Source organism: Achromobacter sp. CSND-B12, assembly GCF_052906545.1.
In genome coordinates, this window is record NZ_JBREGJ010000001.1 from 224598 (window position 1) to 339298 (window position 114701).

General features: G+C 66.9%; 96 protein-coding genes and 2 pseudogenes (2 of these 98 cut by a window edge). 60 read left to right on the plus strand and 38 right to left on the minus strand.

The window, feature by feature from the left end:
* From ACUTAG_RS01015 to guaB, 6 genes and pseudogenes are all read right to left on the minus strand, one after another.
* Positions 1-187, minus strand: partial view of a restriction endonuclease subunit S gene (locus ACUTAG_RS01015; RefSeq protein ID WP_148317917.1) — the beginning only. It extends 1184 nt beyond the left edge of the window; only the first 187 of its 1371 coding nucleotides appear in the window; it begins with the start codon at positions 185-187; its stop codon lies off the left edge, out of view.
* On the minus strand, positions 187-2565 hold the full coding sequence (locus ACUTAG_RS01020; protein WP_148317919.1) for a type I restriction-modification system subunit M: 2379 nt from the start codon (positions 2563-2565) through the stop codon (positions 187-189). Before ACUTAG_RS01020 ends, ACUTAG_RS01015 begins: the two co-directional genes overlap by 1 nt.
* Positions 2562-2768 carry a methylation-associated defense system helix-turn-helix domain-containing protein MAD1 gene (gene mads1 / locus ACUTAG_RS01025; RefSeq protein WP_148318302.1) on the minus strand — a complete coding sequence of 69 codons (207 nt, stop codon included), beginning with the start codon at positions 2766-2768 and terminating at the stop codon, positions 2562-2564. The genes ACUTAG_RS01020 and mads1 overlap by 4 nt, the downstream gene beginning before the upstream one ends.
* Positions 2769-2933: 165 nt before the next feature.
* Positions 2934-3075, minus strand: a pseudogene (locus ACUTAG_RS01030) (tyrosine-type recombinase/integrase); the annotation flags it as partial.
* Positions 3076-3406: 331 nt separating this feature from the next.
* Positions 3407-4999, minus strand: a complete 1593-nt coding sequence (gene guaA, locus ACUTAG_RS01035; protein WP_020928155.1) for a glutamine-hydrolyzing GMP synthase — start codon at positions 4997-4999, stop codon at positions 3407-3409.
* A 120-nt stretch (positions 5000-5119) separates the two neighbouring features.
* On the minus strand, positions 5120-6580 hold the full coding sequence (gene guaB / locus ACUTAG_RS01040) for an IMP dehydrogenase (protein ID WP_006387084.1): 1461 nt from the start codon (positions 6578-6580) through the stop codon (positions 5120-5122).
* Between the two features lie 209 nt (positions 6581-6789).
* Here guaB and ACUTAG_RS01045 point away from each other — a divergent pair, with 209 nt between their 5' ends.
* The 4 genes from ACUTAG_RS01045 (at position 6790) to ACUTAG_RS01060 (ending at position 10126) form a co-directional block, all read left to right on the plus strand.
* Complete coding sequence (locus ACUTAG_RS01045; protein ID WP_148317951.1) at positions 6790-7410, plus strand: DUF2239 family protein; 621 nt, start codon at positions 6790-6792, stop codon at positions 7408-7410.
* 244 nt (positions 7411-7654) lie between these two features.
* A complete protein-coding gene (locus ACUTAG_RS01050; RefSeq protein WP_006387081.1) occupies positions 7655-8044 on the plus strand; it encodes a DCC1-like thiol-disulfide oxidoreductase family protein in 390 nt (129 codons plus the stop codon).
* Positions 8045-8237: 193 nt separating this feature from the next.
* Positions 8238-9542, plus strand: a complete 1305-nt coding sequence (locus ACUTAG_RS01055; protein ID WP_148317954.1) for a YcxB family protein — start codon at positions 8238-8240, stop codon at positions 9540-9542.
* Positions 9539-10126, plus strand: coding sequence for a hypothetical protein (locus ACUTAG_RS01060; protein WP_446649933.1), 588 nt, complete (start codon positions 9539-9541; stop codon positions 10124-10126). The genes ACUTAG_RS01055 and ACUTAG_RS01060 overlap by 4 nt, the downstream gene beginning before the upstream one ends.
* 69 nt (positions 10127-10195) lie before the next feature.
* On the opposite strand, the gene ACUTAG_RS01065 is transcribed toward ACUTAG_RS01060, so the two are convergent.
* Positions 10196-11086, minus strand: a complete 891-nt coding sequence (locus tag ACUTAG_RS01065; RefSeq protein WP_026382911.1) for a LysR family transcriptional regulator — start codon at positions 11084-11086, stop codon at positions 10196-10198.
* Positions 11087-11260: 174 nt separating this feature from the next.
* Between ACUTAG_RS01065 and ACUTAG_RS01070 the strand changes: the two genes are divergently transcribed.
* On the plus strand, positions 11261-12256 hold the full coding sequence (locus tag ACUTAG_RS01070) for a tripartite tricarboxylate transporter substrate binding protein (RefSeq protein WP_047991079.1): 996 nt from the start codon (positions 11261-11263) through the stop codon (positions 12254-12256).
* 188 nt (positions 12257-12444) lie between these two features.
* Positions 12445-13410: a 2-hydroxyacid dehydrogenase gene (locus tag ACUTAG_RS01075; protein ID WP_054447843.1), complete on the plus strand. Its 966-nt coding sequence runs from the start codon at positions 12445-12447 to the stop codon at positions 13408-13410.
* Positions 13411-13670: 260 nt separating this feature from the next.
* On the opposite strand, the gene ACUTAG_RS01080 is transcribed toward ACUTAG_RS01075, so the two are convergent.
* Positions 13671-13910 (minus strand): hypothetical protein, encoded by a 240-nt coding sequence (locus ACUTAG_RS01080; protein ID WP_020928164.1) that lies wholly within the window; start codon positions 13908-13910, stop codon positions 13671-13673.
* An 84-nt stretch (positions 13911-13994) separates the two neighbouring features.
* Here ACUTAG_RS01080 and ACUTAG_RS01085 point away from each other — a divergent pair, with 84 nt between their 5' ends.
* The gene (locus tag ACUTAG_RS01085; RefSeq protein ID WP_020928165.1) at positions 13995-14204 is read left to right on the plus strand and encodes a DUF7661 family protein; all 210 of its coding nucleotides are present in this window, start codon (positions 13995-13997) and stop codon (positions 14202-14204) included.
* 80 nt (positions 14205-14284) lie between these two features.
* The gene (locus ACUTAG_RS01090) at positions 14285-14572 is read left to right on the plus strand and encodes a hypothetical protein (protein ID WP_054482677.1); all 288 of its coding nucleotides are present in this window, start codon (positions 14285-14287) and stop codon (positions 14570-14572) included.
* On the opposite strand, the gene ACUTAG_RS01095 is transcribed toward ACUTAG_RS01090, so the two are convergent.
* A complete protein-coding gene (locus ACUTAG_RS01095) occupies positions 14569-15504 on the minus strand; it encodes a LysR family transcriptional regulator (RefSeq protein ID WP_054482675.1) in 936 nt (311 codons plus the stop codon). The genes ACUTAG_RS01090 and ACUTAG_RS01095 overlap by 4 nt on opposite strands.
* A gap of 137 nt (positions 15505-15641) precedes the next feature.
* Here ACUTAG_RS01095 and ACUTAG_RS01100 point away from each other — a divergent pair, with 137 nt between their 5' ends.
* From ACUTAG_RS01100 to ACUTAG_RS01185, 18 genes are all read left to right on the plus strand, one after another.
* Positions 15642-16628, plus strand: a complete 987-nt coding sequence (locus ACUTAG_RS01100; protein WP_024069245.1) for a Bug family tripartite tricarboxylate transporter substrate binding protein — start codon at positions 15642-15644, stop codon at positions 16626-16628.
* Positions 16629-16643: 15 nt separating this feature from the next.
* On the plus strand, positions 16644-18167 hold the full coding sequence (locus ACUTAG_RS01105) for an amidase (protein ID WP_148317956.1): 1524 nt from the start codon (positions 16644-16646) through the stop codon (positions 18165-18167).
* 411 nt (positions 18168-18578) lie between these two features.
* Positions 18579-20537, plus strand: a complete 1959-nt coding sequence (locus ACUTAG_RS01110) for a hypothetical protein (RefSeq protein ID WP_058664695.1) — start codon at positions 18579-18581, stop codon at positions 20535-20537.
* Between the two features lie 54 nt (positions 20538-20591).
* A complete protein-coding gene (locus ACUTAG_RS01115; protein ID WP_047991086.1) occupies positions 20592-21074 on the plus strand; it encodes a type III secretion system chaperone in 483 nt (160 codons plus the stop codon).
* A gap of 23 nt (positions 21075-21097) precedes the next feature.
* The gene (locus ACUTAG_RS01120; protein ID WP_047991087.1) at positions 21098-21490 is read left to right on the plus strand and encodes a type III secretion system chaperone; all 393 of its coding nucleotides are present in this window, start codon (positions 21098-21100) and stop codon (positions 21488-21490) included.
* Positions 21491-21776: 286 nt separating this feature from the next.
* Positions 21777-21953, plus strand: coding sequence for a hypothetical protein (locus tag ACUTAG_RS01125; protein WP_227739948.1), 177 nt, complete (start codon positions 21777-21779; stop codon positions 21951-21953).
* A gap of 30 nt (positions 21954-21983) precedes the next feature.
* Complete coding sequence (locus ACUTAG_RS01130; protein ID WP_262352250.1) at positions 21984-22253, plus strand: SOS response-associated peptidase; 270 nt, start codon at positions 21984-21986, stop codon at positions 22251-22253.
* A complete protein-coding gene (locus ACUTAG_RS01135; RefSeq protein ID WP_238920776.1) occupies positions 22250-22480 on the plus strand; it encodes an SOS response-associated peptidase family protein in 231 nt (76 codons plus the stop codon). Before ACUTAG_RS01130 ends, ACUTAG_RS01135 begins: the two co-directional genes overlap by 4 nt.
* Positions 22481-22668: 188 nt before the next feature.
* Complete coding sequence (locus tag ACUTAG_RS01140) at positions 22669-23352, plus strand: hypothetical protein (RefSeq protein ID WP_131728054.1); 684 nt, start codon at positions 22669-22671, stop codon at positions 23350-23352.
* Positions 23353-23973: 621 nt separating this feature from the next.
* Entirely contained in the window at positions 23974-24939 is a 966-nt protein-coding gene (locus ACUTAG_RS01145) for a LysR family transcriptional regulator (RefSeq protein ID WP_148317958.1), read from the plus strand.
* Entirely contained in the window at positions 24936-26411 is a 1476-nt protein-coding gene (locus tag ACUTAG_RS01150) for a flavin-containing monooxygenase (RefSeq protein ID WP_058664699.1), read from the plus strand. Before ACUTAG_RS01145 ends, ACUTAG_RS01150 begins: the two co-directional genes overlap by 4 nt.
* The gene (locus ACUTAG_RS01155) at positions 26408-27382 is read left to right on the plus strand and encodes an ABC transporter permease (RefSeq protein ID WP_006387061.1); all 975 of its coding nucleotides are present in this window, start codon (positions 26408-26410) and stop codon (positions 27380-27382) included. The genes ACUTAG_RS01150 and ACUTAG_RS01155 overlap by 4 nt, the downstream gene beginning before the upstream one ends.
* A 29-nt stretch (positions 27383-27411) precedes the next feature.
* Complete coding sequence (locus ACUTAG_RS01160) at positions 27412-28323, plus strand: ABC transporter permease (RefSeq protein WP_020928176.1); 912 nt, start codon at positions 27412-27414, stop codon at positions 28321-28323.
* Positions 28320-29342 carry an ABC transporter ATP-binding protein gene (locus tag ACUTAG_RS01165; protein WP_446649934.1) on the plus strand — a complete coding sequence of 341 codons (1023 nt, stop codon included), beginning with the start codon at positions 28320-28322 and terminating at the stop codon, positions 29340-29342. The genes ACUTAG_RS01160 and ACUTAG_RS01165 overlap by 4 nt, the downstream gene beginning before the upstream one ends.
* Entirely contained in the window at positions 29339-30379 is a 1041-nt protein-coding gene (locus ACUTAG_RS01170) for an ABC transporter ATP-binding protein (RefSeq protein WP_446649935.1), read from the plus strand. The genes ACUTAG_RS01165 and ACUTAG_RS01170 overlap by 4 nt, the downstream gene beginning before the upstream one ends.
* A 31-nt stretch (positions 30380-30410) precedes the next feature.
* The gene (locus ACUTAG_RS01175; protein ID WP_006387057.1) at positions 30411-31982 is read left to right on the plus strand and encodes an ABC transporter substrate-binding protein; all 1572 of its coding nucleotides are present in this window, start codon (positions 30411-30413) and stop codon (positions 31980-31982) included.
* Positions 31983-31992: 10 nt separating this feature from the next.
* Positions 31993-33351, plus strand: coding sequence for an acyl-CoA thioester hydrolase/BAAT C-terminal domain-containing protein (locus ACUTAG_RS01180; RefSeq protein WP_446649936.1), 1359 nt, complete (start codon positions 31993-31995; stop codon positions 33349-33351).
* 24 nt (positions 33352-33375) lie between these two features.
* A complete protein-coding gene (locus ACUTAG_RS01185) occupies positions 33376-34545 on the plus strand; it encodes a CMD domain protein (RefSeq protein ID WP_020928181.1) in 1170 nt (389 codons plus the stop codon).
* Positions 34546-34683: 138 nt separating this feature from the next.
* Here the strand turns inward: ACUTAG_RS01185 and ACUTAG_RS01190 are convergent, their stop codons facing one another.
* A complete protein-coding gene (locus tag ACUTAG_RS01190) occupies positions 34684-35583 on the minus strand; it encodes a LysR family transcriptional regulator (protein ID WP_049054069.1) in 900 nt (299 codons plus the stop codon).
* Between the two features lie 108 nt (positions 35584-35691).
* On the opposite strand from ACUTAG_RS01190, the gene ACUTAG_RS01195 reads away from it, so the two are divergent.
* From ACUTAG_RS01195 to ACUTAG_RS01225, 7 genes are all read left to right on the plus strand, one after another.
* Positions 35692-36684: a Bug family tripartite tricarboxylate transporter substrate binding protein gene (locus tag ACUTAG_RS01195; RefSeq protein ID WP_054444046.1), complete on the plus strand. Its 993-nt coding sequence runs from the start codon at positions 35692-35694 to the stop codon at positions 36682-36684.
* Positions 36685-36719: 35 nt separating this feature from the next.
* Positions 36720-37766, plus strand: coding sequence for an Ldh family oxidoreductase (locus tag ACUTAG_RS01200; RefSeq protein ID WP_047991639.1), 1047 nt, complete (start codon positions 36720-36722; stop codon positions 37764-37766).
* A gap of 27 nt (positions 37767-37793) precedes the next feature.
* Complete coding sequence (locus ACUTAG_RS01205; RefSeq protein WP_446649937.1) at positions 37794-38765, plus strand: Bug family tripartite tricarboxylate transporter substrate binding protein; 972 nt, start codon at positions 37794-37796, stop codon at positions 38763-38765.
* 4 nt (positions 38766-38769) lie between these two features.
* Positions 38770-39540, plus strand: coding sequence for an MBL fold metallo-hydrolase (locus ACUTAG_RS01210; RefSeq protein ID WP_269887293.1), 771 nt, complete (start codon positions 38770-38772; stop codon positions 39538-39540).
* Positions 39541-39714: 174 nt separating this feature from the next.
* A complete protein-coding gene (locus ACUTAG_RS01215; protein WP_269887292.1) occupies positions 39715-40509 on the plus strand; it encodes a transporter substrate-binding domain-containing protein in 795 nt (264 codons plus the stop codon).
* Positions 40510-40659: 150 nt separating this feature from the next.
* A complete protein-coding gene (locus ACUTAG_RS01220; protein ID WP_060720378.1) occupies positions 40660-41508 on the plus strand; it encodes a class I SAM-dependent methyltransferase in 849 nt (282 codons plus the stop codon).
* Positions 41509-41859: 351 nt separating this feature from the next.
* Positions 41860-42171 carry a hypothetical protein gene (locus ACUTAG_RS01225; protein ID WP_446649938.1) on the plus strand — a complete coding sequence of 104 codons (312 nt, stop codon included), beginning with the start codon at positions 41860-41862 and terminating at the stop codon, positions 42169-42171.
* Positions 42172-42315: 144 nt separating this feature from the next.
* Here ACUTAG_RS01225 and ACUTAG_RS01230 read toward each other — a convergent pair whose 3' ends face one another.
* Positions 42316-43245, minus strand: a complete 930-nt coding sequence (locus ACUTAG_RS01230) for a hypothetical protein (RefSeq protein ID WP_446649939.1) — start codon at positions 43243-43245, stop codon at positions 42316-42318.
* Positions 43246-43386: 141 nt separating this feature from the next.
* On the minus strand, positions 43387-45099 hold the full coding sequence (locus ACUTAG_RS01235; RefSeq protein ID WP_081089553.1) for an AIPR family protein: 1713 nt from the start codon (positions 45097-45099) through the stop codon (positions 43387-43389).
* A gap of 550 nt (positions 45100-45649) precedes the next feature.
* Here ACUTAG_RS01235 and ACUTAG_RS01240 point away from each other — a divergent pair.
* Both ACUTAG_RS01240 and ACUTAG_RS01245 read left to right on the plus strand, forming a co-directional pair.
* Positions 45650-46183, plus strand: a complete 534-nt coding sequence (locus tag ACUTAG_RS01240) for a DUF4034 domain-containing protein (protein ID WP_446649940.1) — start codon at positions 45650-45652, stop codon at positions 46181-46183.
* A 255-nt stretch (positions 46184-46438) separates the two neighbouring features.
* Positions 46439-46648: pseudogene (locus tag ACUTAG_RS01245) on the plus strand (SAM-dependent methyltransferase); the annotation flags it as partial.
* A gap of 44 nt (positions 46649-46692) precedes the next feature.
* Here ACUTAG_RS01245 and ACUTAG_RS01250 read toward each other — a convergent pair.
* A complete protein-coding gene (locus ACUTAG_RS01250) occupies positions 46693-46908 on the minus strand; it encodes a hypothetical protein (RefSeq protein WP_060720381.1) in 216 nt (71 codons plus the stop codon).
* A gap of 318 nt (positions 46909-47226) precedes the next feature.
* Between ACUTAG_RS01250 and ACUTAG_RS01255 the strand changes: the two genes are divergently transcribed.
* Both ACUTAG_RS01255 and ACUTAG_RS01260 read left to right on the plus strand, forming a co-directional pair.
* Entirely contained in the window at positions 47227-48045 is an 819-nt protein-coding gene (locus ACUTAG_RS01255; protein ID WP_446649941.1) for a leucine-rich repeat domain-containing protein, read from the plus strand.
* A 179-nt stretch (positions 48046-48224) separates the two neighbouring features.
* Positions 48225-48770: a hypothetical protein gene (locus ACUTAG_RS01260; RefSeq protein WP_035181172.1), complete on the plus strand. Its 546-nt coding sequence runs from the start codon at positions 48225-48227 to the stop codon at positions 48768-48770.
* Positions 48771-48801: 31 nt separating this feature from the next.
* Here ACUTAG_RS01260 and ACUTAG_RS01265 read toward each other — a convergent pair whose 3' ends face one another.
* The gene (locus ACUTAG_RS01265; protein ID WP_446649942.1) at positions 48802-50715 is read right to left on the minus strand and encodes a B12-binding domain-containing radical SAM protein; all 1914 of its coding nucleotides are present in this window, start codon (positions 50713-50715) and stop codon (positions 48802-48804) included.
* A 146-nt stretch (positions 50716-50861) separates the two neighbouring features.
* Here ACUTAG_RS01265 and ACUTAG_RS01270 point away from each other — a divergent pair, with 146 nt between their 5' ends.
* Positions 50862-51290 (plus strand): VOC family protein, encoded by a 429-nt coding sequence (locus ACUTAG_RS01270; protein ID WP_446650451.1) that lies wholly within the window; start codon positions 50862-50864, stop codon positions 51288-51290.
* A 71-nt stretch (positions 51291-51361) separates the two neighbouring features.
* Here ACUTAG_RS01270 and ACUTAG_RS01275 read toward each other — a convergent pair whose 3' ends face one another.
* The 5 genes from ACUTAG_RS01275 to ACUTAG_RS01295 form a co-directional block, all read right to left on the minus strand.
* Complete coding sequence (locus ACUTAG_RS01275) at positions 51362-51814, minus strand: carboxymuconolactone decarboxylase family protein (protein WP_175144491.1); 453 nt, start codon at positions 51812-51814, stop codon at positions 51362-51364.
* 65 nt (positions 51815-51879) lie between these two features.
* Positions 51880-52866, minus strand: coding sequence for a tripartite tricarboxylate transporter substrate binding protein (locus tag ACUTAG_RS01280; RefSeq protein WP_049053453.1), 987 nt, complete (start codon positions 52864-52866; stop codon positions 51880-51882).
* Between the two features lie 70 nt (positions 52867-52936).
* Positions 52937-53935: a cyclase family protein gene (locus ACUTAG_RS01285; protein ID WP_446649943.1), complete on the minus strand. Its 999-nt coding sequence runs from the start codon at positions 53933-53935 to the stop codon at positions 52937-52939.
* 50 nt (positions 53936-53985) lie between these two features.
* Entirely contained in the window at positions 53986-55257 is a 1272-nt protein-coding gene (locus tag ACUTAG_RS01290; RefSeq protein ID WP_446649944.1) for a CaiB/BaiF CoA transferase family protein, read from the minus strand.
* A gap of 34 nt (positions 55258-55291) precedes the next feature.
* The gene (locus tag ACUTAG_RS01295; protein WP_054507331.1) at positions 55292-56137 is read right to left on the minus strand and encodes an HpcH/HpaI aldolase/citrate lyase family protein; all 846 of its coding nucleotides are present in this window, start codon (positions 56135-56137) and stop codon (positions 55292-55294) included.
* Positions 56138-56222: 85 nt separating this feature from the next.
* Here ACUTAG_RS01295 and ACUTAG_RS01300 point away from each other — a divergent pair, with 85 nt between their 5' ends.
* The 4 genes from ACUTAG_RS01300 to ACUTAG_RS01315 all read left to right on the plus strand — a co-directional run bounded on the left by ACUTAG_RS01300 (position 56223) and on the right by ACUTAG_RS01315 (position 59265).
* Positions 56223-57104: a LysR family transcriptional regulator gene (locus ACUTAG_RS01300; RefSeq protein WP_026382935.1), complete on the plus strand. Its 882-nt coding sequence runs from the start codon at positions 56223-56225 to the stop codon at positions 57102-57104.
* Positions 57105-57166: 62 nt separating this feature from the next.
* Positions 57167-57991 (plus strand): prephenate dehydratase, encoded by an 825-nt coding sequence (locus tag ACUTAG_RS01305; RefSeq protein WP_446650452.1) that lies wholly within the window; start codon positions 57167-57169, stop codon positions 57989-57991.
* A gap of 170 nt (positions 57992-58161) precedes the next feature.
* Positions 58162-58605, plus strand: a complete 444-nt coding sequence (locus ACUTAG_RS01310; protein ID WP_054514521.1) for a DUF695 domain-containing protein — start codon at positions 58162-58164, stop codon at positions 58603-58605.
* Between the two features lie 57 nt (positions 58606-58662).
* Complete coding sequence (locus ACUTAG_RS01315) at positions 58663-59265, plus strand: hypothetical protein (protein WP_446649945.1); 603 nt, start codon at positions 58663-58665, stop codon at positions 59263-59265.
* Between the two features lie 84 nt (positions 59266-59349).
* Here the strand turns inward: ACUTAG_RS01315 and fhuE are convergent, their stop codons facing one another.
* From fhuE to ACUTAG_RS01340, 5 genes are all read right to left on the minus strand, one after another.
* A complete protein-coding gene (gene fhuE, locus ACUTAG_RS01320; RefSeq protein WP_446649946.1) occupies positions 59350-61545 on the minus strand; it encodes a ferric-rhodotorulic acid/ferric-coprogen receptor FhuE in 2196 nt (731 codons plus the stop codon).
* A 200-nt stretch (positions 61546-61745) separates the two neighbouring features.
* Positions 61746-62303 carry a hypothetical protein gene (locus ACUTAG_RS01325; protein ID WP_446649947.1) on the minus strand — a complete coding sequence of 186 codons (558 nt, stop codon included), beginning with the start codon at positions 62301-62303 and terminating at the stop codon, positions 61746-61748.
* 102 nt (positions 62304-62405) lie between these two features.
* A complete protein-coding gene (locus ACUTAG_RS01330) occupies positions 62406-63008 on the minus strand; it encodes an SH3 domain-containing protein (protein ID WP_024069332.1) in 603 nt (200 codons plus the stop codon).
* A gap of 241 nt (positions 63009-63249) precedes the next feature.
* Positions 63250-63846, minus strand: a complete 597-nt coding sequence (locus tag ACUTAG_RS01335) for a hypothetical protein (RefSeq protein WP_127481478.1) — start codon at positions 63844-63846, stop codon at positions 63250-63252.
* Between the two features lie 109 nt (positions 63847-63955).
* Entirely contained in the window at positions 63956-65101 is a 1146-nt protein-coding gene (locus ACUTAG_RS01340) for an alpha-hydroxy acid oxidase (RefSeq protein WP_006384167.1), read from the minus strand.
* A gap of 228 nt (positions 65102-65329) precedes the next feature.
* Here ACUTAG_RS01340 and ACUTAG_RS01345 point away from each other — a divergent pair, with 228 nt between their 5' ends.
* On the plus strand, positions 65330-65752 hold the full coding sequence (locus ACUTAG_RS01345; RefSeq protein WP_006384168.1) for a hypothetical protein: 423 nt from the start codon (positions 65330-65332) through the stop codon (positions 65750-65752).
* A gap of 62 nt (positions 65753-65814) precedes the next feature.
* Here ACUTAG_RS01345 and ACUTAG_RS01350 read toward each other — a convergent pair whose 3' ends face one another.
* The 3 genes from ACUTAG_RS01350 to ACUTAG_RS01360 form a co-directional block, all read right to left on the minus strand.
* Positions 65815-66609, minus strand: a complete 795-nt coding sequence (locus tag ACUTAG_RS01350; protein ID WP_446649948.1) for a hypothetical protein — start codon at positions 66607-66609, stop codon at positions 65815-65817.
* Positions 66610-66730: 121 nt separating this feature from the next.
* Entirely contained in the window at positions 66731-67906 is a 1176-nt protein-coding gene (locus ACUTAG_RS01355) for a diguanylate cyclase domain-containing protein (RefSeq protein ID WP_446649949.1), read from the minus strand.
* 142 nt (positions 67907-68048) lie between these two features.
* Entirely contained in the window at positions 68049-70214 is a 2166-nt protein-coding gene (locus ACUTAG_RS01360) for a TonB-dependent siderophore receptor (RefSeq protein WP_227739950.1), read from the minus strand.
* 395 nt (positions 70215-70609) lie between these two features.
* Between ACUTAG_RS01360 and ACUTAG_RS01365 the strand changes: the two genes are divergently transcribed.
* Positions 70610-71425, plus strand: coding sequence for a DUF7822 domain-containing protein (locus ACUTAG_RS01365; RefSeq protein WP_446649950.1), 816 nt, complete (start codon positions 70610-70612; stop codon positions 71423-71425).
* An 81-nt stretch (positions 71426-71506) separates the two neighbouring features.
* Here ACUTAG_RS01365 and ACUTAG_RS01370 read toward each other — a convergent pair whose 3' ends face one another.
* Positions 71507-72448, minus strand: a complete 942-nt coding sequence (locus tag ACUTAG_RS01370; RefSeq protein WP_446649951.1) for an aromatic alcohol reductase — start codon at positions 72446-72448, stop codon at positions 71507-71509.
* A 212-nt stretch (positions 72449-72660) separates the two neighbouring features.
* Here ACUTAG_RS01370 and ACUTAG_RS01375 point away from each other — a divergent pair, with 212 nt between their 5' ends.
* On the plus strand, positions 72661-73560 hold the full coding sequence (locus tag ACUTAG_RS01375; protein WP_446649952.1) for a LysR substrate-binding domain-containing protein: 900 nt from the start codon (positions 72661-72663) through the stop codon (positions 73558-73560).
* 148 nt (positions 73561-73708) lie between these two features.
* Complete coding sequence (locus ACUTAG_RS01380; RefSeq protein ID WP_187378293.1) at positions 73709-74617, plus strand: DNA/RNA non-specific endonuclease; 909 nt, start codon at positions 73709-73711, stop codon at positions 74615-74617.
* Between the two features lie 34 nt (positions 74618-74651).
* Here the strand turns inward: ACUTAG_RS01380 and ACUTAG_RS01385 are convergent, their stop codons facing one another.
* Positions 74652-75377 (minus strand): NAD(P)-dependent oxidoreductase, encoded by a 726-nt coding sequence (locus tag ACUTAG_RS01385; protein ID WP_054436680.1) that lies wholly within the window; start codon positions 75375-75377, stop codon positions 74652-74654.
* Positions 75378-75542: 165 nt separating this feature from the next.
* On the opposite strand from ACUTAG_RS01385, the gene ACUTAG_RS01390 reads away from it, so the two are divergent.
* The 3 genes from ACUTAG_RS01390 to ACUTAG_RS01400 all read left to right on the plus strand — a co-directional run bounded on the left by ACUTAG_RS01390 (position 75543) and on the right by ACUTAG_RS01400 (position 77691).
* The gene (locus ACUTAG_RS01390) at positions 75543-75992 is read left to right on the plus strand and encodes an EF-hand domain-containing protein (protein WP_148317972.1); all 450 of its coding nucleotides are present in this window, start codon (positions 75543-75545) and stop codon (positions 75990-75992) included.
* A complete protein-coding gene (locus tag ACUTAG_RS01395) occupies positions 75989-76774 on the plus strand; it encodes an APH(3') family aminoglycoside O-phosphotransferase (protein ID WP_148317974.1) in 786 nt (261 codons plus the stop codon). Before ACUTAG_RS01390 ends, ACUTAG_RS01395 begins: the two co-directional genes overlap by 4 nt.
* Positions 76775-77016: 242 nt before the next feature.
* Complete coding sequence (locus ACUTAG_RS01400; RefSeq protein WP_038504954.1) at positions 77017-77691, plus strand: hypothetical protein; 675 nt, start codon at positions 77017-77019, stop codon at positions 77689-77691.
* Between the two features lie 60 nt (positions 77692-77751).
* On the opposite strand, the gene ACUTAG_RS01405 is transcribed toward ACUTAG_RS01400, so the two are convergent.
* A complete protein-coding gene (locus ACUTAG_RS01405) occupies positions 77752-78549 on the minus strand; it encodes a hypothetical protein (RefSeq protein ID WP_006386337.1) in 798 nt (265 codons plus the stop codon).
* 61 nt (positions 78550-78610) lie between these two features.
* Between ACUTAG_RS01405 and ACUTAG_RS01410 the strand changes: the two genes are divergently transcribed.
* From ACUTAG_RS01410 to ACUTAG_RS01435, 6 genes are all read left to right on the plus strand, one after another.
* Positions 78611-79087, plus strand: a complete 477-nt coding sequence (locus ACUTAG_RS01410) for a hypothetical protein (protein WP_024069343.1) — start codon at positions 78611-78613, stop codon at positions 79085-79087.
* Positions 79088-79190: 103 nt separating this feature from the next.
* A complete protein-coding gene (locus tag ACUTAG_RS01415; RefSeq protein WP_024069344.1) occupies positions 79191-80492 on the plus strand; it encodes a UDP-N-acetylglucosamine 1-carboxyvinyltransferase in 1302 nt (433 codons plus the stop codon).
* Between the two features lie 75 nt (positions 80493-80567).
* The gene (locus tag ACUTAG_RS01420) at positions 80568-81362 is read left to right on the plus strand and encodes an alpha/beta fold hydrolase (RefSeq protein WP_006386334.1); all 795 of its coding nucleotides are present in this window, start codon (positions 80568-80570) and stop codon (positions 81360-81362) included.
* Between the two features lie 190 nt (positions 81363-81552).
* Positions 81553-83004 carry an NCS1 family nucleobase:cation symporter-1 gene (locus tag ACUTAG_RS01425; RefSeq protein ID WP_035182450.1) on the plus strand — a complete coding sequence of 484 codons (1452 nt, stop codon included), beginning with the start codon at positions 81553-81555 and terminating at the stop codon, positions 83002-83004.
* A 127-nt stretch (positions 83005-83131) separates the two neighbouring features.
* Complete coding sequence (locus ACUTAG_RS01430; protein WP_006384613.1) at positions 83132-84511, plus strand: HdeD family acid-resistance protein; 1380 nt, start codon at positions 83132-83134, stop codon at positions 84509-84511.
* Positions 84508-85503, plus strand: a complete 996-nt coding sequence (locus ACUTAG_RS01435; RefSeq protein WP_024069347.1) for an Lnb N-terminal periplasmic domain-containing protein — start codon at positions 84508-84510, stop codon at positions 85501-85503. The genes ACUTAG_RS01430 and ACUTAG_RS01435 overlap by 4 nt, the downstream gene beginning before the upstream one ends.
* A gap of 19 nt (positions 85504-85522) precedes the next feature.
* Here ACUTAG_RS01435 and ACUTAG_RS01440 read toward each other — a convergent pair whose 3' ends face one another.
* Both ACUTAG_RS01440 and ACUTAG_RS01445 read right to left on the minus strand, forming a co-directional pair.
* Complete coding sequence (locus ACUTAG_RS01440; protein ID WP_024069348.1) at positions 85523-86266, minus strand: SDR family NAD(P)-dependent oxidoreductase; 744 nt, start codon at positions 86264-86266, stop codon at positions 85523-85525.
* A gap of 46 nt (positions 86267-86312) precedes the next feature.
* Positions 86313-86975, minus strand: coding sequence for a TetR family transcriptional regulator (locus tag ACUTAG_RS01445; RefSeq protein ID WP_053497957.1), 663 nt, complete (start codon positions 86973-86975; stop codon positions 86313-86315).
* Between the two features lie 83 nt (positions 86976-87058).
* On the opposite strand from ACUTAG_RS01445, the gene ACUTAG_RS01450 reads away from it, so the two are divergent.
* On the plus strand, positions 87059-87727 hold the full coding sequence (locus ACUTAG_RS01450; RefSeq protein ID WP_026382989.1) for an O-methyltransferase: 669 nt from the start codon (positions 87059-87061) through the stop codon (positions 87725-87727).
* Between the two features lie 18 nt (positions 87728-87745).
* Here the strand turns inward: ACUTAG_RS01450 and ACUTAG_RS01455 are convergent, their stop codons facing one another.
* Complete coding sequence (locus tag ACUTAG_RS01455) at positions 87746-89281, minus strand: MFS transporter (protein WP_054471827.1); 1536 nt, start codon at positions 89279-89281, stop codon at positions 87746-87748.
* A 111-nt stretch (positions 89282-89392) separates the two neighbouring features.
* Between ACUTAG_RS01455 and ACUTAG_RS01460 the strand changes: the two genes are divergently transcribed.
* Positions 89393-90292, plus strand: coding sequence for a LysR family transcriptional regulator (locus ACUTAG_RS01460; RefSeq protein ID WP_006386327.1), 900 nt, complete (start codon positions 89393-89395; stop codon positions 90290-90292).
* Between the two features lie 7 nt (positions 90293-90299).
* Here the strand turns inward: ACUTAG_RS01460 and ACUTAG_RS01465 are convergent, their stop codons facing one another.
* Entirely contained in the window at positions 90300-92984 is a 2685-nt protein-coding gene (locus ACUTAG_RS01465; protein WP_024069350.1) for a hybrid sensor histidine kinase/response regulator, read from the minus strand.
* The gene (locus tag ACUTAG_RS01470; RefSeq protein ID WP_006386325.1) at positions 92977-93798 is read right to left on the minus strand and encodes a response regulator transcription factor; all 822 of its coding nucleotides are present in this window, start codon (positions 93796-93798) and stop codon (positions 92977-92979) included. Before ACUTAG_RS01470 ends, ACUTAG_RS01465 begins: the two co-directional genes overlap by 8 nt.
* Positions 93799-94281: 483 nt before the next feature.
* Here ACUTAG_RS01470 and ACUTAG_RS01475 point away from each other — a divergent pair, with 483 nt between their 5' ends.
* Genes ACUTAG_RS01475 through ACUTAG_RS01485 form a run of 3 tightly spaced genes read left to right on the plus strand, consistent with a single transcriptional unit; the run spans position 94282 to position 111387 of the window.
* Positions 94282-95937, plus strand: coding sequence for a ShlB/FhaC/HecB family hemolysin secretion/activation protein (locus ACUTAG_RS01475; protein ID WP_006386324.1), 1656 nt, complete (start codon positions 94282-94284; stop codon positions 95935-95937).
* A 24-nt stretch (positions 95938-95961) separates the two neighbouring features.
* Positions 95962-110622 carry a filamentous hemagglutinin N-terminal domain-containing protein gene (locus tag ACUTAG_RS01480; protein ID WP_058664731.1) on the plus strand — a complete coding sequence of 4887 codons (14661 nt, stop codon included), beginning with the start codon at positions 95962-95964 and terminating at the stop codon, positions 110620-110622.
* A gap of 9 nt (positions 110623-110631) precedes the next feature.
* Positions 110632-111387, plus strand: coding sequence for a SapC family protein (locus ACUTAG_RS01485; RefSeq protein WP_006386319.1), 756 nt, complete (start codon positions 110632-110634; stop codon positions 111385-111387).
* Positions 111388-111471: 84 nt separating this feature from the next.
* Here the strand turns inward: ACUTAG_RS01485 and ACUTAG_RS01490 are convergent, their stop codons facing one another.
* From ACUTAG_RS01490 to ACUTAG_RS01500, 3 genes are all read right to left on the minus strand, one after another.
* Positions 111472-112770: an alpha/beta fold hydrolase gene (locus ACUTAG_RS01490; protein ID WP_054506264.1), complete on the minus strand. Its 1299-nt coding sequence runs from the start codon at positions 112768-112770 to the stop codon at positions 111472-111474.
* Positions 112771-112779: 9 nt separating this feature from the next.
* Positions 112780-113772 carry a Bug family tripartite tricarboxylate transporter substrate binding protein gene (locus ACUTAG_RS01495; RefSeq protein WP_006386317.1) on the minus strand — a complete coding sequence of 331 codons (993 nt, stop codon included), beginning with the start codon at positions 113770-113772 and terminating at the stop codon, positions 112780-112782.
* A gap of 153 nt (positions 113773-113925) precedes the next feature.
* Positions 113926-114701 carry the 3' portion of a LysR family transcriptional regulator gene (locus ACUTAG_RS01500; protein ID WP_232066902.1) on the minus strand. Its footprint extends 148 nt past the window's final position, so only the last 776 of its 924 coding nucleotides appear in the window; the start codon falls outside the window, past its right edge; the stop codon is at positions 113926-113928.

The following is a 114701-nucleotide window of genomic DNA, read 5'->3' on the forward strand; positions in this document are numbered from 1 at the left end:
AGTCCTTGCTTGGAACAAGGCCGTGAACCTGACTCATCGAGAGGTGCGTTTCTTCGCCATTTTTCGAACGGCGATCAACTTCTCGAAAAAGATAACGGTTGCGGCGCGTCGACCAATGGGCAGGAATTTCGCCAACCCACGGCAGACCGGAATCCCGGTATTGCGTGTATCGAGGAAGCTGGTGCATCAAACCGTCCCCACGATCTTATGCAGCAAGCCTTCCGTCTGCTGCTCCAGCTTCAAGATGTCCGCGCGAATCTTTTCCAGCGAGCGCAACGGCGCGGGCTTGTAAAAGTAGCGGGCGAAGGAGATTTCATAGCCGATCCGGGTCTTCGAGTGGTCAATCCACGCATCCCGCGCGTGCGGCAGCACTTCCCGCTGAAAGAAGGCTTCAATGCCGCCCAACTCCTTCAACGGTACCTGCTCAGTGTCGCGCAAGTCGCTGTCAGGTTCGTACTCGACCTTGAAGCGATCATTACCTACGGTTTGCAGGTACGTGCCGTCAAAGCCTTGTTCAAAAAGTTCGTTCTTCTTCAGCTTGCTGCGCTTGGCAATCACCTCCGGAGCGGTTTCGTCACGCCAGCTTACGGCCTTGAAAATGGCTTTTTTCTCCGGTGCTCCCAGCTTGAGGCTCGCGCCCTTCAGGAACTCATCGAACCGGGAACGGAACTCGTTGTGATCGTCATGCACCTCATGGCCCAACACCTGTTGGGCCTGAATCGCAGTGTCCAGCAACTTCTTATCGCGCAGCCACGTAGCAGGGTCAAGCAGCTTCTTGCGCTTCTTGGCAGGAACTGCCTTGCGAGCAGGTGCCGACTCGCCGTCCTCAGCTTCCTCTTCGTCCTCGTCTTCATCGTCCTCTTCGCCCTTCAACCAGGCTTCGAGTTCAGCCTTGATGCCGGCGAAACCTTCGTACAAAGAGTCACCGTACTTCACCCATATTTCCTGGCGTAGGGACTCATCGCCCGACGCGAAGCGCAGGGTTTCGATGGCGCTGGTTTTCAACTGACTCTTGAGTCGCAGCGGGCGCTCTACGGTGATCTTCCAATAGCCGAAGTCCTGCGTGTCGAACCACTTGCTCTGCTCGGTTGCCTGCGCATCACCCAAGTAAAGGTCGAGGATGCGCTGAATGTCGGCGTCAGCCAGCTCGCAGTTCTTCTTGCCAAGATTGCGGCGCAACGGCTGGGACCATTGGCTGGCGTCGATCAACTGAACCTTGCCACGGCGTGAGGTAGCCTTGCGGTTGGACAAAATCCATATGTAGGTAGCGATGCCCGTGTTGTAAAAGATGTTGAGCGGCAGCGCGATGATGGCTTCCAGCCAATCGTTTTCCAGCACCCAGCGACGGATATTGCTTTCGCCCTGGCCTGCGTCGCCGGTGAACAGCGCGGAACCGTTATGAACCAGCGCGATACGACTGCCCACGCCGTCGGCGGGCGCGTTGCGCTTCATCTTGGACAGCTTGTTCACCAGGAACATGAGCTGGCCGTCGCTAGAGCGGGTGATGAGCTTGAGTTCCGGGTTGTCGCCGTGGCTGACGATGAAGCGGGGGTCGTTGAAGCCAGCCTTGCCGCCCATGCGCTCCAGGTCGGTTTTCCAACTCTTGCCATACGGGGGATTGGAGATCATGAAATCGAACTCGCGACTGCGGAACTGGTCGGCAGACAGGGTGGACTTGTCCGCGCCGCCGACGATGTTCTCCGCCGCACCGCCTTCGCCTTTCAAGAGCAGATCGGCCTTGCAGATGGCGTAGGTTTCGGGGTTGATTTCCTGCCCAAACAGATGGATGGAAACTTCCTTTCCGCGCTCTTCCGCCAGATCCAACAAAGTTTCCTCGGCCACGGTCAGCATGCCGCCGGTGCCGCAGGCGCCGTCATAGAGCAGATAGGTACCGGACTGAATGCGCTCGGCCACGGGCAGGAACAGCAGTTTGGCCATGAGCTTGACTACGTCGCGCGGCGTGAAGTGCTCGCCCGCCTCTTCATTGTTTTCCTCGTTGAAGCGGCGGATCAGTTCCTCGAACACGGTACCCATGCCGTGATTGTCCAGCGGCGGCAGCTTGATGCGCCCGTCTGCGTCTTTCACCGGCAGGGGTGAAAGATTGATTTCCGGATCAAGGAAGTCCTCGATCAGGAAACCAAGAACGTGAGCATCCACCAGCGTCTGAATCTGATCGCGGAATTTGAATTTGGTGAGGATTTCCTGCACGTTTGGCGAGAAGCCATCAAGATAGGCGATGAAGTCATCGCGCAGGCGTTGCCCAGCGGCGCTGGCCTTGAGCTTGGTCAAGGTGAATTCCGAGACGTTGTAGAACGCCTGCCCCGCCGTCATGCGCAGTGCACCGTCCTGCTCGGCCACGTTATGTGTATCGAGAAATTTTTTGCGATCCAGTACGTCCTGCTTGGTCGACTCCAACACAGCGTCCAGACGACGCAACACGGTGAACGGCAGAATCACGTCGCGGTACTTGCCGCGCACATAGACATCGCGCAGACGGTCGTCGGCGATGTTCCAGATGAAATCGGCGACCCATTTGATCTGGCTTTGGTCTTGGTGTTTTGTCATGCTTTTTTCCTGGGATTGCTATCGCCTGTTGTTTGACGCGCAATCCATTGCTCCAGATCAGCCTTGCGGAACCGCCAAGTACCGCCAAGCTTGAATGCCGGAATCTTCTTGTCCGCCGCGAGCCGGTAGACCGTGCGCTTTCCTGCCTTCAAATAGGCCGCGACTTCATCCAATGTCAGGATTTCGTCTTCCGCGTCTGCCATCAATCTACCCTCGCCTTTGTTGGCTCTGAAACCTGATTGCCAAGTCTTGCCAATTCTCCCATATTTACGAGAGGCCAGCCAGATAGGAGGGGAAGAAAATGAGGGGTAATGCGCCCTCAAAACCCAGTGACGTTGGAGGACTACCTCTAAAGCCACGATCTCCAGTCGTCGGCCGTTGACCCGGTAGTCGTATCGGAAGGCAATATCCCCTTTCGAACGAAACGACGGCGTACATGCCATCGCGATCGGTGACCTTGTAAAGGGTCGCGCGAGGTTTCAAATTCCGCCGGGCAAGGTCTGTAAACACGGAAATAGTCTCCTGATCGAAACGGCCGATTGCCGTCACCTATCACGAGACCTGCATACCCCTGCGAACCCGTATAAATCCTGATTTCCAAGAAAAAAACTACCGCCATAGACGGTAGTTTTTATGGAGGTATGAACCAGGCCTAGCGGAAGAAATTCACACGGCCCCTCAGACCCACCGGCAGTTTCACTGCCCGGGGTACGCTTAAAGAAGGAAAGCCCGCACGCAATGCCCTTCAGAACCAACGACTTAGAAGAGTCACGCTCTCATTAACATCCACGGGCGATTCCAAGACACTCTTCCAAATTGTTGATTTTTATGGAGCCCCCCATCACTCCCACTCAATCGTCGCAGGCGGCTTGCTCGACACGTCATACACCACCCGGTTAATCCCCCGCACCTCATTAATAATCCGCGAGGAAACCCGAGCCAGCAACGGATGCGGCAACGGCGCCCAATCAGCCGTCATGAAATCAAACGTCTGCACAGCCCGCAGCGCCACGACATATTCGTAGGTCCGCCCATCCCCCATCACCCCCACCGACTTCACCGGCAGGAACACGGCGAACGCCTGCGAGGTCAGCTCGTACCAGGTCAGGCCGCTGGCCTCGTCCTTGGTGTTGCGCAGTTCCTCGATGAAGATCGCGTCCGCGCGGCGCAGCAGCTCGGCGTATTCATGCTTGACCTCGCCCAGGATGCGCACGCCCAGGCCCGGGCCCGGGAACGGATGGCGGTAGACCATCTGCGGCGGCAGGCCCAGGGCCACGCCGAGTTCGCGGACTTCGTCCTTGAACAGTTCGCGCAGGGGTTCCAGCAGTTGCAGGTTCAACGTGTCCGGCAGGCCGCCGACGTTGTGGTGCGACTTGATCGAGGTGGCCTTGCCGGTCTTGGCGCCGGCCGATTCGATGACGTCGGGGTAGATGGTGCCCTGGGCCAGCCACTTGGCGCTCTTCTGCTTGCCGGCCTGTTCCTGGAACACTTCGACGAACTCGCGGCCGATGATCTTGCGCTTGGCTTCGGGGTCGGCCACGCCGGACAGCTTGCCCATGAACTGGGCGGTGGCGTCGATGTGGATGATCTTGACGCCCATGTTCTCGGCGAAGGTCTGCATGACCTGCTTGCCTTCGTCCAGGCGCAAGAGGCCGTGGTCGACGAAGACGCAGGTCAGCTGGTCGCCGATGGCCTTGTGGATCAGGGCCGCGGCCACCGACGAATCGACGCCGCCGGACAGGCCGAGGATGACTTCGTCTTCGCCAACCTGCTCGCGGATGCGAGCGACGGCTTCGGCGACGTAGTCGGGCATGTTCCAGTCGCCCTGGCATTCGCAGATCTCGTTGACGAAGCGGGCCAGCATGGCCTTGCCTTGCACGGTGTGCGTGACTTCGGGATGGAACTGCACGGCGTAGAAGCGGCGTTCTTCGTCGGCCATGCCGGCGATGGGGCAGGACGGCGTGGAGGCCATCAGCTTGAAGCCCGGCGGCAGCTCGGTGACCTTGTCACCGTGGCTCATCCAGACCTTGAGCATGCCGTGGCCTTCGTCCGTGGTGAAGTCTTCCAGGCCTTCCAGCAGCTTGGTGTGGCCGTGGGCGCGGACTTCGGCGTAGCCGAATTCGCGGTGGTCGGAGAAGCTGACCACGCCGCCCAGTTGTTGCGCCATGGACTGCATGCCATAACAGATGCCCAGCACGGGCACGCCCAGTTCGAACACGGCGTGCGGCACGCGCATGGAGCCTTCTTCGTAGGCCGATGCGTGGCTGCCCGACAGGATGATGCCCTTCAGGCCCTGCGCCATCTGGTCGCGGATGAAGGCATCGTCGACGTCGCCCGGGTGCACTTCGGAGTAGACGCCGGCTTCGCGCACGCGGCGGGCGATCAGTTGGGTGACTTGCGAACCGTAGTCGAGAATGAGGATGCGCTGGTGCATGGAGACTCTACCGGTAAGGAATGAAATCGCTGTAAATAAAACCGCACCGGCAGACCCGCTGACTGATTCTGCGGTTCTGCCGGTGCGTGATGCATGACATTGTAGTTGACTGTACGGGGATCAGTCGGCGCGGTAGTTGGGCGCTTCCTTGGTGATCTGTACGTCGTGCACGTGGGATTCGCGGACACCGGCGGAGGTGATTTCCACGAATTCGGCCTTGGTGCGCATGTCGTCGATGGTGGCGGCGCCGCAGTAGCCCATGGAGGCGCGGATGCCGCCGACCAGTTGGTAGATGATGGCAAGCACGCTGCCCTTGTAGGGGACGCGGCCTTCGATGCCTTCGGGGACCAGCTTGTCGGCGTTGTTGGCCGGGTCCTGGAAGTAGCGGTCGGCCGAGCCTTCCGTCATGGCGCCCAGGCTGCCCATGCCGCGGTACGACTTGTACGAACGGCCCTGGAACAGCACCACTTCGCCCGGCGCTTCTTCGGTGCCGGCGAACATGCCGCCCATCATGCAGGAGAACGCGCCGGCGGCCAGGGCCTTGGCGACGTCGCCCGAGTAGCGGATGCCGCCGTCGGCGATCAGCGGCACGCCCGTGCCTTCCAGCGCCTTGGCGACTTCGGAGATGGCGTGGATCTGCGGCACGCCGACACCGGCCACGATACGGGTGGTGCAGATCGAGCCGGGGCCGATGCCGACCTTGACGCCGTCGGCGCCGTGCTCGACCAGCGCGCGCGCGGCGGCGGCGGTGGCGATGTTGCCGCCGATGACTTCGACCTTGGGGTAGTTCTGCTTGACCCAGCGCACGCCTTCCAGCACGCCCTTGGAGTGGCCGTGGGCGGTGTCGACGATCAGCACGTCGACGCCGGCGGCGACCAGCTTTTCAACGCGCTCTTCGGTGTTGCCACCGACGCCGACCGCGGCGCCGACGCGCAGCTGGCCCTGGGCGTCCTTGCTGGCCAGCGGGTGCTCGGTGTTCTTGACGATGTCCTTGACGGTGGCCAGGCCGCGCAGCTCGAAACCGTCGTTGACGATGAGCACGCGTTCCAGGCGATGCTTGTGCATCAGGGCCTGCGCTTCATCGAGCGTGGCGCCTTCCTTCATGGTGACCAGGCGTTCCTGCGGCGTCATGATGTTGCGCAGGGGCTGGTCCAGGTTCTCTTCGAAGCGCAGGTCGCGGTTGGTGACGATACCGACCAGCTTGCGCCCTTCCACCACCGGCAGGCCCGAGATGCCATGCTGGCGCTGCAACGCAATGGCGTCGCGCACTTTCATCTGGGGGGTGACGGTGACCGGATCGATCACGATGCCGAATTCGTGGCGCTTGACGCGGGCGACTTCACGGGCCTGGGCGTCGGCGGACAGATTCTTGTGGATGATCCCGATGCCACCTTCCTGGGCCATGGCGATCGCCAGGCGGGATTCGGTGACCGTGTCCATGGCGGCGGACACAAGGGGGATGTTCAGGGAGATGTTGCGGGTGAGGCGCGTGGCCAGGGAGGTGTCGCGCGGCAACACCTCGGAATACGCAGGCACCAACAACACATCGTCGAAGGTGAGCGCTTTTTGAACGAGACGCATGGGTAACTCCGGGCGCAAAGCAAGATTATACGCCGCTGACGTGTTTTGACTAGGTGTTGACCCTAGGTCGGTGCATGATTTTTGCGACTTTTTTCAATAGGCGTTGCGACCTTGCACTATTTTTATCCGGATTATATTGACAAGCGCTTTGGCAAGCCGCACAATGCCAGACATTAAATTTATCCGGGTAAATAAAACCCCTGTACGCCATGACCCAACCTCTCCTTCCCCATACCGCTTTCGAAGGCCACCGCCTGCTGGCGCGTGGCGCGCTCGCCGAGGTCGCCCTGGCCGTCAAGCAGGCCCAGGACGGTCACGCCAACCGTCATGGCGACGGCGCGATCCTGGTGTTCGACGACCATACCGGCAAGCAGGTCGACCTGGACCTGCGCGGCGCTGACGCCGATATCCGCGCGCGCTATCAGGCGCCGGCCGATGCCGCCCCCGCGCCCGCCGAGGAAGCGGACCACGCCGACGCCGCCCCGCGCGGGCGCGGACGGCCCAAGCTGGGCGTGGTGCCGCGCGAGGTGACGCTGCTGCCGCGCCACTGGGACTGGCTGGCGGCGCAGCCGGGCGGCGCGTCGGTGGCGCTGCGCAAACTGGTGGAACAGGCGCGCCGCGACAACGAGGCGCGCGACCAGCGGCGCCAGCGGCAGGAAGCGGCGTATCACTTCATGTCGAGCATGGGCGGCAACCTGCCGGGCTTCGAGGAGGCCACGCGGGCGCTGTATGCCGATGATCGCGCGGGTTTCACGCGGCAGGTGGCCGCATGGCCGGCGGACGTGCGCGATTACGCCATGGCGCTGGCGTGGGCGGATAAGGAGGCCTGAGCGGCAGGCCGCGTATCGCCGCGCGCGATCCCATTGGCCTGTTCCTGTCCCTTATCCCTACGCCCATACCTGCGACCCACACCTGCGCCCCTATCTCCCCAGACTGTGGGCCGTCGTTGCGCCCCATCGCTGCGCGCGCCGCTGGCGCACGGCGGCGCGCGCGTCATGCGCCGCTTCCAATCGTGCGTCGGCGGCATCCCGGCGCCCCAAGCAAGCGACGCCCGCCGCTGGTAAGCTGTACGCCATGGATACGGATACCGCGCCCCGCAACTTCCTGCTGTACGACGGCGACTGCCCGTTCTGCACCAACTACGTGCGGATGGTGCAGTTGCGCAAGGCCGTCGGCCCGGTCGAATTGCTCGACATGCGTCAGCATCCCGAACTGGTGGCGTATTTCCGCGACCGTGGCTATGACCTGAACGACGGCATGCTGCTGCGGCTGGAGGGGCACATCTACTGGGGCGCCGATTGCATCAACCGGCTGGCGCTGCTCAGTTCCGACAGCGACCTGTTCAACCAGATCAATGCCGCCATCTTCCGCCGCCCGTGCCTGTCGGCGGCGCTGTATCCCTTCATGAGCCGTGGCCGCGCGCTGACGCTGGCGCTGTTGGGCAAGAAGAAGATGCCGGCCTGACAGCGGCGGCGCGCGGTTGGTCGCGCGCCTTGCCTCGCCTCGCCCCGCCTCACCGCGCCCTGCCTCGTCGCGCCCTGCCTCATCGCGCCCTGCCTCTCCCCGCCGCGCCTCTCCCCGTCCCGCCTAACCTAGTCCCGTCTCGTCTCGCCCCGCAGCAATGCTAAATTGCGGGTCGCCCCCTAACGGAGACCCCATGCCCGAGCCGAGCACCGCTGCCGACGGCACGCTGACGCCGCCCGTTGCGCCCCCGGACGAAGCGCCCGGCGCGATGCCGGCCGACGGCTTCTCGCTGACCGCGCCGATCACGCTGCAGGACCGCATCGCGGCCGCGCTGTTCAGCTATGCGGACATGTTCGGGGTCGCCCGGCGGCGCGCGCTGTACTTCCTGGCGTGGGTGGTGCTGGCGCTGTTGGGAATGCTGGGGTTCTCTTCCTGGCGGGATAGCGGCGAGCAGGGCTTCGGCCCGTTCCTCTCGCGCTTCTTTCACGACCTGTTCGGGCTGGACGGCGTGCCCATCCTGGTCGTGGCCATCCCGGTGCTGATCTACTACTTCCGCCATCCGGCGATCGTGCGCGGGCGCCTGGCGCGCTGGTGCCGCGACGAAGGACTCGACCAGACCATCCACCCGCTCTATCACTTTCAGCCGGGCGGGCTTGCCGTCACCCTGCCGGGACGCAAGACGGCCATGGCGTGCTCGCGCATCCAGGGGATTGCCGAGACCTCCGAACACCTGTTCATCCAGTTGCGCAACATCGAGGACGTGTACGCCCTGCCGCGACAGGCGCTATCCGACGAGCAGGTGGCGCGCATCAAGGCGTGGGCCGCATCCTGCCACGCCGGCGCTCCGAACGCGACGCAGCACCCGCCGCAAGCGCGGCAGGCGCCCGAGGCCGCGCCGCCGCTGCTGACGACGCGCTTCCTGCTGAACCAGGAAGACCGAGCCGCCGCGATTTCGTGGCAGATTGAACGTCCCGGCATGCGGCGGCGCCGTCGGCGCGGTTTCCTGCTGGCCTTCGCGCTGATCGCCCTGCTGGTGCCACTGATATTCGTGCTGCTGTGGCTGCTGGACCCCGAGCGGGTGCCGCTGCGCTATGCCTGGCCGCTGTTCGGCGAGATGTTCACGGACAGTTTCTGGAAGATCACGCTGGGGTTCTGGGCCATCCTGGTCGCCATCATCCTGCTGCATCCCTGGTCCCGGCGCCGCCACGCGTACAAGCTGGCCGGGCAGATGCACCGGCGCATGCCGGCCGAGGAACACGAGGCGCGGCTGTATGACGACCGGCTCGAAGTCCGGCAGGACGGTTGGGTCAACAGCTTCGCGACGGCCGGGTTCGACCGGGTCGAGCGGCAAGGCGAACACCTGATCCTGATGCGGCGGGAGGGCGAACCGCTGATCCTGCCCCGACGCGCGCTGGACGCGGAGCAGCTGGCGCTGTTCGAACGCATCCTCACGGGCGGCGCGGGCGGCAATCATCGCCAGCGCGAGGATACGCCATGAGCGGGCCGGCCTTGATCCGTCTGGCGGCCCTGTGCGCGGCGCTTGGCGCGCTGGCGCCCGCCGCGTCCGCCGAAACCCTCGATCTGCCGCATGGCCTGTCGGTGCAGTTGCCGGAGGGCTGGGTGGTGGACGGCTCGCCGCAAGGCGAGGTCTCGCACAGCGGCATGCGGCGCGTGCAACTGGTCTGCGAAAGCGAGGCCTGCGAACAGACGCAGGAAACCTGCACCCTGCTGATGCAAGCCAAGCCGCTCGAAGGCGACGACGATGACGCCCGCTTGCAAGCGCTTTATGCCTCGCCGCTCAAGCGCTATTTCCGGTTGCGCGCGGTGCTGCGCGCGACCAGTCCCGATGCCGATATCCGCCAGCCGCTGGAGCGGGTGCGCATCGGCGATCGGGATTGGTACCGGGTCGAGACCGATGCGCGGCACCAGTACCGGTCGGGCGTGTTTGCCGAGACGGTGGTCGACGGCCTGTACGTCGGCGCGATCTGCAAGTCGTGCGAGACCGGCGAACAGCGCCATCTGGACGGGCTGCGGATCATCGAAAGCCTGAAGTCAACGGCAAAGGCCACCACGGCGCGTTGAACCGCGGCAACGCCTGGCGCGGCTATCGCCCGTCGCGTTGAACGGCGCGAACGCCGCTATCGACGCCCCTCAGGCCGCCGGGGGCAACACCTCCGCCACCTGCCGCAGGAAGGCCTCCAACGCCGGGTTGTCGTGCTGCGCATGCCAGGCCAGGTACATATCGGCATACAGGTCGCGCTGGCCCAGCGAGCGGAACTCCACCCCCTCCAGGCGCAGCTCGCGCGCCGAATCGGGCACGATGCCGACGCCCAGTCCGGCCCGCACCAGCGCCAGCAAGGTATGCGTCTGGCTGGCGCGCTGCACGTAGTCGGGCTGCACGTCGGCCAGGCCGAATGCGCCGACGATGCGGTCATAGAAGTATTTGCCTTCGCGCGGCGAATACAGCACGAAGGGCTGGCCCTGCAGCAGCCGCAGCGGCACCACCTCCTGTTCGCACAGCGGTGAATCCGCCGGCAGCGCCAGCACCAGCGGTTCGCGCTCGATCAGGCGGGCTTCGATGCCCGCCTGCCGCGGCACGCTGCGCGCCAGGATGGCGTCCAGCTCGCGCGCCAGCAGCAGGCGCGACAGGTCGGTGCTGACGGTTTCGCGCAGCTGGATCTCGACGCCGGGCAGGCGCTTGCGCGCCCGCATGATCAACGACGGCATAAGCCGGTACGACGCCACCGCCGTGAAGCCCAGCGTGATGTGGCCGGCGTCGCCGCCGGCGGTGCGGCGGGCGCTGGCGGTGGCGCGGGCCGAGTATTCCAGCAGGTGGCGCGCGTCGCGCAGGAAGCGGCGGCCGGCGGCGCTCAGTTCGACCTGGCGGCTGCTGCGCTCGAACAGCGTCACGCCCAGGTCCTGCTCCAGCAACTGGATCTGGCGCGACAGCGGCGGCTGCGTCATGCACAGGCGCTGGGCGGCGCGGCCGAAGTGCAGTTCCTCGGCCACGGCGATGAAGCATTCGAGCTGGCGGAATTCCATCGATCCAATCCTTGAATTGATCAATGCTATTTATAGCTCGAACAGTCATGCATCGGCCGGCGTTCCTATACTCGGCCGCAGCACCGGGGCGCGTTTTTCCGCCCCGCGAAAGGAGTGCCATCGCAGCATCGACTTTCCGCGGCCCGCGCCGCTCACTACTACAAAGAGAAGACCATGGAGACAAGCAATTCCGCACGCCCGCGCCGCCGCTTCCTTGCCGCGGCCCTGGCCCTGGCCGCCTGTGGCGCCCTGCCCGCCGCGGCCCAGGCCGCGCCGTTCCCGGACCGCCCGATCAACCTGATCGTGCCGTTCTCGCCGGGTGGCGGCACCGACATTTCGGCGCGCCTGCTGGCGGCGGCGCTGGGCGACAAGCTGGCGGCGTCGGTGGTGGTGGACAACCGCCCCGGCGCCGGCGGGCAGATCGCCGCCGACCTGGTGGCGCGCGCCAACCCCGACGGCTACACGCTGCTGTTCGCCAATTCGGGCATGCTGGCGATCAATCCGTGGATCTACAAGCTGCATTCCGATCCGGCCACCGCGTTCGCGCCGGTATCGCTGTTCTCGGACCTGCCGTTCGTGCTGGTGGTGCCCACCACGCTGCCGGCCAAGAACGTGAAGGACCTGGTGGCGCTGGCGCGCGCGCAGCCCGGCAAGCACACCTTCGCCAGTTCCGGCACCGGCGGCGCGCCGCACCTGTCGGGCGAGATATTCCAGCAGGCCACCGGCACCGATCTGATGCATGTGCCCTACAAGGGCGGCGGCCCGGCCATGACCGACCTGATGGCGGGCCGCGTCGACATGCTGTTCGCGTCGGTGCTGGAGACCATTCCGTACGTCAATTCCGGCAAGCTGCGCGCGCTGGCGGTGACGGGCGCGACGCGCTCGCCCGCCCTGCCCGACGTGCCGACCATCGACGAGGCCGGCGTCCAGAACGCGCAGACCGGCTCATGGACGGCGGTGCTGGCGCCGGCGGGCACGCCGCAGGCGGTGATCGACAAGCTGTCGGCGGCGATCCGCGAGGTGGCGGCGGACCCGGCGATGAAGACCAAGCTGGAGTCGCAGGGCGCGGTCGCGCACGGATCGACGCCGCAGCAATTGCAGGCGCTGGCGGCCAGCGAACGCGCCCGCTACGGGGAGATCATCAAGACCCGGCATATCCAGACGCAGTAACCGGGCGGGCAATGCGGCCGCACACGACGCGCTGACGCGGCCCGAAGGGCGGCGCATTGCCCGCCCCCGTCATTTCTTCGTCCCCGACCCACACGGCCGGGACGGCTTTCATCGCCGGTCGTCCCACCGCCGGCCTTTTCTTGCGACCCGCGCACCCGCGGGTCGTCGCAACAACCGTGACACCCGACATGACCACGACTGCTTCCCCACCCCTCGCCGACCTGCTGATGGTCGGCCCCTTGCTGCCCGAACTGACCGCCGAACTGGAGTCGCGCTACCGCGTGCACCGCTGGTGGCAAAGCCCCGATCAGGCGGCGCTGCTGCGCGATCACGGCGCGGCGATCCGCGGCATCGCCACCAGCGGCCGCTTCGGCGCGCCGCGCGAACTGATCGACGCGCTGCCGGCGCTGGAAGGCGTTTTCAGCTTCGGCGTGGGCTACGACACCATCGATCTGGCGGCGGCGCAGGCGCGCGGCGTGCGCGTCACCAACACGCCTGGCGTGCTCGATGCCTGCGTGGCGGACACCGCGCTGGCGCTGATGCTGGCGGCGTCGCGCCGCATCGCCGAGGCCGACCGTTTCGTGCGCGCCGGGCGCTGGCCGCAGGAAGGCTTCGGGCTGGGCACGCGCATGAGCGGCAAGCGCTGCGGCATTGTCGGGCTGGGCAATATCGGCCTGCAGATCGCGCGGCGCGCCGAGGCATTCGACATGCCGATCCTGTACACCAACCGCAAGCCGCGTGCGGACGCGCCGGCGCATTACCGCTACTGCCCGACGCTGACGGCGCTGGCGGCCGAGTGCGATTTCCTGGTGCTGGCGGTGCCCGGCGGCGGCGCCACGCGCCACCTGGTCAATGCCGAGGTGTTGCAGGCGCTGGGCCCGCAAGGCTGGCTGATCAACATCGCGCGCGGCACGGTGGTGGACGAGGCGGCGCTGGTTCAGGCCCTGCAAAGCGGCGCCATCGCCGGCGCCGGCCTGGACGTGTTCGAACACGAACCGGCCACGCCGGCGGCGTTGAACGCGATGGACAATGTGGTGATGCTGCCGCACATCGCCAGCGGCACGCATGAGACCCGGCGGGCCATGGCGGACCTGATGCTGGCCAATCTGGATGGCTGGTTCCGCGAAGGCAAGACGGTGACGCAGGTGGTTTGAGAGCGCGGGCCGCCCGCAAGCGCGCGGGCGGCGGCGTCGCCCGATTTACGGGGAACGCACCGGGATGGCCCAATTCGAATAAATCGGCCACTTAGCGTCCACCACCTGGACACTACATCTTGTTATTTATCTCATACATGATAAATTTCTCACCGCACTGGCTCGTGCCGGCGAGCTGTTGTGCTTGTTGTTGTAATTTTTTCCGGCCTTCGGGCCGGATTTTTTTGTCCAGAATTTCCAGGGTGCCGCGCCGCGGCCCTTCACTCGTCGATCCGTATCGACAGCCCATCGCCCGCGGCCGTGATCGCGCGCACGCGTATCGTCCAGCCGGCGTTGATGGCCTCCTCCTGATCGTCAAACACGCCGTATTCGGTCACCGGCACAGCTCCATGCAACGGGCGGCCGTCGGGCCCCGGCCCGCGCGCCTCGATGACCGGTACGTAGCCATCCTGCACTTGCAGCGCGCCGCGCGTGATCTGAAAACCGTCCAGAATTTCCATCGTCGCTCCCTTGTTGTGGTGAAAGCCATGGTAGCGTGAGCACTGCGCGTCGTCGCCCTGCCCGCCGCAAAGTGTGGACCCGCCATGAAATTCGACATCTACCGCCGCCTGCAATTGGACATCGTTCGCGAGGCCGGCCAATGGGCCGTGTATCAGGCCGTGGCGGGCAAGCGGGTGCGCGCCGGCGGGATCGTCATCCCGGCCGACCTCCCCGAAGACGAACTGTCCACCTATCTGGACGATCTGTACCACGAGCTGGCGCGGCCGGGCGACATGGTGACCCGGTTGTCCTGAAGCCGCCCCTGGCGGCGCCTTGCGTCCGGGCGTATCGTGGGCCTATCGTGAAAACCGGCCCAGCGCGCCCGGAGCCCGCCATGTCCGACGACATCCCCGCCATCGAGGCCAGCGCCTCGCAACTGGGCAACCTGACGCAGTTCCTGATCTGGGTTGCCGAGCATCCCCGCACCTATGCGGACATCATGGAGGCGTGGCGCACTTCGTGTCCACGCCTGTCGGCCTGGGAAGACGCCACCAGCAACGGCCTGGTGGACCTGGCCCGCCGGCCTGCCGGCGACGCCGCCGCCCCGGTGGCCACGTTGACGCCCAAGGGCCGCGCCTGGCTGGCCGCGCGCCAGGCCGGCATGAGCACGACGCCTTCCTAACTATCAGGCGCCGGCACCACGCCGCCATCCGCTTGCAACTGCGCGCGCAGGCTGGCGATGAAGGCCTTGGCCGCTTCGGGCAGCACACGCCCGGCCAGCGTCTGCACCTCGAAGTGGCGTTCGTTCATCTCGCGGTCGCGCAGCGGCAGGGCCACCACCTGCCCGGCACGCAGGCGATAGCGGATCGCCAGTTCGCCGCAGAACGCCACGCCGCCGCCCGCGCCCGCGAACGCCACCAGCGCGTCAACGCTGCGGCTGGAGAACATCGGTTCGCATGACAGCTGCTGGCGGCTGCAGCTGATGTCGATCAGTTGCCGCAGCGTCGAATCGGCATCGGGCAAGGCCAGCGGATAGGCCATCAATTGCGCCAGCGACACCTCGGGCTGGCCTGCCAGCGGATGGCCGGCCGCCACCACCGCGCGCACCGGCGCCGGCATGCGCAGTTCTACCCGCACGTCGCGATGCGAGGTCAGGCTGAGCGTGACGCCGATGTCGGCCGTGCCGTCGCGCACCCGCACCGGCACCTCGCGCTGCGAGCACACGTCCAGCGTGAAGCGGATGCCGGCGTACTGCCGGCGGAACTCCGCGATGGCGGCGGGCAGAAAATCATGGATGAAGCCTTCGGTGCAGACCACCCGCACCAGCCCCTGGCGCAGCCCGCGCAGGCCCATGATGTCGCCGGCGACGCGCTCGACGTCCTGCTGCGCGCGCTTGGCATGGGCGGCCAGCAGTTCCCCCGCCGCGTTGAGCGTCATGCCCCGCGCGCGGCGCTCGAACAGCAAGGTGCCCAGCTCGCGCTCCAGGCGAGCGACCTGGCGGCTGACCGCGGACGGCGCCACGTCCAGCCGCTCCGCCGCGACGCTGACGGAGCCGCAGCGCGCCACTTCCAGAAAGTAGCGGACGGCCATTTCCTGCAGGATCTGCGGGTTCATCCGGGTTTGCCCTTGGTTGAGGTTAGCTTTGCGCCAAACGCAACGCAGGATTCTAACAATTCATATTGCTGCAACGTTGAGCCCCCGCCAAGATGGCATCCGTCACACGCGTCGTTCCGTCCACTCCCTTGTCGAGCATGACCATGAAGACTGCCTTGATTGCCCTTGGTATCACCCTGGCGGGCGCCCTCGCGACTGCCGCCCCCGCCGGCGCCCAGGGCGGCTATCCGACCCGTCCCATCACCCTGGTCGTGCCCTTCCCGCCCGGCGGCGCCACGGATGTGCTGGGCCGCGTCATCGCGCAAAAGCTCGGCCAGGAACTGGGCCAGACCGTGGTGGTGGAAAACCGCGCGGGGGCCGGCACCGTGATCGGCGCCGGCTATGTGGCCAAGGCCGCGCCCGACGGCTACACCCTGCTGGTCAGTTCCGGCACCACCTTCACGGTCAACCCCGCCATCCAGAGCAAGCTGCCGTATGACCCGGTCAAGAGCTTCGAGCCGCTCGGCATCGTCGGCCGCACCGGCCTGGCGCTGCTGGCCAACCCGCAGGTGCCGGTCAAGGACGTGAAGGAACTGGTGGCCTACGTCAACGCGCGCGCCAAGGAGCCGCCGGCCTATGGCTCGTTCGGCACCGGCACCACCTCGCATTTCGTGGGCGAAGCCTTCCTGGCGGCCGCCGGCATCAGGATGGTCCACGTGCCCTACAAGGGCAGCGCGCCGGCCATGACCGACCTGATCGGCGGCCAGATCCCGTTTTCGGTGGACACCGTGGCCGCCGCGCTGCCCCAAAGCAAGCTGGGCAAGGTGCGCGTGCTGGCCGTGTCCGCGCCCGCCCGCTCCAGCTTCCTGCCCGATGTGCCGACCTTCGCCGAGCAAGGCTACCCGTCGGTGGCGATGGACACCTGGCTGATGTTCACCGCGCCGCGCGGCCTGCCCGCCGACGTGAAGGCCAGGCTCGAAAACGCCTTGCGCGCCACGGTCGAATCGCCCGACGTGCGCAAGAGCCTGGAAAACCAGGGCTTCGAGCCGGCCTTCTCCAGCGCCGCCGAGGGCGAAGCGTTGATCCAGAAGGAACTGCCGATGATGCGCGACCTGGCCCGGCGCGCCGATATCAAGATCGACTGAAAGGAAACACCCCCCATGATCCTGGACGATTCCCTCGTCTCGTTATCCGCCGTGGAACTGCGGCGCCTGATCGGCGCGCGGCAGTTGTCGCCGGTGGAACTGCTGGAGGCGTGCATCGCCCGCATCGAGGCGGTAAACCCGTACATCAACGCCGTCACCGCCACGGCTTTCGACCGCGCCCGCATCGAGGCGCGCGCGGCCGAACAGGCGGTGATGGCCGGCGACACGCTGGGCCTGCTGCACGGCCTGCCGCTGGGCGTGAAGGACCTGGAACCCACCGCCGGCCTGCTCACCACCTATGGTTCGCCGATCTACCGCGATCACGTGCCGGCCGAGGACGTGACGCTGGTGGCGCGCCTGCGCCGCGCCGGCGCCATCGTGGCCGCCAAGACCAACGTGCCCGAGATGGGCGCGGGCGCCAATTCGCGCAACACGGTGTGGGGCGCCACCGGCAATCCCTTCAATCCGAATCTGAACGCCGGCGGCTCCTCGGGCGGCTCGGCCGCGGCGCTGGCCAGCGACCTGTTCCCGCTGTGCACCGGGTCGGACACCGGCGGCTCGCTGCGCATTCCGGCCGCCAAGTGCGGCGTGGTCGGCTTCCGGCCGTCGCCCGGCGTGGTGCCCAGCGTGCGCAAGCCGCTGGGCTGGACGCCGATCTCGGTGGTCGGCCCGATGGGCCGCACGGTGGCCGACGCCTGCCTGCAGATGGCCGCCAGCGCCGGCCCCGACGCCGGCGATCCGCTCAGCTATCCGCTCGATCCGCTGCAGTTCCTGGCGCCGGGCAGCGCCGACCTGGGCCGCCTGCGCGTGGCCTATACCGAAGACTTCGGGCTGTGCGACGTGGACGATGGCATCCGCGCCACCTTCCGCGCCAAGATCGCCGCCATGCGCCATCTGTTCGCGGCCTGCGATCCCATCGAGATCGACTTCGGCGAGGCCCACCGCTGCTTCGACGTGCTGCGCGCCGAAGCCTTCGTGGCCGGCATGCGCGATGCCTATGAGAAAGACCCGGGCAGCCTGGGCCCCAACACCCGCGCCAATTTCGAGATGGGCGCGGCCATGAGCCTGAAGGATTGCGCCTGGGCGCAGGCCGAGCAGACCCGGCTGATCAAGCGCTTCCAACGCGCCTTCGACGACTACGACCTGATCCTGTCGCCCACCACGCCGGTGTCGCCGTTCCCGTGGACGCAGCTGTATGCCGAGGCCATCAACGGCAAGCGCCAGGAAAACTATTACCGCTGGCTGGCGCTGACGTATGTGATCACGCTGACCACGCATCCGGCGCTGACGCTGCCTTGCGGGCGCGATCACAAGGGCATGCCGTTCGGCTTGCAGATCGTGGGGCGGTTTCGCGGCGATCGCGAGGTACTGGCGGCGGCGCAGGGGATGGAGTCTGCGTTTGCGGCTAATGAGGAACTGCGGCGGCCGCGGCCGGACCTGGCGGGGCTGAAGGCGGCGGAGCCGGCGTTGACGTCGATCGTGACGGCGCCGCCGGGCGGTGCGCTGGGAACAACCGAGGCCAGCGTCTCCGCGGTGTAGGCGCGGCCGCACGCAACAGACGCGCACGGCGCAATGGCTGGACTCGGGCATAGTCCCCTCGCCCACCGGCCTTTCACGACTTCACGGTCCAGTTCGTGGACGCGTTCCCCGACGTGACGGTCAAGTGGGTGGATGTGTTTCCCGGGACGGATTGAGCGTCAACGGTCTCCGGCCCCGCGTTGTCGCGCGCTGCGCGCTTGTCTCCTTGCGCGTCAGAGCAATCGCATCGCGACTGGCCGGCGATGCGGGATGGCGCCATGCGACCCTTCCCTGTCCCGGCAAGCGACATTCATCGCCTTTGCGATGGAACTCCCCGCCCCGCGCCGTTACTCATCAGGCAAGCCAGCCGGCCGCGACCACCAGCGACGGTGGCGCGGCCATGGGCGGCGCATTTCTTCGGGAGCGGAAAAAATGGTATCCACCGTGCAAGGCGCGTCGGGTCTGCTACAGACGAATCTACTGACGGGCTACAACAACGCAGTGCAATTCGCGCAGACCATTGCCCAGGGATTGCGCCGCATCATCGCCAACGGCAACAACCAACCCGCGCCCACCTTTGGCCAGCGCTATCCGGTAGGCAACGGACTGGTCCTGGACCGGGTCGGCGGCTACCGTGTCATGGGCGACAAGACCCGGGGGGTGGAACCCGGGTTCATCGGCAAGCGCGATTGGAGCGCGGGCGATACGGTCAAGATGGGCGCCGCGCCCCACCCCTTCAATACACAAGCCGTGGCGCTGGCGCAACAATGGCTGGTGGGCGGCGGCGGCCTTCCCCCGCACACGCCGCCGGACGCCGATCTGGACGCCATGCTGTTGAACAGCCTGAGCAGGCTGTCCACGGGCGGAGGGCCGCTTGCCGGGGCCGCGACCCTGGTGCTGACGAATCCCGCGCTGGCGCTTAACAATGGATCGCTTATCGACGTGCTCAGAAACGTCATACCGCCGAACGCCGCGCTCAACGCGGCACTGGCCGATGCCCTGGTCGCGGACACAGTCGCGGCGATCACGGCGCCCAACCAGAACGCGCTGACCAATGAAGCGACCAGCCTGTTCCGTGAATTGACTGGCGACATCATGCTGACCCAGGCCAAATTCACCAAGAATCATTACATCAAGCTCGACTACTACGAAGCCGACAAGATTGGCGACAAGTATCACATCCCGAAGGACAAGGCCAAGGGCAACATCGTCACCGCCCCGCTGCACCGGCTGTTGACCGGAGCAACCCCGACCGAGCGCAATGAAGGGGCCGTGCGCGAATCGCTGGCCAATGACCTGATGCGCGTCATGGGAGTCGAGAGCCAGAAACTGAAGATCGTGGAGGGCCAATATCCCGACGGCACCACCAAGCTGATGCTGGACGGCACGCACGTAGCTGGCTTCAGCGATTTCGATGGCAGACCCGAGCGCGGCGACATCTACCTGAAGGATGGCGTGCTGGTGCGCAACCAGCAACGCAATACCGATCCGCCCAATCAGTACACCGGTGCCCCTGCCCTGGTAACCACCATCAACGAGCTGGGCCGCAACAAGATCCTGATGCTGCTCATGGCGGACCGCGACGCGCTGGGCTCGCGCGGCGGGAACAAGGGCTATGTCGGCAATACGTTCGTCGGCATCGATCCCGGGCACGCGCTGGAAGAAGACCGCCTGGGCGTCACGGGCGACGTCCACAGCGATTTTTCGTTCAACCAGCCCAAAGGCCCGACATTCATGGGCTACAAGAACTTCACCGTCTTCGACCAGAGTTCGCTGGCGGAAAAAATGGAAGGGGTGCGGATGATCGCGCACCTGAAGCAGTCACAAGCCGACGAGCAACTGTTCGACCGCTATGCCCAGGAGTTCAGCGCCAACAACAACCGCCCCCCCGAGGCGCGGTTCGACGCGACCATCGTCAACCTGAAAGCCCTGTACATTGCCCGGCGCGACGGGCTGCTCAACGTGTTCGCGCCACGACTGGCGGTGGACTCGTTCGCGTTCGGCTTCCAGGAGCCGGCCGCCCAGTACTTCGCCATGCGCGACGCCACGCTGAACGCGCTCGATGGCCTGGAGAAACTTACTTCGAAAACTACCGCCACCACGAAAAGCGGTATCGACCTTGAGTATCCCCAGGTCAAGTCGCCATCGGATCGCAAGGAATGGAACGTCACGCAGGATCCCGCGACCGGCGACCTGCTGTTCGTCTCCACCGGGAAGTCCGTCGCGCAAATGCGGACGGCCGTCCAGAATTTTCTGCCCAACACGGTGCAAGGACACACGCTTCAGGTCGGACCGCAAAACACGCTGACGTTGCGTATCCCGGTCGCCCAGGTCCTGGCGCTGGAAGCGGCACTCGCCCCGGCGCAGATCATCGCACACAAGCATCCCTGACACCCACCCAGCCCCCCCGGCGCCACAAGCCACCGCCCCCCAAGGAGAGTCCGCATGCCGGAAACCCGCCCCGAAAAACTGACAGCGATCGCGAAGGCGGTCGGACACGATGCCTCGCTGTTCGACGAGCAGGACCACGCGTTTCTGCAGTTCGATGGCATCACCCTGCATCTGCAGTACTTCGCCGAAGGCGACGTCTCCGTACTGGTGCTGGCCGCCGACCTGGGCGAACTGGACGCGCAATCGCGCATCCAGGCGTACGCCTTGATGCTCTCGGCCAACACCTCCTGGCGCGACGTGGCGGGCGGGGCGTTGGCGCTGGATGACAAACAGCAGAGGGCCCTGCTGATGGCCAGGGTCGATCTGGCTGGGTTGACCGACGCCGCGCTGGCCCAACGAATCTACGCCTTCACGCGGGCCGCGGTCCATTGGGCGGGCAAATTGGCGGCCCTGGCCGCCCAGCCGGGCGCGGCGCAAGAGGCGGCCCGCCCCGGCGTGGCGACGCCAGCGTTGCCGTCCATGGCCAATCTCGTCTGATCCCCTTCTCCAAAGCGGCTGACATGAATATCGATACCTTCCAATCCCTCGTCCAAGACTATTGCCAGCGGGCCAAGCTGCCCGCGCCGGTGTTCGACATCGAACAGTGCGTACTGGCTCCCCTGCCCGAGCAGGCAGTCATCCTCGCCTGGGATGAATCCGCCGAAGAGGTGCTGCTGCTTGCCCCCGTGGGCACGCAGGCCGTGCCTATGGGCGAGGCCGAGGCGATACGGCTGTTGCAGGACGCCTATCTGGGACAGAACCTGAAAGGTGCCGCGGCGGGCATCGATCCCGACAGCGGCGGCCTGGTGATCTGGCGGCGTCTACCCGGCTACGGCCTGACCGCGGATCGCTTGCGGCATTACATCGGCCACACGGTGGACGCGGCGCAGGCCGCGCAAGGCGTCCTGGGTTGATCTGGCACGGGCGGCTGCGAGCGGAACAGAGGGCGCAGGTCAGCGGGGAAATCCCCTAAACCATTGAAATAACTCACAGTAATGAAAGGGCATAAGGAAATCCCGATTAGGGAATTTGCCTAGCATCAATACATAACCTTTTGATTTTATTAATCTTTTTGCAGACTCCCATTGCCCAAATTTGGCTTGTCCTGCACAGTCGTGTACAGCAAACTACCCCGAAATTACCCCACCAACCGCCGCCTTCCCCGATTGCCCCCCCTAGCAGCGCGGCCAGGAGCCAAGCATGTGCGGCCGAATCGTCCAAAAGTCCGGCCCGCTCGATTACGTCGAGCGCATATTCCCAAATCCGCGAGCCTTGTTCAGCGACCCGGCCGGCCCGCTCTACAACATCCCGCCAGGCACGCGCCCCATGGCAATGCATCGCCTGACCGGCGACTTCGAACTGGAGCGCCTGCACTGAGGCTGGCGACCGCACAATTCGAAGTACCTCATGTCCAACGCCCGGCTGGACAAAATCCTCGCCGGCGCCTGGCCCTGGGAGACGCTCACCGCGCGCGGCCGCATCCTGGTGCCGGCGGATGGCTGGTACGAATGGAAGCCCCTGGCCGATGGGCCGAAGCCGCCCAAGCAGCCCTACTTCGTCCATGCCGCCAACAATTCGCCCCTGTTCTTCGCAGGTTTGAGCAACTGGCGGCTGGAGCCGAGAAGGACGAGGCCCACGGTTTCGCCATCGTCACCAATGACGCAGCTGGCGGCATGATAGACGTACACGACCGCCGGCCGGTGGCGCTGCCAGCAGACCTGGCCATCCACTGGATGGACCCGGAATTTCCCACCGCCCAGGCGCTTGCGCTGCTGGAGCATGGTCTACCGGAGACGGCCTTCACCTGGCACCCAGTGCGCCAGGAGGTCAGCAATTCCAAGTACCAGATGCCGGACGCGATCGAGCCCGTCACAGTACCCTCCACGGGCGCTCCTGCCTTCTGACATCGCTTTCGGTGACTCGCCTGGGCATGTCGGGGCGTGCACTCAGATACAGCTGCTGTTTGTCGCGCGCAAGAGACGGTCGCGAACGAAGTATTCCAACCTTTTGGAATACGTGAACTTTCGTATGGACTTGTATCAAGTTCTACGCAAAAATGCCGCCACCAGCACTTCCGCAGCGGAGTAATCCTATGGTCAGCGCCTCGCCAACAGTACAACTCGCCTTCAAAGAGCGGCACCGCGGGCATCGATTGGCCATCGCAACACTTCTTACCATCACGCTGTCTGGCTGCGACACGCTCGATGCCGTCTGGACGTTTCACAAGGAGGCTTTCGCGAGCGCTGCGGAAGACGGCTCGTTGAACGAAATCGCCAACTCGGCGGCGCTTGGTGCAACGGCGGGGGCCTATGCATCCCCCAGCTCTGGCTACACAGCACCAACCCCCACGTATGCCGGCTCGAACGCCGTGGCCGCGACCAATACCCGAGAGGCGCTTGCCTACCAAGACACGAAGGCCAATGCTTCGAAGAACACGATGCCTTCCGCCTACGCCACAAAATCAAGCGCTACAGCTGCACCGTCCGGACGTACATATAGAACCGCAGACCACTGCGTAAGCTACGACGACAGCAGCAACAGCCTGGCCGATTTCTTTGAAAATCGGTGCAATTTCCCTGTCTGGATTACCTTTCTCAATCAAAACGGTGTCGGCGCAGCCGGACCCATTAAGCCCGGAAAAAGAGAAACCGTAAGCAAAGGGAAGGGAAAAGTCGAATGGGCGGCGTGCGAATATCCGGCTAGCGCGCGCGCCGGCACAACCATGCGCGATCCCGCATGGCGAGGCGGACAGTATGCCTGCGTCAGCGCCAATTGAGGCCGTGCAGACGGGTGCGACACGGGGTTCCTAGCGCCCATCCCGGCCGAGCGGCTGGTGGCCGCGGCAAGGAGAAATAGGCATCAGCCTTTCACCTTGTCGTAGAGCGTGATCGCGGCTGCCAGGGTCGGTTCCATGCCGTGGCGCGTGCCGTTCGCGGCCCACACCTCGTACTGCCAGCGGTTCTGTGCGAACACCCGGCAGATGGTCCACCCGCCAGGCCCTGCATTGGAGTACGACAATGGCGAAAAAAAAGATACACCCTCCTCCCAATAAGCCACCTAGCGCGGAGCTCGCTGCTATAGAGATAAAGAAGGATTCTGTTTGAGCGTTTAGCTAAACGCCCAGAACCTAATCAAGCCAACAGCCACCTCCGGGTGGCTGTTTTCATCTCGGCCAACCTGCTGGCGATCATGCGGGAGAGTCGACAACGAGAAGTCCCCCAAAAGTCCCCCAGCCTACGGCTCGTGGCCTAAGAGGAACCCCGTAAGTCGTTGAAATAACTGAGAGTAATGAAAGGGCATAAGGAAATCCCGATTAGGGAATTTGCTTATGCCCTTTAATTATTTGTACAGCGCATACTCGATACGTAAGAATTCGTCCTTGGCATAAAGCAAGACAATGGAACTTCGTCAACTCGAGGCCTTCGCGGCCGTCATGTCCACCGGCAGCGTCACCGCTGCCGGGCGCTTGCTTGGCCGGTCGCAACCGGCCATCAGCCGCCTGTTGCAGGAATTGGAAGCCGAGATCGGCTATGCCCTGTTCGCCCGCAGCGGGCCGCGCGTGACGCCGACAGAGCAGGGTTTCCTGCTCTATGACGACGTGGAGCGCGCCCTGTCCAGCCTGCGGCAGATCCGCGACCGGGCCGAGGAGATCGCCCGGGGCCAGGCCCAGCCGCTGCTGCTGGCGGCCACCTCGGCCTTGGCCGCCGGGCTGGTGCCGGACGCGCTCAAGCGCATCGAGGCCCAGGCCGGCAATACCCGCGTCCAGCTACGCAGCGCCTCGCCCGAGCGCGTGGTACACGCCGTGCTGAGCGGTACGGCGCAACTGGGCGCGACCAGCCTGCCGCTGGAGCATCGCGGCCTGACCGTGCACTGGATCGGCCAGGCGCCCTGTGTGGTGGCGCTGCCCGAAAACGATCCGGCCGCGCGCCATGACGTGGTGCCGGTGGCCGAGCTGGCCGGGCGCCGCGTCATCACCATGGCCAATCCCTACCGCCTGCGGCGGCGGCTGGACGCGGCGCTGGGCCATGCCGCCGGCGCCATCGAAACCAATTCGTCCATCAACGCCCTGGCCGCCGTGCGCGCGGGCCTGGGCGTGTCGGTGCTGGAACCCATTACCGCCTACGGCGCGCCGATGGCGGGCGTGGCGATCCGCCCGATCGACCTGGACATCCCCTTTTTCTTCGGGGTCATCACCTCGCAGTCGCAGCCCCTGACGCCGGCCTGCCAGGCCATGGCCGATGCGCTGGCGCAGGCCGCCGCGCAGTTGCTGCCCGGCTTCGTGCTGCACGACGCCTGCCAGCACGGCGCGCTGCTGCAGTCGATCTACGGCGATGACACCCCTCTTACGGATACGCCCGCATGAACCAACCCCTCGCTCCCGCCCCGCAAGGCCTGGCCGCGCTGGAAGCGCGCCTGCGCCAGGACCTGTCCTGGCTGGAAATCCCCGCCAAGCCCTGGGTCACGCCGCGCCTGGTCGACGGCCAGCCGGTGCTGGACGTGGCCATCATCGGCGGCGGCATGGCCGGCCTGGCCGCGGCGGCCTCGCTGACGCACCTGGGCATCGTCGCGCCGATCTTCGACCAGTCGCCCGAAGGCTATGAAGGCCCGTGGGCCACCACCGCGCGCATGGAAACCCTGCGCTCGCCCAAGCAACTGACGGGTCCGGCGCTGGGCCTGCCGGCGCTGACCTTCCGCGCCTGGTTCGAGGCGCAGTTCGGCGCCGAGGCCTGGGAGGCGCTGGACAAGATCCCGCGCCTGCAGTGGATGGACTACCTGCGCTGGTACCGCCGTGTGCTGAACCTGGACGTGCGCAACCAGCACCGCGTGCTGGCCGTGCTGCCGCGCGCGGACCGGCTGGTGCAACTGGACATCGAAGCGCCCGCCGGCCGCCAGACCGTGCTGGCGCGCCGCGTGGTGCTGGCCACCGGCCGCGACGGCCTGGGCGGCGCCTACGTGCCGGACTTCGCGCGCAAGCTGCCGCGCGACCGCTGGGCGCATTCGTCGGACGTGCTGGACTACGCCACCCTGGCCGGCAAGCGCGTCGGCGTGGTGGGCGCGGGCGCGTCGGCCATGGACAGCGCCGCCACCGCGTTGGAAGCGGGCGCGGCCAGCGTCGACCTGCTGATCCGCCGCGACGACATTCCGCGCATCAACAAGGGCAAGGGCGCCGGCAACCCCGGCCTGACCCACGGCCACCTGAACCTGCCCGATGAATGGAAGTGGAAGATCCGCCACTACATCAACGCCGCCCAGGTGCCGCCGCCGCGCGGCAGCACGCTGCGCGTGTCGCGCCACCCGAACGCCCGCTTCAACCTGGGCTGCGGCGTGCAGGACCTGGCGCTGGTCAATGACGAAATCCGCGTCACCACGCCCAAGGGCGTCTTCACGCTGGACTTCCTTGTGTTCTCGACCGGCTTTCGCATCGACTGGACCGTGCGGCCGGAATTCGCCGCGCTGGCGCCGCACGTGCGCGCCTGGGGCGACCGCTACACCCCGCCCGCCGGCGAGGAAGACCAGGAGCTGCATGACTCGCCCGACCTGGGCGCGGCCTTCGAATTGCAGGAAAAGACCCCGGGCGCCTGTCCGGGCCTGGACCGGGTGCACTGCTTCTCGTACCCGGCCGCGCTGACGCACGGCACCGTGTCGGGCGACATCCCCGCGATCAGCGAAGGCGCCAAGCGCCTGGCGCAAGGCATCGCGGGCCTCTTCTACCGCGAGGACGTGGCCACGCACTACGCCAACATGGAAGCGTTCTCGGAACCGGAAGTGTTCGGCGACGAATGGACGCCGGCCCCGGCGCCCGGCGCGGCCCGGCAGGCGGAGACCGCGCAATGACCGCTTGGCTGCTCCGCCGCGTGGCACAAGCCGCGGTGGTTGTGTTCCTGATGACGCTGATCGTCTTCGTCGGGCTGCACGCCATCGGCAACCCGGTCGATATCCTGATCGGCCAGGACGTCGACCAGGTCGACCGCGCCCGCATCATCGCCGAACTGGGGCTGGACAAGCCCTTGTGGCAACAGTACCTGGGCTTTCTGAACGGGGCGCTGCACGGCAACCTGGGCAACAGCTTCGTCTACAACATCCCCGCCGTGGAACTGGTGATCCAGCGCCTGCCGGCGACCCTGGAACTGGCCATCGCCGCGCTGCTGCTGGCGGTGATCATCGGGCTGCCGCTGGGCCTCTTGGCCGGGCTGTATCCCGACAGCCGTTTCTCCAAGCTGGTGATGGCGGGCAGCATCGTCGGCTTTTCGCTGCCGACCTTCTGGGTCGCGCTGATGCTGATCATGACCTTCAGCGTGTCGCTGGGCTGGCTGCCGGCCAGCGGCCGCGGCCAGACGGTGGAATTCCTGGGCTTCCAGTGGTCGTGGCTGACGGCCGACGGCTGGCGCCACCTGATCCTGCCGGCGCTGAACCTGTCGCTGTTCAAGATCTCGCTGGTGATCCGCCTGACCCGCGCCGGCGTGCGCGACGTGATGCCGCTGGACTTCGTCAAGTTCGCCCGCGCCAAGGGCCTGTCGCCGTTCCGGGTGGTCTGTGTGCACGTGCTGCGCAACACCATGATCCCGCTGGTGACGGTGCTGGGCCTGGAGCTGGGCTCGACCATCGCCTTCGCCGTCATCACCGAAAGCATCTTCGCCTGGCCCGGCGCCGGCAAGCTGATCCTGGACAGCCTGAACGCGCTGGACCGCCCGGTGATCGTGGCCTACCTGATCGTGGTGGTGTGCCTGTTCGTGACGCTCAACCTGATCGTCGACATCCTGTACAAAGTGCTGGACCCGCGGGTGCGGCTGGAGGCCTCGGCATGAGCGCTCCGAACACTCCCGAGGCAAATGCCATGCAAAACGCCACGTCCGCCGCGCCCGCGCTCAAGCGCGAATCGCCCTGGCGCCGCAACCTGCTGGAATTCCTGTCGTCCAAGACGGCGGTGTTTGGGCTGGTGATCGCCACCCTGCTGATCCTGGCCGCCATCCTGGCGCCGTGGATCTCGCCGCAGAACCCCTACGACCTGCTGCAGATCGACGTGCTGGACGCGCGCCTGGCGCCGGGCGCGATGAACGGCCTGAACACCTTCCACTATTGGCTCGGCACCGACGGCCAGGGCCGCGACCTGCTGTCGGGCATCCTGTACGGCCTGCGCATCAGCCTGATGGTGGGCGTGGGCTCGGCGCTGATCGCCGGCATCATCGGCACGCTGCTGGGCCTGCTGGCGGCCTACGCCGGCGGCAAGGTCGATGCGCTGATCATGCGGCTGGTGGACCTGATCCTGTCGTTCCCGTCGATCCTGGTGGCCATGATGATCCTGGCCTACCTGGGCAAGGGCGTGGGCAACGTGGTGCTGACGCTGGTGATCCTGGAATGGGCCTACTACGCCCGCACCGCGCGCGGCCAGGCCCTGGTCGAGCGCCGCCGCGAATACGTCGAGGCGGCGCGCTGCCTGGACATCCCGAACTGGCGGATCATGCTCAAGCACATCCTGCCCAACTGCCTGCCGCCGCTGATCGTCATCGGCACCCTGCAGATCGCGCGCGCCATCACGCTCGAAGCCACGCTGAGCTTCCTGGGCCTGGGCGTGCCCGTGACCGAGCCGTCACTGGGGCTGCTGATCTCCAACGGCTTCCAATACATGCTGTCCGGCGAATACTGGATCAGTTTCTACCCCGGCATCGCGCTGCTGATCACCATCGTCGCCATCAACCTGGTGGGCGACCGCCTGCGCGACGTGCTGAACCCGAGGACCCACAAATGAGCGCCGCCCGTCCCGTCGCGGCGCCGGCCGCCGCCAACGTGCCGACCCTGGAAGTGCGCAACCTGCGCACCCACTTCTTCACTCGCGCCGGCACCCTGCCCGCCGTGGACGACGTGTCGTTCACGCTGGAGCGCGGCAAGATCCTGGGCCTGGTCGGCGAGTCCGGCTCGGGCAAATCCGTCACCGGCTTTTCGATCATGGGCCTGGTGGACGCCCCCGGCCGCGTGGTCGGCGGCCAGGTGCTGTTCCAGGGCCGCGACCTGACCCAGCTGGCCCCGCGCGAGCTGCGCAAGCTGCAGGGCAACCGCATCGCCATGATCTTCCAGGATCCGATGATGACGTTGAACCCGGTGCTGCGGGTCGACGTGCAGATGATCGAAACGGTGCGCGCCCACAACAGCATGAGCAAGGCGCAGGCGCGCGAGCTGGCCCGCGACACGCTCGGCATGATGGGCATTCCCAGCCCGGAAGAACGGCTGCTGGCATATCCGCACCAGTTGTCCGGCGGCATGCGCCAGCGCGTGGCGATCGCCAGCGCCATGCTGCACCGGCCCGATCTCATCATCGCCGACGAACCGACCACGGCGCTGGACGTCACCATCCAGGCGCAGATCCTGTCCGAAGTGCAGAAGCTGGCGCAGCAACACGGCACCAGCCTCATCTGGATCACCCACGACCTGTCGGTGGTGGCGGGCCTGGCCGACGACGTGGCGGTGATGTACGCCGGCCGCATCGTCGAACACGGCAAGGTCGACGACGTGCTCGACCGTCCGCAGCATCCCTACACGGTGGGCCTGATCGACAGCCTGCCCAGCAACAACCAGCGCGGCCAACGCCTGCGCCAGATTCCCGGCATGACACCCAACCTGCTCACCCTGCCCGCCGGCTGTGCCTTCGCGGCGCGCTGCGCGCGCGCCACGGCGCAATGCGGCCAGCAGCCCGCCATCACCGACGTGCTGCCCGGCCATCAGGTGCGCTGCTTTCATCCGTCGCGCCAACCTGGCGAGGTGACGGCATGAGCCCGACGACGATTCCGGATACCCGCGACGGCGCCAACGCCACCCCGCTCATCGACCTGCGCCAGGTCAGCAAGCGCTTCGGCGAACGCCCCGTCGGCGCCGCCGGCCGCGCCTTGCAGCGCCTGGGCCTGTCCAAGCCGCCCGCCATCACCCGCGCCGTCGATCATGTGGACCTGCTGGTGCGCCCCGGCGAAGTGGTCGGCCTGGTCGGCGAGTCCGGCTGCGGCAAGTCCACGCTGGGCCGCATCGCGGCCGGCCTGCTGACGCCGTCCGGCGGCGAGGTGCTGATCAACGGCCAGCGCCCGGCCGACATGACGCCAGCCCAGGCCCACGCCGCGCGCCTGAAGGTGCAGATGATCTTCCAGGACCCGTATGCCAGCCTGAACCCGCGCCTGCGCGTGGACGAGATCGTCGGCGAGGCCGCGCGCATCCACGGCCTGGTCGGCAACGGCGACTTCGACGACTACGTCAGCGCGCAACTGCAACGCGCCGGCCTCGACCCGGCCCTGCGCCAGCGCTATCCGCACCAGTTCAGCGGCGGCCAGCGCCAGCGCATCGGCATCGCCCGCGCCCTGGCGGTACAGCCGTCGATGCTGGTGTGCGACGAGGCCGTGGCCGCGCTGGACGTGTCGATCCAGGCGCAGATCCTGAATCTGTTCATGGACCTGCGCGAGCAGCTCAACCTGACGTACCTGTTCATCAGCCATGACCTGGGCGTGGTCGAGCACCTGTCGGACCGCGTGGTCATCATGTACCTGGGCCGCGTGGTCGAGACGGCGCCGGTGGACGAGGTCTTCCGCCGCCCCAACCATCCGTACACCCAGGCGCTGCTGGCCGAGATCCCCAACCTGAAATCGCGCCACAAGACCTTCACCGCCATCAAGGGAGAGATTCCCAGCCCGCTCAACCCGCCCGGCGGCTGCCACTTCCACCCGCGCTGTCCGCATGCGATGGCGCGCTGCAAAACCGAGGTTCCCACCCTGAAGGGAATCGCCATCAACCACCTGAGCGCCTGTCACCTGAACGACATGGCCTGAAAGAAGTTCCCCCTCACCAAGGACCCCGAACATGAAACGCCTGATTCTCTCGACCCTGACCGCCGCCATCCTGGGCGCGTCCGCCGCGGCCTCGGCCGACAACCTGTCGATCGGCTTTGCCGATCCGCTGTCCTCGCTCGACCCGCAACTGAACAACCACGCCGGCGACCGCTCGGTGGCCCTGCACTTCTGGGATCTGCTGATCGAGAACAAGTGGAACAAGCTGCAGCCCGGCCTGGCCGTGAGCTGGAAGCCGCTGGACAGCACCACCTGGGAATTCAAGCTGCGCGAAGGCGTCAAGTGGCAGGACGGCACGCCGTTCACCGCCGACGACCTGATCTACTCGTACACCCGCGCCCGCGCCGTGCCCGGCAGCGTCGCCACCTACGCCGGCTACCTGCGCACCATCGACACGATGACCGCCAAGGACCCGCTGACCCTGATCGTCAAGACCAAGGCCCCCAACCCCGACCTGCCGCTGAACCTGGCGTCGGTGCACGTGGTCAGCAAGCACGTCGGCGAGAAGTCCACCACCGAGGACTACAACTCGGGCAAGGCCATGGTCGGCACCGGCCCCTACAAGTTCGTGTCCTACACCCCCGGCGACCGCGTCATCATGGAACGCAACGACGGCTACTGGGGCGAGAAGGCCACCTGGGACAAGGTCAACTACCGCTACATCAACAACGCCGCCGCCCGCACCGCCGCGCTGCTGGCCGGCGACGTCGACGTGATCGACAAGGTGTCGGTGTCCGACCTGGCCAAGCTGCAGAAGGCCGCCAACATCTCGGTCTATCCGTACGACGGCCTGCGCGTCATGATCCTGCAGCCCAGCTTCAACCCCGCGCCCAACCAGTACATCACCGACAACAACGGCAAGCCGCTGGACAAGAACCCGCTGCTGGACGTGCGCGTGCGCCAGGCGCTGAACCTGGCCATCAACCGCAAGGCCATCGCCGACCGCATCCTGCAGGGCGCCGCCACCGAAGCCAACCAGTGGATGCCCAAGGGCACCTTCGGCTACAACCCCGACGTCAAGGACATCCCCAACGACGTCGAGAAGGCCAAGAAGCTGCTGGCCGAAGCGGGCTTTCCCGACGGCTTCAAGCTGACCATGCACGTGCCCAACGACCGCTACCCGCAAGGCCCGGAAACGGCCCAGGCGGTGGCGCAGTTCTGGACCCGCATCGGCGTCAAGACGCAAGTGGAAGTGGTGCCATGGGCCGTGTACTCGGGCCGCGCCAACAAGAACGAATTCGCGGTCAGCATGCTGGCCTGGGGCAACGGCACGGGCGAAGCCAGCTACGCGCTGGTCAACATCCTGGCCACCGTCGACGCCAAGAAGGGCCTGGGCGCCTCCAACTGGGGCCACTACAGCAACCCCAAGGTCGACGCCGCGCTGGACCAGTCCACCTCGGAATTCGACGTGGCCAAGCGTGAAGCCATCCTGCGCGACTCGGTCAAGCTGGTGTCCGACGACGTCGGCATCATCCCGCTGTACCACTACAAGAACATCTGGGCCGCCAAGAAGGGTCTGAAGGTCACCCCCATGACCAGCGACCGCACCGCCGCCATGATGGTCACCAAGGACTCGGCCAAGTAAGGCGCGCATCATGGTTCCTACCCTGAGCATTCAACCCGCCGACGCGCTCATCGACGTGCCCCGCCAGATCCGGGTGGAGCACGTCGCGCCCGGCCAGACGGTGGAGATCACCGCCCTCACCCGCCGCAACGGCGTGCTTTGGCAAAGCCACGCCGCCTTCGTCGCGGGCGAGGACGGCGTGGTCGACCTGACGCGCGACGCGCCCGTCTCGGGCGACTACAGCGGCCTCTCGCCCATGGGCCTGGTGTGGTCGCAGTCGCCCGTGGACTCGCCCAGCCGCGAGCACTTCAACCACCCGGTCAGCGAGCCGCTGGTCACCGAAGTGGTGGCGCGCGTGGCCGGCGCCCAGAGCGTGGCGCGCTTCACCCAGCGCCTGGCGGCCGAAGGCGTCACCCGCCAGGACGTGCGCGAGGAAGGCCTGGTCGGCACGCTCTACCTGCCGCCCGGCGCCACGCCCGGCTCGCATCCCGCCGTGCTTATCCTGAACGGCTCGGGCGGCGGCATCAACGAACCGCGCGCCGCGCTGTATGCGTCGCGCGGCTACGCCGCCTTCGCCCTGGCCTACTTCAAGGCGCCGGGCCTGTCGGACTACATCTCCAACACGCCGCTGGAGTACTTCCAGACCGGCCTGCGCTGGCTGCGCAAGAAGGTCCAGCCCAAGCACGACTTCGTCGCCATCAGCGGCCAGTCGCGCGGCGGCGAACTGGTGCTGCTGCTGGGCGCCACCTTCCCCACGGAAGTGTCGGCGGTCGTGGCCTACGTGCCCGGCGCCGTGGTCCACAGCGGCCAGAACGCCTGCGACCCCAAGATCGGCCGCGAAGGCCCGACCTGGCTGCTCGGCGGCAAGCCCCTGCCGCACGTCTGGGAAAACAACCGCACCGCCACCTGGGCGCCGTTCGACGAAGGCCCCGCGCCGCATCGTCACGAAAAGGCCATCCTCACCGCGCTGCAGGACCCCGACGCCGTGGCCCGCGCCCGCATCAGGGTCGAGGACATCCAGGGCCCGGTGATGCTGCTGTCGGCCACCGACGACGGCTCGTGGCCGTCCAGCCTGTACTCGAAGATGGTGCGCGACAAGCTGGCCGAGGTACAGCATCCGTATCCGGTCCAATGGCTGGACTACGAGAACGGCGGCCACTCGATCCTGTTCCCCTACGTGCCCACCACGCAACTGGTCTACGCCCACCCCGTGTCCGGCAAGGTCAGCACCAGCGGCGGCAACCCCAAGGACAACGCGCGCGCCGACGAGCAATCGTGGGAAGGCGTGCTGAAGTTCCTGGACGCCGCGGTCAAGGCGCGCGGCCAGGCCGCGCCGTCCGCGAACCGCGCCGAAGCCGGCGCGGCCGCCACGCCCGGCAACGCCGGCTGAACGACATCCAAGGAGACTTTCTCAATGGCACAACCCCCCATCGTCTATGACGCCGCCCGCGACCTGGTGGACCAGCTCGTCGGCCTGAAGGCCGACAGCGCCACCTACGCCGTGCGCCACCAGCGCGACAAGGTCGCCGCCGCCACCCAGGGCAGCTACGACGCCCTGTTCGACCCGGCCCTGCCCGGCCTGACGCTGGCCGAGCGCCTGCTGGTCGCGCTATACGCCGCGCGCCTGACGCCGTCGCCGGCGCTGGCCGCGCACTACCGCCAGCGCCTGGTCGAGGCCGGCGCCAGCGCCGCCGACATCCAGGTGGCCGAGTCCGGCAAGCCGGCGGACGCCGCCGACCCGCGCCTGGCCGCGATCCTGGAATTCACCCGCAAGCTGATCGAAAAGCCCGTCGAAGGCGACGAAGCCGCGCTCAAGACCCTGCCGGCCGCCGGCGTCTCCACGCCTGCCGTGGTCACGCTGTCGCAACTGGTGGCGTTCCTGTCGTACCAGGTGCGCCTGGTCGCCGGCCTGCAGGCCATGCTGGCGCTGGAAACCAAGCCGATTGCGGCCGGTACCCCGCCCGCGCCCTTCCCGGCCAACACCGCCGCCACCGAACCCGGCGCCGTCATCAAGGCCCACGGCTTCACCAACGAAGTGCTGGAGTGGAAGGCGTGGCTGGACGTGGTCCAGGTCGACAGCGCCACGCCCGAGCAGATCGCGGTGCTGGAAGAAAGCCACCCCAAGGCCAAGGTCTCGGATTACTACCTGTTCCTGGTGCACCAGCCCGAGATCCTGCGCCAGCGCTCCACCGCGTTCAACGCCATCATGTACGCGCCCGGCGGCCTGTCGCGCGCCGAGCGGGAACTGGGCGCGACCGTGGTGTCGCGCGTCAACGGCTGCGTCTACTGCGCCTCGGTGCACGCGCAGCGCTTCGAGCAACTGGCCAAGCGCAATGACGTGATCGCGCAGGTGTTCGAAGACCCGGCCACCGCCGGCACCACCGCGCGCGAGCTGGCGATCGGCAAGTTCTCGATCCAGATCACGGACGCGCCGGCCTCGGTGGATGCGGCCAGCATCCAGGCGTTGAAGGACGTGGGCCTGAGCGACGGCGAAGTGCTGGACCTGCTGCATTCGGACGCGATCTTCGCGTGGGCCAACCGGTTGATGTTGAACCTGGGCGAGCCGGTGGTCGTGCAGGTCTGACGGCCGCGCGCGCATCGCGCCGCGCAGTACCTGGACAGGCCGCGTTTTCGCGGCCTGTCTGCTTTTTGGCTCGCGGTTGATGCCCTTCCGCGCAGGCGGCCGGCAGCGCAGCGGCGTCCCGCTTGAACCGTGCTCCCCCTACTTCTGCCGCGCCTCCACCCGCTGCGCCAGCAGGTCGTAGAACAGCCGCGCCACCGGATTCAAGGTCTTGCCGCGCGGATGGATCAGGCCGATCGTGCGGCTCACGGCGGGGTTGCGCAGCGGCACGCTGACCAGCGTGCCATGGTCCTCATCCGGCATCGCCAGGCGCGGCACCACGCCCACGCCCAGGCCCGCCTCCACCATGCTGACCAGCGCCGGCACGTGCTGCACCTCGCAGAAATGGCGCGGCCGGCTGCCGCTGTGCACCAGCGCCTGGTCCATCAGGAAACGATTGCCGCTGCCCTGCGCCAGCGTGATGTACGGATGCGCCTCCAGGTCGGCCCAATCCACCGACTTGCGTTTGGCCAGCGGATGCTTGCGGCTCACCGCCGCCACGAACGGCTCCTCCAGGAGCGGCTTGAACTCGATCTCCGCGTCATTGGCGCCGATGTAGGTCAGCCCGAAATCCGCGTCGCCGCGCGCCACCGCCGTCAGCACCTGCGAGGACGACTCGTCGATGATGCGGATGCGGATGCGCGGATAGCTGGCGTGGTATTCGCGGATCACATCCGGCAGGAAATACGCCACCGCCGACGGCACGCAGGCAATCGTCACCATGCCCGACAACCGCTCGGCCACGTCGCGGATGCCGACCAACGCGCTCTCCAGCTCATTCAGCACGCTGCGGGCGCGCGGCACGAAGCCGCGGCCAATGGTGGTCAGCTCGACCTTGCGCGTGGTGCGCGTCATCAGCTGCACGCCCAGCGCCGCTTCCAGCTTGTCGACGCGGCGCGACAGCGCCGACTGCGACAGGTGCAACGCCTCGGACGCGGCGCGAAAACTGCCCAGGTCGGCCACCGCCAGGAAGGCGCGCAGATCGGCAAGGTCGAAATTCATGCGTTTTCATCAAGAATTGAACGAATTTTTGCACTTTACTCGATTCCGAGGGCGGGGCACGATGTCTCCCAGCCGCAACCAATAGCGGCCCGAACAGGAGACCCACCCATGAATCCGCTACGGAGAGCCTGCCTGCGCACCGCGCTGGCGCTGGCCGCCGCCCCCTTGTTGTCGTCCGCCCCCTTCTCGGCCCACGCCGACGCCTGGCCGCAACGCCCCATCCGCCTGCTGGTGCCCTACGGCCCAGGCGGCAGTTCCGACGTGGTGGCGCGCGCCGTCGCGGTGGAAATGTCGCGCGACCTGGGCCAGCAGGTCATCGTCGAGAACAAGGGCGGCGGACAGGGCAGCATTGCCACGGTGGAAGCGGCGCGCGCCCGGCCCGACGGCTACACGCTGATCCTGGGCCACGTCGGCACCCTGGCGGTGAACCCGACCATGATGCCCAACCTGTCGTATGACCCGCGCCGCGACTTCGCCCCGATCATCCTGCTGGCCAAGCTGCCCATGGTGTTCGCCGTGGGCGCCAAGGTGCCGGCCGCCACCCTGCCCGAATTCGTGGCGCTGGCGCGCGCCAAGCCCGGCGTCCTGAACTACGGCTCGGCCGGCAACGGCAGCGCCGGCCACCTGGCCTTCGAAATGCTCAAGACCGCCGCCGCCATCGACGTGGTGCACGTGCCGTACAAGGGCACCGGCGCCCAGGTCACCGACCTGCTGGCCGGCAACATCGACGCCGCCGCGGCCGGCATTCCCGGCCTGCTGCCGCATGCGCAGGCCGGCAAGATCAAGATCGTGGCCGTCGGCTCGGCCCAGCGCCTGCCGATCCTGCCGGACGTGCCCACCGTGGCGGAGCAGGGCTACCCCGGCTTCGAAAGCTCGCAGTGGTTCGGCCTGCTGGCCCCGGCCGGCACGCCGCAGGAAGCGATCTCGCGCCTGCAGGCCGCCGCCCAGCGCGCCCTGCGGACCGACGCCGTGCGCCAGCGCCTGGCCCATGACGCCGCCGAGCCCTCCGGCGCCGGCCCGGCCGAATTCGCCGCCTTCATCGACGCCGAAGAGCGCCGCTGGAGCCAAGTGGTGAAAGACGCCCGTCTTTCCGCCGAATAAGCCCTCCCTCTTTTCTCACACAAGGATTGCTGATCATGGCCGCCACTGCTGGCTCCCCCTCCCTCGTCCCGGAAACCGAACTGCGCGAGCTTGGCGTGCGCGCCTTCGAAGGCCTGGGCCTGCCGCGCCAGGACGCCGTCGACGTGGTCGACATCCTGGTGCTGGCCGATCTGTTCGGCCTGTCCACCCACGGCCTGTCGCGCATCGAATCGTATGGCGAGCGCCTGCAGGTCGGCGGCATCAACCGCCAGGCCCGCATCCGCGTGGACAGCCCCGCCCCCGCGCTGCGCCTGGTCGACGGCGACAACGGCGTCGGCCCGCTGGTCGGCATGCACGCGCTGCGCGCCGCCATGCAGGCCGCCAGCGAATGCGGCGTGGGCCTGGCGTTCGCCCGCCAGAGCAACCATTTCGGCCCGATCTCGCCCTACGGCCTGATCGCCGCCGAGGCCGGCTACGCCAGCATCATCGGCAGCAACGCCACCACCACCATCGCCCCCTGGGGCGGCACCGACGCGCGCGTCGGCAACAGCCCCATCGGCTTTGCCGTGCCGAATCCGGACGGCGCGCACTTCCTGCTCGACATGGCCATGAGCGTGGTGGCCCGCGCCAAGATCCGCAACGCCCTGAAGGCCGGCCAGGCCATCCCCGACACCTGGGCCACCGACGCCCAGGGCCAACCGACCACCGATCCCAGGCAGGCGCTGGACGGCTTCCTGCTGCCGATCGGCGGCCACAAGGGCTACGGCCTGGCGCTGATGGTGGACCTGTTCGCCGGCCTGCTGTCCAACGCCGCCTACCTCACCCACGTCAAATCCTGGGTCGACGCGCCCGACGAACCGCAGAACCTGGGCCACTTCTTCCTGCTGATCGACACCCGCCGCCTGGGCTCGACCCAATGGCTGGCCGAACGCATGAACGACTTCGCCGCCATCCTGCACGCCAGCCCGGCCGCCGACCCGGCCCGCCCCGTGATCCAGCCCGGCGAGATCGAACTGGCCAAGCTGGCGCGCCAGCGCGCCCACGGCATCGAAGTGGCCGCGGACGTCCTGGCCCTGCTGCGCCAACACGCCGGCCAGGGCTGAGCCGGCATCCCGGAGGAGACCGACAACATGAAGAGCATCGCCCGACTCACCCTGGTCCTGGCGGCGGCGCTGGCCGCGCCGCTGGCCGGCGCCGCCGACTATCCCAGCCAGCCGATCCGCCTGATCGTGCCCTACGTGGCCGGCGGCGCGGCCGACATCACCGCGCGCGTGGTCGCGGCCCGCATGGCCAAGACCCTGCAGGGCACCATCGTGGTCGAGAACAAGCCCGGCGCCAACGGCATGATCGGCACCGACTTCGTCGCCAAGGCCGCGCCCGACGGCTACACCCTGCTGCTGGACGCCAGCGGCCCGCTAGTGGTCAACCCGTCGCTGTACAAGAAAACGCCCTATGACCCGCTGAAGGATTTCGCCCCGATCAGCCAGATCACCAGCTACCAGTACGCGCTGGTGGTGCCGCAGCAATCGCCCGCGCACAGCATCGACGACCTGCTCGCCGCCGCCCGCAAGAAACCCGGCGCGGTCACCTACGGCTCGGCCGGCCTGGGCGCCGGCGGCCACCTGGCCGGCGAACTGCTGGCCCTGCGCACCGGCACCCAACTGACGCACGTGCCCTACAAGGGCAACGCCCAGGCCCTGACCGACGTGCTGGGCGGGCAACTGTCGTTCACCTTCGACACCACCGTCACCGCCACCCCGCACATCCAGTCCGGCAAGCTGCGCGCCTACGCCGTCACCGGCCCGCGCCGCGCCTCCAGCCTGCCCGACCTGCCCACCATGCAGGAACTGGGCTACAAGGACTTCGTCATCACCCAGTTCCAGGGCCTGCTGGCGCCGGCCGGCACCGATCCGCGCATCATCGCCACCCTGCACGACGCCGTGATCCAGGCGGTGAAGGACCCGGAAGTGGTGCGCAAGCTGGCCACCGAAGGCGGCAACGAAATCATCGCCGGCACGCCCGAGGAATTCACGCGCCAGTTGCGCGACGACCTGCAACGCTACCGCCAGTTGATCAGCGAAGCCCACATCACCGCGGAGTGACCCCATGTACCAGATCGATATCCTGATCCAGGGCTACCCCGGCCGCGCCGTCTGCCATGGCGGCCTGGGCTGGAGCACCAGCACCCTGCTGCGCTCGGACCGCCACAGGATCCTGGTGGACGTCGGCGCGTTCGGCGTGCGCCACCTGCTTAGCCGCCACCTGGACGCCTGCGGCGTCGCGCCGGCCGACATCACCGACGTCGTCCTCACGCACGCCCACTACGACCACGCCGTCAACTTCACGCTGTTCCCCAACGCCACCGTCTGGATCGGCGCGCAGGAACTGCAATGGGCCGCCGCGCAACCGCCCGGCTTCAACCCGCTGCCCGAACTGTACGTGCGCGAACTAGACCAACTGGACCGCGTGCGCCGTATCGACGACGGCGACGCCTTCCTGCCCGGCATCACCGCCATCGCCGCGCCAGGCCATACCCCCGGGCATCTGCTGTTCTACGTCGATGACCCGCGCCAGCCCATCCTCTTCACCGGCGATGCGGCCAAGAATCGCGCCGAACTGGTCTCGGGCCAGGTGGTCGACACCGCCGACGCCGCCGCCAGCCATGCCAGCCTGGAACGCATCTGGGAGTGGTGGCGCAAGCGGCCCGGCACGCTGCTGGTGCCGGGCCATGACCTGGGCATGAAGCTCGACGCCGATGGCGCGCCGGTCTACGTCGGCGAGCGCCGCGCCGCGATCAATGCGTGGTTCGGGGATGACCTGGAGCCGCAACGGATCGACCTGTGCTGTGCGCCGGGTGCTGGGCGGTACAGCGTTTGAGTTGGCGGCTAAACGGAGAGAGCCATCTGCTATCACCCTTCAGCCGTCGTTGTCACCTCGTGAACTATCCGCTATGGCCTTGAGCCGTCCGCAGCCGCCTGTGAGCCTTCCGCCACGGCAGGCTGCCATCCGCAACCGCCTTTGAACCTCCCACTGCCCTCCGCGAACATCACCATGACTGCGCTTTCCAGTACCGCCGCCCTTTCCAACGCCCCCGCCCATTCCGGCGCCTCCAACATCCCCGCCGACATCATCCAGGCCTTAACCCCCACCGGCGTGCTGCGCGCCACTATCAACCTGGGCAACCCCATCCTGGCCACCCGCGACGCCAGCGGCGCGGCCGCCGGCGTCTCCGTCGACCTGGCCCGCGCCTTCGCGCAGCGGCTCGGCGTGGCCCTGGAACTCATCGTCCTAGACAGCGCCGGCAAGGCCGTCGACACCGTCAGCCAGGACGCCGCCGACATCGGCTTCTTCGCCATCGACCCCAAGCGCGCCGCCGGCATCGCCTTCACCGACGCCTACGTCCTGATCGAAGGCGCCTACCTGGTGCGCAACGATTCGCCCTTGCGCGAGATCGCCGAGGTCGACGACCCGCGCCACCGCGTCACCGTCGGCCTGGGCAGCGCCTACGACCTCTACCTGACGCGCGAACTGCAACGCGCCGCCATCACCCGCGCCGCCACCTCGCCCACCGTGGTCGACACCTTCCTGCAGACCGGCACCGACGTCGCCGCCGGCGTGCGCCAGCAACTGGAAGCCGACGCCCGCCGCCTGGGCGGCCTGCGCCTGCTGCCCGGCAGCTTCATGACCATCCGCCAGGCCATGGGCCTGCCGCGCGGGCGCGGCGAAGCGGCGGCGCGCGTCCTGGCCGACTTCGTCGAAGACATGAAACGCAGCGGCTTCGTGGCCCAGGCCCTGGCCCGCCATGGCATCGACGGCGCCGCCGTCGCGCCGGCTGCCGGCGGATAGCCGCCGGATAGTCGGCCGACCCGCGCACGGCTCAACGCCAAGCAGGCCCGCCCTGTCGGCAGCCGGACGGAGAGTCAGCGGTTTCGTTAAAATGACGCTTTCCGCCTTCCACTGCGCCCCGCCCCTCGCGGGGCGCATTGCCTTACCCCCATGTCCGACAAAACCCACGACATCCGCCCCGGCCAGTCGATCGAACTGCTCAAGGCCCTGCACATCCTGACCCGCGACGGCAAGATGAACCAGGACAGCCGCCGCAAGCTCAAGCAGGTCTACCACCTGTTCCAGTTCATCGAACCGCTGCTCAAGGACGTCCAACAACAGCGCGGCGCCGTCACCCTGGCCGACCACGGCGCGGGCAAGTCGTACCTGGGCTTCATCCTGTATGACCTGTTCTTCAAGGAACAACCCGAGGCGCTCAAGAACGGCTCGCACATCTACGGCATAGAAACCCGCGAGGAACTGGTCAAGTCATCGGAAGAACTGGCCAAGCGCCTGGGCTTTGGCGGCATGTCGTTCCTGAACCTGTCGGTGGCCGAGTCCATCACCTCCGACAAACTGCCCGCGACCATCGACGTGGTCACAGCCCTGCACGCCTGCAACACCGCCACCGACGACGCGATCCATTTCGCGCTGGAGAAAAAGGCCAAGTACATCGTGGTCGTGCCCTGCTGCCAGGCGGAAGTGGCGTCGGTGCTACGCAAGAACAAAGCCAAGGCGCTGGCCGATCCGCTGGCGGAGATCTGGCGGCATCCGCTGCACACGCGGGAGTTTGGCAGCCAGATCACGAACGTGCTGCGGTGCTTGCAGCTCGAAGCGCACGGGTATCAGGTCAGCGTGACGGAGCTGGTGGGGTGGGAGCATTCGATGAAGAATGAGCTGATCATCGCGCAGTACAAGGATCTGCCGCGGCGGAAGCCTGCGGAACGGCTGACTGAGATGCTGGATCGGATTGGGTTGCAGGAGTTGAAGGATCGGTTTTTCCTGCCGGAAGCTGCTTGAGAATTGAAAAAGGACCTTGCGAGGTCCTTTTCTTATTGAACGCTCGTCTCGGATAGGGATGAGAATGTAACCCTTGGCATTGCTGCCAATGTGCGTCACGCCCATACTCATCTTGCGATCGCAACAACGATCGTCCGGATTGACAGCCGGAATGACCTTGGGCGGACAGCCGCTGCAATAGCGGCGTTTTCATGTTCGTAGGCTGACGCACGTCCCTCCTATGGGCGAGCCTAGGCTGGGGCACGTTCGCGTGCGCCGGTTTCCCCATGGTCATCGGTCTGTCAACCCGGCCTTGCGCTCGCCCGCCCCGACCGAGGACGAGGCGCGAGCTTAACGACAGAGGCAGCCGCGATGAACGACCACTCCTACACCCTTGACCGCTGGGCCACGCCGGATGATCCGGAGAGCGTCCCTATTCGATTTGTTGATCTTCGGAAAATAGAACGGGCTTGCCAGGGAATCTGGGCCATCGCCCGAATCGTGGGCAATAGCACGACGGAACCCGAGAGCACCGGCGCGGAACCGCTGGAACCGTGGATCAGCGCCAACTTGCTAGGCGGGATTGAGAGCCTCTGCGATCACATTGCGGATCTTGCAGGGACGGCTATGGACGGGGCGCAGTTGGAGCTTAGGGTAGCGATGACGGAAGGGTCATTGCATTGATTGGCGCGGTTGCGGTGTGCTTGGCGCCATCGGGATGCCAGCACGTCGCAAGGGTGAGCAATCGACACGCTTCTTGGTTGTCCGGGTAGTGTACGAGATCAGTTGACATGTAAGCCAAGAGTAGAAGCTTATTGCCCCCCTCACCTATTCAAATTTCACATTTTTCTCATACTGAAGCCGCCGAACCTCCACCGCGAGACTTTCCACCACAGTCGTATCGTCCATCCACCCGGCCTCACCCGTTTTGAGAGCTTCCAGTAACCTATTGATGTCGCCCAATGCATGCATCGAATCTCGGAGCAGTCTACCTGCACCAATAATCCAATCAGATTGTTTTCTGTACGTAAATTTAACCGGCACCTCACTCGAATATCTATATGAATCACAGGATTCATCGATAGCGCGCTTAATATAATCTCGCATTACTTTTTCGACCGTGGCGGAATTAGGCTCCAAATTATAAAAGCTAGCCGCCTCATTGGGATAATATATTGCCAAATGTACTAAAAAATCCTCCCAATTACCACACCACCGAGCGAACCTTGAGTACATCTCTGAAAGCCTTTCTCGCAGGAAGGCGACATGCTCTTGCAAGGCACTTTCCCTCACAAAAGATGTCACTTCAACCGAAGCTTTAGCATGAATAAAATAAAGAATAGACTCCAGATAAGCCGAACACAAACCATTGAATTTTAAAATATCTCTATATATATCGCTATCTTTTCCACGCAAGTTTGGAAGATCATTCAATTCCAACTTCAACCGTGCCAATAATTCACTAGCTCGCTGAATAACTGCTTCCCACCGAGAAAAGCGTGCATCAGAACCGGTATAGGTTCGCGCATCTCGCCAAGTCGTGTGCAAATCTACGAGCACCACAAGACGCGAGTCATCCAGAGTTTTTTTATGCAATTCATGCACCGCACCAATAACAGGCTGAAAGTCAACAACGGTGTTAGGAGGACCGCTAGACAGCACAAGAGCAATTAAGTCCCTGGCGGTCAAAGATGGAGAAAAGGATTGAAACTGACCGTCCTTACCACGAAAAGCCAAACTAACCGAATCAAAAGACATTTTTTAAACCTCGCCCTCAATAAAATATAGAATTATTTTTAATAATTAAGAACAACCATTGATCAGTCAATCTTCTTCAAAAACCCATACAATCAAAAAAAACAAAGGACCTCAGGTTAATAAACATTAGAAAAAAGAAATCTATTTCTTGTACCCTTGATCTTTCAGCATTTGGTCATACACAGCTTGCCGCTTCAATCTATCTTCGCTAACCTCCCCTAGATTTTCGAATAATTGATAACAAGAAATCATCTCGGATTTGCATTTACGAGGATCACTAACAATGACATCTATGATACTTTTGCACCACGCTTCTATTTTCTTATCCCGAAGCGAAGGCATTTTTTTAGCCACCTTTTTCACAAACAAAGCCATAATATGCCATTTAAACCGTCTAGCCCCGCTAGGCAATTGCTGATTGCTAAAAAGAATCGACATTCTATAATAAATAAGACATCCGGTATAATATATTATTTCCCTGTTTTCCTGACTAAAAATAAGGTTCGAAATTGGCCTGTCAGAGAATATTTTCCGGGGAAATCTATAGGCCAGATCCGGGCGCTCTAAAAATGTTGCAGCCATACATCTTGCCAGCAGCTTCAAATCAAATATTTTTATTCCTGGAACAGCCTGACCTACAAACTGGCGATCCCTTCTCTCAAAATAAAGCCTATTTTCGTCCCCTTCATAAGAATTAAAAAAGGATTCAATTCTTCTAGCAATAGGTTGAAGTGACAAAAACTGATCATCATCGATTCTAGTTTGACTGTTAGTCGCTCTAACCAGATCTGAAAAAACATCCTCACTATCTGTCTCGATTACCTTTACGGCCACCATCGTACTATCATCGAGTTTTTCTCGATTTATCCAGAGCACATTAGAAGTCTGGCATCCATTAACAATCTGAAAATCAATGAAAGTTATACCTAGCCCTTGAACACGCACGTCGGGGCTAACCACGGTAATACCATTATTAAGAACAGGGAAACGTGATTTTGACGCTCTATCATTAATGGTTTCACCTATAGCGTGATTAACGGGATTCTCCTCACCCAAAAAGGCTCTTACATTTTCTTCAAATACGTGATTCCGCAACCTGCTATCTTCGTCAGAAAGCATGTTTTTTACAAAATTCTTTGCAGGCACGACAGCAAGATAAGCTTCATTAACGCCAGCGATAGGTGGCAGGGCGGCTATCGAAAAAGCATCAATCTTTGCCTCTAATGGAGCAGAGGTCATTTTAAATGCACGGCCCAGCCCCTCTCTATCAAGTACGAGATAATCGACAACGGAAAAATACCCACCTTCCTTAAGTTTTTTTACAAGGTCTTTAATCGCCTTTTCTATTTCTTTTGGCGCCAAATATCGCCCTGTATAGGCATAGCGAAGGACTATTTCCAGTTTTCCGCCTCGGACGCTTCCTGCCTTATCTACAGCGGTTGAGTATATTTCCTTCGCGTTTTTCTCGATAGCGTCTTCCGGCTCATCTTCAAAATCATGACAAAACCGAAGAATCGCCTCGTGAAATTTTAGAATTTCTCCGAGATCCACAGATTCAGAAGACTTCGCTTGCGTTAACACCAGCTTAACGCTGTGATTGCGCCTCCCGTCTGCAAGTGCATGCGTAGCATCCTCCTTAGATACGACCACTTCTTCGTCGATAAGGACGCAGCATCCATCAATACCGTCATCTCCGGAACCCGTAGTTACGTCAGAAAGATCGTATGCTTCGACCACTTCTGGTGTAATGACGCAATGGTTAACAAGCCGCTCGAATTGCTCGGCTTCATCCATGCCGCCTAGTTCATAGCTAGCCACAAAATCCTTCAACAATCCAGCGGTTATTCTGTGCATATATCTCTCAACTTAGAATTCTGAAAATTTTTAGTCACAACTACAAACTCTAGATTTTTTTAGAAAATCCTAATACGCCAGCATTGCACCCCCATGCTTCGTCCACTGAAGCACTAAATTGTCGACATTAAACATTGAGCAGAACGCCTCAGCCAACAATTCGTAGAATAGGACCATCTCGGCAGGAAGCTACTATAAGGTATATTATTACGTATTGATACCCTTTACTAGTTGCTTACTAAGCATGCATTCAATTGCATCGATTTTGAACATTCATTAGTGCTTCCGCTAACTGCTATCTACCACCAATCTCGAGCTTTAGTTGAGTCCCGCAACTTCCGCGAGTGCGACGCCAACCTAGGCCAACAAGACGGGCGCTGCGGCACCCAAAATTTTCCCTACTCCGAAGCCGTCCTCTCCGGCACCCTCTTCGACTACAGCATCACCCCCTGCCCGCAAGCCGCCGACTTCCTCCAGGACTGGATCGCCGCCTGCCCAACTCCTACCACGCCCACTTGCGGATATCCGCGGCTTTGGCTGAGCAGACAGCGTGACGCTGGATCGCTGGATCGGCGCCGTCGTGGCCTGCGAAACCGCCGCCGCCGCGCTGTTGAAAGCCATGACGCTTTCGCCGCGCCCCGTCGCGGCCTGCGTGACCCTGATGCAAATGGCCGCGCATTTCAGAGAGCCGTATTGGCTGCGCCGGCTGCTCGAAGGCAATCCCCCGGAAACCATTACCCACGACGACATCGAAGAACGCGGCCTGATGGACGCGGCGCTGGCGCATCTGGCGGAATATGGCGTGCCGCGCCTGCGGCCGGATCAGGCGCCGCAGGCCCTGCCGGCCTGGCTCGCGCCGCGCGCCGAGCATGAAATGGACCAGGGCAAGGATTATTGGCTACTGCGCGCACCGGAATTGCGCCCCGGCCACATGGAAACGCTGATCGCGTATGCGCAGTATCTGCAACCGCGTTGGGGCGGCAGTTACGAGGACATCCCTGGTCAACGGTCCGCTGTGCGAAACGCTAACGGCGCCACAGCGCAATGCGATACGCTGGGCCGGCATGTGGGACGAGCTGAGTGATTTTCCGCAACCCGTAGAAACGCAGGCGGTGCAAGGCTCATCGCCAGGCCTTCGAATCGTTCCTGCAGCGCGATCTGCGGCCCCAGGAACACGGCGAGGCGCTGGGTCGGTTCGCGAATTTCATCAGTTATTCGCTAGGCGACCACGTGGGCACGCGCCAATTGCATGCGCAGAGCGTGGTGGCGTTCCCGGGGAATATGTATTTCGGCAACGTGGACGGGCCGTTCCGCAGTTTCGCGCACGTGACGCTGATTCACGAACGTGCTGCGGTGCCTGCAGCTGGACGCACATGGGTACTAGGTCAGCGTGGCCGAGCTGTTGGGATGGAAGCATTCGATGAAGAATTAACCCATCATTATCGCGCAGTACAAGGATCTGCCACGCGGGAAGCCGGCGCAACGGCTGACGGAGATGCTGGATCGGATTAGGCTGCAGGAGTTGCAGGATCAGTTTTTCCTGCCGGAACCTGTGACGACTTCCTTAGCGCAATGGCAGGACGTCGCCTGGATTCAATCCCCAGAGCTTCGACGCAACCGATCCGTCGACTGCTTGTTCAGCCGCTTCGCCTCGGCTTCCGCGTAGTCTTCCTCGCCCTGTTCGTATTTCCCGTCATACATGCAGCTACTGCGAACCAAGCCGCACTCGCCGATGATTGAAGAACAGCCCGAGCTCAACGCAGCGAGAAATAGCACGATACCGTAACGGCCCAACGTTTGAATCGACATATGGCTCCTTGGGGAATCACGCTAGTGTACCGGTGAGGATGGCGGCCACAGCTTGGGGACGGGGTAAAAAATAGTGTCAGGCGCCGGGGCCAGCCGCATAAGTCTTAGTGAAAAGCGGAATTGACCTACGGCCTCATCAAAGCAGAACGGCAATCCGGCTCGCGCGGGATTGCCGTTCTGCTTTATTGTTCTACCCTTCGAGAATGCCCGCCCCGCTGTCGCCATGCCCGCCCTGCCGACAGAAGCCATGACTCCGGAGCCCGTATGCCACTAGTCCCGTTTTCGACGCCCCAACCCGGCCGTGACAAGCGATGGCTGATGCTGCACAGCCGCCAGGCCGCGCAGGCGCACACCTCGGATCAAGTCCTTTTCCACGATGCGCCGCCGGACCCGGCAACGCTGGCGACGATCGAATATGTCCATCTGTGGGCGCCGCCCCTGGACCCGGTGCAGGAATTGCCAGCATTGATCGCGCGCCTGCCGTCCCTGACGCATCTGTCCATCGGACCCGGCAATATCCAGGCCTCGGTGATCAAGAACCTGCGCGCCGATATGCTGCCGGCCAGCCTGCGGCATCTGTCGATTTTCGATTGCCCCGGTTCGCATACCTGGTCGGCGGGAGCGATGCCGCAACTGGAATCGCTAGAAGTAAATGTACCGATGCGGTTCAAGGCAGAGGATTTCCCCGCGCTGCGGTCGCTGTCGATATTGCCGGACAAGCCAGGCAAGCTGCTGGACCAGACCTTGCGGCTGCCGCTGGCGGAACTGAATCTGTACAACGTGCCCTTCGATGCGACCGTGTTTGATCGCATCGCGGCGTTGCCGCTGGTGTCGCTGGGGTTGATGGCGGGGCGTTCGTTGCAGACGCTGGCGGGTATAGAACAATTATCCGGACTGCGCTCGTTGCGGCTGAAGAATCAAGGGGCATTGGAGACGATCCGGCCCATCGCCGCCCTGCCCGCACTGGAATGGCTGAACATCCAATATTGCAAGAAAATTGCCGATATCGATGTCCTGGAAGAACTTACCGGTTTGCAGGAGCTGACCCTGGTGGGTTGCGGCAATATTGGGCTGGGTGAGTTGGAAGACAAGCTGCGCACTAAACTGCTGCGGTCAAATATCGCCGCCACGAGATAGTTCTTATATTTGCCCTTCGCCCGATGGCATCCTCTGGCATGGAAACTCGCGAAGGAACGGCCAAAAACTGTCGCAATTCGACCTGACATGCCACCTCCATTTCGATACATTGCTCTAGGGCTTAATTCCTGAAAGCCGTTATCTGCACAATGTCGAACGCATGAGGAGACGTACCGGCGATGAATAAAGAGACTTTGGAAAAGTTAAAGGCTCGCACGGCCCGCACCGCCGTAGGAGCATCCACCGCGCAGAAGATGGGCCCCAAAGGAACGATCGCCGCAGCGCGAGAGTTCTTGCAAGGCGTGAACCTGCGCAAGTTCGGAAACGCCAAGACGGAACGTGCCTATTTTCGATTGCTTGATACGGAGACTGCCGCACTGCAGAACGCCTTGCCCCGAACTGCCCAGCACTGGGGAAGCGCGCGCAAGTTTCTGAATATCTTTCTTCGCAATTGCGCCTACAACAAGTATCTGTGCAGCGAATACGCCCTCGACACGATAGAGCAATGGATGGAAGTGCCGCTGGACAGCCACGTAGCATCCGGCTTGAGGAAGCAGCCGGAAGGCGCCAAACTGCTGCGCTGGAAAACCGTTATCGGATTAACACCGGAAGAAAGCGCGATCTTGCAGGAGGTCGCATCCCGGATCGCCAACCGGGAGGGCATAGCTCGGGTCCATCTGGACGTGCATTATTGGAACGGTCCACACGTGAAGCCGCGCGCCTGAACCGCTCCGCAAGCAGCGGGGGAAGAAGCCCCTACCCCCGCTGGCTCAACGCCTTGGCAATCCGATGCCGCCCCACCGTCGTCTTCGGCACCTTGAACGGAAACCAGCTACGCACGTCCTCGTCCAGCCCGATCCCGTGCATGTAGTTGTAGATCGCCTTTTTCAACGCCCGTCCCAGCGTGTCATGATCCACCCCGGTCGGGTCGTCAAAGCCGATGTCGTTCTTGGCGAACGTCACGTCCGGCAGCGGCCGCAGCGTCACGCCGTATTCCTCGGGATTCAACCCCACCGGGGAATGCACCGTACAGGCGAAGCGATGGAAGAACCCGCTCTGGATACAGCCGTTTTCGAATAGCTGGCGCACGTATTCCAGCGCATCGACGGTGTCCTGCACGGTCTGCGTGGGAAAGCCGTACATCAGGTAGGCGTGCACCAGGATGCCGGCATCGCTGAAAGCGCGCGTGACGCGCGCCACCTGGTCGACCGACACGCCCTTCTTCATCAGGTTCAGCAAGCGGTCCGAGGCGACCTCCAGGCCGCCCGAGACGGCGATGCAGCCGCTGTCGGCCAGCAGTTCGCACAGCTCGGGAGTGAAGGTCTTCTCGAAGCGGATGTTGCCCCACCACGAGATGCCAGCGTTGCGCGCGATCAGTTCCGTGGCCAGGGCCTTGAGGGACTTGGGCGGCGCGGCCTCGTCGACGAAGTGAAAGCCCGTCTGCCCGGTTTCCTGCACGATGGCCTCGATGCGGTCGGCCAGCACCGTGGCCGAGGCGCCTTCGTAGCGGCCGATGTAGTCCAGGCTGACATCACAGAAGCTGCACTTCTTCCAGTAACAGCCGTGCGCCACGGTCAGCTTGTTCCAGCGGCCGTCACTCCACAGGCGGTGCATGGGGTTGAGCATGTCCAGCAGCGACAGGTAGCGGTCCAGCGGCAGGCCGTCCCAGGTGGGCGTGCCGACTTCGGCGAAGGCGACGTCGGGCTCGACCAGATTGACGTAGCGCACCGCGCCGCTGTCGGCGTCGCGCAGGAAGGTGCGGACCAGGCGCTGGCGCGAACGCTTGCCTTGCACGTGTTCCATCAGCGCCAGCAAGGGGCGCTCGCCGGCATCGAGGCTGACGAAGTCGAAATAGTCGAAGACGCGCGGGTCTTTCAGTTCGCGCAGTTCGGTGTTGACGAAACCGCCGCCCAGCACGGTGATGATCGTGGGGTCTTGCGCCTTGATGGCCTGGGCGATGCGGAAGGCGGCGTAGACGGCGCCGGGGAACGGCACCGACAGCAGCACCATGGTGGGCTGGTGGCGCGCCAATGCTTCCAGGGTCAGGTCGCGCAGGGTGTCGTCGACCAGGTTCAGCGGCGCGGCCAGCGCTTCGGCCAACGGGTCGAAGGTCGGTTGGCTGCCGGCCAGCGATTCGGCGTAGCGCACGAATTCAAAACGCGGATCGATGGCGTCGCGCAGCACGTCGGCCAGGTCGTTCAGGTACAGCGTGGCCAGGTGCTTGGCGCGGTCCTGCAGGCCCAGGGCGCCGAAGGCCCAGCCCAGCGGATCGCCGCCCTCGTCATCGACATACACGTCCAGCGAGGCGAAGCGCGGGCCTTCGGGCAGGAAGTTACGGCCAACGATGCGGTGCGCCAGCGTCGAGTCGCGGCCTTGCAGGAAGGCGATCACCGGGCCGATGGTGGCCAGGTAGCGCGGCTGCATGGCGATGAAGGCCTGGATCGCGGGGGTGTGCTTGTCCAGCGGCAACGCGTCCAGCCTGGCCGCCACGGCGAGCAGGCCGTCGGACGACAGCAGGCGCAAGACCAGCGCCAACGCCAGGTCTTCCTGCGTGGCCGTGACGCCGCGGGAGCGCAGGAAGCCGGTCAGGTAGGCGGTGGACGGGTATGGCGTATTGAGCTGCGTCATCGGCGGGATGACGGACAGCACGCGAAGGGGCGTGGCGGACATGAGACACGGCGGGAATGCCGTCAAAGCGGGGATCGAGGGGGGATTATAGTTACCGGCGAGTCCGGGACGCCGTCGCAAGGGAAATATGGGTGCGACGCCTGGGCGGCGGGTTTCCCGGTTTTTCCCTCATCCACGAGGAGCGTTTCGTGCTGAATCGAGAACGACACAAGGGCCGTTTGATTGATCACATCGGGTTGGTGGTGCGTGATCTGCCCGCCAGCAAGAAGTTCTATACCGCCGTGTTCGAAGCGCTGCGAATTCCGATCGGCGGATCCGATGACAGGAATTTCTGGGCGGATGAGTTGTTCATTTCCACGCCGGATAGTGATGAGGTGCAGGGGCAACTGACCGGGCGGCTGCATCTGGCGTTCCAGGCGCATGACCGGGACATGGTGGATGCGTTCTACCAGGCCGAGATGGCGCATGGCGGGCGGGACAATGGCGCGCCGGGGGAACGGGCGTACCACAAGGGGTATTACGCGGCGTTCGTGCTCGATCCGGATGGGAATAATATCGAGGCGGTCTGCCGGGATTCGGCGGTGCGGACGGCGGAGTCGGTGGTGGTCAGGTATTGACGGATGAATGCCTGACCCGATTGCAAGTGGGACGAACGCCGCCTCCAGCGCGAAGCGCAATCGCGCTGGGCCTAACCGCCGCCAAACAAATCCGCCCCCCGCACATCCGCCGGCTCCAACACATACCCAATCTCCCCCGCCACCTCGCGCAGAATCCCCTGCGCCAGGTTGAACGCGGTATTGGCCGCCGGCACGCCCGCGTAGATCGCGTTCTGCAGCAGCACTTCCTTCAGTTCATCCGGACTCAGCCGCGAGTCGTCCTTCGCCGTCAGCGCGGCCCGCACGTGCAGCTCGAATTCCTCCCAGCGGCCCAGCGACAGCGTCACCGCCAGCACCATCATGCGCCGCGCCTTGTGCGGCAGGCCCGGGCGGCTCCAGATGTCGTGCCAGGCGTAGCGGGTGATCAGGTTCTGGTAGTCGGCGGTGAAGGTGGTGGCGCGGTCCAGCGAGCGCTGCACCCATTCTTCTCCCAGCACGGCGCGGCGGTTGGCCAGGCCGCGCTCGAAATCGTCTTCCCGGCTCATTGCGGCATCTCCCCTTGGGTGCTTGCGTCGGCGGGGCGGGCAACGGCGCTGCCCGCCCCGGCCGATCAGTTCACGGTGATGTTATTGGTTTTCACGACCTCGGCCCAGCGGACCTGCTCGGCGTCGACGAACTTGGCGAAGTCCGCGGCGCTGCTGCCGACCGGGGTCAGGCCGAGCTTGGCGAGCTTGTCGCGGGTTTCGGGGCGGGCCAGCGCTTTCTGCACCAGGTCCTGCAGCTTGGCGACGACCTGCGGATCGGTGCCGGCAGGCAGGAAGAAGCCGTTCCATTCGACGACGTCGAAGGCCTTGACGCCGCCTTCGCTGACGGTGGGCACGTTGGGCAGGTCGGGCATGCGCGCGGCCGACGAGACCGCCAGCGCCTTGAGCTTGCCGGTGCTGACGTAGTTCAGGCTGGACGCGGCGTTGGCGAAGTACACGTCGACCTGCCCGCCCATGACGTCGACGATGGCGGGCGCGCCGCCCTTGTACGGCACGTGCACGACGTCGATCTTGGCATCCTTCTTGAGCAGTTCGGCGGCCATCTGCGCCAGGCTGCCGGGGCCGTACGAGGCGAAGGTATAGCGGCCGGGGTTGGCGCGCGCGGCCTTGATGAAGTCCGGCAGGCTGTTGAAGGCCGAGCCGGTTGCGGCGACCAGGATGTTGGGCACGCTGACGGCCTGCGAGACGGGAATGAAGTCCTTCTTGGCGTCGTAGGGCAGCTTGCGCAGCACGGGGTTGATGGAGAACGCGGAGGCGTCGTACAGCACGGTGTAGCCGTCCGGTTTGGCGCGGGCCACGTAGGCGGCGCCGATGGAGCCGCTGGCGCCGCCCTTGTTTTCGATGACGACGCTCTGGCCGGCGACTTCCCCCATGCCTTGCGCGATGATGCGGGCGGCGTTGTCGGCGCCGCCGCCGGCAGAGTACGGCACCACCACGGTGATGGGCTGGTCGGGGTAACCGGCGGCGTGGGCCGCGCCCAGGGTGGCGGCCAGGGCCAATGCGGCGGCCACGGGGCGCAGTGCGGCCAGGGCCGCGTGATGGGTTTTCTTCATGTGTGCTCCTCACGTCTCCCCTGCGGGGGATGTTGAATCGATCCAGGATCGTGGCGCGGTCCGTCCGAGGTCAGACGGTCGCGATGGGGTTGACCGGCGCGCCCACCAGGCCGGGCACGTACATCGGTGCGGCGGTCAGGAAGAAGGCGTGGCGGTCGTGCTGGCGCAGCCAATGCGCCAGCGGGGTCAGGTGCCAGAGTTCGCCCAGCGGCAAACCCAGCTTGAACAGGCATTGTTCGTGCAGCGGCAGGAGCGGCCCGCTGCCGCTCTCCAGGTGATGATTGCGCAATTCCACCGCGTGGTTGTCGGCGGCGATGGCGGCGATGCGGCTGTCCTTGATCCAGGCGAGCAATTGCGCGTCGGCGCCGTCCAGCACGCAGCAGCTGGTCTTGAGCCGGTCCTGCTCGTCATCGCCCAGCGTGAGCGCGAGGTCGGCCAGGCCGGTATGCAGGCACAGGATGTCGCCGGGGCGCACCTGCACGCCGTCGGCGTGCATCACGTCCATCAGGTCCTGGTACGAGACCTTGCGGTGCGCGTCGCCGAAGCGGGCGCGCAGGTCGACCATGACGCCGCGCCCCTGGATGCCGTGCCGCGCCATGGGCGCGATGGACAGGTCCAGGGTGCCGGTGAAGCCGTCGGCGCGCGGCTCGCTGACGGTAAAACCGTTGTAGCCGGTGGGCTGCGGCTGGCCGGTGCCATGGGCGTCGTACATCGCGCCGACGTGGCCCAGGGCGTCCCATTGGGTGGAGTACTGCGGCGACAGCGTGACGCGGTCGTCGCTGACGACGTCGGTGGCGCCCGGCACGTCGCGCGCCAGCGGATAGCGGTACACCGGCACGCCGTTCTTTTCCGCGGGCTGGATCACGGGGCCCTTGCGCCGCGGGTTGAGCACGGGCGCGCGCGGCACCGTCAGCGGCAGGCTCAGGGAAAACGACAGGCCTTCGCGGATTTCCGCGACGGCGGCCAGACGCGCATGGCGATCCAGGTGGTTCAGGGTGCCGAGCTGATCGTCGTCGCCGAAGTCGCCCCAGTTGGAGCCGTCGGGACGCTGCTGGTAGCGTGGATGCATTTTTTGTCTCCTCGTTCTGTCTCGGACGAGTCTTATGATCGTTGTGGCGGCTATTGCACCACCGAGGATTGCCGCAGCAGGTGAATTTCGGACGCGGTGTATCCCAGGGTGGACAGAATTTTTTCGCTGTGTTCGCCCAGGCCGGGCGCGCCGCGCCCTGCTCGGGACTCGTCGCGCGCCACCTCGGACTCACCGCGCCCTGCTCCAGATTCGCCGCGCCCCTCCCCCGACTCATCGGCAGGCGCTTGCGCGGCGCCGCCGAAGTGGGCCCATTGCGCCAGGCCCAGGTAGTCGCCGGCCTGCGGGTTGTGGTACGGCCGCATGAGCCCCATGGCCTCGACCTGGGGATGGTCGAACATGTCCTCGACCGGGCGCACCTCGGCGCAAGGCACGCTCTGGCCAAAGCGCTCGGCCCATTCGCGGGCCGACGCGCGCGCCAGCGCCTGGCGCACCAGGGGCACCAGCACGGCGGCCTGGGCGGCGCGTTTCTTGACGGAGTCGTAGTCGGGGTGTTCGGCCAGCTCCGGCAGGTCCAGGTGGCCGCACAGCGCGCGCCAGAAGTGCGGCGTGTTGGCCGACAGGTACAGGTAGCCGTCGCGGGTGGGATGGATGCCGGTGATGCCGCCCGAGCGCATGTCGCGTTCGATATGGCGCGGTTCGCCGTCGGCCCACACCAGGCGGGCCGACTGCATCGCCAGCGCGCTGCCCAGCAGCGAGACCTCGATCGCCTGGCCACGGCCGGTCTTTTCGCGGCGGTAGAGGGCCGCCGCCACGCTGTTGGAGATCAAGGCGGCGCCGTAGTAGTCGACCACCGAGCCGTACAGCACTTCGGGCGGACCGTCGGCCTTGGCCTGGGCGGCGCACATGCCGGTCATCGATTGCAGCACCTGGTCGTAGCCGGCGTGGCGCGCCATGGGGCCGACCGCGCCATAACCCGTCATGGCGCAATAGACCAGGCGCGGGTTGACCGCCGACAGCGTGGCGAAGTCGATACGCAGGCGCTCGGGCACGCCCGGCCGGAAGTTGTGGACCAGCACGTCGGCCTCGCGCACCAGGCGCAGCAGGATCTCGTGGCCAGCGGCTTCCTTCAGGTTCAGGCACAGGCCGCGCTTGTTGCGGTTGATGCCCAGGAAGGCGCGGCTTTCGCTGGCCAGCGTCGACGGGTACTTGCGCAGGTTGTCGCCTTCGGGTGGCTCGACCTTGATGACGTCGGCGCCCATGTCACCCAAGAGGGCGCAGCCATAGGGGCCGGCGATGTAGGCGCTCAGGTCCAGGACCTTGATGCCGGCCAGCGGCAGGTCGGCGGGGGATGCTTGTTGCATTGCGGATTCACTCAAAATCGGTAGCGCGGCCGCGTCAGGCGGCGCGGCCGGCGGCCAGCAGCACGTCCTGGGCGCGCCGCACGAAAGGGGCGTCGATCATCTTGCCGTCGAGCACGAAGGCGCCGACGCCGTCATGCTCGCGGCTGGCGGACACGATGCGCTCGGCCTGGGCGATCTCGTCCGCGCTGAAGCCGAACACTTCGTTGGCGATGGCGATCTGGCTGGGATGCACGCACGACTTGCCCAGGAACCCGAGCGAGCGCGCCAGTTGCGCCTCGGCCCGAAAACCCTCGGCATCGCGCACGCGGGCATAGGCCGCATCCATGGCGTACTTGCCGGCGCAGCCGGCGGCCAGGCGCAGGGACAGCATCACCGCGCGCAGCGTGTCAGGTTGGTAGCGCTCGATGCCGAGCGGCTCGAACAGGTCGGCCAGGCCCAATTGCAGGCCGGCGACGCATGGATGGGCCGCCGCCAGTTGCGCGGCGTCGGCCAGCGCCCGCGGGGTTTCGATGGTGACCAGGAATTCACCGGCGAAGCCGGCGTCCATGGCCTCGTCGATCGCGGCGCGCAGCGCGGCGGCGCTTTCGACCTTGGGCAGGTTCAGCACGTCGATGGGCAGGCCGCGCAGCGCGGCCAGGTCGGCGGCAAAGTCGGGCGTGTCGGCGGCGTTGACGCGGACGATAATTTTCTTGGGATGTTGTTCACGGGCGGCGGCGAACACGGGCGCAGTCAGCCAGGCCGCCAAGGCGGCGCGGGCTTCCTGCTTGCGGGTCGGCGCGACCGCGTCCTCCAGGTCGAAGGACAGCGCATCGGCCGCGCTGGCCAGGGCCTTGTCGAACAGTTCCGGGCGCGAGGCGGGAACGAAAAGCTTGCTTCTCATTGATGTCTCCTGGCCGCATTGTGGCGCTGGAGACGTGCGATCGGGGACAGCCAAATTACGATAAGACGATAGAATATCTATCATCATGAACACCGACTTCCTGCACACGCTGGCCGCCGTGGCGCGCCATGGCTCGATGGCCGAGGCCGCCCGCCGCCTGGGGTTGACCCACGGCGCGGTGGCGCAGCAGATCCGCAAGCTGGAACAGGAGCTGGGCGTGGCGCTGGTGGCGCGCGCCGGCCGCACCGTGCACCTGACCGCCAAGGCCACCGAACTGATCGAGCCGATGCGCGAGGTGCTGGAACGGATCGAGAAGATCCGCTACCTGGCCCGTTCCGACGAGATGATGGGCGAGCTGCGGCTGGGCGCCGGCAATACGGCGCTCAATTCGATGGTGCCGGCCATCCTGGAACACCTGGTGCGGCGCCATCCGCTCATCAACGTCGAGATCCAGCCGGGCCATTCGGCGCGCTTCTACCCCGCCATCGAAAGCGGTGAACTGGACGCCGCCATCGCGCTGCAAGCGCCCTACCCGCTGTCCAAGAGTCTGGGCTGGCAGTTGCTGCGCGAAGAACCCTACGTACTGGCGGCGGCGCCGCGCCATGCCGGTCGGCACCCGCACAGCCTGCTGACGGCCGAGCCCTTCATCCGCTACCAGCGCAGCGACTGGGGCGGCCAGCACATCGATGATTACCTGCGGCGCGTCGGCATCACGCCGCGCGAGCGCTTCGAGCTGAACGCCATCGAGTCCATCGCGGTGATGGTCAGCCGCGACCTGGGGGTGGCGATCCTGCCGCGCTCCACCAACGGCGCGATCGAACGGCTCGGCCTGCTCGCCCTGCCGCTGCCCGAGCCCTGCGAGCCTCGCCGCTTCGGCCTGATCTGGTCGCGCGGGTCGCCACGGCTGGCGTTGATCCGCGCCTTTCGCGACATTGCCGTTGTAGAGTATGCCAACGCGGGCGCCTGACCCGCGCTCTACAAGGGGAAAGCATGAAGAAGACCATTCTGTCGACGCTCGTCGGCTGCTCGATGTTCGCACTGCCGCTGGCCGCCAGCGCGGCCGGCCAGATCGGCTACCTGGGGCCGGCGGGTTCGTGGACGCACCAGGCCTGCCTGGATCTGTTCGGCCCCGCTGACCTGGTGCCGCTGACGCGCGACGACCTGTTCAAGGGCTACCAGTCCGGCAAGATCGAGCGCGCCTGCGTGCCCGTGACCACGTCGGTGGTGGGCGTGACGCCCTACCTGGACGCTGTGCTGGCCCTGCCGGACGTGATGATCGTGGCCGAGTATCCGAAGATGCTGGGCTACAGCCTGCTGGCCAAGCCGGGCACCAAACTGGCGGACGTCAAGGAGGTGCTGGCGCACCCGGTGGCGTTCGAGGAGGTCAAGCCGTGGGTCCACCGCGAGATGCCTAAGGTCAAGCGCACCGAGGCCGCCAGCGGCGGCGCCGCCGCCAAGACGGTGGCCGACAGCCCGGGCCATGACAAGGCGTCGTTCGGCCCCAAGGTGGGCGCGTCGGTCTATTCGCTGGTATCGCTGGTGGACGGCATCGAGCAAGGACCGCACAACGTGACCCGCTGGTGGGTGCTGGGCCGCGCGATGCCGGCGCCGACGGGGCGCGACAAGAGCTCGCTGCTGGTCGACACATCCGACGACAGGTTCAACGACACGTTGGCGGCGCTGGTCGATGCCAAGGTGCCGGTCCTGACCATCTACGAGCGGCCCAGCAAGAAGACGCTGGACACGCATCGCTACGTGGTCGAGGTGGCCGGCCATGCCCGGCAGGAGCCGCTGGCATCCCTGCTGGCAGCCCATCCGGGGATACGGCTGCTGGGCTCGTACCCCCGCCAGTGATCCCCGCGCTCGCCGATCTGGCGAAAGATCCGGTTGCACTTTATTGGGGACACACGCAAATCCGCCCTTGATAATGCGGACCTTCCCTCGGCAGCGCGTGCGCGCAACGTTGCCGGGCAATAAGAAGCGCCGGGCCCGCGGGCCCGGCCAGCAACCCAGGATCCCATTCAATGAGCCGTATTTTTCCAGGCGACCTCTGGTCCGTGGGCGAAGCCCGCATCAACGATCTGTTGGTCGTGGTCCGCTTGCGCACCGGCCTGCCGCCGGCGCCCACACGCCAGGTCAATGAGAACCTGGTCATCATTTCCTGGCCGTACACGGGCATCGAAAACGGCATGCCCAATGAAGAAGACAAGCAAAGCACCAACCGCTTCGAAGAAGCCATCGAACAGGCTTTCGACGACTCCGACATCGGCGTGCAGGTGGCTTGCCTGACCGGCAATCACCAGAAGGAATGGCGTTTCTACACGCACGACGTCGAAGCGTTCCTGGACGCGTTCAATGCCTGCCTGGCGGGGCATCCGGTCTATCCCATCCGACTGGGCACGTACAAGGATCCCGATTGGAATGGCCTGGCGGAACTACAGCCGGAAAGCTCCGACCAGCTTCACTGAAAGGCCAACCGGCCGCGCCATCGATCAGGCCGGTCGCCATTTGCAGAGGATATTATTTTGAATTTCAAAGCCGCACTCCTGATCTCCGCCATCACCGCCGTGGTTGCCGCCCCCGCGAAGGCCGAGCCGCCGCGCTCGGTGGACGCCCGGAGTTTCGATATCGCCGGCGTCAAAACGGGCATGGACTACGACGAAGCGGTCGCCGCCGCGGCGAAGAATTTCGGCGTGGGCAAGAATCAGATCAAGGCGGGTTACCCGACGCTGAACCCCGTCACCAATACCAAGCAGCCGCAGAATTTCAGCTACGAAAAAGACGGCGTTCGGCTGGTGGTGCATTTCGAGCCGCGCGTGCCGGTCGACAAGCAGCGTCCGCTGGCGGTGTCCCAGGTCAGCTACGAAATGCCGTGGACGCCGGCCAACAAGGACGCCATGGCGCAGGCCGTGGTGCAGAAATACGGCAAGCAGTCGAACTTTCCCAACCAGTTGAACCTGGAGTGGTGCCAGAAACCCAGCACCAATCCCGGCATGGGTTGCTCGACCGACATGACGCAGGCGGTGCTGAAATACAGCGGCGTCAGCGTGCAGTTGTATGACCCGGCCTGGACCAACGCGCGGATCGAGTTCATCAACCAGTCGAACAGCCGCAAGCCGAGCTTCTGACGCTAGCCCGGCGCCCGCGGTAGGCATGACGGGCGCCGTCTCCAGGACGATGAGTCAGCCCGGCCCAACCGGCCGGGCTCGCGCTCAATACTGATACCGCATCGTCAACGTCGCGCTGCGCCCCGCCGCCCACGCGCCCTGGCTGTAGAAGCCGATCTGCGAGTAGTACTTGCGGTCCATCAGGTTGTTGATATTCAGCTGCGCCGACAGGCTCTTGTCGAACCGGTAGCGCGCCATCAGGTTGACCAGCGCATAGCTGCCCTGCCCCACGCGCTCTTCGCCATTGGGGCCGTTGGCGATCGTGTAGACGTGGCTCTGCCAGTTGACGCCGCCGCCCACCGTCAACCGGTTCCAGTCGCCCGGCAATCGGTAGGTGGTGAACAAGCGCACCAGGCTGCGCGGCTGGTCGGTCTGGATGGGGCTGCCGTCGCCGTCGCGCGCGGTCCAGTGCGACCATCCCGCCGCCACGTTCCAGCCGGGCGAGACTTCCCCCGACACTTCCATGTCGAAGCCCCGGCTGCGCGTGCCATTGGCGGCGCGCGAGGCCTGGTTGAGCGTGCCGGGCACCAGATAGCCGACGTCGTCCTGCGCCAGATTGTCCTGGTTGATCTGGAATACCGCCGCCGAGGCATTCAGGCGGCCTTCGAGGAATTCACCCTTGATGCCGGCCTCGTAGGCCTTGCCCTCCAGCGGATCGAGCCAGTTGCCGTTGCGGTCCTGCTTGTCCTGCGGGTTGAAGATCCCGGTATAGCTGACGTACGCCGTGTAGTTCTCGTTGATGTCGTACAGCAGGCCAGCGTACGGCACGAACGCGTCCTTGTCGAACGCCTGCCGGCTGCCGCCGCCCCACCCTACCGCATCCGTCTTCCACGTGCTGTAGCGGCCGCCGACGATCAGCTTGAGCGGATCAGCCAGGCTGAAGCGCAGCGCGCCGTACCAACCGGCCTGCTTGGTGGTGTAGCGGCTGGCCAGGGTGGAGGTGTCGCTCCACTGCGGTTCGGGATACGAGCCGTCCCAGTCCAGGAAATTGCCGATGGGCGCCGGCGAGACCGCGCCACGGTTGCGGAAATCGGCGTATTGGCGGGTGAAGCTGGCGCCGACCACCGCTTCGTGCTGGCGGCCGAACAATGAGAAAGGGCCGGAAGCCTTGAGGTCCAGGCTGTTCTGCTTGCGGTCGCCGTAGTAGCGCTGGGCCGAGGCGCCCATGCCCAGGCCGGTGACGCGGTCGGGCCAACCGGTCAGGTAGAGCAGCTTGCCGTCCATTTCGTGCTTGGAGTGCGAACCGACGGCCTGCACGCGCCAGCCGTTGTCGAAGCGGTGCTCCAGGCTGGCAAAGGCGCCTTCGGTGGTGCTGGCCCACTTGGTCCAGTCGGCGCCGGTGTTGAGCGAGCGTTTCCAGTCGGTGCGGCCGCCGTCGGCGTACCACAGCGGGAAACCGCCCCAACTGCTGCGTTGCGGGTCGTTGTCCTGGTAGTTGAAGCCGACGCTCAAGGTGGTGTGGGCGGTCAGGTCGGCGTCCACCACGCCATAGAAGACCTTCTTGCGGTTCTGGTAGCCGTCCAGGTAGGAATGATTGTCCTGGTAGGCCGAGACGATACGGCCGCGCACGCTGCCGCTGGCGTTCAGCGGCGAGGACAGGTCGGCGCTGGCGCGGTAGGTGTCCCAGGTGCCGGCGCTGACGCTCAGGTCGGCGGTGAATTCGCGGCTGGTGGCGTGCTTGCGCACCAGGTTGACGGACGCGGACGGGTTGCCGGTGCCGGTCAGCAGGCCCGTTGCGCCACGCACCACTTCGACGCGGTCATAGATGATGGGGTCGATGGATGATTCGCCCGCCGAATAGCCGGTCTCGAAACTGGTGGGCACACCGTCATACAGGTAATTGGTAATGGCGAAGCCGCGCGAGCTGAAGGTGTAGCGTTCGCTGTCGTAGTTCTGCACCGAGATGCCGGGCGTGTTGCCCAGGATGTCGGTCAGCGAGCGCATGTCCTGGTCTTCGATGCGCTGGCGCGTGACGACGGTGACCGACTGCGGGGTTTCGCGCAGCGTCAGCGGCAGGCCGGTGCTGGCGGCCGTGGCGCGCGGGGTGTAGGAACCCGTGCCCTCGGTGGTGGTCGGGTCGCCGTCAGCCTGGACCTGCACGGCGGGCAAGGTGGCGACGCCCGACTCCTGCGCCAGCGCTGTGCCGCTGGCCAGCGCCATCAGCACGAGGCTGGTGGTGCGCCGCAGGGCGAGGCGTGGACGAATGGGGAAAATCAGGCTGGCGGGCCGCGGGTCTTGCATGACGCTTCCTTGCAGGATTGGTGAACGATTGGCAAGGAAGCGTAATGCGAACTCTTATCATGTGCATTTGTGTTGCTGATATGCACAATAGGGATTGCCCCGATTTGGCCAGGCCTTGTAGGGGTTTTCGACGCGTGGCACGCGCGCGTCCGGGCTATGGTGCCGCCGTCCTGGCCGCGTCGGGCCTGGCCTGGCAGGAACTACTTCCCAACCCCCTTCGGGACAAATAATGCGTGCGCGCAATTGGCCAGGTATGCCCCGTTCACGCCATCGAATCTGCGCGCCGCGTCCGGCCATGCTATGAATTTCCGGTCAACCCTGGTTCCGCGCTGGCCGGTAGCCGCGTCAATGGATACCAGCTTCTCCGCGCGCGCCTTTGCCTCGCGCAGCACGATCGCCACGAATGCCTCGGTATTCTCGTCACCCGCCGGAATTGATGCCCGCAGCTCGCCGTTGAGAAGGGAGTCCGGAAGAAAATCCGCGGTTCTTGACCTCAAAAGGCTGACCAGCCCTGATCCAACCAGCGCGTAGATCCACCCCTTTCCCGAGGGATGACGTTTCACATAGCGATTGTGAAAATCCTCTTCGGAGATGATGGAGGAATCCACGATCGTTACATGAACCCCTTCACACGCCTCGATTCGAGTCCTGTATCCCGGCCGCTCGACGTCCGGCTGCTCCTGCATGTTGATGAACCGGATAGAGGGGCGGGCTTTCATGAGCGCGGCGGCGAATTCAGCCTCATCCGCTGAAGTCATGAATAAGCACTGTTGAACCATCTTGGAGTCAGCCACGGGTCGCCCTGTTCCGGTTCCGCAATACATGCGCCCACGCCAGGATCACTGGCATTAACCCTGCCCTTACCGATCCACCGACTTCATGTCGCAGCTCGTTTCCTGCACGTCGCACAGCCCCCGGAACCACGCCCGCCCCGCCAGTCGCTCGCCCTTGGCGCGCTCGACGATCTCGTCCTGCGGCGAGCGCTTGCGGTCCACCAGGTAATCCAGCAGCACCCAGTCCTCGTGGCACGCGCGGATGCCCTGGATCTTGCCCATTTCGGTCAGCCAGTCGCTGCCCAGGTCCACCAGGCGCTGGCTGGCGGCGTCGGGCCTGGCATAGCCGCGCGCGGATTGGATGCCGACCCGGGCATCGTCGGCGCGAATCCAGCCTTCGCCTTTGTAGAGCTTGCGCGGCGCACGCTCCGGATATTCATCCTCGTTGTAGGCGTCGCTGGCATTGGCGATCCTGAGCCAGCCGTCCTTCGCTTCCTTCACGTCGAAGGTGACGCTGTACGAATACTCCGGCTCGCCCGCGGCGGGTTTGGCGGGGATCTGGCCCAGGACCTTGGCACCGGCGGACGGCGCGGCGCGCACGGTGATCGAGGGCTTGTCGTAGTTGGCCCAGGCGCTGAAGGCGCAGGCGGTCGGCCCCTTGGGGGCTTCGGCCTGGGAATTGGCGGCCATGGCGGCCGACCCCGCAAAGAGCGAGAGGACGGCGATTGAAGCGGTCAGACGAGGACGAATATGCATAACGGCTCCGGAACATCGACTATTTGAATAGGGCACATGAGAGAGATGCCTTTCATCCGCAGCGATGTCAAGCAGTTTAGTGCCATCACAAAATAGCAGAGCCATTTAGGACACTGCGTGCACACGAGTATCCTGACGGAAATCCCAATTGAAGTGTTACCCAGCCCATTTCAAGCTATACCCGCTTGATTGCAGAGTAGGATACCGCAATCTTAACGCTCCCATTCTGCTCAAAGGAAAACGAATATATCGTTTTCGGGCGCGAAGATAGTTCGTTGGAACGTTCCGAGGCGTCGGCCACGTCTTTCATCGGCGATTGAAGGGAAGCGGCCTTGCTCTCCTCGGAAACCGTACCCTGATTCAAACCAAGGACGGGTTCAATTCGCTCAGTCACTTGGGCAGCTTCGTTGCCTACCCTATTCAGAGCTCGACGAATTTCCTTGCTCAAGATCTTCGTAAAGTCCCACGCGGCATTTCCGAGAATACCGGCCAGGAAGGTTGTCTGAATCACGTTCTCCCGCACGAAATCGGAGACGGAAGTGACAACGGAAAACAGAATGGATCCATTTTCAACGCTAGTTATTTCAGACCGGATTTTTATCGGTTCCTGGCTAAGAGGAGAATACCCAGCCGCTCTTCCTGAGGTCGACGCTTTATTTATTGCGCGGTTTATCCCAGTGAGCAAAACACCTAGTTCTGCAATCGTCAGATTTTTGGGCTCGCCCTCCTCGGTCGCTCGAATTCGGATTTGAAAATTAACTTCTTCGGCCATTTTTCACCTTCCATAGTTCTGGACACAGCGCCAAGCAAGCATTCCTCAGATTCGACGGCAAATCATTCGGCAACTTGATCCCCTGCCCGGCCGCCCATAGCTCCCTCAATCACCGGAACCGCAGGTGCCGCCGCTGCAACTGCCCCACCGTCCGGCACCCCATCAGCTTCATCGCCCGCTCGATCTCCACGCGCATCTGTTCCAGCGCCCTTTCCACGCCGGGCCGCCCGGCGGCAGCCAGCGGGAACAGGTAGTAGCGGCCCAGCCCCACGGCCTTGGCGCCCAGCGCCAGCGCCTTGAGCACGTGCGTGCCGCGCTGCACGCCGCCGTCCATCATCACGTCGATGCGGTCGCCGACGGCGTCGACGATCTCGGCCAACTGGTCGAAGGCGCTGCGCGAGCCGTCGAGCTGGCGGCCGCCGTGGTTGGACAGCACGATGCCGGTGCAGCCGATGTCGACGGCGCGTTTGGCGTCCTCGACCGACATGATGCCCTTCAGGCAGAACTGGCCGCCCCACTCGCGCACCATGGCGGCGACATCGTCCCAGGTCATGGCGGGGTCCAGCATCTCGGTGAAATAGCGGCTGATGGACATGGCGCCGCCGCCCATGTCGACGTGGCCGTCGAGCTGCGGCAGGCGGAAGCGTTCGTGGGTGGCGTAGTTGATGGCCCAGGCCGGCTTGATGGCGAACTGGGCGATGCCGGCCAGGTTCAGGCGGAACGGGATGGCAAAACCCGTGCGCTTGTCGCGCTCGCGGTTGCCGCCGGTGATGCTGTCGACCGTCAGCATCATGACCTGCACGCCCGCGGCCTTGGCGCGCGCCATCATGTCGCGGTTCAGGCCGCGGTCCTTGTGGAAGTAGAACTGGTAGACCTGCGGGCCGCCGCTGATCTGGCGCGCCTCTTCCAGGCTGACGGTGCCCAGTGACGACACGCCGAACATCGTGCCGAACTTGCCGGCGGCGGCGGCCACGGCGCGTTCGCCGTCGTGGTGGAACAGGCGCTGCAGCGCGGTGGGCGAGCAATAGACCGGCATGGCCAGCTTCTGGCCCATGACGGTGACGGACATGTCCACATCCGCCACGCCGCGCAGCACGTCGGGCACCAGGTCGCAGGCCTCGAAGGCCTCGGTGTTGCGGCGGTAGGTGGTCTCATCGTCGGCGGCGCCGTCGATGTAGTTGAAGATCGGGCCGGGCAGCCGCTGGCGCGCCATGCGGCGAAAGTCGTGGAAATTCTGGCACTGGTTCAGACGCATCGGAAGACCTTTTATCTACGCTGCACGTACAAACGACATACCGGTTGCCACCTCGCCGGCGGTGCAAACCACTGGGCCGCTGACGGTCCGGGTCGGGCCGGGCGCCAGGGCATGGAGCGGAATTGTAGTCCGACGCGCCGGGGCGGCCGCTTGCAGACATCACATCTCGGACAGCACGGCCCTGGAGTCTGATACCGTTTGCGTTGTCGCCCCGCCCTTGCCGCCGTCATGCCCCACCGCCCCGATCTGTTCTCGCCGCCGCCCCGCCAACGCGCCGCCCGCGCCAACTCGCTGCTTTGGCTCCTGGATCCGCTGGAGCGTGACCCCGGCTATCTGCGCCGCAAAATGTTCGGCTGCGACGCCGCCTACCTGGACGGCGCGCTGTACCTGGTGGTGGCCGACCGCGAAGCGCCCTGGAACGGCGTGATGGTGTGCACCTCGCGCGACCGCCACGCGGCGCTGCAGGCCGACATGCCGAGCCTGCTGCCGCACCCGGAACTGGGCAAGTGGCTCTACCTGCCGCAGACCGACGAGGCGTTCGAGACGCTGGCGGCCCGGCTGGTGGAGCTGGCGTTGGCGCGTGATCCGCGCCTGGGCGTGGTGTCCAAGCCGCGGGCGCGGCGGCGCAAGTCCTGGCGGGGCGAGGAATAACGCGGGCCGGCGCGCCCTTCCACCGCGCGGAATGCCCTTACGGCCGCCAGGGCCGAGCTGGCTCACATCGATCCGGCCGAGTCGCCAAAAACATCGCGCCAGGGCCGCGACAGCACATCGGCGTCCGCCGTCGACAGGTATTGCGGCGCCCCCCGCGCCATGGCGGCAAACAGCAAGGCGTCGCTGGCCCCCTCCCACGGCGCCGCGAGCGACTCGTCGACCTCGCCGTCCTCGTCCACTTCGCGAATGAACGCGGCGTCGCCATCGACGGCCTGGGCGCGTTGCCGCAGCAGGCCGTGGATCTGCAGCAAGCCGCCATGCACGGGCGAACGCGCTCCGCCCCGGCGGCGCGCGGCGGCCAGCACGCCATACCATTCCGATTGCGGCGGCGCATCGGCAGGCGTGGGGACGCCCTCTTCGTCTTTCGACCAGCGCTCCCAGGCGCGACCGTAGCGGTCCCAGCCGTCGGCAGGCAGATCGGCGCCCAGCGCCCGCGCCTGTTCGCGCGTCAGTTCGGGAATGCGGGCCAGGATGTCGACCACCGCCTCGCCGTGCGGGCCGAACAGCGCGCCCAGCGGCAGCGGTTGTAGCAGTTCGATCGCGGCGGCGCGCCAGTAGCCGGGTTGCGCCACCAGTCCGGACATGTCGCCCAGTTGCGTCACGCGCACGCGCCACAACTGCCCGGGCCAGCGGCGGCCCAGCGTCATGGTGGCAATGGATTGATCGACGACCAGCCAGGGCGGCTCGGCGCGCGCCAGGCGGACGTGGTTGCCGGCGCGTTCAAGCGCCATGTCGGGATCGGCGGCGTCGAACCAGAAACCGTCGCGGTCGGAAGAGGCGGGCGTGGAAGTCGTCATGGCCGTCATTATCTGTCCAAAGCATCGACCCAAAGCGTCGATCCAAAGCGGCGGCCGGCGCGCGAACGGCCGCCGGGCATCCTGCCCCTCGGGCCGCGTCATTGCCTGGGACGGCGGCGCCTCAATCCGCGGCGGCGCGCTCCGGCGCCAGGGCCGCTTCCAGCCGGTTGCCGCCCAGGGACTTGGCGCGATACAGCGCCAGGTCCGCACGCGCCAGCGCGTCGGCCAGCGGCGGCACGTCCTCGTCGAAACAGGCCAGGCCGATGCTGACCGTGGCGGCGATGCCCAGGCCGTCGGCCGGGTTGGCGATGGTGGTGGCAAAGCGGCGGGCCGCCGCCGCCCCCAATTGATGGGCGCGGCGGGCGTCATCGCCCGCCAGCAGCGCGGCGAATTCCTCGCCGCCAAGGCGCGCCAGGATGACCTGCGGCCCGAGCGCATCCCGGGCCACCGTGGCGAACGCCGCCAGCACCAGATCGCCGGTGTGGTGGCCGTAGCGGTCGTTGATGGCCTTGAACTGGTCCAGGTCGAACGCCAGCACGGCGATGGGCTCGCGCCCCGCGCTGGCCGCGATGAGGCGCGCGCCCTGCTCGAAGAACCAGCGGCGGTTGCCCAGCCGCGTCAGGTAGTCGGTCTGCGACTCGCGCACCAACTGCGCATGGGTTTCCTCGCGGATCAGCTTGATCAGCGTCATTGGCAGCAGCACCGAATACAACACCCCTTCGTACATGGTGATATTGCTGGCCAGCAACTGCACCGACGGACCCTCGACGGCGACCCACCACGGCAGCAGGAAGGTCCGGCAGAAATAGACCAACGCATGGATGCCCGCGACGGCGATGGCGAAGTTGCGGGTCTTCAGCGTCTTCATGGAATCGCAGCGCAGCAGTTCCCAGGCGGTCAGCGCGCTGACCAGCGCAATGGGCAAGGCGCTGACGTATTTCCAGACCACGTCCTGCCCCGGCACGCCGGCCACCAGCCAGATCAGCGCCATGACCGCCAGCAGGCCCACCGAACGCTTGCGGTAATGGCGCCCGCTGAGCGAGGCGACGCTGTTCAGCACCAGCAGGTAGCCGCTGAGGATGACCAGATTGCTCAGCGGCGCGCCGATCGCGGCCGGCATGTCGGCGCGGAACAAGGCGCAGATACAGCCCACGGCCAACGTGCCGAAACCGGCCGCCAGGATGCCCAGCGAACGGCTGCGATTGGAATGGGTCCGATGCTCCCAGAACGTCAGGCCGGCACTGGCCAGCAGCGTTCCGATGGTGATGAAGTAAAGGGTGAGCAGATCGACGTGCATCTCGGCCGGAAAGAGGTGGCACGCCAGGAGGAAATTGCGGCGGCGTTCGCAATTTTAGGGGGAAATCCGCCGCGGATATATGACGGGGCGGCCGCTATCGGGGGCAATAAGTCCCCAATTAGGCCGCCCCGCCCGCTTGGTGTCAGAAGCGATACGTCACGCTGCCCACCACGGTGCGGCGGGTGCCGAAGAAGCAATCGCCACGGGCAAGGCAGGTGCCCACGTACTGTTTGTCGAACAGGTTGGTGACGTTCAGCGCCAGGCGCATGGGACCCGCATCGTAGGCCAGCACGGCGTCATACAGGGTGACGGCGGGCACGCCGTTCTGGCCGGTGCCGTCGTCGCTGCTGCCGTTGTAGCGCACGCCCGCCCCCGCCAGGAAGCCCGGGGTTCCCATCACGCTGAAGCGGTAGTTGGCCCAGAACGACGCCATGTGCCGGGGAATGCTGGCCAGTTGGCGCCCCTGTTCGGCCGGCGTGCCCTTGGCCACCTTGGCGTCCAGGAAAGTGTAGGTGGCCACCAGATCGACATTGCCCAGCGACGCCAGCGCTTCCAGTTCGGCGCCCTTGGTGCGGGCCTCGCCGACCTGCACCGTGTCGGCAATGCCGTTGACCACGCCGGCGACCTTGCGGTTTTTCTCGGTCATGTCGAACACGCTGGCGGTGACCGTCAGGTTCTCGCCCGGCGGCTGGTACTTCAGGCCCGCCTCCCATTGCTTGCCGCGCAGCGGCTTGAACGCCTGGTTGGCACGGTTGAAGCCGGCCAGGCCCTGGAACGATTCCGAGTAGCTCAGATAGGGATTGAGGCCGGCCTCGGAGCGGTACATCAGGCCAAAGCGCTTGCTCATTTCGCTGTCATCGCGCGACCCGGACGGCGTATCGTCCACCGACGCGCGCGAGCGGTCATGGCGCAGCCCCAGCATCAGCAGCCAACGCTCCCATTCGAGCTGGTCCTGCATATAGAGGCCCAGTTGGTTGCCGCGCGAGGTCGGCGCGCTGACCGTCGAGGTGGGCGGCGTGAAGTTGCCGTACACGGGGTTGTGCACGTCGATGGGCGCGACCGTGCCGCCCACCCCCTGGCGCGCATCCAGCACGGAACGCTGGTAGTCGATGCCGGTCAGCAGGGTGTGGCGGATCGGGCCGGTCTGGAACTTGAACTGGCCCTGGGTGTCGACCACGAACTGCTTGAGGGTCGGCTGGTTCTGGTAGATCACGCGGCGCAGCAGCGTGTCGCTGCCCGGCACCCATCCATGCCCGGCGCCGTTGAAGCCGGCGGTGTAGATGCTGCGATAGTCGACCTCGCTGTGCGTGTAGCGCAGGTTCTGCCGCACCGTGACGTTGTCGTTGAAGGCGTGCTCGAACTGGTAGCCCACCGCGCTCTGCCTGGCGGTGTACTTGTCGAAGTCGGGTTCGCTGACGAAGAAGTCCTGCGGGATGCGGCCGGCCGGCGTGCTGGTGAGCGTGCCGCGCCAGGGGAAGAAACCGACCATCGACCCGCTATTGTCTTTCTGGAAATTGGCCAGCAGCGTCAACGAGGTCGCGGCGCTGGGCCGCCAGGTCAACGACGGCGCGATGAAATAGCGGTCGTCGTCGACGTATTTGACCGAACTGTCGCTATCGCGCCCCAACGCGACCACGCGATACAGCCACTTGCCGTCTTCGTCGATCGGGCCGGTGAGGTCGGCCTGGATCTGCTTGCGGTTGTGGTTGCCGTAGCTGACGCCGATCTCGCGCATCGCCTCGGGCTGCGGCCGCTTGCTGATCTGGTTGACGATGCCGCCGATGGCGCCCTGCCCGTACAGCATGCCGGACGGCCCGCGCAGGATCTCGATGCGCTCCAGCGCGTAGGGGTCGGGCCGGGTGTTGTTGTAGGACCCCACGGCGTTGAGCAGGCCGTCGAGGTATTGGGTGGAATCGGTGCCGCGGATCTTGATGGAGTCGCCGCGATTGTCCGGCCCGAACGCGCCGGCCGTGACGCCGGCGGTATAGCCCGCCGCCTGCTGCACCGACTGGGCGCCCTGCAGCGTCATGCGATCCTGGGTGATGACGCTGATCGACTGCGGCGTTTCCATCACCGGGGTGTCGGTCTTGGTGGCGGTGGCGGCACGCTTGGCGACAAAGCCCTGCACGGGGCCGACCGCGGTCTGTTCGACGTCGCTGCCCGTGACGGTGACGGCGGGCAAATGAACTTCGGCAGGAGCGGACTGCGCCAGGGCGGCGCCCGGGATCCCCAGGCCGAACACGATCAGAGGCAATTGCCGGGCACGGAAATGCACCGGGCGCCGGCGGGACGAAAGGCGTACAGCCATGGAAACTCCGTTCACACGTGAATAATAATAAGAACCAGTCTTATTACATTTAGGAGCGGAATTATAGCCACACTGTTTCAGCTGAATGCCAGGATCAATGGTTGTTTTATGACAATGGGAATTGATCCCGGAATTAGGATGACCGCCGCCTCCGATCCGTGACGCATCTCGCGCTGCGGATAAGCCGACCTTTGGACGGCCGGGAACTCGCGCGGGCCGCGGGCGGTTTGACGCCCGAGACTCCACCGAAACACCTGGTGGCAAACCGTGGCAGCCTGCAACGGTGCCCCGCGCTGGCTGGGGTTCAATAGCGCCACGCGGCGCCCGGACAATCCCGCCGCGGCCCCGCCGCGCGCTTGCGCCGGCGCCCCTTCCCCTTTCGAGGTCCCGCCCCCATGGCCAATCGATCCTATCTGTACAGCCTGAGCAACCGCCCCGCCAGCTATGCCGACCGGCCCGAAACGATCTGCGGCCTGTCCGAATGGCCGTATGCCGTCCCGTTCTCCTACCGCTTGCTGATGTCGGGCGATCCGCAGTTGTGCGCGTCCTTGATCGCCGACGGCCTGGAAGACGACGAGCCGCATCGGCGCACCCGGCTGTACGCCATCAGCAGCCGCTTCGAGCCCGGCCTGGCGCGCATCAAGCGCTTTGCCGAGATCGTGCGGGCGGCGGTGGGCGGCGCCGCGCCCGCGACGGCAGCGACGCCAGCGGCCGAGCCGGCGCCATCGCTGCTCGGCAGGATCCGGCGGCTGTTCTCGTCCGCCGACGCCGCGCCGGCCAGGCCTGCGACCACGGCCCCGACCGAACTGCTGGCGGCCCTGGACGAGACCATCGCCTTTCTCGAGGCGCACCGCGACGACTACCTGCTGCTGGAGACCATCGAACTGGACGTGATGGCCGAATCGGAAGAGGCCGCGCTCAAGGCGAGCGTGGAAAAAGAGCTGGCGCGTTGCCGCCAGGCGGGCGCCGCGCTCGACGCGCTGCCGGCCGATCCGGCCGAGGCCGGCCGGCAGTTGCTGGCGGCCACCCGGGAACGCGGCGCCGCGCCGCTGGATGCCCTGCACGGATTGCGTTTGGACGACAGCTTCGATGGCGGCCGCAACCAGCGCGTGGACTACATCCTGGGGCTGATGTGGAGCGAGGTGCTGTACTTCGACCTGCTCGACCGCGCCGAATTCGAGGTGCGCCAGCGCGAGGCGCAGGCGGAGTGACACCCGGCCGGCGGCCATGCGCCGGCCGCTGCCCGCTTTGCCCCCTGCCCGCTTTGCCCCCAGCCCGCTTCGGCCCCGCTCCTACGCCACGACGCCCGCCGCCCGCCGCAACGCCTGCCGGTTCTCGCGCACCCACGCCGTCAGGCCCTGCGTGGCGATGCCGCGCGCGGCGTTGAAGGTCCGCGCCGGATCCCACGCCACGCCCCGCCCTTGCGCGAACACGGCGCGGTACTTGCGCATCGGATCGCCAGGCGCGGCGGCCAGCTCGCGCATCAGCGCCGACACCGTCCGGGCCTGGCGCTGTGTCTCGATGCCGAGCGCCCGGTCCACCGTGTCGGCCAATTGGCGATAGCTCACGGTATCGCCGGCCACGTACACCACCTGGTTGGCCAGGCGCGGCTCGGCGCGCAGGATAGCGGCGGTCAGGGCGCCGATGTCGTCGGCGGTGGTGACGGTCACTTGCGTATCCCAGCCGCCCAGCGCGTTCACCCGCCGCGCCGCCAGGTCGACCACGCCGAAGGCCGGTTCGAACAGGAAGCTGGTGAACATGCCGGTCGAGACGATCAGCCACTCCGTGGCGGACTGCGCCCGCAGCATGTCGCGCACGTCGAGCTGCTCGTCGAACAGGTCCTGCGGACTGCCCCGGCCGATGAGGTCGTAGTCGACGCCGAACTGCCAGGGCACGAAGCGCCGCACGCCGCCGTCCAGCGCGGCGCGCGCGATCTTGCGCTGCACGCCGGGGCCGCCCACGAAGCCGGTGCACGACACCACGGTGCCGAAGCGGCCGAACAGCGCGGCCAGTTCGGCGGCCGGTTGCGCCAGCAGGTCGCCGCTCACGATCTGCACGCCCAGCGCGCGCAGGGTGGCGAGATCGCGCTGCTTTTGCGGATCGTCGGTGCGCAGGGACGACGGGCGCAACAGCACCGCGAGCGTGCCCGGGGCCGCGCGCGGCGCCAGGCCGCGCAGCATGGCCAGGCCGAGCTGGCCCGCGCCCAGCACCAGGGTTGCATCGGGATTCGACATAGGAAACTCCACAGACAAGGATGAATGCGGCCGGCGCGGACATCGCGCCGCGGCCCGGCCGTCGGACGCAGGCAGTGTAGGAGCGCCCGCCAGCGCCATTGTTCGCCGCGCCTGAACACACAAAGCGCGATCCGCGAACCGGCCGCGCCGCCTCGCTTGGCCGGGCGCTTGCTAACATCGCCCTTCCCTATCCGCATCGCCGCAGGCCGCCCATGGACAAACTTCAAGCGATGACGACTTTCGTGCGGGTCGTGCAGGCACAGAGCTTCAGCAAGGCCGCGGCCACGCTGGCGCTGCCGCGCTCGTCGGTGACGACGACCATCAAACAGCTCGAAGCGCTGCTGGGCACGCCGCTGCTGCGGCGCACGACGCGCAGCCTCAGCCTGACCGAGGCCGGCGCGCGTTACTACGCCGCGTGCCAGGCCATCCTGGCGCAGATCGCCGAAGCCGAGCATGCCCTGGCCGCCGACGCGCAGACACCACGCGGCCGGGTGCGGGTGGACATGCCGGGCGCCATCGGCCGCGCCCTGGTGGTGCCGCGCCTGCGCGAGTTCGAGGCGCGCTATCCGGATATCGAGCTGGTGCTGGGCCTGAACGATCGCCCGTTGGACCTGGTGCATGAAGGCATCGACTGCGCGATCCACAGCGGGGCGCTGGCCGATTCCACGCTGGTGGCCCGGCCGCTGGGCCGGTTGAGCTGGCTCACCTGCGCATCGCCGCTGTACCTGGCCCGATTCGGCGAGCCGGACTCGGTGGCGGCGCTGGCGGCGCATCGGGTCGTCAATTACCTGTCGAACGCCAGCGGCCGGCCGCTCGACTGGCGCTTCCGTGTCGATGGCGAGGACGTGGCGCTGGCGCTGCCCGGACGCTACGCGGTCAACGAGACCGAGGCCTATCTGCATTGCGGCCTGGAGGGGCTGGGCCTGATCCAGTTGTCCGAGCTGGCCGCAGGCATCTACCTGCGCAGCGGGCGCCTGCGCGAGGTGCTGGCGCAGGCGCGTTGCGCGCCGGTGCCGATCGCCATCGTCTATCCCCAGGCGCGCGCGACAGCGGCGGTGAAGACGTTCGTGGAGTGGGTCATCACGATCGCGCGGCAGGACCTGCCCGCCTGAAACGCGCCAGCCGGCGTGGCCTCGCCGGGTGCGACATCGCATCGCCCGCGGCGCGCATGCCGCACGGCGTGACAAATCCATCACTCATCTACAATCCGGGGTCATAGTGGTCGCCCGCCAGGGCGGCAGGTCCGTAGCCCCAGGTAGCATGACCCGCGCGAAGAAACCCGCTCCCAGAAAGAGAAGCTCCCCCTCCCGATCCCAAAGCCGCGCCGCCGGCCGCGTGCCGCGCTTCCTGCGCGCGCTGATCGTCACCTCGCTCGCCAGTTTCGGCGCCGCCACCTATGTGCTGCATCCGCAATGGAAGATGCCGGCGGCGGTCGGCGACATGCTGTCGCGCCTGGAATGGCCGTCGTTGCAACGCAGCGCGCCGGTGGCGCTGCCCGCACCCAATGCGGCGCTGGTGCAGACCGCCTTCAGCGACTGTCCGCAGTTCTTCCCGAACGCGCAGCCGCCCGCGGTGCCCGCCGCGCAACGCTTGCGCGAAGTCTGTTTTTCCTCGTTCGCCATCCTGCACAACGGCGCGACCAAGACGCCTGTGTTCGTGGCCGAGCGCCTGAACCGCCAGAACCTGGCGCAGGCCAAGGGACTGCCCCGCACCGACAAGTTCTACGCCGAGGCGCGGGTGCCGCGCGCCGAGCGTTCGGAGCTGGATGACTACCGCGGCTCGGGCTACTCGCGCGGCCACATGGCGCCGGCCGGCGACATGGCCACGCCCGAGGCCATGGCGCAGAGCTTTTCGCTGGCCAACATGGTGCCGCAGGACCAGAGCCACAACGCCGGCCCGTGGAGCCGCATCGAGCAGGACACGCGCCAATACGTGATGCGGGCGGCGGGCGACGTGTACGTGTTCACCGGGCCGGTGTATGGCGACCGCCCCAAGACCATCGGCGCCGGCGTGGCCGTGCCCACCTATCTGTACAAGGTCGTGTACGACGCCACCACGCACCGCTCGTGGGTGCATTGGCAGGCCAACAGCGCCGGCACCAAGGCCGGGCCGCCGATCGGCTACGACGACTTCGTCAAGCGCACGGGGCTGCGGCTGCTGCCGCAATAAGCGCGGGCGGTGCGCGCCCGCGCCCTCTGGCGATTCAGCCCGCCGCCGTGTCGTAGATCACCGGCATGCGCCCGCGCCACCGCTCCCAGGCCGCGCCGCCCAGGGCCAGCTCCGCCATGAAATGCGCGACGTTGATGCGGCTGGTGCGGCCCGCGTCGAAGATGGCGCTGCGGACCGGCGAAGGATGCGCCTCGTAGCCGCTGACGGCATCCCGGTCGACCAGGCTGTCGGGACGCACGACGGCCCATTCGATCGCGGGATGCGCCTGGCCGACCACGGCGCGCAGGTAGTCGGCGGCCGCTTCGTTGTCGGCGTGCGGCGGCACCAGCGCGCGCACCAGCGCCACCACGGCGCGCTGCGCCAGCGAGAGCGGCTCGCGCAAGTCGCGGTTGCTGTTGCCGGCGGTGTTCATCAGCACGAACCTGACCGGCCGGCCCGGCGCATTCGCCATGACGGCCTCGCACAGGCGCCGCACCGCATCGGCCACCAGCCGCCGCGGCTGGCCGTAGATGCCGCGCAAGCTCATGCCATGGCCCAGGCACGACGCCACCGCCGTGCAGCCCGCCACGTGGCGCGCCATCGTGGCCGGGTCCAGGTCCAGCACGCTGGCCTGGACCAGCGACAGCCGCGGATCGCCCGCCCACGCCCGCAGCGCATCCGGCGAGCGCAGCAGCGCCCTGACCGGCTCGCCGCGTTCCAGCAGTTGGCCGACCAGCAGCCGCCCGGTCGCCCCGCTGGCGCCGACCACGAGTGTCGTCATCGCCGATCCTCTTGATATGCATGGCGTGATTGGTAACCAAGGATTGTATCTGGCCCCTTCATCGCGGATTCAGGCAAAATGAGCCGCGCGCGAGACCGCGTTGCGGCCCGGCGTCGGGCACGGCCAGGCGACGCGCGCCGCATCTGTCGCATAAAAAGGAAAACGATGAAGAACGCCACCCGCATGGGCAGCCTGACCGCCGCGTTGCTGCTTGCCTGCGCTGCCGGCAATGCCATGGCGGCATCCACGCCGGCCGCCGCCTCCCCGGCCCCGGCCAAGTCCGCGCCGGCGCAGGCAACGCCAGCGAAGGAAATGCCGGCAAAAGACACGCCGGCCCAGCCCGCGCCCGCCACCGACGACGCCCTGGACAACGCCAATACCGGCCCCATCAGCGAGGCCGAATACATGACCCGGGCGGAGATGTCGTTCAACAAGCGCGACGTCAACGCCGACGGCTATCTCAGCCGCAGCCCCCTGCTCCAGGAAGCCACCGTCGAACAGGTCGTGGCCATGGACACGGACGGCGACGGGCGCATCAGCAAGGCCGAGTACCTGGCCTACATGCTGAAGAACTTCCGCGCCCGGCCCAAATTCGAGCACGGCATCAAGCGTTGAAGGCCCAGGCCCGCTACACCCTGCCGGGCCCCATCGCCGACTTCATCGGCGACGCTCCGCTCATCGCCGACCAGGTCGGCGAATCGCCCAGCCGGGTCTACCACTTCACCCGCGGCAACGACGTCTTTTTTCTCAAGGCGTCGGCGGCGGTGTATGCGCCCACGACCTACAGCGTGCGGCGCGAGGCGCAAGTGCTGCAATGGCTGGCCGGCCATCTGAACGTGCCGGAAGTGGTCCGGGTGGCGGACAACGCCGATGGCGAATTCATGCTGACGCGGCGCGTGCCCGGCGTGCCGCTGCAGGCGCGCATGGACGATGCCGACACCGCCATCGGGCTGTTCGGCGAGGCCCTGCGCCAATTGCGCGCGGTGCCGGCGGACGATTGCCCGTTCGACGCCGGCGCGCCGATGCGGCTGCGCGAGCTGGACTATCTGCTGGCGCGCGGCCTGTGCGCCGACGACCACGACCTGACGCAATGGCCCGGCCTGGCGACGCCGGCCGACCTGGTGGCGCGGCTGCATGCCACCCTGCCGCGGGAAGACCCGGCGTTCAGCCATGGCGACCTGTGCGACAACAACGTGTTCGTCGACGAACGCGACCGGCTGCATTTCATCGACCTGGGCCGCGGCGGCGTGGCCGACCTCTGGCAGGACGTGGCCTTCATCCACCGCAACCTGCGCGACATTTCCGAGGACGCGGCGGCCACTTTTCTCGGCACCCTGGACGTCGCGGACGACCCGGCCAAGCGCCGCTTCTTCGAACAGCTGGACGAGCTGTTCTAGGGCGCTGGCCCGCGGATACGCGCGCATCCACGGGACAGCGCACCGGCCTTGGCGCGCAGCCGTGCGCGCCGCCGTCACGGGCCGCTGGTATCCTCGTGGCGATTCTGTTAACGATTGGATACACAAGACGGAAATCGGCAATTACCCCGCCGGACCCCGCGTGCTAAGTTACGTCCCCGTTGATGCGGCCATGCGGCGCGCCAACGGCGATGCGCTTCCCCCTTCCTTTCTTCACGACCATCATGCACAACAACCAAGATCGCGCCCCGGCCCTGGCCGGCAAGAAACGGATAGCCGGCCTGCGTGCGGTCGCCCTGGGCCTGGCCCTGGCCGCGACCGCCGCCACCTCCCTGGCGGGCGACCTGCCGCCGCGCGGCGGCGCCGCCACCCAGCCGCAGACGCAACAGCCGCAGACGCAACAACAGGCGCAACCCCAGGACGAAGGCCGCCTGCCGCCGCGCGGCGAGCCGGCCCAGCAGGCGCCGGCCCGCACGCCGGCCCCGGCCCCCGCGCAGCAGCAAGCCCAGGCTCCCGCCGGCACCGAACAGAAGACCGAGATCAAGAGCCAGGCCGCCTATGAGCGCCTGCTGCACAACAGCGGCATCAGCGTGCAATGGCTGTGGACCGACGCGCGCGGCAAGCTGAACGCGGTCGACGACAACGACGTGGTGCGCCTGGAAGGCGGCCACACCAACGAAAACGGCTCGGTGACGATCAAGGGCCAGGTGCTGTCGATCTCGGCCGACCGCTTCACGTTCCGCGGCACCATCCTGATCGTGGACGCGCCGGACAAGGGCCGCCGCTGCGAACGCACCGGCGACTACGAGTTCCGCGCCACCGGCAAGCGCAAGTACTGGCGCCTGCAGCAGATGGAAGCGTGCGGCGGCCTGACCGACTACGTCGACATCTACTATTGATCGACGCGCTGGCCCCGACGCGGCGCCCCCGGGCCGCCGCGCCGGGTTCAATGCCCGTGTCTACAAATGGCGATGGCTGCACGCCATCGGCTGGCCGACCAGCTCGCCAACCAGCCGCGCCAGCGCCTCGGCGCTGCCTTCTTCCAGGCAGTTGGCGCGGATCATGCGAAACCCCAGCGCCATGCTGAAATGCCAGTCCAGGTCGAACAGGTGGTAATCGCGCCCGTCGGCCGGATTGCGCCAGCGCACCGCCGGGTCCTCGTACGCCGCGCCGATGAAGTCGACGTGCGAGCCGAACGGCGGCAGTTCCTCCAACGGTTCATCCGAGCCCGGCAGGCTCGGCATTTCCAGGTTCTCGCCCACGCCGACGTACGGCTCGGGCCCCTCGTAGGCCAGCAGGATCACGCTGAACCCCGTCGGGTCGGCGTCGTAATGGGCGCGTTGCCCGGGATTGAGCAGCGCGCGAGCGGCCGGTCCAAGGCAGAAATGCGGGCTGCGCCAACTGCTGCTCTCGTCGTCGAACGACGGATCGGGCACGATGCCATGCGCCGCGAGCAGCGCCAGCGTCTCTTCCATGGTGTCGTGATGCCGCACCGGCACTTCGGGCGGCAGATGGCCGGCGGACTGGTACAGCGCGATCACGTCGCCGGTCGTGCGCAGGCCTTCGCGGTACTGGAACGAGCCCTCTTTCAGGCCGGCCAGGCCGAGACTCAGGGTGTCCAGGGCCTCGCGTGGCACGCGATCGCCGCGCGGCTCCAGCAGATAGCCGCCGGCCAGCAGGCGCGCTTGCAGCGCCGGCCAGTCGGGCGGCGGCAGATGGGGGTAGCGGGGAAAGATGAACTGATGATGTTCGGACATCCTGGGCAAGCCTCGTAATAGCGTATTCTTTGACGTTCAGGCAACCGCAAGGATATCTTGAATGAACCCGACCTTAATCAAGTGGCTGACCAGCGTCGGCTTTGGCCTGGTCATCGGCCGCGCCGCCTACGGTGTCATCAACTCGCTGCTGCAGATGGTCTTCGGCGTGGACCAGCCCGGCGCCCCCTTCGACCCCGAGGCGCTGGATCGCATGCTGATCACCGGCAGTGTGCTGTGCCTGGTGGTGGCGGGGGTGACGGCGGCCGCGCTGCTGCGCGTGGCCGACAACCGGCGCCGCATCGCATGGGGCTGCCTGGTGCTGGGCGTGACCCTGATACTGACGCTGGCGGCCGCCCTGCCGACGATGGACCTGGGTTCGCATCCGGCGGGGTCCTCCGAGGCGCGCGACGCCAAGACGGCGTTCTTCTTCTGGATGCTGATCTTCGGCCTGCCCTACCTGGGCGGCGGCCTGGCGCTGACGATCGGCGGCGCCGTCATGCTGCGCAAGTTCCGCAACGCGCCAAGGTCGGCGGCCTGACGCGGCCCCGGGGCATGCCGGGTACAATTTCCCCCGCGCTTGCCCTTGCCATCCCCCTTGCCATCCCCCTTGCCGTTCCACCTGTCGTCCAAGCTTCTCGCCCATGTCCAATCTCATCGTCCACGGCGGCACGCCCCTGCGCGGCCGCGTCATCCCGTCGGCCAACAAGAACGCGGTGCTGCCGATCCTGTGCGCCACGCTGCTGACCGACCAGCCGCTGCGGCTGCATGGCGTGCCCGACATCACCGACGTGCGCAAGATCCTCGACATCTTCCGCACGCTGGGCAGCGAAGTGCGGCTGGATGAAAGCACCCGCACACTGGACCTGCATCACCGCGACACCACGTTCGACGCCGCGCGCCATCGCCTGCCGGAAGAGATGCGCTCGTCCATCATGCTGGTGTCGCCGCTGCTGGCGCGCTTCGGCGTGGCGCGGCTGGAGGACAACGTCAAGGGCTGCACGCTGGGCGTGCGCGAGATCGATCCGCACGTCGACATCTTCCGCTCGTTCGGCGGCGAGGTCGAACGCGCCAGCGGTTCGCTGCTGGTGCGCAGCGCCGGCCCGCTCAAGCCGACCCATCATTGGCTGGACTACGCCTCGGTCACCACCACCGAGAATTTCGTGCTGTGCGCGGCCGCCGCGGCCGGCGAATCGACGCTGACCAATGCCGCGTCCGAGCCGCACGTGCAGGAGTTCTGCCGCTTCATGACGATGATGGGCGCCAACATCGACGGCATCGGCACCTCGCGCCTGACGGTGCGCGGCGGCGCCACCCTGCGCGGCGGCGAGTTCACCTTCGAGGAAGACTTCCACGAGATCACCACCTTCCTGGCGCTGGGCGCGATCACCGGCGGCGACGTGGTGGTGCGCAACAGCACGCCGTCCAATTTCCCGCTGATCGACCGCACCTTCGCCAAGTTCGGCGTCAGGATCGTGCACGAGAACGGCTGGTCGCGCGCGCTGCGCGACGGCCCGCTGAAGGTGCAGACGCCCTTCACCAGCAACGTGCTGACCAAGGTCGAGGCCGCGCCGTGGCCGTATTTCCCGGTGGACCTGCTACCCATCTTCATCGCCCTGGGCGTGTGCGCCGAGGGCAACGCGATGTTCTGGAACAAGGTCTACGACGGCGCGCTGGGCTGGACCGGCGAGCTGTCCAAGTTCGGCGCGCACGTGTTCTCGTCGGACCCGCACCGTGTCATCACCTTCGGCGGCAATCCGTTGACGCCCGCGGTGGTCGAAAGCCCCTACATCATCCGCGTGGCGATCGCGCTGTTCATGATCGCCAGCAGCATCGAGGGGCGTTCCGAGATCCGCAACGCCACGCCGATCCGCCGCGCCCACCCGCGCTTCGTCGAGAACCTGCGCAGCCTGGGCGTGCAGGTCGAGTGGACCGCCGAGGAATAGCGCGGGCGGTTTCCTATAATCCCGGGATTCCTTCAAACGGCGCTTCGGCGCCCTTTTGCTTCCCAGGATCCCTACATGTCGTCGATTGCCAGCCAGGATGTCCACGTGTCCACCCCGCAAGGCCGCCTGTTCGCGCGGCGCTGGGATCCCGCCGGGCGGGATGCGGACGCGGCGCCGATCGTGCTGCTGCATGATTCGCTGGGCTGCGTCGAACTGTGGCGCGACTTCCCCGAACAGCTGGCCGCGGCCACCGGCCGCGCCGTCATCGCCTATGACCGCCTGGGCTTTGGCCGCTCCGATCCCAACCCCGCCACGCTGACCACCGGCTTCGTCGAGGCCGAGGCGCGCGACGGTTTCCAGGCCGTGCGCCAGGCGCTTGGCATCGGCCGCTTCATCGCCTTCGGCCACAGCGTCGGCGGCGGCATGGGCATCTGCTGCGCGGCGACCCATCCCCAGGATTGCGACGCCCTGATCACCGAGTCGGCCCAGACCTTCGCCGAGAACCGCACCCTGGATGGCATCCGCGCGGCGCAGCGCAACTTCGCCGAGCCGGGCCAGCTGGACCGCCTGAAGAAGTATCACGGCGACAAGGCCGCGTGGGTGCTGAGCGCCTGGGTCGACACCTGGCTGTCGCCGGCCTTCGCCGACTGGAAGCTCGACGACGCGCTGCGCCAGGTCAAATGCCCGGTGCTGGCGCTGCACGGCGAAGTGGACGAGTACGGCTCGGCCGCGCACCCCGAAATCATCGCCCGCCTGACCGGCGGCAAGCAGGCGCTGCTGGAGAACTGCGGCCACGTGCCGCACCGCGAGCAGGCGCGCATCGTGCTGGACCTGGCCGGCCAGTGGCTGCGGGGCGCGGTGCCAGGCTGATTGGCCGCCAGGGCCTGCGCAGGCAGGCCCTTTGCCGGAAGGGAAAACCCCAGGGGCGTATTGGCGCAAAGGTTGTATACACTCTTTGCACACCATAGTACGCGCCAGGCTCCGTCCAAGTGTTGCTGCTGTAATTGGTCCGCCCGGCTTCCTTTACGGCCATGCCCAACCTTGGGCCAGGGAGCTCGCCATCGATATCCGAAATCCTTCCCCCGGTCTCTACAACGAAGACCTGGCCCCCACGAAGGAACGCCGCTGGGGCGCCTTCAGCATCTTCAACGTCTGGACCTCGGACGTGCACAGCCTGTGGGGCTACTACCTGGCCGCCAGCCTGTTCCTGCTGTGCGGCAGCTTCGTCAACTTCCTGATCGCCATCGGCCTGAGTTCGCTGGTGATCTTCTTCCTCATGAACCTGATGGGCTATGCCGGCGAAAAGACCGGCGTGCCCTACCCGGTGCTGGCGCGCGCTTCGTTCGGCATCTGGGGCGCCAACCTGGCGGCGCTGGTGCGCGCGGTGGTGGCGTGCTTCTGGTATGGCGCGCAGACGGCGGCCGCGTCGGGCGCCATCGTGGCGCTGCTGGTGCGCAACGACAGCCTGCTGGCCTTCCACCAGAACACGCAATGGCTGGGGCATTCGGGCCTGGAGCTGATCTGCTACGTCGGCATCTGGGCGCTGCAGCTGCTCATCATCCAGAAAGGCATGGAAACGGTGCGCCGGTTCCAGGACTGGGCCGGCCCGGCGGTGTGGATCGCCATGCTGGTGCTGGCGGTCGGCCTGTGCATCAAGGCCGGCGGCTTCAGCCTGGAGCACGGCATCCCGATGGACGTGCTGCTGGACAAGACCCGCGACGCCGGCGTGACGGGCGCGCCGGGCAGCTTCTGGGCGCTGATGGCGGTGGGCGCCACCTGGATCACCTACTTCGCCGCGCTGTACCTGAACTTCTGCGATTTCTCGCGCTACGCCCGCGACAAGCAGGCGGTGAAACGCGGCAACCTGTGGGGCCTGCCGGTGAACCTGGTGGCCTTTTCGCTGGTGGCGGGCGTCACCACCATCGCCGCCTACAAGGTCTACGGCGAGGTGCTGCTGCACCCCGAGCAGATCTCCACCAAGTTCGACAGCTGGGTGCTGGCGCTGCTGGCCGCGCTGACCTTCGCGGTGGCCACGCTGGGCATCAACGTGGTGGCGAACTTCGTGTCGGCCGCCTTCGATATTTCGAACGTGTTTCCCAAGCGCATCAATTTCAAGTGCGGCGGCTACATCGCGGCGCTGATCGCGCTGGTGCTGTATCCGTTCGCGCCGTGGGAAGGCGGCGCGGCCCACTTCGTCAACGCCATCGGCGCCACCATGGGACCGCTGCTGGGCATCATCCTGGTGGACTACTACCTGGTGGCCAAGGGCCGCATCAATGTTGCGGCGCTGTATGACGAGCATGGCGAATACCGCTACCGGGGCGGCTGGAACATGAACGCGCTGGCGGCCACCGGCATCGGCAGCGTGTTCTCGACCATCCTGCCCAACTTCACCGACCTGCTGCCGGCCTGGTGGGCCACCTATGGCTGGTTCTTCGGCGTGGGGATCGGCGGCGGCGTCTACTGGGTGCTGGCCACGCTGCGCCCGCGGGCCATGCCGGCCATCGCTTGACCGGTCCGCCGCCGGCGCCTCGGCGCCGGCGGCGGCGCGCGACTCGACGCGCGGGCCGCAGTCGCGGTACCCTGCATGCGATACTTGCCATCCCGTGGCATTGCGCCCTTGCATGGAGCCCCGCCCCATGAGTCACCTGGTCTTGCTGCTGCTCGGTGTCGACTATCTGCACAAGCGCGCCCGCGCCCTGATGATCGGCGGCTGGCTGATGCTGGCCGCAGGCGCGTTCGTGTTCCTCGACGCCCTGGACAACGCGCTGTACTTTCCCTTGAATTTCTTCGCCGCGCTGCTGGTGGCCGAGGGCATCGCGACGCTGGCCATCGCCAAGTCCGGCGTGGGCGGCCAGCGCGTGCTGCGCTACACCAAGGGGGTGTTCGTGCTGGTGGCCGGCACACTGGTGCTGGCGGGCCATCATCACGGGCATTTCGTGCTGTCGATGATCTTCGGGCTGCTGTTCCTGGTGGACGGGCTGATCCAGTGCATCGCCGCCTACGTGGTGCGCTACCAGCGCTGGCGCGTGGTGTTCGCCTCGGGCGTGGCCGAGGTGCTGCTGGCGATCTTCTTCTTCCAGCCCTACCCCACCCACTATGTCGGCACGGTGCCCTACTGCATCGGGCTGTTCCTGGCCATCTCGGGCCTCAAGCTGCTGTGGCTGGCGCGCCGCGTGCGCAACCTGGATGCCAATCCGGCGCTGGCCACCAACCCCGACCCCGCCTTCATGCCGACGCGCGCCGACGGCCCGGCGCAGAAGGTGTTCGACGGTCCGCCGCAAGCCAGCGAGCGCGCCCTGACCGTGCACGTATGGACGCCTTCGGGCTCGGCCAAGACCGAGACGCGCAACTACCCGGTGGTCGACCGCTACATCGCGGCGGTGGACATCAACGGCGTCGTGTCCACCGGCCATGCCGCGCTGGAATCGCCCGAGGGCATCTACATCAGTCTCTATCCGGCCGTGGAGATCGACCACTCGCCCGAGCAGTTCGGCACGCTGCTGCGCGCCACCGCCGACAACAACGTGCCCGGCGTGTACCAGCCCGACTACGCCACCGAATCCAAGGCCTGGTGCCCGTCGACCATGCAGGTGCGCATCCGCAATTACGACGCCGCCAAGCTGCAGGCGTTCTGGGACGAGTACCGCAAGACCGAGATCTACAACCTGACCCACCGCAACTGCTCCAGTTCGGTCTCGGCCGCGCTGGAAGCGGCGCTGGACGGCGTGGTGGGCCGCCTGCACGGCCCGCGGGCCGGCTGGGCGGTGCTGTGGCGGCTGCTGTTCACGCCCGAGTTGTGGGTGGCGGCGCAGATCCGCAAGCGCGCCCTGACCATGGCCTGGACCCCAGGCCTGACGCTGGACTATGCGCGCGCGCTCAGCATGCTGGCCGATCCGCGGCCGTTCGGCTGGTGGAAGATGTCGCAGGCGGCGCTGCGCCAGATCGCGGCGCTGCGCGCCGGCTGGCGCCGCCAGGACCGCGAGGCGGTCGCCCGCAATACCCAGACCCAGTCATGACGGCGCTGCTGGCGGCCGCCGTCGTCGCCGGCGCCCTGTGGGGCGCGCTGGCGCTGTGGTTCCAGTCGCCAGGGCGGGGCCGCGCCCGCCTGCTGGCGCCGCTGGCCTGGATGGCGTTGGCCGCCGCCGCGCTGGCGGGACTGGCATGGGGCTACCTGCTGCCGGCCGCGCTGTTCGGCGCGCTGTTGCTGGCGCTGCTGGCGTGGTGGATCTGGGGCATGCGGCCATCCAACGACCGCGACTGGATGCCCGAAGTGGCCCGCGCCACCCATGGCGAGGTCGACGGCGACCGCCTGACGCTGCACGACGTGCGCAACTTCGATTGGCGCTCGCGCACCGACTTCGACGCGCGCTGGGAAACCCGCCACTATGACCTGTCGAAACTGGCATCGGTGGACCTGGCGCTGTCGTATTGGGGCCGCCCGGCGATTGCGCATGCCCTGGTGTCGTTCGGCTTCAGCGACGGCCAGTACGTGGTGTTCTCAGTGGAGATCCGCCGCAAGCGCAACGACACGTTCTCGGAAATCGGCGGTTTTTTCCGCCAGTATGAGCTGTCGGTGCTGGCCTCGGCCGAGGAAGACAGCCTGCGCGTGCGCACCAATGTGCGGGGCGAGGACGGCTATCTGTACCGCGTCCACATGCCGCCCGGCGCGCCGCGCAAGCTGCTGCTGTCGTACGTGGACACGGCCACGCGCCTGCGGCGCCAGCCGCGCTTCTACAACACCCTGACGGCCAACTGCATCACCATCGTGTACCGGCTGGCCGACAAGATCGTGCCGGGCCTGCCGCTGGACTACCGCCTGCTGCTGTCGGGATATCTGCCGGAATACCTGTACCGCCTGGGAGCGCTGCAAGGCGCTGGCAGCGTCCAGGCCTACCGCGCCGCCGGCCGCTACACCGACCGCGCCCGCGCCACGCGCGATGCGGCGCAATACTCGCGCAATATCCGGCGTGGCGTGCCGGGCGTGCCGCCCGCCGAAGCGGACGCGTGACCGTGGCGATGGCCGCGCCTCAGGTCAGGTTCAGCCCGCCGTCCGACAACAGGATCTCGCCCGTCAGGTAGTCGGACTGCGCCAGCCACGCCACTGCCTGGGCGATGTCGTCCGGCTGCGCGGCGCGGCGCATCGGCGCCCGTTCGCGCCACAGCTGCTGCGCCTGGGTCCAATCCCGCGTCAACGGCGTGTCCACCAATCCGGGCGCCACCGCGTTGACCCGGATCGACGGCGCCAACGACACCGCCAGCAGACGCGTCACATGGTTCAGCGCCGCCTTGGCCGCCGCATACGGAATCGACGCGCCCTTGGGCCGCACGCCGGCATGCGAGCTGACGTTCACCACGCAACCCGGCCGGCCCCGCGCCGCGGCCGCCGACAGCGCGGCTTGCGCCTCGGCCACCAGGCGGAATGGCGCAACCACGTTGACTTCGTGCATCTCGTGCCAGACCGCGGGCGTGGCCGCAGCCAGGTCGCCGTGCGCGATCACGCGGCTGATGCCGGCGTTGTTGACCAGCACGTCCAGCCGGCCCCACGCCGCCACCGCCTCGCGGACCAGACGCACACGGTCGGCGTCGACGGCCAGGTCCGCTTGCACATAGACGGCCGAACCCAGCTCCGCGGCCAGCGCCCGGCCCGCCTCGGCCGACTGGCGCGAATGCAGCACCACGGCATAGCCATCGCGCGACAGGCGCCGGGCAATGGCGGCGCCGATGCCGGAGGTGGAGCCGGTCACCAGCGCCACGGGAAGGGAATCATGCATCGTGTCAGTCGTATGAGAGTGCATCACGGAAGGAGGATGCCACAGGTTACTTGCGGGCTTGCCGGCGTGCCTGGCCGACGCCCCGCGCCAGGCTGTCCAGATACGCGCACAGCATGTCGGCCAGCGCGTCCGCGTAGCCCTCGATCTCGGCGTCGGTGCGCGGACTTTCGGAGAACTGCTTGCCGACGGCGCTGAGCGTGTGGGTGATGAGATCGCCCGCCAGGACGCGGGTGGCGTCAGACGCGTTGGGTAGGGCCTCTTCGAGAAACGCGAGCACGATGCGGCCGCCCTCTTCCTTGGTGGCGCGCGCCTCGGGCGCATCGCGATACAGCGGCGCCGCGTCATTGAGGGCGACACGCATGACGGCCTCTTCGCACTCCGAGCGGACGAAGGCGTGCACCAGGTTGCGCAAGCGCTGCGGCGGCGCGTGGCGCGCGTCTTCGAGCAGGCGCCGCAGCAGATCCGAGGTCTGCTGCCATTCCTGCGTCTGCAGGCGATACAGGATGGCGGCCTTGTTGGGGAAGTATTGATAGAGCGAGCCGATGCTGACGCCGGCCTTCTCGGCCACGCGGGCGGTGGTGAAGCGCGCGGCCCCTTCCTTGGCCAAAACCTGAGCCCCCGCCTGCAGGATGGCCGCGACCAGCTCGGCCGAGCGGGCCTGCTGCGGTTGTTTTCTCTCGGAAAGCCGGGTGCTGCGGCGTGTGGTCATGGCGGCGCGCGAAATGCGAATAGGGAAATGCGACGAATTCGTCGTATTCTAAACCCCTGCCCCCCGACTGGAAACCCATCATCATGACCAACACCCTGACCTCTGCGCCCCTGCCTGCGCTGCTGGACCGCCTGTTCACCCAGGCCGACGCCTCCTGGTCGAATGCCGACCCCGCCCTGGCCAATATGTCCGACGCCGAGCAGGCGCGGCTGATGCGCAGCAAGACCGAATACCGCGAGTTCTACGGCCGCATGAAGGACCTGCCGCTGGCGGTGTCGCCCGAGACCGGCACCCTGCTGTACATGCTGGCGCGCAGCACGCAGGCCCGCTCCATCATCGAATTCGGCGCCTCGTTCGGCATTTCGACGCTGCACCTGGCGGCGGCGTTGCGCGACAACGGCGGCGGCCGGCTGATCACCACCGAATTCGAGCCTTCCAAGGTCGCCCTGGCCAGCGGCCATCTGCTTGAAGCCGGGCTGGCGGACCTGGTCGAACTGCGGCAGGGCGATGCGTTGCAGACGCTGGCCGCCGACCTGCCCGAGCGCATCGACCTGGTGCTGCTGGACGGCGCCAAGGCGCTGTACTCCGACATCCTGGCCTTGCTGGAAAGCCGGCTGCGACCCGGCGCGCTGATCGTGGCGGACAATGCCGACCATTGCCCCGAGTACCTGGCGCGCGTGCGTTCGCCGGACTCGGGCTACCTGTCGACGCCGTTCGGCGACGACGTCGAGCTGTCGATGCGGTTGGGGTGAGGCGCCGCCACACCGGTCTCAGGCCCGCGCCGCCGCCGGCGCCGCCTCGCGCGCCTCGGGCTTGCCCAGGAAGAGAAACACCACCAGGGCGGTCAGCACCGTGATCGCCGCCAGGATCCACAGCAGCACGGCGAAGGCATCCGCGGAAACGTGCGCCAATACCGCGCGGCCGGTCCCGGGCAGGATCGCGGCCAGCGCGTCGAAGTCGCCGGCGACCAAGCGCTGGGCCGCCTGCGTCGCCCGCGGCGCGGCGCCGGGCAACGCCGTGGCGAGGTGGCTTGCGGTCAAGCCGGTCAGCAGCGCGCTGACCACGGCCAGCGCCACGCCTTCGCCCGCCACCCGGGTCGTGCTGAAGATCCCGGTCGCCATGCCGGCGCGCTCGACGGGCACCACGCTGACGGCCAGCCCATCCATCAAACCCCACGGCAGGCTGATGCCGATGCCGATCAGCAGCATCGGCCCCACCAGCGCCGTCACCTGCCCGGCCGTCATGGCCAGGCTGAGCCAGGCCAGACCGGCGGCCGCCAGCAGCAACCCCGCGCCACAGATCAGCGCCGGCGCCAGCCAGCGCGTCAGCTGGCCAGCCACGATCGGCAACAACAGCAAAGGAGCGGACAGCGCGATCATCATGCGGCCCGCCTCGATTTCGCCAAGGCCGTCGACGGCAATGAAACGCACCGGCAGCAGGATCAGCAACACCACGAAGGCATAGGCCGGCGCGGCCGCCAGCAGCTGCACTCCCAGGAAACGCGGATAGCGGAACAGCGTCAGGTCGAGCATCGGCCGGACCGCGCGCAACTCGATCACGCCGAACGCGGCGAACAACGCAACCGCCGCCGCAAGCATCGCCAACGTGGAAGGATCGCCCCAGCCGCTTTGCGGCGCCCGCATGATGCCCCAGGTCAGCAACGCCAGCGCCGCGCTGAACGTGGCGGCGCCCGGCCAGTCCAGGCGCCCCGCCGCCGGATCGCGCGATTCGCGCAGGCAACGCGCGCCCAGCAGCAATGCAACGGCGGCCAGGCCGATCACCAGCAGGAAGATGCTGCGCCAGCCGTAGCGTTCGATCAGCAAGGCCGAGGCGATGGGCCCGAACGACAGGCCCGCGCCGAAACTGGCGCCCAGCAGGCTGAAGGCCCGCATGCGCCCGGGCCCGTCGAACGCCTGCGCCAAGGCCGCGGCGCCGCCGGAAAAGATCGCCGCGCCGCCCAGGCCTTGCGCGGCGCGCAGCAGGTCGAAGGCGACGATGTCCGGCGCATGGACCAGGCCGAGGGAGGCCGCGATGAAGATCGCGGCGCCCGCCAGGAAGACGCGGCGGCGCCCGTAGCGGTCGGCCAGCGCGCCGGCCACCAGCAGCGAGCTGCCGAACACCAGCATGAAGGCGTTGGTGATCCAGTTCAGCGCGACCGGGCTGCCGCCCAGGTCGCGCGCGATGGCGGGCAGCGCGATGGCGGGGCCGGTAAAGGTGAACGGCATGGCCGCGCACGCCAGGCACACGGCGGCCAGGACCAGGAACTTGCGGGCCGCGGACAGCGGCGGCGAAACGACAGACGGCATGGCAGGCATCGATGTGGAAGGCAACGGCATTGAAGATACCTGTGCGCAATGGGCGGATAAATAGGGTAAAAATCCACACATACGGGAATTAATTTCTTCAATGGAATCGCCATGGACCGTTTGAGCGGCCTGTTGCCGTTTGTCCGCAGCGCCGAACTGGGTGGCTTCGCCGCCGCCGGACGCGACCTGGACCTGTCGCCCTCGGCCGTCGGCAAGGCCGTGGCCCGGCTGGAACAGGACCTGCATGTGCGGCTGTTCCAGCGCAGCACGCGCCGCATGCAGCTGACCGAGGAAGGCCGGCTGTTCTACGAGCGCTGCAAACGCATCCTGGAAGACCTGGACGATGCGCACGCCATGCTGTCGCAGACGCTGCGCGAACCCCGCGGGCGCCTGCGTGTCAGCGCGCCGCTGGTCAGCTACCACTTCCTGCTGCCGGTGCTGCCGGCCTTCGCGGCGCGCTATCCGCACATCGAACTGGACATGGACTTCAACGACCGGATCGTGGACCTGATCGGCGAGCGCGTCGACGTGGCGATCCGCAGCGGCGACCTGCCCGATTCGCGCCTGGCGGCCCGAACGCTCGGCAGCTTCCGGCTGCGGCTGTACGCGGCGCCCGATTACCTGGCGCGCCATGGCACGCCGCAGCGCGCGCGCGACCTGGAACGGCATCGGGCGGTGCGGTTCCGCTATCCGAACGCCGGTACGCTGCAGGAATGGCCGCTGGCGCTGGCCGCGGGCGAGGCCGCGCCGCGGCTGACGGCCGCGTTCACCTGCAACAACATGGAAGCGTTGCTGGGCGCGACCATCCAGGGGTTCGGCATCGGCTGCATGCCGGATTTCCTGGCGCGCGAGGCGCTGGCGGCCGGCAGGCTGCGCGCGCTGCTGGACGCGCAGGTCAATGGCGCGGGGCGCTTCCAGGCGCTGTGGCCCTCCAACCGCAACCTGTCGCCCAAGGTCAGGGTGTTCGTCGACTTCCTCGCCGAGCGGCTGTTTCGCGACAGCCCGCCCTGACGCCCGCTCAGGCCACGGGCATCCGCCCGCACAGTTCGCCGATGGCCGCGAGATCGCCCTGCCGCGCCAGCCGCTGCACCTGCTGGCTGAAATCCGTGAAGGCCGGATCGCGCGCCTGCACGGCGCGCGCCCAATCCATCAGGTCCGAAATGCCGCCGATATCCAGCAGCCGCTGCACCTGTTCCAGTTCGGCGCGCGACAGGCGCGGCAGCGGCGATGCCGCCGGCGCCGGCTCATTGGCCGCGGGATTCGTCGCCAGATGCAGCAGGCGGCCCAGCAGATGCCGCAATTCCACCAGGTTGATGGGCTTGAGCAGGCTGGCGTCGTAGCCTGCGCCGTCCAGGGGCGGCGTCTCCTGCGGCGTCGCCGAAACCGCCACCACCGGCAGGTCCGGCCAGCGCGCGCGCGCGGCCCGCAGCACGGCGGAACCGTCGGCGCCTTCCATGCGGTGGTCGGTCAGGATCAGGTCGGGCCGGCGCGCGTCGTCGGCCTGGATGCGCGCCACCATGCCACGCCCGTCGGCTTCGCTTTCCACCAGGAAGCCCAGGCTGGCCAGTTCCTCGACCAGGAACTCGCGGATTTCCGGGGTGTCCTCGGCCAGCCAGATGCGCTTGCCCGCGCCATCCAGCAAGGGCAGCACGTGCGCCGCGGCGGCGATGTAGTGGTGCGACACGCGTGATTCGTCCACCTGCCTGACCGGCAGGGCCACGCTGATCGTTGTGCCCTGGCCCACTTCGCTGTCGACGTGGATGCGGCCGTTCATGCGCTGCACCCATTGCTGGACGATCGCCAGGCCAAGTCCGACGCCGGGCTGGCTGTCGGCGGACGTCAGCCGCTGGAACGGTTCAAAGATGTGCTGCCGGTCTTCGGGCGCGATGCCGCAGCCGGTATCGCGCACCGCCAGCGTCAGCCAGCCCGCGGCCTCGCCCGCCGCCGGCGCGGCGTAGTCCGCGGTCAGCGTGAGCACGCCGCCGCGGGTGAACTTGGCGGCATTGTCGACCAGGTTGGACAGCACCTGCCGCACGCGCTTGCCATCCATCTCCAGCACGGCGGGCACGCTGTCCGACACCCGCAGTTCGAAGCGGTTGTCCTGGCGCGCCGCGATCGGCGCGGCTTCCTTGGCCACGGCATCGAGCAAGGCGTGCGCGTATTCGGGCGCCAGCCGCAATGCCTGGCCGCCGGCGCCGGCGGCGTAGTCGATCAGGTCATTGACCATGCCCAGCATGTGGTCGGCGCTGCGGCGGATGACGGCGCCGCGCGGCGCGTCGTCGCGGCCGCCGGCCTGGATCAGGTCGGCAAAGCCGATGATCGAGGTCAGCGGCGTGCGCAGATCGTGGCTGATGCGCGCCAGGAAGTCCTGCCGCACCCGGCCCGCCTCGTCGGCCAGAATCAGCGCCGCCTGCAACGCCTGGGTGCGCTCGGTGACGGCCTGGTCCAGCCGCTGGTGTTCGCGTTCGCGCGCCTGCGCCAGTTCGCGCTGCGCCGCGAGCCGCTCCTGGCGATGCTGGCGCGAGCGGCCATGCAGCAGCACGGCCAGCATCAGCGACACCGACAGCAGGTCCCAGGCGACTTCCGGCCCGCCCGCCCAGCGGCCCGGCAGCAGCCCCTGGATGTAGGCCACCCGCAGGAACAGGCAGGAACAGTAGATGGCGAAGGACAGCAGGAAGATGCGCGCGTTGGCATGGCCGCGGCGCCAGCCGTCGGCCATGGACACCAGCCACACCAGCGCCCACAGGAAAATCAGCCCGATCAACGCCTGCGCCGCCTCGCGGTAGTCGCCCAGCGCGGCCCAGACCGCGCCCGCCACGCCGGCGGCGATCAGCCCGCGATAGACGCCGCGCCAGATGCGCACCCGGTGCAGGTCGGCGAACAGCATCGCCATGAAACCGAACAGGGACGCCGCCAGCGTCGCCAGCACGCTGGGCGCGCGCAACACCATCTCGCCGCCGCCGGTCAGGACGTAGCGGTACAGCAGCCCCTGGAACGACAGACTGTAGAGAATCTCGATGAAGATGGCGGCGGACAGCAACAGGTAGACCGGGTCGCGCTGGGCCGCGCCCAGCACCGCGGCGTAGAGGCCGACCATCATCAGGGCGCCGATCAGCAGCGCCACCACCATGGTGTTGCGCTGGGTCACGCCGACGAACGCCGCCGGCGTCCTCAGGGTGGGCTCCATGCTGATGGCGGAACGGCTCTGCACCCGCACCAATACCGTCATGCGCTGGCCCGGTTCGAGCCGCAACGGCACCACCGAGACGGTGGCCGGGATCTCGCGGCGCGCCAGCGGCTCGCGGTTGCCGGCCAGCAGGATGCCGGACGGCTGCCGTTGCCCTGGCGCGAACAGATAGAAACGCACGTCCTCCAGCCGCGGCACGCCGAACGAGAGCCAGCGTTCCTGGGCGCTGCCGGACGTGTTGCTGACCTCCAGCCGCAGCCAGAACGCCGAGGCGGAATACCCCCGGTTCAGCCAGCGGGCGGTCACCGGCTGCCAGGCGCCATCGAGGACCTGGCTGGCGTCCTGGTCGCCGGCATGGTCTTCGATGCCCCGCAGCTCGCCGACCAGCGGCAGGGTGCCGCCCACGGTGCTCAGGTCGATGACGGGCTGGGGATCCTGCCCGCGCGCGGGCAGGCTCAGGCAGGACAGGGCCAGCCACAGCAACCAGGCCAGCCAGCCCACGCGACGATCAGGCATGGGGATCCTGCTCCTGGCGCAGGGCGGTCGGCGCCATGCCGAAACGCTCGCGGAAAGCGGTGGAGAAATTGCCGCGGTTGCCATAGCCCACCGCCTGCGAAATGGCCTGGATGTCCAGGCCGGTCTCGCACAGCAGGCGGCGCGCCTCGCGCATGCGTTCTTCGCGCAGGAATTCGAACACAGTGGTGCCGGCGCACCGCCGGAACGCCTGGTTCAGCCGACGCGCGTTGGTGCCCAGCGCCTGGGCCAGCGCCACCAGCTCCGGCGTGTGGTCCAGCCGTTCGCGCAACAGCTTGCGCGCGGCGCGGAACAGGACGCCATCGAGCGTCGACCCGGTGCCCGCGGCCGGGGCGCCGTCCTCGCAAGGGCCGGCCGCGCTGGCGGGCTGCGCCACCGGCGTCACGCGCAGGTGTATCAGCAGGCGCAGGCGCACTTCCTCGAAATCGAACGGCTTGGCGACGTAGTCGACGGCGCCCGCCGACAAGCCCGCCACGCGCTCCATGGGCAACGACGCCGCGGTCAGGAAGATGACGGGAATGGCCCGCGTGGCCGGGTCGGCCTTGAGCAGGCGACAGGCCGCCAGGCCGTCGCAGACCGGCATGTTCACGTCCATCAGGATGATGTCGGGCTGCACCAGTTGCGCCTTGCGATAGCCGTCGTTGCCGTCCTCGGCCACATACACCCGGCAGTCCTGGCTGGTCAGGAAATCCACCAGCAGCATGCGGTCCTCGGGACGGTCCTCGACGACCAGCACGCGCAGGCCGGCAAGCTGGCCCGGGATAAGCGGATAGGAGGCGTCATTCATGCCGCGCATTCTTTCATGCCGGCCGCTGGACGCGTTGGTAACAGCCCACAGAACCGTGCCGGTTTTGTGAATATTTTTCCTTGCGGCAAACGTGTCGTGCATTCCGGCAAACCTGGTGGGCGCAATCATTATTCACACATGATAGTGTTTGTTACATCAAGCCATGGACCGGGAATCCGTGGCGTCCCATCGATCTTCGGCAACGTCCCGCGACAACAACATCACGTAAACACCCTCGACAGCACGCCGGCAGGTCGTTCCTCCGGGCATCTCCTGGATGCCACCGCCCAAGCAAGAATCCCGCAGTGCCCCACAGTTGTAAAGAACTTTAGAAATTTTGTTTTTTGATGTTTACGAAATATATCAAATAGCTTCATTTAAGCCTGAATGTAACGAATTATCACCCAAGCATCCATGCGCCGCCCTATTCCACTCCGCCGCCCCGCCCTGTTCCGCCAGCCTCCTTCCTCCCTGCGCGCCGGCGTTGCCGCCGTGCTGCTGGCGTTAGCCGCCGGCCCCGTGGCGGCGCAGAACGTGCAGCTTCACCTGCCTTCGGGCGCCGAGCCGGGCCGCCAGCTGCCTCAGCCGGTCATGCCCGAAAGCACGCCCACCGCGCCACCGGTGACGGTGCAGCAAGGTGGCGCGACCGAAGCGCCCGCCGGCGCGGACAAGCTGACGTTCACGCTGACCGACATGCGTGTCGAAGGGGTGACCCGCTACCCCGCCGACACGCTGCGCCCGCTCTACCAGGACCTGGTCGGCAAGACCATCACCGTGGCGGACGCCTTCAAGGTGGCCAGCGACATCGAGCTGCGCTACCGCAACGACGGCTACGTCACCACGCGCGTGATCGTGCCGGCGCAGACGATCGAAGGCGGCCAGTTCCGCATCATGGTGGTCGAGGGCTACATCTCCGACGTGAAGTACGACGGCGACATCGGCCCGGCGCAGGCGGCGGTCGAAAAACTGGTGCAGCGCCTGCGCGGCGTGCGTCCCATCAACGTGGCCGAAGTCGAGCGCCAGCTGCTGCTGGCCAACGACCTGAACGGCCTGACCGTGCGCGCCTCGCTGGAGGCCTCGCCCAAGGAAGTGGGCGGCTCGGTGCTGGTGGTGCGCAGCGAGCGCAAGCCGGTCGATGCGCGCCTGGGCATCGACAACCGCGCCTCGCCCTACCTGGGCTGGAGCGAAATGACCGGCCAGGTCACGCTGAACTCGTTCGGCGGGCGCGCCGACAGCCTCACCCTGACCGGCAGGGTGGGCTTTCCGGCCTACCGCAGCAAAGCCGTGGGCGCCAATTACGACATGCTGGTCAGCGACAGCGGCATGACGGTCGACGTCGCGGCCAGCTACGCCAAGAGCGAACCGGGCCGCGAACTGGCTCCCCTGAACGTCGCCAGCGACGTTCAGGCGTATTCGGCCACCGTCACCTATCCGGTGATCCGCTCGCGCCTGGAAAACCTGCGCGCGTTCGGCATGCTGGACGTGCGCAACGTCACCACCGACATCACCGGCATTCCCTTCACGCGCGACCGCCTGCGGGTGCTGCGCGCCGGCCTGAGCTATGACCGCACCGACAGCTGGAACGGGATCACCGCCGTGCGCGGCACCGTGCACCAGGGCCTGGACGCCATGGGCGCCTCGCAGGAAGGCAATGAGCTGGCCTCGCGCGCCAAGGGCCGCCCCGACTTCCTGAAACTGACGGCCGAACTGACCCGCCTGCAGCAGCTGTCCGACCGCTTCAGCCTGGTGGCCACCTTTGCCGGCCAGTACAGCGCCAGCCCGCTGCTGGCCAGCGAGGAATTCGCCCTGGGCGGCCCCAACTTCGGCCGCGGCTACGACGACGGCGAAATGTCCGCGGACTCGGGCGTGGCAGCCTCGCTGGAACTGCGCTACGCCGTGTCGAGCGACCGTTTCCTGCCGCAGGGCGCTCACGTCTACACGTTCGTGGACGGCGGCCACATCTGGTCGCGCAGCGAAAGCGCCCCGCTGACGCGCGCCAAGCTTTCCTCGTATGGCGCCGGCATGCGCGCCAACCTGACCAAGAACCTGTACGCCACGATCGAAGTGGCCAAGCCCATGAGCAGCGACGTCCTGACCCAGGGCAACAAGGATCCCCGCGTGTTCTTCAGCCTCTCGGCCCAGTACTAATCCGCGACAGAAAAGCGACCGACCATGAATCGTCAATCCCGCATCCTCGCCCAATCCGCCCGCCGCCAGTCCCTGAAGGCCCCGCCCCTGCCCGCGCTCACCACCATGGCCATGGTGATCGGCTCGCTGGTCTCGGGCGGCGCGCATGCCAACCCCACCGGCGGCAACGTCGTGGCCGGCGGAGCGACCATCAATGACCGCGGCAACGGCACGCTGGACATCAACCAGTCGACCGGCAAGGCGATCATCAACTGGAAGGGCTTCAGCATCGGCGCCAACGAGACGGTCAATTTCCGTCAGCCGGGCAGCAACAGCGTCACGCTGAACCGCGTGGTCGGCAATGACCCCTCGGCCATCTTCGGCCGGCTCAACGCCAACGGCACCGTGGTGCTGGTCAACCCGAACGGCGTGCTGTTCGGCAAGGGCGCGCGCGTCGACGTGGGCGGCCTGATCGCCACCACCGCCAACATCAACGACAGGGACTTCCTGGCGGGCAAGTACAAGTTCGATCAGGCCTCGTCCAAGGCGAACGCCATGATCGTCAACGAAGGCACGATCAGCATCAAGGACAGCGGCCTGGCCGTGCTGGTGGCGCCCGCGGTGCGCAACTCGGGCGTCATCGAGGCCAAGCTAGGTCGCGTGGCCCTGGCCGGCGCCAAGACCGTCACGGTCGACTTCCATGGCGACGGACTGCTGAGCTTCGACGCCACGTCCACCGTCAGCGAACTGCCCAAGGACGCCGACGGCAAGCCGGTCTCGGCCCTGGTGACCAACGCCGGCGTGATCCGCGCCGACGGCGGCACCGTGCTGCTGACGGCGCGCGCCGTCAAGGGCGTGATCGACAACGTGGTCAACACCGACGGCATCATCAGCGCCAAGGCGGTGGGCACGCAGAACGGCAAGATCGTGCTGTCCGGCGGCGACGCCGGCACGGTCAATGTGGCCGGCACGGTCGAGGCCACCGGCACCGGCGCTGGCGAGCGCGGCGGCAAGGTCGTGGTGACCGGCGAACACGTCAACGTGGCGCGCGGCGCCGCGATCGACGTGTCCGGCGCCGCCGGCGGCGGCGAGATCGCGCTGGGCAGCCAGGGCGTCGCGCCCGACGACGGCTCGGCCGCGTTCAGCGGCAAGTCGTCCACCGTCAAGGTGGCGGCCGGCGCCACGCTCAAGGCCGACGCGCTGGTCAAGGGCAACGGCGGCAGCATCACGATGTGGTCCAACGACGCCACCGCGTTCGCCGGCAGCCTGTCGGCGCGCGGCGGCGCGCAAGGCGGCGATGGCGGCTTCGCCGAAGTCTCCAGCAACAAGAACATCGGCCTGACCGGCTCGGCCGACCTGCGCGCGCCCAAGGGCAAGACCGGCCTGCTGCTGATCGACCCGACCGACCTGCGCATCGTCGATTCCGCCAGCGGCAGCGGCTCGCAGGACGGCGCGGCCGGCGACGGCACCATCAACGGCGGCGACGCCAACACCGCCAACAACACCGTGTCGCGCGGCCTGCTGGAAAGCCTGGCCGGCACCACCAACATCAAGCTGGAAGCCACCGGCCAGATCACGGTCGCGGACATGGCCGCGATCAACCTGAAGACCACCAGCGGCCACAGCTTCACGATGCGCTCGACCCAGACGGGCGGCATCCGCTTCGAGAACGCGAACACCGAGATCAGCACCCAGGGCGGCTCCATCACGCTGGAAGCGCTGGGCGTGGGCAGCACGCTGGACAACATCGGCAAGCTGACCAGCCGCGGCGGCGCGATCACGCTGAACGCCACCGGCGACATCAACCTGGCCAACGTCATCGACGCCGGCAGCGGCGCGGCGCTGGTCCGCACCAGCGCCGGCTCGATCCGCAACACCGGCGGCGCCAACCAGGTCGTGGCCGGCGGCAGCGTCAAGCTGGACGCCAGCGGCGGCAACATCGGCGATCCGGCCGCGGCGGTCAACACCCGCACGGCCCAGTTGTCGCTTGCGACCGGCGGCAACCTGGCCGTGGCCAACCGCCAGACGCTGACGTCGCTGGACATCACCAGCCGCCACGCGCAACCGGGCGTCAACAACAGCTTCCAGCTGACCTCGCCCGACCTGGCTTTCGCGCTGCAGGACAACGGCAGCTACCAGCTGAGCACGGTCACGCAGCCGGGCCTGAACTTCTCGTTCACCGGCGACCGCACCATCACCGCGGGCAACATCGACCTGGGCAGCGGCGCGCTGGCGCTGACCTCGACGGCCGGCCACATCCTGGGCACGCCCACCTCGTTGCTGAAGGCGGGCTTCATCACGCTGAGCGCCGCCGGCAGCGACGGCAGGAGCGGCGCGATCGGCTCGTCTGCCCAGGGGCTGAACACCCAGACCGCCTCGCTGACCGCCACCAGCGGCACCGGCGGCGTCTACCTGAACAACACCGGTTCGGCGATCCTGAAGGCCATCGACACCACCGGCAGCCTGGTCGCCACGACCACGGGCAACCTGACCCTGGGCGATATCAAGACCGGCGCGTCCGCCGTCCTGACGTCGGCCCTGGGCAACATCGTGGACGACGGCGTCGACGCCACCACGATCGCCACGTCCTCGCTGACGCTGGCGGCGGCGAACGGCACCATCGGCACCGGCGCACGCAGCCTGAAGACCAGCGCCAGCAGCCTGTCCGCCGTCTCGAGCGGCGGCGTGTACCTGGACAGCACCAGCAGCAACCTGAACATCACCCAGGCGCAGGCCGCCAACGCCGCCATCACCATCACTGGCGCCGGCAGCGTCTCGGCCAACAACGTCAGCTCGGGCGGCGGCGCCGTCAACCTGACCGGCAACAGCATCAACGCCGGCCAGGTCAACGCGGGCAGCGGCAACGTCACGCTGACCGCGCGCGCCGGCAGCATCACCGGCACCTCGGCCTCGCTGATCACCGGCAACGTCGTCACCCTGCTGGCCCCGGCCTCCAACACCTCGTACACCGTCGGCACCGCGGGCACCTACCTGCGCACCGCCGCCGGCGAACTGCACGCCACCGGCGGCAGCATCTTCCTGAACCAGGCCCAGGGCTCGGTGCTGCTGGACGACCTGAAGGCCAACAACGGCATCTATGTGACCGGCGTCGCCAACCTGACGGCCAACCAGCTGGACGCCGGCAACGGCACGCTCTCGCTCAACGCCCAGGGCGGCAGCGTCCTGCGCGCCAATGCCAACAGCGTGCTGGCGGGCAGCAGCGTCAACCTGCAGGCCCTGCAACACCTGGGCACGGCCAGCGAACACCTCACCACCGCCACCACCAGCCTGACGCTGGGCAGCGGCGGCGACATCTTCATCGACAACCCGGGCAAGACGCTGACCTACCTGGCGATCAGCAATTCCCACGCCGACCCGGCCCGCCGCAACACGCTGCAGGTGGCCGCGCCGTTCCTGACCTTCGATATCAATGACAACCTGGGCAACGCCTACGAGCTGCGCCAGGTCTACAGCTCGCTGCTGAACCAGTTCTCTTTCACCGGCGACCAGAGCCTGAAGCTGGGCAACCTGCGCGCCGGCAGCGTCATCACGCTGACCTCGACCCTGGGCAGCATCCTGGACGACGGCATCGCCGATACGCGCGTCACCGCCAGCAACGTCAGCCTGACGGCCAACCAGGACATCGGCACCGCCGCCAACTACGTGGCGGTCAACGCGCCCAGCCTGTCGCTGGACACGCGCGGCAACCTGTATGCCACCAACATCGCCGACCTCAACTCGCTGTCGGTGACCGCCCGCCACAAGAGCGCGGACGACCACTACGTGCTGGACGTGCGCGCGCCGTCGCTGCTGTTCAACATCACCGACGACGCCAGCGGCCACACCATCCGCGAAGTGCGCGACGCCAACTCGGTGAACTTCAGTTTCACCAGCGACCGCGACATCACGGCTGGCAGCATCGACGCCGGCTACAGCGGCAGCATCACCCTGAACGCCGCCGGCGACATCCGCGACGACGGCAACAAGCAGACCCGCCTGCTGGCCAACGCGGTCAACCTGATCGCCGGCAAGGCGGTCGGCGCCAGCGGCGCGGGCTACCTGGACATCATCGCCGGCAGCCTGAGCGGCTCGGCGGGCAATGGCGGCTTCTACGTCCAGCTGCCCCACCCCACCGGTTCGTCCAACACCACCGGCACCGTCACGCTGAACAACATCACCGCCACCGACGACGTGCGCATCGACACGCGCCAGGGCGACGCGCTGCTGTCCGGCACCGTGCGCAGCTGGAACGGCGCGGTCGCCCTGAACGTGGCCAACGGCTCGCTGTTCGGCAACGGCACCGGCAACGTGTACGCGGGCGGCAATGACATCCTGCTGACCGCCGCCGGCGCCATCGGCGGCGTGTACAACGGCAGCCTGCGCTACATCGGCGTGGGCGGCAGCGGCCAGGCCAGCGTGCAGGCCACCGCCGGCACCGACGTCTACCTGAACGGCACCACCGGCAACATCAAGCTGACGCGGCTGGAGGCCGGCAGCGGCCAGATCGGCTACACCCAGGCGTCGGGCAACACCACGATCGGCAGCCTGAGCGCCGCCGGCGCGGCCACCCTGGCCAACACCGGCGGTTCGCTGCTGGACGACGGCGACGCCGCCACGCAGATCCGCGCCAGCAGCATCGCGCTGGCGGCCGGCGGCAGCATTGGCGCGACGGGCGCCGCGCTGACCCTGCAGGCCCCGGACGTCAGCCTCGCCAGCGGCGGCGGCATCGCCGTCGACAACCTGGTCGGCCTGACGCGCCTGAACATCACCCGCAACGGCACGGCCAACGCCACCTATGCGATCACCGCGCCGAACCTGACGGCGTTCACCGTGACGGATGACGCCAGCGGCATCCACCTGAAGAACATCGCCAGCGCCACCAACCTGGACTTCGGCTTCACCGCCAACAGCAAGAACCTGCTGGTCGGCAGCATCGACGCGGGCGCCAACGGCAAGGTCAGCCTGACCTCGAACCAGAACATCAGCAACGACGATCCGGCCAACAGCGGCGCCATCCGCGCCTCGACCGTGGCGCTGACGGCGGGCACCGGCGGCTCCATCGGCTCGTCGGTCACGGGCGGCGGGCTGGTCCTGAACGGCACGTCGGCGCTCAGCCTGACCGCCGGCAACCACTTCTACGTCAGCAGCGACACCGTGCTGCGCAGCCTGGCCATCAACAGCCTGAAGGCCGCCGGCAGCGCCAGCACTTTCGAGATCGGCGGCGGCGCCGGCCAGACCATCCGCATCAGCGACGACGGCACCACCCAGTACCTCGAACAGGTCACCGGCGGCCTGACCGACTTCAGCTTCAGCGGCCGCAAGAACATCCAGGCCGGCACGATCACCGCCACCAATTCGGTCAACCTGGCCACGACCGGCGGCGGCGTCAACTCCAGCATCACCAGCGATGGCGGCGCCGGCCGCATCACGGCCAACAGCGTCACGCTATCGGCCACCGGCTCGGACAGCTATACCGCCCGCGACGCCAATACCGGCGCCATCGGCGCCGGCGCCCGGGCGCTGCGCGTGACCACCAGCAACCTGGCGGTCACCAACAACGGCGACATCAACCTGAACAACGGCGGCCAGGCGCTCAGCAGCCTGAACCTGTACCTGTCGCGCCGCGACGCCGGCAGCAGCGTCAACTACGACACCAACAGCTATGCCTTCGCCGGCATGGGCGGGCAGTCGCTGTCGCTGGGTAGCGGCACCAACATGACGATCGGCGCCAACATGCAGGGCGCGGCGCTGACCATCAACACCGACACCGCGATCACCTCGAACACCATCAACGCCGGCAGCGGCTCGGTGTCGCTGACCACGCGCTACGTCAACAGCGACCTGGCCCCCAGCATCGGCGGCTCGGGCCTGATCACCGGCAACAGCGTCAGCCTGAGCGCCCTGGGCACCAACGGCAGCGTTTTTGCCAAGACCAGCACGTCCAACCTGTCGATCGCCTCCGCTGGCAATGTGAACGTGGCTAACGACAAGCAGCTCGATTCGCTGTCATTGACGGCCAATCACAGCAGTTCCAACGGCGCGGTCGTCAACACCTACGCCATCAGCGCCACCGGCATGACGGAGTTCTCGCTGAATGATTCGACCGACGTCTCGGGCCTGACACTCAGCAACATCATCAATACCGACAACCTGGCACTGTCGATCTCGTCGGACCGCGCGCTGACCGTCAACAAGGTCACCACCGCCGCCGGCGGCTCGGTCACTCTGGCCAGCAACGGCACCATCTACGGCAACGGCGCCAGCGCGCCGAATATCACCACTGGCGCGCTGACGCTCAACGCCAGCTCGGTGACGGGCACCTACGCCACCAACCAGCCGCTGTTCGTCAGTGTCGACTCACTGTCCTCGAACATCCGCGGCAGCCTGTGGGTGTCGAACAACAAGAGCCTGACGCTGCTGGACAACAGCGCCACCAGCTCGGCCCAGGTCAACGTGACCAACGGTTCGATCACGCAGGGCGCCGGCCGCTTCGTCACCCCGGCGCTGACACTGACCGCCGCGCAGTCCATCGGTGGCGCCGGCAACGCGGTGCAGACCGACACGCGCCAGCTGACTACGCAATCGGGCGGCAACCTGTACGTCAACAACGCCAGCGACCTGTTCTCGCTGAACATCACCGCCAACCACGCCAACAGCGCAGTGGACAACGTGCTGCAGGTCGCGGCCAAGGGCCTGACGTTCAATGTCACGGACGCCGGCGCCTATGCCATGACCGAGGTCAGCGACCTGACCGGCCTGAACTTCTCGTTCGGCGGTGACCGCACGCTGTACGTCGGCAACGTCGACGTCGGCCCGGCCAACACCGTGAGCCTGGACGCCTATGGCTCGGGGGCCAATATCCTGAACCTGTCGCCGACTTCGCACATCACTGGCGACGTGGTCACGCTGCGTACCAGCGGCCAGATCGGCGTCGCTTCCGGCGACGACTCGGGCTCGATCCACACCACCACCAGCGAGCTCTACCTCACCGCCGGCAGCGACGTCTACGTGGACAATGACCGCGACCTGGCCAGCCTGTCGCTGTACGCCACCGGCAGCGCGCCCGCGACCTACCAGATCCAGTCGAACGAACTGCTGTTCGACGTGGCCCACAACGGCAGCCGCCTGCAGGTCAACCAGGTGCGCGACAACACCGGCCTGAACCTGATGCTGTCGAGCAACGTCGGCCAGGACATCGGCATCATCGACACGCAGCCAACCGGCACGGTGCGCCTGTCCAGCAACAACAGCATCCTGGGCAGCGCCGACGACAGCCAGCGCATCACCGCCGCGCAGGTCAACATCACCACCCAGGGCTCGGGCGCCATCGGCGCGGTCGGCCGCGAAATCAACCTGTCGGCGCCGATCGTCAGCATCCAGAACGCCGGCGACGTCTACGTCGATTCCGACACGCACATCGATTCGCTGACGCTGTACTCCACCGGCAATGCCGCGCGCAGCTACGGCATCAATTCGCCCACCCGCGACGGCGGCAACATCGGATTCCAGGCCACCGACGGCGGCAGCGGCAGCAGCGCCGGCCTGGTGCTGAGCCAAGTGATCGACCAGGGCGGCCTGAACCTCAGCGTCACCAGCGACCGCACCATCACGGTCGGCAAGATCAATGTCGGCAACGACAACGTCACGCTGACCTCGCGCGGCGGCTCGCTGCTGGGCGACGGCGACAGCACCACCAAGATCGACGCGGCGGCCCTGACCCTGACGGCCAACAACGCCATCGGCGCGGCCGGCGCCGGCAACGCCATCGACACCCGCGTCAGCACGCTGAACGGCCGCGCCAATGGCGGCGGCGCGTACATCACGGTGGAAGGCAACACCAGCCTGCCGAGCCTGGTCTCGACGGGCGCCAGCTCGGTCAGCAACACCACCGGCGACATCGAGCTGGGCACGGTCAACACCAACGGCAACGCCTTCACCGTCAACAACACCGGCGGCTCGATCCTGAGCGGCACGATCAACAACGCCACCACCGTCAACCTGACGGCCAATGGCTCGATCGGCAACAAGAGCGCCATTCGCACCACCGCGCTGGCCAACGGCACCACCACGGTCAACCTCAGCGCCACCAAGACCGACCGCGCCGATGGCAGCATCGCGCTGACGGAAGCCTATGGCCTGCAGGTGGCCTCGGCCTCCGGCGCCGGTGATATCACCCTGAGCGCCGACACCGCCAACAACGGCCGCAACCTGACCGTGGGCACCATCACGTCCACAGACGGCGCGGTCACCCTGTCGACCGCGCGCGGCAGCATCGTCGGCGCCAACAACAGCAACCTGGTCACCGGCAAGAGCGTCAACCTGACGGCCAACTACGGCACGGGCACCTCGATCGGCGCGTCGAACTCGGCCCGCCTGCACCTGAACACCGAGAAGCTGACCATGGCCACGCCGGGCAGCATCTACGTCGACAACCTGGCCGACCTGTCCGACCTGACCATCATCCGCAACAACGCGCAGGGCTCGAACCTGGGCAGCGCGGGCATGTTGACCATCGACGCCAAGAACCTGACGTTCAGCGGCGGCGACTCCAACAACGCCACCGCGCTGACCGTGGTGCGCGACACCACCGGCCTGAACTTCACCTACCAGGCCGTGGGCGCGATCAACCTGCACGACATCGACGTCACGCAGAACGGCTCGGTAACGCTGTCGACCAACCCGTACTACTACACGGGCGGCTCCATCCAGGGCATGAACGGCTCGTCCAAGATCGTGGCGGGCGACCTGACGCTGTCCACCGGCACGGGCGACACGCCCAACACCATCGGCTCGGCCGGCCTGGCGCTGAGCACGCAGGTCAAGAACATCGCCGCCACCGCCTCGGGCGGCATCTGGCTCAAGCAGAACGGCTCGATCAACCTGGGCAACCTGCGCGCGGGCGGCGACCTGTCGGTCACCACCACCACCGGCGACATCCTGGTCGGCACGGTCAGCTACGGCACCGGCAACGCCCTGACCCTGAACGCCCAGACCGGCAGCATCCTGTACGGCGGCGGCACGCTCTCGGGCGCGGGCGCCGGCGCCATCACGCTGTCCGCGCAGAACGGCATCGGCACGCGCGACGCGGCCATCAAGATCGCCGCGCCCAACAGCCCGGTGTCGGCCACCGTCACCGGCGACGGCTCGCTCTACCTGGAGAGCAGCGGCAACCTGCTGGGCGGCCTGACGACCTCGGTCGCCAATGGCGAGACGCGCATCACCGGCAACGGCAGCCTGGCGCTGACCAGCGTCACCTCGGGCACCGACGCCACCGGCAACGACATCTCGGTCAAGACCACCTCGGGCAACATCACGGTCAAGAACGTGCAGGCCGGCGCCAACCACGGCCAGGTCACGCTCAACGCCGAGAACGGTTCGATCCTGGCCGACGCGGCCGGCGCCACCGTCAAGGCCTACGGCGTGGCGCTCAACGCCGCCAACGCCATCGGCGCCAGCAACGGCCGCATCAACGCCACCGGCCAGCGCGTCGAAGCCACCACCAGCGGCGGCATGTACCTGGCGGCGGACAACAACTCCGTCTACTCCTACCTGTCGGGCAACATCATCGACATCGCCGCCGCCGGCAATCTGCAGATCGCCAACGCGATCTCGTCCAATGGCGCGATCAAGATCACCGGCAACGGCGCCAACAGCCAGTTGGTGGCCGGCAACATCGACGCCGGCGCCGGCAGCGTCAACATCGACTTCAGCAAGACGGGCAGCACCATCGTCGACGACCGCGAGGACTCCACGCGCATCATCGGCAACAACGTTGTGCTCAAGGCCGGCGCGGGCATCGGCGGCGCCGCCGGCTCGCCCGACAACCTGCAGACGACCGCCGCCAACATCACCGCCGAAGTCACCGGCGCGGGCTCGATCTACCTGAACGACAACCGCGCGGCCGGCACCACGCTGGCGTCGGTCATCACCCAGAACGGCGCGATCGGCATCACCACCGCCGGCTCCACCCTGGTCACCAGCGCCATCAGCCGCAACGGCTCGGCCAGCAACAACATCTCGATCGCCACCACCAGCGGCGACCTGTCGGTGAACACGATCGACGCCTCGGCGGGCGGCGACATCAGCCTGAATGCGGCCGGCTCCATCCTGGGCGCGGTGGCCAACAACCTGGTCCTGGGCAACACGCTGACAGCCGTCGCCGGCGGCAGCATCGGCTCGGCCGCCTACCCGGGCAATGGCTCGGGCGGCATCGCGCTGCGCACCAACCTCGGCGCCCTGGGCAACCTGTCGACCGCCGCCGACGGCGCGGTCATCGTGGTCAACAACATCGGCACGCGGGCCCTCAGCGCCAACAGCGGCAACATCCAGCAGAGCGGCGCCATCAGCTCGGTCTACCTGACCACGGCCGGCGACCTGGACGCCAGCGGCGGCATGTCGAACACCGCCGCCAACCTGCTGCTGTCCTCGGGCGGCAAGCTGACGCTGGCCGGCGCCGGCGTGCAGGCCAACGGCACCATCACGCTCAAGGGCACGCAGGACGTGGTGGCGGCCGGCGCCACGCCGCGCACGATCAACGTCAAGGGCACCACGCTGAATTTCAGCAGCGGCGCCGCGGGCGGCAACACCACGCTGGTGACCGAGGCCCGCACCATCGGGGCCAGCCTGACCGGCACCAGCACGCCGGCCAACCTGACGCTGACCAACACCGGCGCGCTCGACGCGTCGCTGAGCGCGGCCAACGGCGACATCAGCGCCACGGCCACCGGCTCGCTGAACGCCTCGGCCACCGCCGCCGGCAGCAACCGCACCATCGCGCTGACCTCGCAGCACGGCGATGTCGAGATCGGCATCGTCAACGCCGGCGCCGCCAGCGGCACCGTGATCCTGAGCGCCGCCGAGGGCTCGCTGCTGGGGCTGGGCAACACCCTCACCGCCAACAGCCTGGACCTGACCAGCAAGACCGGCATCGGCACCCAGGCCGACCACTTCACCACGTCGGCCCGCAATCTCAAGGCCAACGTCCTGGGCAGCGGCGACATCTATGTGGACGCCTCCGGTCCGTTGACGCTGGGCCGCGTCGCGACGGCCGACGGCAACATCGGCATCGCCTCCGCCGGCAACCTGGCGAGCACGGTCGGCCTGTCGGCCGGCAACGGCGGCGACGTCGCGCTGGCCTCCAGCGCAGGCAACGTCACCGTCAGCCACGATATCGCCAGCGCCGACGCGCATGACCTGTCCGTGAGCGGCGCAGCCATCGCCATGGCCGCCGCCAGCACCAGCGGCAGCCAGGCCTACACCGGCAACGTCACCCTCAACGGCGACCTGACCGGCAGCGCCATCGACATCACCGGCAACGCCACGCTGGCCGGCGGCAAGCGCACCCTGACGGCCAACGGCGCCAACGGCGGCGTCGCCCTCTCGGGCGCGCTGAACGGCGGCGCGCAGCAGGCCGTGATCGTGGCCAGCGACGGCGACGTCACGCTGGGCGGCAATGCCTCCAACCTGGCCAGCCTGACCATCACCGGCAACAACATCGACCTGCGCCAGGTCGCCACCACCGGCGCCCAGCAGTACAACGGCGCCACCACGCTGCGCGGCGCGTACACCACCGCCAACGGCGCCTTCGGCGTCGACGGCGCCACCACGCTGGCCAGCACCGTGAGCGTGACCACCGGCAGCGGCGCGGTCGCCTTCACGGGCGCCATGTCGGGCGCCAACGCGCTGACCGTCACCAGCATCGGCACCACCACCTACGGCGGCGCGGTCGACATCGCCTCGCTGAACCAGGCGGGCTCCGGCGGCACGGCCATCAACGGCGGCAGTGTCACCACCAGCGGCACGCAGACCTACGTCGGCCACGTGACGCTGGGCGAGGATGCGGTGCTGACCGGCGCCACCGTCACCCTGGCCAACGGCGCCGACGGCGCCCATGCGCTGGAAATCGACGGCACGGCCCTGCTGACCGGCGCCATCGGCGCCACCACCAAGCTGGCCAGCCTGACCGTGGACGGCGCCGCCACGCTCAATGCGGGCAGCATCGCCACCACCGGCAACCAGCGCTACAAGGGCGCCGTGACGCTGAGCGGCGATCACACGCTGAGCGCCACCACCGGCGGCGTGGCCTTCGACGGCGCGCTGGACGGCGCGCATGACCTGCACGTCGTGTCCACGGCCGGCGGCGACGTCAGCTTCGACGCGGTCGGCGGCGCCACGCAACGCCTGGGCAGCCTGACGGTCGACACGGCCGGCACGACCGCCTTCAATGGCTCGGTCTACGCGGCATCGGTGCAGACCGATGACCCGGGCGCCGTGACCATCACGGGCGAGCGCGTCGACACCACCGGCGTCATGCGATTCGGCGAGCTGGTCACGCTGGGCGGCAACGTCACGCTCAAGGGCGCCAGCGTCACCCTGGCCGGCGGCGCGAACTCGACCGACGAGGGCCAGGGCCTGACCATCGAAGGTCCGGCCACGATCAACGGCCCGGTGGGCGCCGGCGCCAATGGCCGCCTGGCCTATCTGACCGTCGACGGCGACGCGACGCTCGGCGGCGGCCCGCTCAAGACGGTGGGCGAACAGTCCTACCTGGGCAAGGTCGAACTGTCCGGCAATGCGCAACTGAGCACCGCCGACGCCAAGGTGACCTTCAACGATACGGTCACCAGCGGCAACGGCAGCGGCCTGACGGTCAGCAGCGGCAGCGGCGACGTGCGCTTTGCCGAACAGGTCGGCGACGCCGCCACCGGCCGCCTGGGCGCCCTGGCCGTCAACAGCAACGGCGCCACCACCTTCGAGAAGGCCGTGTACGCCGCGTCGGTCAACACCGACGCGGGCGGCACCTTGGCCATCAACGGCGGCCTGATCGACACCACCGGCACGCAGTCCTATGGCGAACGCGCCGTGTTCAGCACCGACACCGTGCTCAAGGGCAGCACCGTCAGCCTGCTGGGCGGCGGCGACGGCAAGCACGACCTGACCATCGATGGCGACGCCGTGCTCAAGGGGCCGCTGGGCGCCAATGATCCGCTGGCCAGCCTGACGGTCAAGGGCAACGCCACGCTGGGCGCGGGCAGCATCGTCACCGACGGCGAGCAGTCGTACCAAGGCAATGTGACCGTGGGCGGCAACGTCTCGGTGACCAGCCGCCAGGGCGACATCGGCTTCGACCGCGCGGTCGATGGCGGCCACGGCCTGACGGTCGTGGCCAATCAAGGCGAAGTGACCTTCTCCGGCCCGGTCGGCCAGGGCTCGCGCCTGGGCGACCTGAAGGTCAGCGCCGCCGGCGACATCGTGCTGGACGGCCCGGTGCGCGCCGCCTCGGTGCAGACCGGCGGCAACGGCGACGTGCTGATCAACGGCGGCTCGGTGGACACCACCGGTTCGCAGCAATACGGCCAGCACGTCATCCTGAGCGGCGTGGACACCATCCTGACCGGCGCCGACGTGCAGCTCAAGGCCGGCGTCGACGGCACCCAGCCGGGCCAGCAAGGCCTGGTCATCGTCGGCAACGCCGACATCCAGGGCGACGTGGGCGCCACCACGCCGTTGCGCGGCCTGGCCGTCTCCGGCGCCACGACCATGGGTCCGGGCAAGACGCACACCACCGGCGACCAGGTCTACAACGGCGCGGTGACCCTGGCTGGCAACCGCGACCTGGCCAGCGACACCGGCTCGGTGATCCTGGGCAGCAAGCTGGATGGCGGCAACGGCAACAACCTGAACGTCAACGCCGGCAAGAATATCCAGGTCGCGGGCGACGCCACCGGCCTGGGTTCGCTGACCCTGCGCGCCGTCGACACCATCGTGTTCAACGGCGATGTCAGCGCCTACCGCGTGCAGCAGCTGGAAGCCAAGTCCGCCAGCTACAACGGCGCGGTGCGCGCCTCCGGCCCGGACGGCATCGACATCGCGGGCGACACGCTGTCGTTCGGCAAGAACGTCACCGCCGACACGGGTTCGATCCGCATCGCCAATACCAGCCCGACCGGCACCACGTCCTTTGGCGCGGGCAGCACCGTGAGGGCCGCCACCGGCTTCACCCAGACCGGCGGCGCCGGGCTGACGCTGCCGGCGCAATTGCTGGTGACGCAGGGCCCCATCAACCTGGGCGCGCCGGCGAAGCTGCAAGGCGGCAACGCGGTCATCCAGACCAACGGCGACATCACCGCCATCGGCCTGAGCGGCCCGCAGACCTCGCTGACGCTGGCCTCCGGCGTGGGCGCGCTGCGCATCGGCCTGAACGACGCGGATCCGAGCCACAAGCTGGACGTGGCCGGGCTGACCGTGCCGAACGCCGGCTCGGCCGACATGTGGGGCGCGATCGGCGGCAAGACCGGCTCCATGGCCGCCACCATGGTCCGCAGTTCGCTGGTCGGCGCGCCGTACTACATGAACGGCGCCACCTGGGGCCCGACGGACGTGATCGACCGCCTGGCCGCCGTGACGGCGCCGCGCACGGTGATCCCCACCACGCCCACCGCCAACCCGCTGTTCCAGGGCACGGTTCCGTCCAAGGGCTTCGGCCCCGACGCCCTGGGCGCGTACACCGATCCGCAGGTGTTGACCGTGGCCTCCGCGTTTACCTGGCAGCTGCCTTCCGGCGACAATGCGCTCCTGAGCGTGCCGGCCGGCAACAACCCGGTGCTGCAGACGCCCGGCGCCAATCCGCAGCGCCCCGCCGCCGAAGGCGTGCCGTCATCCGATGATGCGCGCCGCGACACCGACACTCCCTCACGTACTCTCTGATCCAACACCATGACCACGCAGACTTCGCTTCCCCTGTTCTACGAACAACCCCGTCCGCTCGCCGCCGGCGTGCACGCCAACCTGTCGCTGGCCGGCAATACCGGCTTCGCCTACGCCGCCAAGACCAACGCGGTGCCGCTGGTGGCCACCGAGCTGCCGACCGCGTGCCGCCACTTCCCCATCGTCTTCACCGATGGCGAGCAGCCCACGCCGGTCGCCGTGCTGGGCGTGCGCGGCCAGGAAAACCTGTTCGTCGACGCGCAGGGCCAATGGCGCCCCGGCACCTACATCCCGGCCTACGTGCGCCGCTATCCCTTCATCTTCATGGAGAACGAAGACCGCAGCCAGTACACGCTGTGTATCGACGAGAAGGCCGCCGCGGTGGTCGAGGGCCGTGACAACCCGTTCTTCGACGAGGCCGGCGAGCCGACCGCGCTGGCCCGCAGCGCCCTGGAATTCTGCCGCGACTACCAGAACCAGCACGCCTACACGCTGGAATTCGCGCGCGCCCTGGCCGACGCCGACCTGCTGGTCGAAAACCGCGCCGACATCACCCTGGCCGACGGCCAGCGCCTGGCCATGTCCGGCTTCAAGGTGATCGACGAAGCCAGGTTCAACAAGCTGCCGGAAGCGGAATTCCTGCGCTGGCGCGCCAATGGCTGGCTGCCGCTGGTCTATTGCCACCTGCTGTCGATCAACACCTGGCCCAGCCTGATCGATCAGGTGCAGCCGGTGGTCGCGGCCGAGGAAGCCGCCGAGGCGTGATCTTCCGGAACGCCCGCGGGCCGGCGCACGCGCCAACCCGCGCCCCCACGGCCCCGCCGGCCTCGCCGGTCGGGGCCGTGTGCATTACTGGCCTTGCCCGGCCGCGCGCGCCAGGAATTCCAGCACCGCGCGATAGGACCCCTCGTTGCCGGCCGCGTTGGCCGGCGGCGTGCCGCCCGCGTCCAGCAACAGGCCCGACATGGCGTGCGGCTTGCTGATCAGCGTGGCCGGCAGGCACGGATAGTGCACGTGATGCCCCGCCCCCTTGCACACATAATGCGACGTGGGCAGCCCGTGCGCCTCGCGCTGGCGCATGACGATCTCGGAATATGCGGTGCTGGGCCAGAAGCCGTCATCCGACGCGCTCACCAGCAGGACCGGGCCCGGATAGCATTCAACCGGAATGCGGGCGCGCTCGAACGCCGCGGCATCGCGGCTGGCGCTCAGGAACGCATGGGTCTGCCGGTACGGCGGGTCCGAGGCGTAGGCCGCCTCCCAATCGGCGCTGGCGTTGTCCTGCCACAGGTGCGGCAAGGGCTCGCCGCCCTTGCGCCAGACCTGCGCATTGCGTCCGGTGCCCGGCTCGCCCGCGCTGACCACGCCGTGCGTCACGGGCGACGGCACGTAGGCCACCACCGCGCTCACCAGGTCGGGATAGTGCGACGCCACCAGCAATGAGGTCTCGCCGCCGCGGCTGATGCCCGACAGCGCCACGAAGCCGTCGCGCGGCTTGAGTTCGGCGCGGGCCCAGCGCAGCGCCTGCTCGAAATACTCCAGCGGCATGTCGTTCAGGTACTTGGGCCGGCCGTCGTAGTTGAAAATGGCCAGCGCCAGGCACTGGTAGCCGCGGGCCGCGAACAGCGCCGCCCGCGGCGCGTTGACGCCGCCGGACGAGCCGTTCATGTAGATCACGAGCGGATGCGGGCCGGGGCCGGCGGGCGTGTAGAGTTCGCCCGACAGCGTCATGCCGCCGACCTGTTCGCGCACGGCGCGGTGCGTGACGCCCTCGGCCACGAAGGTCTGTACCAGCCGCGCGGTGGCCTCATGCCGGCCGTCGGTGGCGTGCAGGTCGATCGCCAGCGGCTCGGTGCGATCGGGCGGAAACACCACCCGGTCCATCTCCTCGCAGGTCATCGACCACACCAGTCCCATGGCGGACGGCTCGGCATAGCTGCCGGACACGGGGCAGTCGCGCGCCAGGTCCAGGCTGCCGTCGTGGCCGGCCATGAACACCGCCTGCGAACGCCACGGCACGCCGCTCATCCGCATGCGGGCCGTGACGGTGACGAAGGCGTAGGCGGGAAAGCCGTCGATGCGGATCTGGCGCGGCACGTCGATCAGCGCCGTTTCGGGACTGACGGTGATGCGGGCTTGCTCGGTCATGGCGCTTCCTCAGCCTTTCAGGTCGGTCTTGGGCACGTTGTTGGCGCGGATCACGCCGGCCCACATGGCGGATTCCTCGGCGATGACGCGGTCCAGGTCGGCCGACGAGGTGAACTCCACGGTCACGCCCTGCTCGGCGAACTGCTTGACCAGGCTGGGATCGCGCGTGCCTTCGCGCACCGCATGCTCCAGCGTCCTGACCACCTCCGCCGGCATCGCCGCCGGCCCCGAGATCATCATGCGGGTATAGAGTTCAAAGCCGTCGACGCCGGCCTCCTTCATGGTCGGCACGTCCGGCAGGCTCGACAGGCGCTGGTCGGCCGTCACCGCCAGCACCTGCAGCTTGCCCGACTGGATGTTAGGCAGCGCCGAGGTCGGGAAATCGAAGGTGCTCTGCACCGTGCCCGCCATCAGGTCCAGCAGCGCCGGGCCGCTGCCCTTGTAGGGCACGTCCTGGAACTGGGTGCCGGTCTTGGACTGGAAATGCAGCAGCGCCAGGTGGTTGATGACGCCGCGCCCGGCATGGGCGCAAGTGATGTCGCCCGGCTTCTTCTTGGCCAGCGCGATGAATTCCTGCACGTTCTTGACGCCCAGCGCCGGATGCACGATCAGCAGCATCGGCGACTTGCCCATCGAACCCAGCTGCTTGAAGTCCGACTGCTGGTACGGCAGGTTGTTGTAGAGCAAGGGGTTCAGGATCATGCCGTTGGTGCCGGCAAAGCCCAGCGTGTAGCCGTCGGGTTCGGCCCGCGCCACCGCCACCGTGGCGATGATGGCCTGGCCGCCCGGCCGGTTCTCGACCACCACGCTGCCCTTCAGGACCTTGCCCATGCGTTCGGCCAGCGCGCGCGCGGCGATGTCGGTCAGGCCGCCGGGCGCGAAGCCGACCAGCAGGCGCACGGGGCGGGTGGGGAAATTGGCCTGGGCCTGGGCATGCGCCAGGCGAGGCATCAACGGCAGCGCGGCAAGCGCGCCCAGGGCGTGGCGGCGGGTGAACGGCATAAGGCTCTCTCCAGACAGGCGCGCACGACGACCGCGCGACAGGCGGCCGCGCGAGCCATGCGATGAACAAGGGGGAAGGAAGCACAGGCCGCCCGCCGAACGGCGGGGGGTCTCAATGACGGTATCTTGTATGCAATATGGCGCGGGGGCTATCTAGGGATATCCCGGGTCGGCGGCCTGCCCCGCCGCGCGCGCCGCGGCCAGCCGCCACAGTTGCTCGGCCACCGCGGCCATATCGGTCGGCTGGCGGAACAGGCAGATCTCCAGCGGAATGTCCCATTCCTGGCCGCCGGCGCGCACCAGCCTGCCCTGCGCCAGGTCCTCGCGCACCAGCATGTCCGGCAGCCAGGCAACGCCACGGCCCTGCACCGCCATGGTCCGCAGCAACGTGGCGTGCGGCCCGACGAAGGTGGCGCGTATGCGTTCCTCGCCGAGGTCCTTCTTGCGCAATTGGCTGGCCACGATGCGCCCCAGGCCCGAGGCCGGCCCATAGGCCAGGAAGTCCACGGCGCCCTCGCCCGCCAGGCGATGCGCCGGCGCGGCCGATCCGCCCGGCGCGCTGACCGGCACCAGCGTATCGGTGCCCAGCCGCACCATGGGATAGGCGGTTTCATCGAGGCGGCTGGCCACGCGCGGATGCCGGTGGCACAGCAGGAACTGCACGCGGCGCTGCGCCATCAGGTCTTCGCAGGCCTGGAAGCTGTCGGACATCATCTGGATCGCGCCGACTTCCATGTCCGCTTCCAGGCCGGCCAGCCATTTCGGAAAGAAGGTCAGCGACAGCAGATGGGTCGCCGCGAAGCGCAGGCTGGCGGCATCCTGCGCATGGGCCGCGACCGCCTTGATGCGCGCCGCCTCCAGGTCGGCCAGCACCTGCTTGAGCAGCGGCAGGAAGCGGCGGCCGGCGGCGGTCAGTTCGGTGGGATGCG

Coding starts and splice junctions, on each gene's coding strand:
- ACUTAG_RS01290 (WP_446649944.1), bottom strand. CDS start 55,257: ATGCAACAAGCATCCCCCGCCGACCTGCCGCTGGCCGGCATCAAGGTC.
- ACUTAG_RS01330 (WP_024069332.1), bottom strand. CDS start 63,008: ATGGCCGCCAATTCCCAGGCCGAAGCCCCCAAGGGGCCGACCGCCTGC.
- ACUTAG_RS01390 (WP_148317972.1), top strand. CDS start 75,543: ATGAAGAACGCCACCCGCATGGGCAGCCTGACCGCCGCGTTGCTGCTT.
- ACUTAG_RS01125 (WP_227739948.1), top strand. CDS start 21,777: ATGTGCGGCCGAATCGTCCAAAAGTCCGGCCCGCTCGATTACGTCGAG.
- ACUTAG_RS01050 (WP_006387081.1), top strand. CDS start 7,655: ATGGATACGGATACCGCGCCCCGCAACTTCCTGCTGTACGACGGCGAC.
- ACUTAG_RS01410 (WP_024069343.1), top strand. CDS start 78,611: ATGAACCCGACCTTAATCAAGTGGCTGACCAGCGTCGGCTTTGGCCTG.
- ACUTAG_RS01200 (WP_047991639.1), top strand. CDS start 36,720: ATGGCCGCCACTGCTGGCTCCCCCTCCCTCGTCCCGGAAACCGAACTG.
- ACUTAG_RS01455 (WP_054471827.1), bottom strand. CDS start 89,281: ATGCCGTCTGTCGTTTCGCCGCCGCTGTCCGCGGCCCGCAAGTTCCTG.
- ACUTAG_RS01405 (WP_006386337.1), bottom strand. CDS start 78,549: ATGTCCGAACATCATCAGTTCATCTTTCCCCGCTACCCCCATCTGCCG.
- ACUTAG_RS01250 (WP_060720381.1), bottom strand. CDS start 46,908: ATGTCGATTCAAACGTTGGGCCGTTACGGTATCGTGCTATTTCTCGCT.
- ACUTAG_RS01260 (WP_035181172.1), top strand. CDS start 48,225: ATGAATAAAGAGACTTTGGAAAAGTTAAAGGCTCGCACGGCCCGCACC.
- ACUTAG_RS01275 (WP_175144491.1), bottom strand. CDS start 51,814: ATGAGCCGGGAAGACGATTTCGAGCGCGGCCTGGCCAACCGCCGCGCC.
- ACUTAG_RS01435 (WP_024069347.1), top strand. CDS start 84,508: ATGACGGCGCTGCTGGCGGCCGCCGTCGTCGCCGGCGCCCTGTGGGGC.
- ACUTAG_RS01105 (WP_148317956.1), top strand. CDS start 16,644: ATGATCCTGGACGATTCCCTCGTCTCGTTATCCGCCGTGGAACTGCGG.
- ACUTAG_RS01300 (WP_026382935.1), top strand. CDS start 56,223: ATGAACACCGACTTCCTGCACACGCTGGCCGCCGTGGCGCGCCATGGC.
- ACUTAG_RS01465 (WP_024069350.1), bottom strand. CDS start 92,984: ATGCCTGATCGTCGCGTGGGCTGGCTGGCCTGGTTGCTGTGGCTGGCC.
- ACUTAG_RS01360 (WP_227739950.1), bottom strand. CDS start 70,214: ATGGCTGTACGCCTTTCGTCCCGCCGGCGCCCGGTGCATTTCCGTGCC.
- ACUTAG_RS01085 (WP_020928165.1), top strand. CDS start 13,995: ATGAAATTCGACATCTACCGCCGCCTGCAATTGGACATCGTTCGCGAG.
- ACUTAG_RS01225 (WP_446649938.1), top strand. CDS start 41,860: ATGAACGACCACTCCTACACCCTTGACCGCTGGGCCACGCCGGATGAT.
- ACUTAG_RS01420 (WP_006386334.1), top strand. CDS start 80,568: ATGTCGTCGATTGCCAGCCAGGATGTCCACGTGTCCACCCCGCAAGGC.
- ACUTAG_RS01020 (WP_148317919.1), bottom strand. CDS start 2,565: ATGACAAAACACCAAGACCAAAGCCAGATCAAATGGGTCGCCGATTTC.
- ACUTAG_RS01255 (WP_446649941.1), top strand. CDS start 47,227: ATGCTGCACAGCCGCCAGGCCGCGCAGGCGCACACCTCGGATCAAGTC.
- ACUTAG_RS01350 (WP_446649948.1), bottom strand. CDS start 66,609: ATGACGACTTCCACGCCCGCCTCTTCCGACCGCGACGGTTTCTGGTTC.
- ACUTAG_RS01110 (WP_058664695.1), top strand. CDS start 18,579: ATGGTATCCACCGTGCAAGGCGCGTCGGGTCTGCTACAGACGAATCTA.
- ACUTAG_RS01175 (WP_006387057.1), top strand. CDS start 30,411: ATGAAACGCCTGATTCTCTCGACCCTGACCGCCGCCATCCTGGGCGCG.
- ACUTAG_RS01370 (WP_446649951.1), bottom strand. CDS start 72,448: ATGTCGAATCCCGATGCAACCCTGGTGCTGGGCGCGGGCCAGCTCGGC.
- ACUTAG_RS01470 (WP_006386325.1), bottom strand. CDS start 93,798: ATGCGCGGCATGAATGACGCCTCCTATCCGCTTATCCCGGGCCAGCTT.
- ACUTAG_RS01115 (WP_047991086.1), top strand. CDS start 20,592: ATGCCGGAAACCCGCCCCGAAAAACTGACAGCGATCGCGAAGGCGGTC.
- ACUTAG_RS01080 (WP_020928164.1), bottom strand. CDS start 13,910: ATGGAAATTCTGGACGGTTTTCAGATCACGCGCGGCGCGCTGCAAGTG.
- ACUTAG_RS01305 (WP_446650452.1), top strand. CDS start 57,167: ATGTTCGCACTGCCGCTGGCCGCCAGCGCGGCCGGCCAGATCGGCTAC.
- ACUTAG_RS01400 (WP_038504954.1), top strand. CDS start 77,017: ATGCACAACAACCAAGATCGCGCCCCGGCCCTGGCCGGCAAGAAACGG.
- ACUTAG_RS01140 (WP_131728054.1), top strand. CDS start 22,669: ATGGTCAGCGCCTCGCCAACAGTACAACTCGCCTTCAAAGAGCGGCAC.
- ACUTAG_RS01310 (WP_054514521.1), top strand. CDS start 58,162: ATGAGCCGTATTTTTCCAGGCGACCTCTGGTCCGTGGGCGAAGCCCGC.
- ACUTAG_RS01185 (WP_020928181.1), top strand. CDS start 33,376: ATGGCACAACCCCCCATCGTCTATGACGCCGCCCGCGACCTGGTGGAC.
- ACUTAG_RS01415 (WP_024069344.1), top strand. CDS start 79,191: ATGTCCAATCTCATCGTCCACGGCGGCACGCCCCTGCGCGGCCGCGTC.
- ACUTAG_RS01235 (WP_081089553.1), bottom strand. CDS start 45,099: ATGCACAGAATAACCGCTGGATTGTTGAAGGATTTTGTGGCTAGCTAT.
- ACUTAG_RS01280 (WP_049053453.1), bottom strand. CDS start 52,866: ATGAAGAAAACCCATCACGCGGCCCTGGCCGCACTGCGCCCCGTGGCC.
- ACUTAG_RS01220 (WP_060720378.1), top strand. CDS start 40,660: ATGTCCGACAAAACCCACGACATCCGCCCCGGCCAGTCGATCGAACTG.
- fhuE (WP_446649946.1), bottom strand. CDS start 61,545: ATGCAAGACCCGCGGCCCGCCAGCCTGATTTTCCCCATTCGTCCACGC.
- ACUTAG_RS01170 (WP_446649935.1), top strand. CDS start 29,339: ATGAGCCCGACGACGATTCCGGATACCCGCGACGGCGCCAACGCCACC.
- ACUTAG_RS01145 (WP_148317958.1), top strand. CDS start 23,974: ATGGAACTTCGTCAACTCGAGGCCTTCGCGGCCGTCATGTCCACCGGC.
- ACUTAG_RS01355 (WP_446649949.1), bottom strand. CDS start 67,906: ATGCACGTCGATCTGCTCACCCTTTACTTCATCACCATCGGAACGCTG.
- ACUTAG_RS01155 (WP_006387061.1), top strand. CDS start 26,408: ATGACCGCTTGGCTGCTCCGCCGCGTGGCACAAGCCGCGGTGGTTGTG.
- ACUTAG_RS01065 (WP_026382911.1), bottom strand. CDS start 11,086: ATGGAATTCCGCCAGCTCGAATGCTTCATCGCCGTGGCCGAGGAACTG.
- ACUTAG_RS01180 (WP_446649936.1), top strand. CDS start 31,993: ATGGTTCCTACCCTGAGCATTCAACCCGCCGACGCGCTCATCGACGTG.
- ACUTAG_RS01285 (WP_446649943.1), bottom strand. CDS start 53,935: ATGCATCCACGCTACCAGCAGCGTCCCGACGGCTCCAACTGGGGCGAC.
- ACUTAG_RS01375 (WP_446649952.1), top strand. CDS start 72,661: ATGGACAAACTTCAAGCGATGACGACTTTCGTGCGGGTCGTGCAGGCA.
- ACUTAG_RS01165 (WP_446649934.1), top strand. CDS start 28,320: ATGAGCGCCGCCCGTCCCGTCGCGGCGCCGGCCGCCGCCAACGTGCCG.
- ACUTAG_RS01195 (WP_054444046.1), top strand. CDS start 35,692: ATGAATCCGCTACGGAGAGCCTGCCTGCGCACCGCGCTGGCGCTGGCC.
- ACUTAG_RS01215 (WP_269887292.1), top strand. CDS start 39,715: ATGACTGCGCTTTCCAGTACCGCCGCCCTTTCCAACGCCCCCGCCCAT.
- ACUTAG_RS01075 (WP_054447843.1), top strand. CDS start 12,445: ATGACCACGACTGCTTCCCCACCCCTCGCCGACCTGCTGATGGTCGGC.
- ACUTAG_RS01265 (WP_446649942.1), bottom strand. CDS start 50,715: ATGTCCGCCACGCCCCTTCGCGTGCTGTCCGTCATCCCGCCGATGACG.
- ACUTAG_RS01460 (WP_006386327.1), top strand. CDS start 89,393: ATGGACCGTTTGAGCGGCCTGTTGCCGTTTGTCCGCAGCGCCGAACTG.
- ACUTAG_RS01060 (WP_446649933.1), top strand. CDS start 9,539: ATGAGCGGGCCGGCCTTGATCCGTCTGGCGGCCCTGTGCGCGGCGCTT.
- ACUTAG_RS01090 (WP_054482677.1), top strand. CDS start 14,285: ATGTCCGACGACATCCCCGCCATCGAGGCCAGCGCCTCGCAACTGGGC.
- ACUTAG_RS01045 (WP_148317951.1), top strand. CDS start 6,790: ATGACCCAACCTCTCCTTCCCCATACCGCTTTCGAAGGCCACCGCCTG.
- ACUTAG_RS01190 (WP_049054069.1), bottom strand. CDS start 35,583: ATGAATTTCGACCTTGCCGATCTGCGCGCCTTCCTGGCGGTGGCCGAC.
- ACUTAG_RS01160 (WP_020928176.1), top strand. CDS start 27,412: ATGCAAAACGCCACGTCCGCCGCGCCCGCGCTCAAGCGCGAATCGCCC.
- ACUTAG_RS01055 (WP_148317954.1), top strand. CDS start 8,238: ATGCCCGAGCCGAGCACCGCTGCCGACGGCACGCTGACGCCGCCCGTT.
- ACUTAG_RS01120 (WP_047991087.1), top strand. CDS start 21,098: ATGAATATCGATACCTTCCAATCCCTCGTCCAAGACTATTGCCAGCGG.
- mads1 (WP_148318302.1), bottom strand. CDS start 2,768: ATGGCAGACGCGGAAGACGAAATCCTGACATTGGATGAAGTCGCGGCC.
- ACUTAG_RS01130 (WP_262352250.1), top strand. CDS start 21,984: ATGTCCAACGCCCGGCTGGACAAAATCCTCGCCGGCGCCTGGCCCTGG.
- ACUTAG_RS01345 (WP_006384168.1), top strand. CDS start 65,330: ATGCCCCACCGCCCCGATCTGTTCTCGCCGCCGCCCCGCCAACGCGCC.
- ACUTAG_RS01100 (WP_024069245.1), top strand. CDS start 15,642: ATGACCATGAAGACTGCCTTGATTGCCCTTGGTATCACCCTGGCGGGC.
- ACUTAG_RS01480 (WP_058664731.1), top strand. CDS start 95,962: ATGAATCGTCAATCCCGCATCCTCGCCCAATCCGCCCGCCGCCAGTCC.
- ACUTAG_RS01095 (WP_054482675.1), bottom strand. CDS start 15,504: ATGAACCCGCAGATCCTGCAGGAAATGGCCGTCCGCTACTTTCTGGAA.
- ACUTAG_RS01490 (WP_054506264.1), bottom strand. CDS start 112,770: ATGACCGAGCAAGCCCGCATCACCGTCAGTCCCGAAACGGCGCTGATC.
- ACUTAG_RS01230 (WP_446649939.1), bottom strand. CDS start 43,245: ATGTCTTTTGATTCGGTTAGTTTGGCTTTTCGTGGTAAGGACGGTCAG.
- ACUTAG_RS01325 (WP_446649947.1), bottom strand. CDS start 62,303: ATGACTTCAGCGGATGAGGCTGAATTCGCCGCCGCGCTCATGAAAGCC.
- ACUTAG_RS01430 (WP_006384613.1), top strand. CDS start 83,132: ATGAGTCACCTGGTCTTGCTGCTGCTCGGTGTCGACTATCTGCACAAG.
- ACUTAG_RS01295 (WP_054507331.1), bottom strand. CDS start 56,137: ATGAGAAGCAAGCTTTTCGTTCCCGCCTCGCGCCCGGAACTGTTCGAC.
- guaA (WP_020928155.1), bottom strand. CDS start 4,999: ATGCACCAGCGCATCCTCATTCTCGACTACGGTTCGCAAGTCACCCAA.
- ACUTAG_RS01485 (WP_006386319.1), top strand. CDS start 110,632: ATGACCACGCAGACTTCGCTTCCCCTGTTCTACGAACAACCCCGTCCG.
- ACUTAG_RS01340 (WP_006384167.1), bottom strand. CDS start 65,101: ATGCGTCTGAACCAGTGCCAGAATTTCCACGACTTTCGCCGCATGGCG.
- ACUTAG_RS01385 (WP_054436680.1), bottom strand. CDS start 75,377: ATGACGACACTCGTGGTCGGCGCCAGCGGGGCGACCGGGCGGCTGCTG.
- ACUTAG_RS01495 (WP_006386317.1), bottom strand. CDS start 113,772: ATGCCGTTCACCCGCCGCCACGCCCTGGGCGCGCTTGCCGCGCTGCCG.
- ACUTAG_RS01450 (WP_026382989.1), top strand. CDS start 87,059: ATGACCAACACCCTGACCTCTGCGCCCCTGCCTGCGCTGCTGGACCGC.
- ACUTAG_RS01205 (WP_446649937.1), top strand. CDS start 37,794: ATGAAGAGCATCGCCCGACTCACCCTGGTCCTGGCGGCGGCGCTGGCC.
- ACUTAG_RS01070 (WP_047991079.1), top strand. CDS start 11,261: ATGGAGACAAGCAATTCCGCACGCCCGCGCCGCCGCTTCCTTGCCGCG.
- ACUTAG_RS01150 (WP_058664699.1), top strand. CDS start 24,936: ATGAACCAACCCCTCGCTCCCGCCCCGCAAGGCCTGGCCGCGCTGGAA.
- ACUTAG_RS01380 (WP_187378293.1), top strand. CDS start 73,709: ATGACCCGCGCGAAGAAACCCGCTCCCAGAAAGAGAAGCTCCCCCTCC.
- guaB (WP_006387084.1), bottom strand. CDS start 6,580: ATGCGTCTCGTTCAAAAAGCGCTCACCTTCGACGATGTGTTGTTGGTG.
- ACUTAG_RS01445 (WP_053497957.1), bottom strand. CDS start 86,975: ATGACCACACGCCGCAGCACCCGGCTTTCCGAGAGAAAACAACCGCAG.
- ACUTAG_RS01210 (WP_269887293.1), top strand. CDS start 38,770: ATGTACCAGATCGATATCCTGATCCAGGGCTACCCCGGCCGCGCCGTC.
- ACUTAG_RS01365 (WP_446649950.1), top strand. CDS start 70,610: ATGGCCAATCGATCCTATCTGTACAGCCTGAGCAACCGCCCCGCCAGC.
- ACUTAG_RS01335 (WP_127481478.1), bottom strand. CDS start 63,846: ATGGCCGAAGAAGTTAATTTTCAAATCCGAATTCGAGCGACCGAGGAG.
- ACUTAG_RS01135 (WP_238920776.1), top strand. CDS start 22,250: ATGATAGACGTACACGACCGCCGGCCGGTGGCGCTGCCAGCAGACCTG.
- ACUTAG_RS01440 (WP_024069348.1), bottom strand. CDS start 86,266: ATGCATGATTCCCTTCCCGTGGCGCTGGTGACCGGCTCCACCTCCGGC.